General features: G+C 66.6%; 98 protein-coding genes and 1 riboswitch. Of the genes, 62 read left to right on the top strand and 36 right to left on the bottom strand.

What is annotated here, in order from left to right; translation table 11 throughout:
- Positions 1-444 precede the first annotated feature (444 nt).
- On the top strand, positions 445-792 hold the full coding sequence (locus AB0M22_RS32740; protein WP_364735127.1) for a hypothetical protein: 348 nt from the start codon (positions 445-447) through the stop codon (positions 790-792).
- A gap of 322 nt (positions 793-1,114) precedes the next feature.
- Here the strand turns inward: AB0M22_RS32740 and AB0M22_RS32735 are convergent, their stop codons facing one another.
- Entirely contained in the window at positions 1,115-1,522 is a 408-nt protein-coding gene (locus tag AB0M22_RS32735) for a nitroreductase family deazaflavin-dependent oxidoreductase (protein ID WP_364735125.1), read from the bottom strand.
- 260 nt (positions 1,523-1,782) lie between these two features.
- On the opposite strand from AB0M22_RS32735, the gene AB0M22_RS32730 reads away from it, so the two are divergent.
- The gene (locus tag AB0M22_RS32730; RefSeq protein WP_364735123.1) at positions 1,783-2,259 is read left to right on the top strand and encodes a hypothetical protein; all 477 of its coding nucleotides are present in this window, start codon (positions 1,783-1,785) and stop codon (positions 2,257-2,259) included.
- Between the two features lie 495 nt (positions 2,260-2,754).
- Here AB0M22_RS32730 and AB0M22_RS32725 read toward each other — a convergent pair whose 3' ends face one another.
- Positions 2,755-3,183, bottom strand: coding sequence for an HIT domain-containing protein (locus tag AB0M22_RS32725; protein ID WP_364735121.1), 429 nt, complete (start codon positions 3,181-3,183; stop codon positions 2,755-2,757).
- 235 nt (positions 3,184-3,418) lie between these two features.
- Here AB0M22_RS32725 and AB0M22_RS32720 point away from each other — a divergent pair, with 235 nt between their 5' ends.
- Positions 3,419-3,718 carry a hypothetical protein gene (locus tag AB0M22_RS32720; RefSeq protein WP_364735119.1) on the top strand — a complete coding sequence of 100 codons (300 nt, stop codon included), beginning with the start codon at positions 3,419-3,421 and terminating at the stop codon, positions 3,716-3,718.
- Positions 3,719-3,746: 28 nt separating this feature from the next.
- On the opposite strand, the gene AB0M22_RS32715 is transcribed toward AB0M22_RS32720, so the two are convergent.
- Complete coding sequence (locus AB0M22_RS32715; protein WP_364735117.1) at positions 3,747-3,878, bottom strand: hypothetical protein; 132 nt, start codon at positions 3,876-3,878, stop codon at positions 3,747-3,749.
- A gap of 342 nt (positions 3,879-4,220) precedes the next feature.
- Between AB0M22_RS32715 and AB0M22_RS32710 the strand changes: the two genes are divergently transcribed.
- The gene (locus AB0M22_RS32710; protein ID WP_364735115.1) at positions 4,221-4,685 is read left to right on the top strand and encodes a hypothetical protein; all 465 of its coding nucleotides are present in this window, start codon (positions 4,221-4,223) and stop codon (positions 4,683-4,685) included.
- A 751-nt stretch (positions 4,686-5,436) separates the two neighbouring features.
- On the opposite strand, the gene AB0M22_RS32705 is transcribed toward AB0M22_RS32710, so the two are convergent.
- From AB0M22_RS32705 to AB0M22_RS32685, 5 genes are all read right to left on the bottom strand, one after another.
- Positions 5,437-6,819, bottom strand: coding sequence for a hypothetical protein (locus AB0M22_RS32705; RefSeq protein WP_364735113.1), 1,383 nt, complete (start codon positions 6,817-6,819; stop codon positions 5,437-5,439).
- Positions 6,820-7,030: 211 nt separating this feature from the next.
- Positions 7,031-8,215 carry a serine hydrolase domain-containing protein gene (locus tag AB0M22_RS32700; protein ID WP_364735111.1) on the bottom strand — a complete coding sequence of 395 codons (1,185 nt, stop codon included), beginning with the start codon at positions 8,213-8,215 and terminating at the stop codon, positions 7,031-7,033.
- A gap of 18 nt (positions 8,216-8,233) precedes the next feature.
- Positions 8,234-10,447, bottom strand: coding sequence for an NACHT domain-containing protein (locus tag AB0M22_RS32695; protein WP_364735109.1), 2,214 nt, complete (start codon positions 10,445-10,447; stop codon positions 8,234-8,236).
- Positions 10,448-10,790: 343 nt separating this feature from the next.
- Positions 10,791-11,468, bottom strand: a complete 678-nt coding sequence (locus AB0M22_RS32690; RefSeq protein WP_364735107.1) for a VOC family protein — start codon at positions 11,466-11,468, stop codon at positions 10,791-10,793.
- Positions 11,469-11,506: 38 nt separating this feature from the next.
- Positions 11,507-11,797: a GAD-like domain-containing protein gene (locus AB0M22_RS32685; RefSeq protein WP_364735105.1), complete on the bottom strand. Its 291-nt coding sequence runs from the start codon at positions 11,795-11,797 to the stop codon at positions 11,507-11,509.
- Between the two features lie 242 nt (positions 11,798-12,039).
- Between AB0M22_RS32685 and AB0M22_RS32680 the strand changes: the two genes are divergently transcribed.
- Complete coding sequence (locus tag AB0M22_RS32680) at positions 12,040-13,587, top strand: hypothetical protein (protein WP_364735103.1); 1,548 nt, start codon at positions 12,040-12,042, stop codon at positions 13,585-13,587.
- 272 nt (positions 13,588-13,859) lie between these two features.
- Here AB0M22_RS32680 and AB0M22_RS32675 read toward each other — a convergent pair whose 3' ends face one another.
- Entirely contained in the window at positions 13,860-14,447 is a 588-nt protein-coding gene (locus AB0M22_RS32675; RefSeq protein WP_364735101.1) for a GrpB family protein, read from the bottom strand.
- A 452-nt stretch (positions 14,448-14,899) separates the two neighbouring features.
- On the opposite strand from AB0M22_RS32675, the gene AB0M22_RS32670 reads away from it, so the two are divergent.
- Positions 14,900-15,604, top strand: coding sequence for a tRNA-dependent cyclodipeptide synthase (locus tag AB0M22_RS32670; protein WP_364735151.1), 705 nt, complete (start codon positions 14,900-14,902; stop codon positions 15,602-15,604).
- The gene (locus AB0M22_RS32665; RefSeq protein ID WP_364735099.1) at positions 15,601-16,791 is read left to right on the top strand and encodes a cytochrome P450; all 1,191 of its coding nucleotides are present in this window, start codon (positions 15,601-15,603) and stop codon (positions 16,789-16,791) included. Before AB0M22_RS32670 ends, AB0M22_RS32665 begins: the two co-directional genes overlap by 4 nt.
- Before the next feature lie 13 nt (positions 16,792-16,804).
- Here the strand turns inward: AB0M22_RS32665 and AB0M22_RS32660 are convergent, their stop codons facing one another.
- Positions 16,805-18,097: a GAF domain-containing protein gene (locus tag AB0M22_RS32660; protein ID WP_364735097.1), complete on the bottom strand. Its 1,293-nt coding sequence runs from the start codon at positions 18,095-18,097 to the stop codon at positions 16,805-16,807.
- A gap of 186 nt (positions 18,098-18,283) precedes the next feature.
- On the opposite strand from AB0M22_RS32660, the gene AB0M22_RS32655 reads away from it, so the two are divergent.
- Complete coding sequence (locus tag AB0M22_RS32655; RefSeq protein ID WP_364735095.1) at positions 18,284-18,922, top strand: DUF6461 domain-containing protein; 639 nt, start codon at positions 18,284-18,286, stop codon at positions 18,920-18,922.
- A gap of 107 nt (positions 18,923-19,029) precedes the next feature.
- Here AB0M22_RS32655 and AB0M22_RS32650 read toward each other — a convergent pair whose 3' ends face one another.
- Positions 19,030-20,169 carry an alpha/beta fold hydrolase gene (locus tag AB0M22_RS32650; protein WP_364735093.1) on the bottom strand — a complete coding sequence of 380 codons (1,140 nt, stop codon included), beginning with the start codon at positions 20,167-20,169 and terminating at the stop codon, positions 19,030-19,032.
- A 142-nt stretch (positions 20,170-20,311) separates the two neighbouring features.
- Here AB0M22_RS32650 and AB0M22_RS32645 point away from each other — a divergent pair, with 142 nt between their 5' ends.
- Together AB0M22_RS32645 and AB0M22_RS32640 are read left to right on the top strand one after the other, a co-directional pair.
- A complete protein-coding gene (locus AB0M22_RS32645) occupies positions 20,312-22,345 on the top strand; it encodes a CocE/NonD family hydrolase (RefSeq protein WP_364735091.1) in 2,034 nt (677 codons plus the stop codon).
- A 203-nt stretch (positions 22,346-22,548) separates the two neighbouring features.
- A complete protein-coding gene (locus AB0M22_RS32640; protein WP_364735089.1) occupies positions 22,549-22,782 on the top strand; it encodes a DUF2087 domain-containing protein in 234 nt (77 codons plus the stop codon).
- 34 nt (positions 22,783-22,816) lie between these two features.
- Here AB0M22_RS32640 and AB0M22_RS32635 read toward each other — a convergent pair whose 3' ends face one another.
- A complete protein-coding gene (locus tag AB0M22_RS32635; protein ID WP_364735087.1) occupies positions 22,817-23,272 on the bottom strand; it encodes a hypothetical protein in 456 nt (151 codons plus the stop codon).
- On the bottom strand, positions 23,272-23,619 hold the full coding sequence (locus AB0M22_RS32630; RefSeq protein ID WP_364735085.1) for a GntR family transcriptional regulator: 348 nt from the start codon (positions 23,617-23,619) through the stop codon (positions 23,272-23,274). Before AB0M22_RS32630 ends, AB0M22_RS32635 begins: the two co-directional genes overlap by 1 nt.
- Positions 23,620-23,719: 100 nt before the next feature.
- Here AB0M22_RS32630 and AB0M22_RS32625 point away from each other — a divergent pair, with 100 nt between their 5' ends.
- Positions 23,720-24,349 carry a hypothetical protein gene (locus AB0M22_RS32625; protein WP_364735083.1) on the top strand — a complete coding sequence of 210 codons (630 nt, stop codon included), beginning with the start codon at positions 23,720-23,722 and terminating at the stop codon, positions 24,347-24,349.
- Positions 24,350-24,551: 202 nt separating this feature from the next.
- Here the strand turns inward: AB0M22_RS32625 and AB0M22_RS32620 are convergent, their stop codons facing one another.
- Positions 24,552-24,989, bottom strand: coding sequence for a DoxX family protein (locus AB0M22_RS32620; RefSeq protein ID WP_364735081.1), 438 nt, complete (start codon positions 24,987-24,989; stop codon positions 24,552-24,554).
- A gap of 188 nt (positions 24,990-25,177) precedes the next feature.
- Between AB0M22_RS32620 and AB0M22_RS32615 the strand changes: the two genes are divergently transcribed.
- From AB0M22_RS32615 to AB0M22_RS32580, 8 genes are all read left to right on the top strand, one after another.
- On the top strand, positions 25,178-25,672 hold the full coding sequence (locus AB0M22_RS32615; RefSeq protein ID WP_364735079.1) for a hypothetical protein: 495 nt from the start codon (positions 25,178-25,180) through the stop codon (positions 25,670-25,672).
- Positions 25,669-27,480, top strand: a complete 1,812-nt coding sequence (locus tag AB0M22_RS32610; RefSeq protein WP_364735077.1) for an ABC transporter ATP-binding protein — start codon at positions 25,669-25,671, stop codon at positions 27,478-27,480. Before AB0M22_RS32615 ends, AB0M22_RS32610 begins: the two co-directional genes overlap by 4 nt.
- 344 nt (positions 27,481-27,824) lie before the next feature.
- Positions 27,825-28,268 carry a S26 family signal peptidase gene (locus AB0M22_RS32605; RefSeq protein ID WP_364735075.1) on the top strand — a complete coding sequence of 148 codons (444 nt, stop codon included), beginning with the start codon at positions 27,825-27,827 and terminating at the stop codon, positions 28,266-28,268.
- Positions 28,265-28,783: a MauE/DoxX family redox-associated membrane protein gene (locus AB0M22_RS32600; RefSeq protein WP_364735073.1), complete on the top strand. Its 519-nt coding sequence runs from the start codon at positions 28,265-28,267 to the stop codon at positions 28,781-28,783. The genes AB0M22_RS32605 and AB0M22_RS32600 overlap by 4 nt, the downstream gene beginning before the upstream one ends.
- A 112-nt stretch (positions 28,784-28,895) precedes the next feature.
- On the top strand, positions 28,896-29,513 hold the full coding sequence (locus AB0M22_RS32595) for a dihydrofolate reductase family protein (protein WP_364735071.1): 618 nt from the start codon (positions 28,896-28,898) through the stop codon (positions 29,511-29,513).
- Positions 29,514-29,535: 22 nt separating this feature from the next.
- On the top strand, positions 29,536-29,859 hold the full coding sequence (locus AB0M22_RS32590; protein ID WP_364735069.1) for a YciI family protein: 324 nt from the start codon (positions 29,536-29,538) through the stop codon (positions 29,857-29,859).
- Positions 29,856-31,091, top strand: a complete 1,236-nt coding sequence (locus AB0M22_RS32585) for a DUF6596 domain-containing protein (RefSeq protein WP_364735067.1) — start codon at positions 29,856-29,858, stop codon at positions 31,089-31,091. The genes AB0M22_RS32590 and AB0M22_RS32585 overlap by 4 nt, the downstream gene beginning before the upstream one ends.
- 292 nt (positions 31,092-31,383) lie before the next feature.
- Complete coding sequence (locus AB0M22_RS32580) at positions 31,384-32,307, top strand: NADP-dependent oxidoreductase (protein ID WP_364735065.1); 924 nt, start codon at positions 31,384-31,386, stop codon at positions 32,305-32,307.
- A gap of 81 nt (positions 32,308-32,388) precedes the next feature.
- Here AB0M22_RS32580 and AB0M22_RS32575 read toward each other — a convergent pair whose 3' ends face one another.
- Entirely contained in the window at positions 32,389-33,327 is a 939-nt protein-coding gene (locus AB0M22_RS32575; protein ID WP_364735063.1) for an alpha/beta hydrolase, read from the bottom strand.
- Between the two features lie 166 nt (positions 33,328-33,493).
- Between AB0M22_RS32575 and AB0M22_RS32570 the strand changes: the two genes are divergently transcribed.
- Positions 33,494-34,249 carry a MerR family transcriptional regulator gene (locus tag AB0M22_RS32570; RefSeq protein ID WP_364735061.1) on the top strand — a complete coding sequence of 252 codons (756 nt, stop codon included), beginning with the start codon at positions 33,494-33,496 and terminating at the stop codon, positions 34,247-34,249.
- Positions 34,250-34,260: 11 nt separating this feature from the next.
- Here AB0M22_RS32570 and AB0M22_RS32565 read toward each other — a convergent pair whose 3' ends face one another.
- The 3 genes from AB0M22_RS32565 to AB0M22_RS32555 form a co-directional block, all read right to left on the bottom strand.
- A complete protein-coding gene (locus tag AB0M22_RS32565; protein ID WP_364735059.1) occupies positions 34,261-34,575 on the bottom strand; it encodes a multidrug efflux SMR transporter in 315 nt (104 codons plus the stop codon).
- Between the two features lie 8 nt (positions 34,576-34,583).
- Positions 34,584-34,647: riboswitch (guanidine-III (ykkC-III) riboswitch) on the bottom strand.
- A 100-nt stretch (positions 34,648-34,747) separates the two neighbouring features.
- A complete protein-coding gene (locus tag AB0M22_RS32560) occupies positions 34,748-35,287 on the bottom strand; it encodes a hypothetical protein (protein WP_364735057.1) in 540 nt (179 codons plus the stop codon).
- Positions 35,288-35,404: 117 nt separating this feature from the next.
- Positions 35,405-35,620, bottom strand: a complete 216-nt coding sequence (locus AB0M22_RS32555) for a hypothetical protein (protein ID WP_364735055.1) — start codon at positions 35,618-35,620, stop codon at positions 35,405-35,407.
- 363 nt (positions 35,621-35,983) lie between these two features.
- On the opposite strand from AB0M22_RS32555, the gene AB0M22_RS32550 reads away from it, so the two are divergent.
- The 3 genes from AB0M22_RS32550 (at position 35,984) to AB0M22_RS32540 (ending at position 39,117) form a co-directional block, all read left to right on the top strand.
- Entirely contained in the window at positions 35,984-36,748 is a 765-nt protein-coding gene (locus tag AB0M22_RS32550; RefSeq protein ID WP_364735053.1) for an SDR family NAD(P)-dependent oxidoreductase, read from the top strand.
- A gap of 23 nt (positions 36,749-36,771) precedes the next feature.
- Positions 36,772-37,521: an SDR family oxidoreductase gene (locus AB0M22_RS32545; RefSeq protein WP_364735051.1), complete on the top strand. Its 750-nt coding sequence runs from the start codon at positions 36,772-36,774 to the stop codon at positions 37,519-37,521.
- Between the two features lie 738 nt (positions 37,522-38,259).
- Positions 38,260-39,117 (top strand): hypothetical protein, encoded by an 858-nt coding sequence (locus AB0M22_RS32540; protein ID WP_364735049.1) that lies wholly within the window; start codon positions 38,260-38,262, stop codon positions 39,115-39,117.
- A 183-nt stretch (positions 39,118-39,300) separates the two neighbouring features.
- Here the strand turns inward: AB0M22_RS32540 and AB0M22_RS32535 are convergent, their stop codons facing one another.
- From AB0M22_RS32535 to AB0M22_RS32510, 6 genes are all read right to left on the bottom strand, one after another.
- Positions 39,301-40,155, bottom strand: coding sequence for an ATP-grasp domain-containing protein (locus tag AB0M22_RS32535; RefSeq protein WP_364735047.1), 855 nt, complete (start codon positions 40,153-40,155; stop codon positions 39,301-39,303).
- A gap of 22 nt (positions 40,156-40,177) precedes the next feature.
- Positions 40,178-40,642, bottom strand: coding sequence for a MerR family transcriptional regulator (locus AB0M22_RS32530; RefSeq protein ID WP_364735045.1), 465 nt, complete (start codon positions 40,640-40,642; stop codon positions 40,178-40,180).
- Positions 40,639-40,968 carry a hypothetical protein gene (locus tag AB0M22_RS32525; protein WP_364735043.1) on the bottom strand — a complete coding sequence of 110 codons (330 nt, stop codon included), beginning with the start codon at positions 40,966-40,968 and terminating at the stop codon, positions 40,639-40,641. The genes AB0M22_RS32530 and AB0M22_RS32525 overlap by 4 nt, the downstream gene beginning before the upstream one ends.
- Before the next feature lie 55 nt (positions 40,969-41,023).
- Positions 41,024-41,275, bottom strand: a complete 252-nt coding sequence (locus AB0M22_RS32520; protein WP_364735041.1) for a hypothetical protein — start codon at positions 41,273-41,275, stop codon at positions 41,024-41,026.
- A gap of 28 nt (positions 41,276-41,303) precedes the next feature.
- Positions 41,304-41,639: a hypothetical protein gene (locus AB0M22_RS32515; protein ID WP_364735039.1), complete on the bottom strand. Its 336-nt coding sequence runs from the start codon at positions 41,637-41,639 to the stop codon at positions 41,304-41,306.
- Between the two features lie 91 nt (positions 41,640-41,730).
- On the bottom strand, positions 41,731-42,321 hold the full coding sequence (locus AB0M22_RS32510; RefSeq protein WP_364735037.1) for a TetR family transcriptional regulator: 591 nt from the start codon (positions 42,319-42,321) through the stop codon (positions 41,731-41,733).
- Between the two features lie 134 nt (positions 42,322-42,455).
- Between AB0M22_RS32510 and AB0M22_RS32505 the strand changes: the two genes are divergently transcribed.
- On the top strand, positions 42,456-43,655 hold the full coding sequence (locus AB0M22_RS32505) for an NAD(P)/FAD-dependent oxidoreductase (RefSeq protein WP_364735035.1): 1,200 nt from the start codon (positions 42,456-42,458) through the stop codon (positions 43,653-43,655).
- Here the strand turns inward: AB0M22_RS32505 and AB0M22_RS32500 are convergent.
- Both AB0M22_RS32500 and AB0M22_RS32495 read right to left on the bottom strand, forming a co-directional pair.
- Positions 43,652-44,287, bottom strand: coding sequence for a histone deacetylase (locus tag AB0M22_RS32500; protein ID WP_364735033.1), 636 nt, complete (start codon positions 44,285-44,287; stop codon positions 43,652-43,654). The two genes, AB0M22_RS32505 and AB0M22_RS32500, sit on opposite strands and share 4 nt — an antisense overlap.
- A gap of 51 nt (positions 44,288-44,338) precedes the next feature.
- Positions 44,339-45,001, bottom strand: coding sequence for a class I SAM-dependent methyltransferase (locus AB0M22_RS32495; RefSeq protein WP_364735031.1), 663 nt, complete (start codon positions 44,999-45,001; stop codon positions 44,339-44,341).
- Between the two features lie 103 nt (positions 45,002-45,104).
- On the opposite strand from AB0M22_RS32495, the gene AB0M22_RS32490 reads away from it, so the two are divergent.
- The 10 genes from AB0M22_RS32490 to AB0M22_RS32445 all read left to right on the top strand — a co-directional run bounded on the left by AB0M22_RS32490 (position 45,105) and on the right by AB0M22_RS32445 (position 56,614).
- Positions 45,105-45,578: a nuclear transport factor 2 family protein gene (locus AB0M22_RS32490; RefSeq protein WP_364735029.1), complete on the top strand. Its 474-nt coding sequence runs from the start codon at positions 45,105-45,107 to the stop codon at positions 45,576-45,578.
- Positions 45,579-45,597: 19 nt separating this feature from the next.
- A complete protein-coding gene (locus AB0M22_RS32485) occupies positions 45,598-46,143 on the top strand; it encodes a TetR/AcrR family transcriptional regulator (RefSeq protein ID WP_364735027.1) in 546 nt (181 codons plus the stop codon).
- Between the two features lie 31 nt (positions 46,144-46,174).
- Positions 46,175-46,963 carry an Asp/Glu racemase gene (locus tag AB0M22_RS32480; RefSeq protein ID WP_364735025.1) on the top strand — a complete coding sequence of 263 codons (789 nt, stop codon included), beginning with the start codon at positions 46,175-46,177 and terminating at the stop codon, positions 46,961-46,963.
- Positions 46,964-47,032: 69 nt separating this feature from the next.
- Entirely contained in the window at positions 47,033-47,980 is a 948-nt protein-coding gene (locus AB0M22_RS32475; protein ID WP_364735023.1) for a helix-turn-helix domain-containing protein, read from the top strand.
- A gap of 78 nt (positions 47,981-48,058) precedes the next feature.
- Positions 48,059-49,519, top strand: coding sequence for a carotenoid oxygenase family protein (locus tag AB0M22_RS32470; RefSeq protein ID WP_364735021.1), 1,461 nt, complete (start codon positions 48,059-48,061; stop codon positions 49,517-49,519).
- Positions 49,516-50,505: an LLM class F420-dependent oxidoreductase gene (locus AB0M22_RS32465; RefSeq protein WP_364735019.1), complete on the top strand. Its 990-nt coding sequence runs from the start codon at positions 49,516-49,518 to the stop codon at positions 50,503-50,505. Before AB0M22_RS32470 ends, AB0M22_RS32465 begins: the two co-directional genes overlap by 4 nt.
- A complete protein-coding gene (locus tag AB0M22_RS32460; protein ID WP_364735017.1) occupies positions 50,498-51,682 on the top strand; it encodes an acetyl-CoA C-acyltransferase in 1,185 nt (394 codons plus the stop codon). The genes AB0M22_RS32465 and AB0M22_RS32460 overlap by 8 nt, the downstream gene beginning before the upstream one ends.
- A 10-nt stretch (positions 51,683-51,692) precedes the next feature.
- Positions 51,693-53,465 carry a class I adenylate-forming enzyme family protein gene (locus AB0M22_RS32455; RefSeq protein ID WP_364735015.1) on the top strand — a complete coding sequence of 591 codons (1,773 nt, stop codon included), beginning with the start codon at positions 51,693-51,695 and terminating at the stop codon, positions 53,463-53,465.
- Between the two features lie 8 nt (positions 53,466-53,473).
- Positions 53,474-54,712, top strand: a complete 1,239-nt coding sequence (locus tag AB0M22_RS32450) for an acetyl-CoA acetyltransferase (protein ID WP_364735013.1) — start codon at positions 53,474-53,476, stop codon at positions 54,710-54,712.
- A gap of 258 nt (positions 54,713-54,970) precedes the next feature.
- Positions 54,971-56,614: a hypothetical protein gene (locus AB0M22_RS32445; RefSeq protein ID WP_364735011.1), complete on the top strand. Its 1,644-nt coding sequence runs from the start codon at positions 54,971-54,973 to the stop codon at positions 56,612-56,614.
- A gap of 74 nt (positions 56,615-56,688) precedes the next feature.
- Here the strand turns inward: AB0M22_RS32445 and AB0M22_RS32440 are convergent, their stop codons facing one another.
- Complete coding sequence (locus AB0M22_RS32440; protein ID WP_364735009.1) at positions 56,689-57,603, bottom strand: MerR family transcriptional regulator; 915 nt, start codon at positions 57,601-57,603, stop codon at positions 56,689-56,691.
- Between the two features lie 67 nt (positions 57,604-57,670).
- Between AB0M22_RS32440 and AB0M22_RS32435 the strand changes: the two genes are divergently transcribed.
- A complete protein-coding gene (locus tag AB0M22_RS32435) occupies positions 57,671-58,336 on the top strand; it encodes a maleylpyruvate isomerase family mycothiol-dependent enzyme (protein WP_364735007.1) in 666 nt (221 codons plus the stop codon).
- Between the two features lie 40 nt (positions 58,337-58,376).
- On the opposite strand, the gene AB0M22_RS32430 is transcribed toward AB0M22_RS32435, so the two are convergent.
- The 3 genes from AB0M22_RS32430 to AB0M22_RS32420 all read right to left on the bottom strand — a co-directional run bounded on the left by AB0M22_RS32430 (position 58,377) and on the right by AB0M22_RS32420 (position 60,712).
- Positions 58,377-59,270 carry a class I SAM-dependent methyltransferase gene (locus tag AB0M22_RS32430; protein ID WP_364735005.1) on the bottom strand — a complete coding sequence of 298 codons (894 nt, stop codon included), beginning with the start codon at positions 59,268-59,270 and terminating at the stop codon, positions 58,377-58,379.
- A gap of 165 nt (positions 59,271-59,435) precedes the next feature.
- Positions 59,436-59,903 (bottom strand): GAF domain-containing protein, encoded by a 468-nt coding sequence (locus tag AB0M22_RS32425; protein WP_364735003.1) that lies wholly within the window; start codon positions 59,901-59,903, stop codon positions 59,436-59,438.
- A 104-nt stretch (positions 59,904-60,007) separates the two neighbouring features.
- Positions 60,008-60,712, bottom strand: coding sequence for a GntR family transcriptional regulator (locus AB0M22_RS32420; RefSeq protein WP_364735001.1), 705 nt, complete (start codon positions 60,710-60,712; stop codon positions 60,008-60,010).
- Between the two features lie 157 nt (positions 60,713-60,869).
- On the opposite strand from AB0M22_RS32420, the gene AB0M22_RS32415 reads away from it, so the two are divergent.
- The 4 genes from AB0M22_RS32415 (at position 60,870) to AB0M22_RS32400 (ending at position 65,218) form a co-directional block, all read left to right on the top strand.
- Positions 60,870-62,147 (top strand): MFS transporter, encoded by a 1,278-nt coding sequence (locus tag AB0M22_RS32415; protein ID WP_364734999.1) that lies wholly within the window; start codon positions 60,870-60,872, stop codon positions 62,145-62,147.
- A gap of 19 nt (positions 62,148-62,166) precedes the next feature.
- On the top strand, positions 62,167-62,817 hold the full coding sequence (locus tag AB0M22_RS32410) for an allophanate hydrolase subunit 1 (RefSeq protein WP_364735149.1): 651 nt from the start codon (positions 62,167-62,169) through the stop codon (positions 62,815-62,817).
- Positions 62,814-63,701 carry a biotin-dependent carboxyltransferase family protein gene (locus tag AB0M22_RS32405; RefSeq protein ID WP_364734997.1) on the top strand — a complete coding sequence of 296 codons (888 nt, stop codon included), beginning with the start codon at positions 62,814-62,816 and terminating at the stop codon, positions 63,699-63,701. Before AB0M22_RS32410 ends, AB0M22_RS32405 begins: the two co-directional genes overlap by 4 nt.
- A gap of 191 nt (positions 63,702-63,892) precedes the next feature.
- Positions 63,893-65,218 carry a lipase family protein gene (locus AB0M22_RS32400; RefSeq protein WP_364734995.1) on the top strand — a complete coding sequence of 442 codons (1,326 nt, stop codon included), beginning with the start codon at positions 63,893-63,895 and terminating at the stop codon, positions 65,216-65,218.
- On the opposite strand, the gene AB0M22_RS32395 is transcribed toward AB0M22_RS32400, so the two are convergent.
- From AB0M22_RS32395 to AB0M22_RS32380, 4 genes are all read right to left on the bottom strand, one after another.
- Entirely contained in the window at positions 65,165-71,431 is a 6,267-nt protein-coding gene (locus AB0M22_RS32395; protein WP_364734994.1) for an amino acid adenylation domain-containing protein, read from the bottom strand. The two genes, AB0M22_RS32400 and AB0M22_RS32395, sit on opposite strands and share 54 nt — an antisense overlap.
- Before the next feature lie 135 nt (positions 71,432-71,566).
- A complete protein-coding gene (locus tag AB0M22_RS32390) occupies positions 71,567-72,439 on the bottom strand; it encodes a PaaX family transcriptional regulator C-terminal domain-containing protein (protein WP_364734992.1) in 873 nt (290 codons plus the stop codon).
- On the bottom strand, positions 72,420-73,655 hold the full coding sequence (locus tag AB0M22_RS32385; protein WP_364734989.1) for an aminotransferase class V-fold PLP-dependent enzyme: 1,236 nt from the start codon (positions 73,653-73,655) through the stop codon (positions 72,420-72,422). Before AB0M22_RS32385 ends, AB0M22_RS32390 begins: the two co-directional genes overlap by 20 nt.
- A 4-nt stretch (positions 73,656-73,659) precedes the next feature.
- A complete protein-coding gene (locus tag AB0M22_RS32380; RefSeq protein WP_364734987.1) occupies positions 73,660-74,514 on the bottom strand; it encodes a tryptophan 2,3-dioxygenase family protein in 855 nt (284 codons plus the stop codon).
- Between the two features lie 232 nt (positions 74,515-74,746).
- On the opposite strand from AB0M22_RS32380, the gene AB0M22_RS32375 reads away from it, so the two are divergent.
- A complete protein-coding gene (locus tag AB0M22_RS32375; RefSeq protein ID WP_364734985.1) occupies positions 74,747-74,998 on the top strand; it encodes a hypothetical protein in 252 nt (83 codons plus the stop codon).
- A 4-nt stretch (positions 74,999-75,002) separates the two neighbouring features.
- Here AB0M22_RS32375 and AB0M22_RS32370 read toward each other — a convergent pair whose 3' ends face one another.
- Positions 75,003-75,428, bottom strand: coding sequence for a nitroreductase family deazaflavin-dependent oxidoreductase (locus tag AB0M22_RS32370; RefSeq protein WP_364734983.1), 426 nt, complete (start codon positions 75,426-75,428; stop codon positions 75,003-75,005).
- 125 nt (positions 75,429-75,553) lie between these two features.
- Here AB0M22_RS32370 and AB0M22_RS32365 point away from each other — a divergent pair, with 125 nt between their 5' ends.
- The 15 genes from AB0M22_RS32365 to AB0M22_RS32295 all read left to right on the top strand — a co-directional run bounded on the left by AB0M22_RS32365 (position 75,554) and on the right by AB0M22_RS32295 (position 91,509).
- Complete coding sequence (locus AB0M22_RS32365) at positions 75,554-77,176, top strand: acyl-CoA synthetase (protein WP_364734981.1); 1,623 nt, start codon at positions 75,554-75,556, stop codon at positions 77,174-77,176.
- A 209-nt stretch (positions 77,177-77,385) separates the two neighbouring features.
- Positions 77,386-78,339, top strand: coding sequence for an NAD-dependent epimerase/dehydratase family protein (locus tag AB0M22_RS32360; protein WP_364734979.1), 954 nt, complete (start codon positions 77,386-77,388; stop codon positions 78,337-78,339).
- On the top strand, positions 78,336-79,280 hold the full coding sequence (locus AB0M22_RS32355) for a glycosyltransferase family 2 protein (protein ID WP_364734977.1): 945 nt from the start codon (positions 78,336-78,338) through the stop codon (positions 79,278-79,280). Before AB0M22_RS32360 ends, AB0M22_RS32355 begins: the two co-directional genes overlap by 4 nt.
- Entirely contained in the window at positions 79,277-80,476 is a 1,200-nt protein-coding gene (locus AB0M22_RS32350; protein WP_364734975.1) for an ATP-grasp domain-containing protein, read from the top strand. Before AB0M22_RS32355 ends, AB0M22_RS32350 begins: the two co-directional genes overlap by 4 nt.
- Positions 80,473-81,159, top strand: coding sequence for a hypothetical protein (locus tag AB0M22_RS32345; RefSeq protein ID WP_364734973.1), 687 nt, complete (start codon positions 80,473-80,475; stop codon positions 81,157-81,159). The genes AB0M22_RS32350 and AB0M22_RS32345 overlap by 4 nt, the downstream gene beginning before the upstream one ends.
- Positions 81,159-82,370 (top strand): hypothetical protein, encoded by a 1,212-nt coding sequence (locus AB0M22_RS32340; protein ID WP_364734971.1) that lies wholly within the window; start codon positions 81,159-81,161, stop codon positions 82,368-82,370. Before AB0M22_RS32345 ends, AB0M22_RS32340 begins: the two co-directional genes overlap by 1 nt.
- Positions 82,367-83,308, top strand: a complete 942-nt coding sequence (locus tag AB0M22_RS32335; RefSeq protein WP_364734969.1) for a hypothetical protein — start codon at positions 82,367-82,369, stop codon at positions 83,306-83,308. The genes AB0M22_RS32340 and AB0M22_RS32335 overlap by 4 nt, the downstream gene beginning before the upstream one ends.
- Positions 83,309-83,418: 110 nt before the next feature.
- Positions 83,419-84,537, top strand: coding sequence for a TerD family protein (locus AB0M22_RS32330; RefSeq protein WP_364734967.1), 1,119 nt, complete (start codon positions 83,419-83,421; stop codon positions 84,535-84,537).
- A gap of 52 nt (positions 84,538-84,589) precedes the next feature.
- A complete protein-coding gene (locus tag AB0M22_RS32325; protein WP_364734965.1) occupies positions 84,590-85,876 on the top strand; it encodes a transcriptional regulator in 1,287 nt (428 codons plus the stop codon).
- 82 nt (positions 85,877-85,958) lie between these two features.
- Positions 85,959-87,482 (top strand): aldehyde dehydrogenase, encoded by a 1,524-nt coding sequence (gene adh / locus AB0M22_RS32320; RefSeq protein ID WP_364734963.1) that lies wholly within the window; start codon positions 85,959-85,961, stop codon positions 87,480-87,482.
- A 121-nt stretch (positions 87,483-87,603) separates the two neighbouring features.
- Positions 87,604-88,056: a DUF779 domain-containing protein gene (locus tag AB0M22_RS32315; protein ID WP_364735147.1), complete on the top strand. Its 453-nt coding sequence runs from the start codon at positions 87,604-87,606 to the stop codon at positions 88,054-88,056.
- Between the two features lie 55 nt (positions 88,057-88,111).
- Entirely contained in the window at positions 88,112-88,954 is an 843-nt protein-coding gene (locus tag AB0M22_RS32310; RefSeq protein WP_364734961.1) for a helix-turn-helix domain-containing protein, read from the top strand.
- Positions 88,955-89,106: 152 nt separating this feature from the next.
- Positions 89,107-90,117 (top strand): alpha/beta hydrolase, encoded by a 1,011-nt coding sequence (locus AB0M22_RS32305; RefSeq protein WP_364734959.1) that lies wholly within the window; start codon positions 89,107-89,109, stop codon positions 90,115-90,117.
- Positions 90,118-90,196: 79 nt separating this feature from the next.
- Positions 90,197-90,826 carry a TetR family transcriptional regulator gene (locus tag AB0M22_RS32300; RefSeq protein WP_364734957.1) on the top strand — a complete coding sequence of 210 codons (630 nt, stop codon included), beginning with the start codon at positions 90,197-90,199 and terminating at the stop codon, positions 90,824-90,826.
- A gap of 17 nt (positions 90,827-90,843) precedes the next feature.
- On the top strand, positions 90,844-91,509 hold the full coding sequence (locus AB0M22_RS32295) for a VC0807 family protein (protein ID WP_364734955.1): 666 nt from the start codon (positions 90,844-90,846) through the stop codon (positions 91,507-91,509).
- 2 nt (positions 91,510-91,511) lie between these two features.
- Here AB0M22_RS32295 and AB0M22_RS32290 read toward each other — a convergent pair whose 3' ends face one another.
- Positions 91,512-92,552, bottom strand: a complete 1,041-nt coding sequence (locus AB0M22_RS32290) for a Gfo/Idh/MocA family oxidoreductase (protein WP_364734953.1) — start codon at positions 92,550-92,552, stop codon at positions 91,512-91,514.
- Between AB0M22_RS32290 and AB0M22_RS32285 the strand changes: the two genes are divergently transcribed.
- The 7 genes from AB0M22_RS32285 (at position 92,538) to AB0M22_RS32255 (ending at position 98,585) form a co-directional block, all read left to right on the top strand.
- Positions 92,538-93,482 carry a LysR family transcriptional regulator gene (locus tag AB0M22_RS32285; RefSeq protein WP_364734951.1) on the top strand — a complete coding sequence of 315 codons (945 nt, stop codon included), beginning with the start codon at positions 92,538-92,540 and terminating at the stop codon, positions 93,480-93,482. The genes AB0M22_RS32290 and AB0M22_RS32285 overlap by 15 nt on opposite strands.
- A gap of 53 nt (positions 93,483-93,535) precedes the next feature.
- Complete coding sequence (locus AB0M22_RS32280) at positions 93,536-95,164, top strand: hypothetical protein (protein WP_364734949.1); 1,629 nt, start codon at positions 93,536-93,538, stop codon at positions 95,162-95,164.
- Positions 95,161-95,580 carry a FixH family protein gene (locus AB0M22_RS32275; RefSeq protein WP_364734947.1) on the top strand — a complete coding sequence of 140 codons (420 nt, stop codon included), beginning with the start codon at positions 95,161-95,163 and terminating at the stop codon, positions 95,578-95,580. The genes AB0M22_RS32280 and AB0M22_RS32275 overlap by 4 nt, the downstream gene beginning before the upstream one ends.
- 58 nt (positions 95,581-95,638) lie before the next feature.
- Complete coding sequence (locus AB0M22_RS32270; protein WP_364734945.1) at positions 95,639-96,778, top strand: hypothetical protein; 1,140 nt, start codon at positions 95,639-95,641, stop codon at positions 96,776-96,778.
- Positions 96,775-97,320, top strand: a complete 546-nt coding sequence (locus AB0M22_RS32265) for a hypothetical protein (RefSeq protein WP_364734943.1) — start codon at positions 96,775-96,777, stop codon at positions 97,318-97,320. Before AB0M22_RS32270 ends, AB0M22_RS32265 begins: the two co-directional genes overlap by 4 nt.
- A gap of 29 nt (positions 97,321-97,349) precedes the next feature.
- The gene (locus tag AB0M22_RS32260) at positions 97,350-98,111 is read left to right on the top strand and encodes a type 1 glutamine amidotransferase domain-containing protein (RefSeq protein ID WP_364734941.1); all 762 of its coding nucleotides are present in this window, start codon (positions 97,350-97,352) and stop codon (positions 98,109-98,111) included.
- A gap of 123 nt (positions 98,112-98,234) precedes the next feature.
- The gene (locus tag AB0M22_RS32255) at positions 98,235-98,585 is read left to right on the top strand and encodes a hypothetical protein (protein WP_364734939.1); all 351 of its coding nucleotides are present in this window, start codon (positions 98,235-98,237) and stop codon (positions 98,583-98,585) included.

Genomic DNA, 98,585 nt, shown 5'->3' with positions numbered 1-98,585 from the left:
TTTTCAAATTCAGTGAATGACTGAGCCCATCTCCAGTACAGACGCGCAATTCGGCAGGTCTGGACGCTCCTGACGGAGCTGAGTAGCCCCCTGGGCGGCGAGGCAGCTCACCGCGCGGAACGCCCGCACTGCGGCATGAGAGTGCACTTGCGTCGACTGAAGCCAGCCGGACTGGGACGCCAGAACCGCTTGATGTAGAACGACTTACGTTGATTATCGCTCACTCGGCATGACTGAAGTCAGCATAGATGAGGTGATACGGGACGTCATACGTTGATTTGCAGATATCAAGGTTGGCAACGGCCTCGAATGTCGTCACACGGTCAACCTGACCGCTGGCAACGTCAGAGCAAGGCCGTGCCATCCAAACTCGCGATCGCGTCGAATACTGGGCGTATCCGTGACTCAGGGCCCGCAGAGGCCCCGGAACCGAAGGACAAGCAGATGCCCCTTGTTCGAATTGGCAGGACCGCCGTTCTCGTCGCGGCATGCCTGGCGGCGGCAACGAGCTCGACGATCACCGCTGCGGTTGCCTCTGCCGCTCCGGACTACAAGTACGTGTGCGACAAGGTGATCCATGGTGATGGAGAAGGTGGCTACGAAGGGGCGTATACGGGAAAGGACTGCACGCCGGGAAACGGTGCACCCGCCCAGGGCACAGTCAAAAAGGCAAAGATCGTCGACAAGAATGGCAACACCCACAAGTGTGAAGATGTCCGCGCCGGCGTCGGGGAGGATATATTCGGAGAGGCGCTGGGCCCCCATGAAGTAACCAGTTTCCGCTGCCGATAACCTCTCTTTTATGGCTGCGGGCGTCGGCCAGGCCCTTGCTTGTGCGTCGACTCGAACCGTGGACGAACTCGCCAGCGAGGCCATACGTGAACACCAGCCCGGCCGCCCGCCGAGGGCGTCGTCGCACAGACGGTTCGGGTGCGGTGATGCACTGAAATCGGCAGATCCGGACGTTCTTCGAGCGTCGGCCGACCGCTTGTTCAGGGTCGGCCGAACGCACGCTCTTCGGCAGAAGGGGACGTTCCAGAGATGCTGGTGGCCAGCCAATCAGACGCCCGGCCACCGTCCGCTCGAAACGCCCGCCCCGCGGCCAGGCCACGAATCAATTGATTCGGGTGATTCGCAGCACCGGGATCAGTCGCCGGGTTTTGGCCTCGAACTCGGCGAAACCCGGTTGGACGGTTACGGCCTTCGCGAACAGCCGGGTGCGTTCCGCACCCTCGGTGGGTGTTGCTTTGGCCCGGTAGCTGTCGGCACCGACCTCGACGGTGAGTTCCGGGTTGGCGACGAGGTTGTGATACCAGGCCGGATTCCGGTCGGAACCGGCGGCGGAGGCGATGACGAAAATGTCGCTACCGTCGGTGAAGTACACGACGGGGCTGGTGCGCGGCAGGCCGGTCCGGGCGCCGACCGTGGTAAGCAATGCCAGATCTAACGTGGCGAATCGGCCGCCGACCCGGCCGCTGTTGGCACGGAACTCGGCGATGATTTCAGGGTTGTACTCGAACATTCCGTTCCGATCGTCGATTCGGATGTGGTTGCAGACAACGGTGGTAGGCGGTCAGTTGGACCGAGGGTGTCCAGTCGTACGTCGAAGACGAACGGCACATCGTCAGGGGCACCGGATAACCACCATGTGCTGACGGTAGCTATGCCGTCATCGATGTCCTCGATGGTGCACTGGACCGTGGTGGGGCATGGATAGGCGGATGTAGGAAGCAGTTCCGCGCCGAACAACGCACTCTTACCTACCAGTCGGTGCGGTCGACCATGCGCATCTACCAACTCGACCAGGACGATCCCCGGTTGCGGATCGTCGCTGAGCCAATAGACAGCGGTGGCAGGCAGTTCACAGCCATCGCCTTTTCCCAACATCTCGTTCACGGCAACAGCTTATCGATCAGTCGGTCCGCGAGTGGGCCGGCGAGTGCACGATATTCGGCAGAGGCGGACGTTCCAGAGGCGTTGGTGGCCAACCATTTTGAACGGCTGACCAACGTGCGCCACGTCGAGGGCTCCGAAACCTCTTTTGCAGCGGCGGAGCTGATGGAAATCCGCAGTGGTCGTCCGGACTCGATCCAATACACATCGACTGTCGCGTCGGCGTGTACCCGGAAATCGGCAAGGACCGAATCCGCCGCAGCCACGGCTCTCGCCCGGCCCACACGTCGTCATAGTCGACCGCGTCCGTCGCTGCGCGAGGCGATGGCCGCCGACGAGGGCGCTCCCGCAGCCAAGGGCGACTAGATCGGTTTCGGCAGATCCGTCACGAACACCGCAGTTCGTGATGGTCTTTGCCGTGCCCCCAAGACTTGGGGCGATCTCGAGTCCGTGCGCTGCGGTAGCTTCGATGCGAACGCCGCACCCTGGTCGGCGCGCTGAGGAAGCACGCCACATGTTCAACAAATTCCTTGCGGCCGCAGCGCTTTCGGTGAGCGCCGCTGCTGTTCTTGCCTGCGCCCAGCCTTGATCTAGTTCCAGCACGTTCCTCGGCAAGAGCGGATACTCGTACACTGAGGTGCTGTCGCGGTGTGATCCGGCCTGGTCAGGGCGAACGCACGGCAGTCGCGGACGTCGACATTCCCGGACGCACGAACGCCCCCGAGATGAACTCGGGGCGTTGATCCTCGAAGTGCGCGTCCGCGCCTGGCCGTTCGGGTCCGACCCGTGAGCGGCTATATCGGATGTTCCTTGGGGGCTCGCGTTTCCGGTGCGCGTTTGCCGTTCAGTGGTCGATCCCCGTCAGCCCAAGGCACTGCGAAGCCGGTCGCCCCAGGCGGTGACAGTCTCCATGTCGGCTGGCGTGCCCGGTTGCCAGGGCAGCACGAGCCGGTCCTTGGCCTTGTCGACATAACGCGGGACAACATGCAGGTGAAAGTGGAAGACCGTTTGCCAGGCATCGGCACCGCAGCAGTTGAGTAGGTTCACCCCATCGGCACCAAGTTCTTTGACGGCTACCTTGGCGATCCGCTGTGCGGCCAGCGTGACGGCGGCCAGGTCTTCGGCTGGGATGTCGAGAAGATCTCTGCTGTGACGCTTGGGAACCACCAGCAGGTGACCATCCGAGGCCGGGTGAATATCCATGAACGCGAACGTCTTATGGTCCTCGGCCACCTTCACACCGGGGAGATCACCGGCCACGATGCCGCAGAATAGGCACTGATCACTCATGACCACCGAGGCTAACGTCGAAGCCGATCGGCGGCCACGCAGCGCAGCCGCCTGCTGGTCTACCTTCCGATGATCGGCAGTTGCGGACGTTCCAGAGGCGTTGGCGGGCCGACCGTCCGCGGCCGGGCTACTGCCCGCTCGAAACGCGCGCTCCGCAGGCATGTGCGGAGGTTTGTCGTTCTGCTCTGGGCGAGCAGACCGGGATCTCGCGCTCTGATCGCTGTATCGTTCGGGCATGACGGCGGTTCAGTTCCCGAGCCTGGCTGAGGTTTTTCCTGGCCTGGTCACCGAGATCACCGAGCTGTTGGTGGACGAAGACGCTCGACTCGCCCGCACCATCCAGCATCTACGGTTCTACGGTCGGTGCACCTGCACACCCACCTGTCCAGTCTTGTTGACCGCACCGATCGGCTCACCCAGCCCGAGAATCATTGAGCTGGAACGTGATGGCGACACTATCGCCTTACTACAGTTCGACCCGGTAGGGAGATCGGTGACCGGAATCGAAGTACTCGACGGCCGCGATCTGTCCTGAACCTCGGCACTCGGTAATCGGTGCGGGTTCAGGCGATGGTTTCACGTTCCGCAAGGAATTGGTCGAGCAGGTCGAACAGCACTTCGAGGATACGGAGTTCCTGCTCGGGTCTGAGATCTGTGACGAAGTCCCACTCGGGCAGCGCGATCTGCTTGATCACACCAGACCAGACGAAGCTGCTTCAATACCCGACACCACCCGCGTCACCCGCGCGGCCGGATCTCGGGTGCGACAATACGGTTCATGCCCAAACGCCCTCGGCATCTGAACTGGTTCGTTAACATGTTCCTACCTGCGTTTTTTGGCTAGTCGGTACGGTCATGCGCCGACTAGCGACTGGTTCCCACTTTGCAGGGCTAACAATCAGAGACAAGGTCGGGGTCCGGGGAGCAAGATCGAAACAGGCCGGTCTTGACATATCGATTGATTGGACTCGAACTGCCCGCGGCAAAGATCACAGCACTGGGCAGGAAGATTTTGAGCTAAAACCTAGGAGAAGCTAATGCGCTCTGCATCTTTGCTGCCCATCATCGCTAGACTCAGTCCGCAGACATGGGAAGTGATAGCTCAGCACGGTCCCCGCATTCGTCGACAGTCTGATCTCGTCTCACTCAATCCCCAACCTCTCCCGCCATCCGAAGCTTTCCTGGTCAGCGCAGCCGAGATGGCACACGAGATTGTCCGAATCGCAGTCGAGGCGGATATCCGTGGTGAATCGTCGACCCGCATCGTCGGTGAACTGGTGGATGACTGGTGCGGGACCCCGTGGCCGCGCAAGTGGCCGTGGCCGGGTCCGGGGCCACGTCCAGATGAGGATGACGCGCTGCCGGAACCGTGGCAAGAGCAGAGCGGCCGGGTCATCGGGGCGATCGTCTTCTCCTCTGCCGGATCTCGCTTGAAAGGCGAACTCGGTACCGCACTCCTGGATGGCGCCGATCGTCTCGCTGAAGCTGCCGCACTCGACTGAGAAGCAGATAGAGGCGCCCGCATGGCGGATCCGCCTGTGGATCCAGATAATCGACAGTCCAGGGCTGTAACACCCACCCCGCCGCACCTAGTGTCCACCACAAATCTGAGAATTCAGATAGCGCAATCTATTTCACCGAATCCCGACCCCACCGCGATTTGTAGGTCGAAGGGAGTGGAGGGTGTCCGCACCTGGTTTCGCCCGCGTTGATGGATTAGGGAACCTGATCACTTCGCAGAACGTCGTCGACATGCGACGTGCCGTGTATCAGAGCTCAAGACGCCCTGTGGCTTTCGGGGCCTACTGTTTCAAGTTAACCTTCACCCCCGTTTGCGTGATCGCAAACTCGATCGCACACCCCGATGACTCGCCATTTGGGCCGATCTTGTACACCGCAGGCCCCAATATTAGCGGTGTTGTCACCAAGACTGCGGATGGAAGTGGGATCGAATGCCCTCCCGGTTTCCAGGATGCTGTGGTGATAGGGCGTGTCACAGCCGGCAACGGGCTGTCCCTCGGGCCTGGCGGATTCTTCGTACTCTTCAATCCAGGGCCGATCGTCTCTTACGAAAACTAGGTGACCGCCGCAGGTGAGGACGGGTGGGTGGGGCCCGCCGATGCCCCGGCGGGATGACGTGGTCCGGCGGCGTGGTTATGCGGTGTCGGCGGGGGATTCGAGGATGACCCGGTAGCTCAGCGATTCGAGCTGGCCTATCACATGGGCCCTGGTCTTGGCGGGGACACGTCGGGTTTATTGATCCGCCTTGCCCGGTGGAGTGTGAACAGTGGCGATGCACACGTGCACAGCACGGCCGTCGACCTCGTACTCGAAGATCGGCCACCCACTGGGACCAGGCTCTTCCCTGATGAACCCTGCAACAGTCCGCAACGCCGCAAGGCGTTCTCGGACCGCAGCATCGAACTTCTTCTGTTTGACGAACAACAGCAGTACCGCAGCAGTGTCGTGGGTGTTCAGGTAGCTGAACAGCTGCGGATCGAGCGCGCGTGTCACTGTCCCGTCGTCCTTCGCGATCTTCGCCTCGCAAATGAACACCCTTTCCGGCCCGCTTCCGGCGTCGAGAGTGTTGGCGTAGATGAAGATGTCGGACTTACCTGTGCGGGAGTACACCTCGCGTTGTGCTCCGGGCAACGACGAATTCAACGCTGCGGTCAGTACATCGCTCAGCGGATCTTCACCGATCTTGCTGAACGTCGCCGGATATCTCTCGACCGAATTGGCCCACAGTCGAATGACCCGTTGCACGTCGGCGAAGGTCGCTTCGTCCAAGCGGGAGCGATGGGCGAAGCCGACGTTCGTTCCCTCGGCGAGTGGTTCCTCTCCGATGGCAGGCTCGGTTCCCCCGGGCGGCTGGCCGGTGACCAGTTTCGGGATCGGCATCGGCCAGCTCGAGGGAAAAGCCAACGTGGCGGTGACTCCTTCACGAGCGGTCAGCTCATCACGTCGATCCGCGATCAACTCCGTAAACCACTGCGGCAGTTCGGTATCGAAATAGTCCGCTAGCTGCGTTCCGATACGTTCGAGGATCTGGTTGGCGAGGCGGATGCGCTCGGTGAAGATCGACTGGATCTCGCGCTCACCGGCGCTGATGGCTCTCTCCTCGTCGCGGGACAGTTCGACGAAGGTATAGAGGGCCCAGGTAACCTCTGCGTCGGTCGGTGGATCCGGCGTACCGAGTGCCCAGGTCTCCTCCGCAATTCGGAGGCGCTCCAACTCAGCCAAACCGGGCTTTTCGCACGCATCATATTCAGCCCGCGCCGAGGCGTCGACCGGCTCCAGGTCGTCATCGGCGCGATCCGGCCACGTAGCCACAAGATCGAGATCACCGTCGGCTTGAACAGCAATGTAATGGCGGATGACTTCTACGCCGTTATGCTCGTCGACGCGACGCCACCGACGCGCGCCGCGCGAAGCGGTTCGGGCCGCACCGAGCGTCGGCGGTGTCGGACGCAACGCTTCGAGCGCTCCAGCCAGATCGGCCTCGAATTTTTCCAGATCGCTCAACGAGGTGATCCGAGCCAGTCTTCCCAGCAGCCCGGATTCCTCGGTACGTCGCCTGAGAACAAACGACAGCGGCCTCTGACGCTGAACCAAGGAATTGAACACTTCAGCCACGACTAAACATCATATTCTGCCACTACCCGTACGACAGGTGTCGGCCTCCGATCGACGTTACGCCACACCGAGTTCGGGGAATTCAACACCGCCAGCCGCATTCCTAGGCAACCGACCTCAGTGACTGTGTACGCGCCCAGCGTTGGCAGCCACCTCGCCGGCCGACCGCACCCCTCGTCCGGCACGGACAACGCGCTTATCGAAGCCAGGCTCAGCCACAGAGCAAGTATGCGGCGAGGCGGCGCACCGGCGACATAAAGACCTGATCAGGCAGCAGGTGCAGCGGGTCGAGGCCGATGGTGCCTCCCGTGACGGATATGACGATATGCCGTCGTCGGTCTGCACTCGCGAAGAGGAGGGAGGCATATCCGGCGATCAGCCCGTCGTGCCCGAACCCGACACACCCGTCACCGAAGTCGACGCGCATCATCCCGAGCCCGTAACCCACCTCCACCAGATCGATTCCCCCAACGTTCACAGGTTGCGTGGTCAGCATCTGATCGACCGTGTCCGGCGCCAATACCTGTCCGCCAAGAACTGCTTCTAAGAAAGCGACCAAATCGGCAGTGGTAGAGATCATCTCACCCGATGCCCCAAGGTACGTCGGGTTCTGTAGGGTCACATCCAGTAGCGGTGAGCCTAACGGCAGAGCCGCCATGTAAGCGTGCGCATGCGGGTCGGGGACGTCGTGGCTGGCGTGCGGTGTCACTGTCTGACGAAGTTCCAGAGGTTGCAGAATTCGGTCGGCGATCTGCTGCTCATACGGTGTCCCAGTGACTGTCTCGATCACCATCGCCGCGAGGACATAGTTGGTGTTTGCATACCGTGATCGGGTGCCTGGAGTAAACAGCGGCGACTTCGACAGCGCGTATCGAACCAACTCTTCGGGCCGGTACTGGTGGTCGAAATCATAGGCAAGCTCCGGATACGGTATTCCCCGCGCATCTACATCACTGCTGAAATTCGCCACGCCGCTGGTATGATTGAGCAACATACGTATGGTGATCCGCGAGTCCAGTCCGAATTGCGGCAGATAGCGATCCACCAGATCGTCGAGCGCAAGTCGACGCTCGTCCACCAGTTGCAAAACCACTGTGGCGACAAACATCTTCGTGATACTCGCGATCCGGAACCGACCATCGGTGGGGACCGACTCGTCACTACCGAGAACTGCGGCTCCAGCAGAAGCCGTGGTATCCCCTCCGTCGTAATGAATCCGCACCTGAATCCCAGTGGCGCCCAATGCCAGAACGGCGTTCATGTGCTCCGCTATCGCATGGCCGTCGAGGGTGTCCGGTGTGGCTGTTGCCGGAACTCCGGCGAGCAGAATCGGCATAGCGATGACGGTGGCCACGAGGCGTAGCACAGTCCGGGCCCGCTTCGGTTCGGTCGTCATCGTGGGTCCTCACTCTGCTCAGTTGCGGAGATCTCGTGCCAAGTACCTTTGCAGTTCCGCATGCCGGAACTGGTAGATCGGTCCTACCGTACGTAGCAGACCCAGGCGGTGGGCGTCATCGAGGAAGGCCATGGTCCGGCGGGGCAATTTGCCGGTGAGCACGGCCCATCGAGTGGTTGTGACGAACAAGAACCAGGCACGTTCGCCGAACCAGACGACAAGTGTGAGGATGACACCACCGAACACGATGCAGTTGAACGGGGCCTTGATGAGGGTCCGGCGCCAGTCTTCTGGTCCGAAGGAATAGACCGCCCGGAACTCGTCGAGCCCATCGACTGGATTCGGAATGAACTGGCTGATCAGGCCATTCTGTATCCAGACCACCACGACCGACACCGGGTTGAGCAGCATCACGATCGGTGCCAGCGCAGCGAGCACGACCGGCAGAAGCGTCAGGTTCCGCGAATCACGGTAGCTGGCAGCAGGTGTTCGTGGCCGATCGTCGGCTGCCGGCGTTCGTAGCCAGGTCACGACGCCGAAGATCAGGGCTAGAGCCATGCCGGTGCCTATCGTGTATCCGAGCCAAGCTATGCCCCCGTACGCCCACCGGGAGCTCGACCCTTTCCACGGTTGGATCATGCCGCCGGTGAAGGCCAAGCCCAGTGGAATTCCCACCAAAAGGCCTTTCAGCATTTGGTTGCCGATTCGGCGCGCGGCGTCGGGGTCCCTCGTGCGTTTTCGGAAACTCACGTAGCCCGGCTCCAGGCTTCTCGTGCGTGAGGCCGGTGGCAGCAGGCCGAACACCAGTGTGGCACCCACCAAGCCGCAGATTCCGCTGAACACCATCGCCCACACCCCGATCCGATGCCGTTCCCCGAACAATGTGGTCAGCAAGGCGTTGTTGAAGCCGAGGTAAACACCTACCGGCACACCGATGACCAGGGCCATGATGGTCAGCCGCGCCGTTCGAGGGATTCCGGCGGGAATATCCCACCACCGAATATCGCTTCTGCCGCGCAGGTGGACCGCTAGATAACTGAGCCATCGACGGGCGTGCTCGGGTTCCCACTCATGATGTGGGCGTGCGGGATTGGCGCCGCTCGCGTCGGGCCTTCGTGTGCCGATCAAGGCGGGAATCAACGCGTCGAACAGATGCGCCCTCAGGGCTTCGGCATCGGGATGGACCGTGGGATCGATCAACCCAGCAGGATCGCGGCCAGATTCGATGTATACGGTGCGAATCAGCCACACGCCCAATGGTGTTCGGCAAACTGTCGCCAGGCGCCCCTCGGGGGTGTGATGTAGCTCCTCCAGTGCCGCGGCCCAAAGGCGGCGTCGAGTCGGCGATAGACAAACATCGAGATAGTCGGCCGCGGCTGCAGCCGAGAGTGGTTGCGCGGTGACGACGGCGGCCGCGGTGATGACGTCGGCTCTGGTAACTGCGTTGGCGTATTCGGCGGTCCTGCTGGTTAGGACGAGACCGTCGTCGGGCCCGAGTGACTGGTTGAGCTTGCGAAGCAAGGTGCGCTGGTGGTGTGCGTCGAGTTCGTCGAATCCGTCGATAATTGGCAAGATCATGTTCTGATCGACCAATTGTCGCGGGATCGTCTTATCGATCGCCGACAAGGTTGGGTAGTCCCGGACTATGCGGTCGATGTACCAGTCTCGCGGCTCTCGGAAGACGTTGCTGCCCCAACTATTCGCGCTCAGCAGCAGCGGAATCGGTTCGGTAGGTTCACGTTTCGCCAGCAGAACCAGCAGCAATTGCACCGCCAGCGTGGTTTTGCCCGATCCAGGCTCACCGAGTATCACCAGCCTCGGACGCTGCAGATCCGCGCGGAGTCGTACGACCATATTCTGGACATCATCGCTGCGGCCTTCGAAACTTGCCGCTCGACCAGGCGTCGCCCGGAAGACGAGGGCTCCATGGTCAGCGAGAGGCTCGGTATAGCTCCAGCACACCGGCATCGGGTGCGGATCGGCCAGCCCACGGCTCGCGGCCTCCCGCTGCCATTGCGCCGCAACAACGCCGGACAACTCCGATAACGCTTCCGACAATTGCTGATCACGCGGCCTAGGAGCAGCGACCGGGTACCGGGACAGGATCACCGCGCTAAGCGCCACCAATATCGACCCCACCGCGGCTGCGGAGCCGAAGGCATAGTAGCCGCGAACGACACCTATGACGGCCATCAACGCGGCTATGGCCAGCGTTGCGAAAAGCCACCGCACTGGTCGCATGCTCCCCACTGCAATCCCCCTGCGTCATCACGATCGCTGCACGACCCGGCCCTGCTCCAGTATGACCGAGGACACCGGGCGACTCAGCCAACTTCGGCTGCAACCCCGCCTGCTGCGCACCGCACCGCGCCTACGCCGGACACCGCACCCACACCTGCGGCACCACCGCCACCTACGTCAAAGCTGCGGCCGCCGATCTGTTCCAACAAGCCCTTACGCTGTCTCGCAAGCTCGGCAGCCAGCTCGTTGAGGCCAATGCCCTCCATCACCTTGGAATCGTGCGTCGCGAGACCGGACAGCGGTCGGGTATCGCGACTGAACAGATTCCGCCGCGTCAGAACATGTCCTGCCCAACCGGGTCGCGTCGGATCACGATCTCCTCGCCATCGCTGGTACGCACAGCGACTGCGTGTAACCCCGGTTCGCCGGGCACGAACCGCAACGGCAAGTGGTCGAAGGTCTCCGCGCCGATGTGGCTGCGGAACTGGTCGGGGTCACCGGACACTTCCAACCAGGCCACCCCGACCGCGACTGGGTCACCGACAACGACGCGGCGGGCAGGGTTCTTGTCTGGATCGTCCCGGTAGTACCAGTTCGGCAGGCCCTGCTGCCGAGCCCGCCATACTGCCTGCCCGGCAGGGGTGCTGGTGACCACCCGTTGGGTGCCGTCCGGTTCCGTCCGCCCTGGGACCACCTGGACCTCGCTGCCCAGTCGCCGAGCGACCTGCTCCAGCTCATCGAGGGTGTCTGCGCGCAGGCACCAGAACATCCAATGGTCCGCGCCGTCGCTGGTAGCGCGCCTGAACCACGACGACGCGGGGTCTGCGGATGCCTCGACGGCGCTCTCCACCTCTAGGTACATGTCCGCGCCCAACGGGAATATCCAGTTGCGTACGCCACCACCGGGAAACACCCCGCCTTCGTAGTTGCCGAATCCGGTCTGCTCGGCCAGCCTGCGTACGCCGTCGTCGAGATCGCTTACCCCGAGCGCGAAGTGGTCCAGATGAAACACAGCTACAAGCCTCCAACTCGAGTGAGCATGTCATCGCTCTAACACGTTACCCAGCAGTGGGTTTCGCCCAGTCGGAGCCGTTGTCCAGCGGCATAGTGGTGTAGCGAACAGATGTCGACTATCGGCTGCCCGTAGTGCGGGTCGCACACCCACAGCAGCCCGTCGCTGAACCCCGCGAACTCGACCGCACGCCACAACTCCAGCATCAGCTCCGGAAGCCGACCGCCGTACTCCGCGAAGCAGCTCTCCGGCACCGGACGTTCGTTACCGCACGATAGGCGGTGCGGGCTCAGGGCGCGGGAGGCGCGTTGGTGGAGTGGTTCAGCCATCCGGAACCGTCGCGGTGACGAATGTTTGACACCGACATGAGCCGCGAGGCACTACTCGGCACCAGCGATGGCGAGATGAGTGCTGAGTGCGGAAATCGTGTGTCTGCGAATGGCCGTGAAAATTTGACAGGCAGGAGGACGACAGACCAGTGGTGACCAGAACAGGGAAGTCGACAGCGATGCCCGGTGAAAACCGAGGCAGTGCCGGTCGGGCGGGGTGGGCCTGGCTGGGGGTTTTGGCTATGGGCGGTGCGTTGCTGCCGCTGAGTGTGCCGGGTACCGCCGCCGCGGCGGCGGACTGTCCGACCGAAGGCAGGTCGGCCGTGTGTGCGACCCCCGGCGAGTTCGGCTACACGGTTCCCCATGGTGTGAACAGAATCCTGATCACCGTCATCGGAGCCGGTGGGGCCGGGGACCCGGATGGGCTCGGTGGTGGGGCCGGGGCTGGGTTCAGTTGTAGCGTCAGTGGTCTGCGGGCCGGCACCGTGCTGGATGTGACGGTTCCGGCCGGAGGCAAGCAGGGCACGGAGCCCTCGACCTCCGGCCAGTTCACCGGCGGCGGGTCCGCTTCGGTGAGCTCCACCGCCGACGGCGTGGACGTCACCGCCTCCGGAGGCGGCGGCGGAAGGAGTCACACCGACGAAGGCGACTTTGGTGGCACCCTGCCCGACGACGACTCCGCTGACCAGGACGGCACCGCCCGTGCAGCCGGCGCCGGTGGCAGCCCGGGCACCTCGCCCACCTGCACCGCGACCGGTTCCGGGCTGACGGCCACCCTCGGTGCCGTCGCCACCAGCACGGCCGGGCACGCTGGTTCCTCCGATACCGAGAGCACCGGCGGGACGATCACACCGTTCGACTTCGCCCCCCAGTGCCCTCCGCTGGCCGGGTTCGGCGGCGCAATCGCCGACTCGGATCTCTTTGCCCCTGAAAGAGATCCCAAAGCCGGTCGGGACGGCTGCGTCGTGATCACCCCGGACGTGGCATGCGAGGTCACCGGGGACACGACCGCTTGCGTGGCCCCCGGGTCTACCCAGTACACGGTGCCCGCAGGAAAGACCTCGCTCGCCATCACGACCATCGGCGCGGGAGCCGGTGGCGGCGGTGGCGGAATCGGAGGTGACGGCAGGCGCGGACTGAACGAGAGTGACGGTGCGAACGGTCAGGGCGGTGCCGGCGGTGGTGCCGGAGCCGCGATTACCTGCACCATCACCGGTCTGCGCGCTGGGACCGTACTTGACCTGACCGTTCCCCAAGGCGGCGCCGGGGGCGGCATCGCCGGCAACGCCGGCGGTGAAGGCGGGCTCGGAGGCCAGGAGGCCACCGCGGTCTACGGTCCCGGCGGGGTGAGCGTGCTGAGCCCCGGCGGAGGCGGCGGAGGCGGCGGCTACACCGGCAAAGGCATTACCCCCGGTCGGGACGGGACCAGCGGAAGCCCTGACGGGCAAGGAGGCGGCACCCCCGGAACAGGTGGCACCGCCAGTCAGGAGTCCGTCGGCGGTGGCCCGGGCACCTCACCGACCTGCACCGCAACCGGCGACGGCCGGACAGCCACCCCCACGGTCTTCCCCAGCACCGCAGGTACCGCAAGCAACGCTCTCACCGCGGGCACCGGCGGGACAATCGCCGCACCAGCCGCCGTGACCACCGCCTGCGGCACCAACGGCACGGGTGGCGCCGGCGGTAGTGGCGGTAAGGGCGGTGTCGGTAGCCGCGGTAGCGTCCAAGGTGGATCTGGTTCGAACAGCGAGCCCGGAAAGCCCGGCTGCATCATGATCGTCGCATCCTGACACCGAACAACTCCCACTATCGGCGGGCAGCGCACCACCGTGCCTGCCGACTCGAACCCGCACCCCGATAGCACCCACCTCCCTGACCACCACACCGGATACACCGGTGTGGTGGTCAGGTTCTTCTCGTCGACACCGCTGGGCAACGGCGAAGATCTCCGGCAACCGCTACATCAGACCGTGCGGGGAATGAGCATTTGGTGGCCGACCAGTCCGCGGCCGGCCACCGTCCGCTCGGAACGCGCGTTTCGCGGCATGCCATCGTTCCCCGCCTAGAGCATCCCTGCGGCGCGGAAGAGCCGGTCGTAGATCGCGCGGATGGTCTCCTGCTTGCGTGCGTTGTAGTCCATGACATGCCCACCTCCGGGGACCGCCGCGCGTTTGGCTTCCTCGTACTGGGCGCGGTCCTCGGGATGGTCGCGCAGCCAGTCGCGGAACATGCGGTGCCGGATGACTTCTGGGCATTCCGGTCCGAACACGTGCAGGTTTACCCGAGGCTCGGCCAGCCTCATGCATCGGTGTTCGTGCCAGGACGGCTCCCGGACCGTGAGGATGTAGCCGATCCGGGCGAGCAGCGGAACGTACAGCTCCTCGTCGGATGGATCGGCGACCGTCAGATCGATGTCGATGACGTCCTTGGCGGCCAGTCCCTCGACGGAGGTCGACCCCACATGTTCGATATCCACCACCACCGGGCCGAGCGTCGCGCGGATCTCGGTCGCCACGGCCTGGTAGCGGCGCGGCCACTCGGGGTCGTAAGCAACGATCGAGACCGTCTCCGGTGGTGGGGGTCCGTTCACCCAGGGGGTCTCGGCGGGGTCCGGGTCGTGGTGTCGGGTGATCTCCTCGAAGGTCGGCACATGTCCCAACGTAGCAATGGCCGGCCTCGGTCTTTGCGCGCAGACGCAACTCTACGGCGTGGACTGCCTTCCCTCGCTGTGTCCGGGGGCGGAACCTGGTTCGGCATCATCGCCCGCGGCAGAAGGTGAAGTCTTCTGTAATCACATACGGCGCAGGATATTTCGATGCCGTCACGGCACGCGCGAAGGTGAAGACAGCCGGGTTCGGAACTGTGCGATCATGAGAATTCGGCACGCGAGTAGGCTGTCCGTATTGGACCTCTCACCGTTGCCGAGGCTCGGTGGATGCCGCGAGGATCAAAGGACTCGTGAGCGACGCAGGGGCCCGGGGACAACGGCGTGCACCACTGCCTCGGCAGCGCGGGAATGAGCGGGTAATTCGGTAGATCACCTTCGGCGAAAGGCGCGCAATCGTGACGTCGGCAACGCTCTCCAGATCTGCAACAGAATCAATGAAACCCACTGTCCAGCAAGGCTTTCTGGTCCAGCCCTTTACTCGGCACTGTCAAATCGTCCAGCACGACGGTGATCACGCCGTCATCGGTGTGTCGCCGGGAAACAGCTACTTCTCCGGTCAGCGAATCCGCGACCTCGCGAGGTGGGGTCTGGCGCACTTCGGCCGGGTCGACATCGTCTACACAGATGTGTATGTGGCCGAAATGTTCTCGGCCATGGGCTATTCCGAGCCTGATGCGCGCCGCAAGGCGGACAAGAACATTCGCGGTGTGCGTGCGAAAATTGTTGCGGCCGTAGATGATATGGATCCAGCGCGAAAACGCCTGTCCGCGAAGGCGATGTCGGAATTCCGGTCCAACCAAGCGTATCGGGACCTGCACGCGGATCTGCTCCGGCGATCGGCCGATGACGAGGAATTCCGTACGGTGTGTGCGGAACTGGTGGCGCGGTTCCTGTCGTCGAAAGCTCAGGATGGGGTCGCGCCCACCCCGCGCCAGCACGAGGTGTGTCTCGATTACATCCGCGCCGAGGTCCCGCTGTTCCTGGACACGCCCGCGATCCTCGGAGTGCCGTCGTCGCTGAACTGCTATCACCAACTGCTGCCCATGGCCGAACTGCTGTATGCGCGCGGATCCGGCCTTCGCGCGTCCCGCAATCAGGGACACGCCATCGTTACTCCCGTCGAAGGAGGCGCCGCATGACGACCGTCGACACATCGCTCGCTTTCCCGTTCTCCGCCCGTGGCGACCGAATTCCCCCTCAGGTCAACGCCCTTCGCGAAACCACGCCCGTCCGCAAGGTACGCACCATCGCCGGTGACGAGGCCTGGCTGGTGAGCTCCTACGCCCTGTGCAAGCAGGTTCTGGAAGATCGCCGGTTCTCCCTGAAGGACACCTCGGCACCCGGAGTGCCCCGCCAATACGCCCTCACCATCCCACCCGAAGTGGTCAACAATATGGGCAACATCACCGGTGCGGGTCTGCGCAAGGCGGTGATGAAGGCCCTGAACCCGAAATCGCCTGGCCTGGAGGAGTTTCTGCGAACCACGGCGACGAGACTGGTCGACACTCTCGTCGCCGAGGGTGCTCCCGCCGATCTACGCAACGATTTCGCCGACCCGTTCGCGGCCGCACTGCACTGTCGAATCCTCGGCATTCCGCAGCAGGATGCGCCGAGGCTGATGCGCAGCCTGCACATCGCGTTCATGAACTCCGCGGAGCCCATCGCGGCCGCCGAGCTCAACTGGAATCGGGATATCGCGTACATGGTCGAGCGCCTCGACGACCCGGCCACCTCGGGGCTGATGGCCGAACTCGCGGCATTGCGCGACGATCCGGAACATTCGCAAGTATCGGAGCAAATGCTGGCCACCGTCGGGGTCACCCTGTTCGGCGCCGGCGTGATCTCCACCGGCGGATTCCTCACCATGGCACTGGTTTCGCTCATCCAGCATCCGGAACTGAAAGCCCAGTTGCTGGCAGACCCGTCGTTGATTCCTGCCGGAGTGGAGGAGTTGCTGCGGATCAACCTGTCCATCGGCGATGCGCTGCCGCGACTGGCGACCGAAGACGTCGAGCTCGGTGACGTCCAGATCGGCAAGGGCGAATTGGTGCTGGTACTGGTGGAAGGCGCCAACTTCGATCCCGACGCCTTCCCCGAACCCGAGACGGTCGACCTGAATCGGCCAAACGCCAGCGCGCACTTATCCTTCGGCGGCGGTCAGCACTTCTGCCCGGCCACCGCGCTCGGCCGCAGACACGCCCAAATCGGCCTGGAAGTGCTCCTGGACCGCATACCGGGCTTGGATCTCGCCGTGCCCAGCGACCAACTCGTCTGGCGCACCCGTTTCATGAAACGGATCCCGGAGCGCCTACCTGTGTTGTGGTAGCCGCCGATAGCGGTCAGCGTTTGACATAGGCCGCCAGCCCGCCGAGTTCTTCGCTCGCGATGAACACCGACCGCACGTTGAGGATGGCTTCCTCGACGTGCGACGTGCAGCCCCAGGCGGCGTCGCCCCACGAATCGGCGACCTTGAGTTCGGCCGGCGCGGAGCATCCGTCCGGCCCGCCGAGCTGGCAAAGATCGGGGTGCGGCGCCGCGGCCTGCGCCTCGGCCGCGGCGCGCATCCGTGCGGTGAGTTCGGCGGCGGCTTGGGCGCGTTGTTCGGCCTCGGCGCGCAGCTTGTTCTCCGCGCGTAGCGCTTTGGTCAGTTCGTCGCGGGCCGCCTCGGCCTGCGCTTCGGCCGCGGCCTTGGCCTGTTCGATGTGGTGGCGTTCGATGGCCAGCGACGCGGTATCGGCGAAGACGCGGGCGAGGGCAAGGTCGCCGTCCTGCGGGACACGTGGGCTGCGGTGGTACATGGCGAACGTGCCCAGCAGGCTTCCGTCGCGGGCCAGGATCGGCGTCGACCAGCATGCGGCCAGTCCCGCCTGTCCGGCCAACTCCCGGAAGTCGTCCCAGAACGGATCGGTGCCGATATCGGTGACGATGACCGGTTCGCGCCGGTGCGCGGCAGTGCCACACGAGCCGACACCTTCACCGGTGGCGATCCCATCGATGGCCTGGTTGTAGAAGTCGGGCAGGCTCGGGGCGGCGCCGTGCCGCAGGTGCCGACCGTCGCGATCAGCGAGCAGCACCGAGACAAGAACCTGCTCAGGCGCGAGATCCTCGATACAGCGCGCCATCCCGTCGAGCACCTCGGCCAGGGGCGCCTGGCGGGCGATCTGCTCCACCAGCGCACGCTGTTCGGTCATCAACCGCTGGGCGTGCCTGACCTGAGTGGTCTCCACGCCTATCATCCAGATCCCGGTCACGATGCCCGCACCGTCGCGGCGCGGCTCGTAGGTGAAGTCGAAGACGGCCTCCCGCGCGTACGCGCCGGAGCCCAGCACGATCGCGACATCCCGGCCGGTGTAGGGCTCGCCAGTGCGGTAGACCTGGTCCAGCACAGCGGTGACACCCTGATCGACCAGCTCTGGCGCAAGCTCGGCGAGCGGGAGCCCACTGCGCGCGCGTTCTACACCGATTGCGGCGAAGAACGCAGGATTAGCGGTCTCCACCACATGCTCGCGCCCGGCGAACGAGGCGAAAACTGCGAGGGACTGCCCGAACAACGCGCGCAGGTCCTGCTCCACCGTGTACTCGGCAACTGCCGGAACCTCGCCGATCGGCCGTTGGCCGGATACCGCCGTCATGGTATGACTCGCCTCTCCTGGGGGATACGGGCAATGATCACCCCATATCAGCGGGGAACCAAACCAGGCGAACGCTACCGGGTCGGCAACTGTCCTGACCATCATTCGCACCCGTCCCGCGCGCTGGCCGGTGACGCGGGCGATGATGAACCCGACACGAACATGGTTCCGATAGGCGAGGACAGTATGGCTACACCCGGATTTCTGCCGAATTCGCTTGACCCCGAAGGTGTTCCGTTGTGGATCAGCGGGCTGGCGAGCGACGATCCCAATCACTGCGTGCATGTGGTCCGTGGACTCGAACCCGCCGCGGCACTCGAGGCGCTAGGAGCCAAGGCGCGCCTGTTCCGGCCGTGTGAACTTCCAGCAGACAAGCCGGACGAGTGGACCTCCCTGCCGGCGGCGGCACTCGGCACCGAGCGAGGCGACACCGCGACGCTGCTGGCGGGGCGGGTCGGCGAATGGACCTTCATCTATGACGATTTCGGCGCCACCGAAGACGGGGCGGTTCTCTCGGCCGACGGTCGCGTAGCCGCGACGAGCTACTTCTCCATCAATGCCGACGCGAGCCTGATCTACTACGCCGACGGAAACGAAATTGCCTGGATCAACGTCGACGACCTCGAACTCGACACCGACCTGGCCGACCTACCCGACGAACTGCGCGCGGCGTTCGAAGCGGCCGGCACCGTCGACCACGACTACCTCGACCCGGGCGAGGCCGATTTCGCCATCGGCCTCCGCGCGATCAGCGCACTCGCAGGCATCCACTACACCCTCGACGACCTACGCCAAATCCCATTGCTGGTCACACCTTTCGGCTGAATCGGACGCTCAATTACCCCGGCGGTCGCCGCATAGGTTCAACTCGACTTGATCACTCGGGTCGGTCGACAGAGCGACGCACCGAGGAGGTCCGGATCGTGGTCTCGTCAGAACGGTGGCTGTGGCAGCGTCAGGTGACAGACCGGCTGCTGAGCGTTCTCTGGATCGAAAGCGTTGCGTACCAACCGGATTGCCATGTCGTTGTAGGGGAACCCGGTGTGCCCGGAGTAGTCTTCGGCGCAGACGTCTTCCATCCGAATCATTGTCACGTTCGGACCGTGCACCTCGCCGCCGTTGGCGGCAATGAGGGGGACGAAGCGTTCCCGAATAACGGTGTAGGACACCGACGGAACCGTCAGTCCGCCCGCGATGGCTTCCTGAACGAAGGGGCCGTTCGGGTCATACGACTCCCGGAACGGGGCCAGTGGATAGAGTGGTCGTTGGTCTATTTCGTCGGAAAGTCCGAAGTTGTCTGTGCCCCAAGGCGTACCGTCGAACCCGATGTAGTGGTGGACATTTACCGCGCCGCCACCGTGTTTGATGTAGTAGAACCCGATGATCGACGCCTGTGAGTAGCCCAGCAGATCGACCTTCTGGGCGCCGGTCTGTTCGAGTACCGCGTCCACGAATCGACTCAGGGTCGCGGCGAACACGTATGGGCTGCTGGTTTGTGCAAGCGGTACGCCGGGATATTGATAGCCGCTGGTAAAGGTGAAGACGCACGCTCCGTCCGCGATGAGCGCCGGTGCCATCCGGGAGTACACGGCGTAGCTGGTTTCGATCAGCCCGGGGACCAAGACGATCGGGAATGGCCGCGCCGGCGTCGGTCGGCACGCCGGATCATTGGCGCCCATTGGCTGTGTCTGCGGTTGTGCCAGGCTCAGCGCCTGCGCTTCGAACCAGGTCTGTTGAATCGGCCCGTCGCCGCGTTCGAACGAGAAGCCCGCCCCGCCGGGCGCGGCGTAGGCCTGCGGTGTTGCCGCTCCGATCGGCGTTATCGCCAGACCGGCAATCGCCAATGCCAGTGCAACGACACTGTTGCGCAATCTGCCCAAGTCTCGCGCATCGCCGATCATCGATGTCCTCCATGAATCATGAGTAGCGTCGAGGTGGAAATTCGTTGCAATTGAGAACCGGTCCATTTGCAGGATAACGTCTACGGCATCGGGCGGTAGCGGCGAATCCGGTGAATTAGATAAAAGCATGTGCAGCAGGGGAATGTCATTGACATTATGCCAGTATGTCATGGCAACCTGTCGGGCATATGCACAATCACGCGCACAGTCGGGTCGACGACTGGAAAATGTTAATCGACTATCTCCGTTTGCTCTGTTAGTGTCCGCTCGTTGCTGTTTTGCCGCACATGGTCTTGAGCTCAGGGAGAAACTTGTGACTCGTAGATATCCGTCGATATTTGCCGTGTTCGTGACATCGGTAATCATTGCGCTCATCGCGAATCCGGTCTCGGCACAAGCAGATCCGACAGGCGGAGCCGATGGTGCGCGGTGGCGGGAGGTTCACGACACCGACATGATTTATCCCGAGGTCAACGTCCAGTGGGACGTGCCGATTCGAATGAGCGACGGCACGATCTTGCAGGCCAACATCTATCGGCCTGCGAATGCCGATCGCACTCCGGTGAACGTCAAAATGCCTGTAGTGCTGAACATGACGCCCTACACCAAGCTGCTGTCGGCGATCGCCGGGGCTGCGGTAGCGAATCCGATACTGTTGCCATTTGCCGAGCAGGTGATATCGATGGTCGATCTCTCCGGCACCCCGATCGATGGCGTGGATGATCTTGCGGGAGCGATCACATCCGGTCAGATCCGCACCTTCGGGGCCGATTTCAACTTGGTGCGTAGCGGGTATACGCAAGTGGTGGTCGATGTCCGCGGGACCGGCTTCTCCCAGGGCTCCTGGGACGTAATGCGGCAACGCGAACAGCAGGACACCCTGGAGACCATCGATTGGGCATCGAAACAGGAATGGTCGAACGGTGCTGTCGGAATGTCCGGCTCATCATACTCGGGGATCAATCAGATCTATGCGGCAAACAAGAACCCGGCGGCACTCCGGGCAATATTTCCGGTGGCCCCGGGCGGAGACCTCGCACACTCGATCATGTTGGCCGGTGGCGCTCTCGGCACCGTAATCGTCCCCGGGCTGATACTGGGCGTCAATGCCGCAAAGATGATTCCGAATGTGGCATCGATGTTGAACGGAACCTTCGATTGGAAATGGCTCAGCGACCGGATCGAAAACCCGGTGCCCTTTGTTCCGCTGTTGATTCAGGCGCTGACCCAGCCGAGTATGACCGATATGCCACCCGAACTGGCAGCCCTGTACACTGCGGACGGCCCCGCTCGGCAGGCTTATCAAGACCATGCGGACAAGATCACGACTCCCACTTTTATCTTCGGCGGTTGGTTCGACCTGTTTGCCTACGATGAAGTAGAGATGTTCCAGAAGATTCCCCTCGCGGGCGGTAAGAAGCAGTTGCTGATGGGCGAGACCTACCACTTCACCGTCGGTGCGGGCAGGCGGAATATCGGGCCCGGCCATCCGCCCAGGGTCGAGGTGCTACAAAGAGCGTGGTTCGACAAGTGGCTCAAAGGAATTGACAACGGTATCGATGAATACGGGCCCGCGACCTTGTACCAGCAGGGCAACGGTTGGACCACCGCAACCGATTTCCCTCGTCCGGGATCGGATTATCAGCGAATGTATCTGTCGGACCAGCCATCTGGCACTGCGCCGACGGCGTTGCGTGATGGAAGCTTGCAGGGCGCGCTGTCGGGTAGTAACGGCCGACTGACAGTGGCGCCTGGACTGACGACTCTGTGTTCTCGCGATGCCGCACAACAGACAGCCGGTGCCGTAGCGATCCTGGCGTTCTGCGCCAAGGATTCACGGATCGCCGAATCGAATGCACTTACCTTCACCTCGGGCCCGGTGACACAGGCTACTCAGATCAGCGGCGCGGTGAACGTCAGACTCAACACGGTCCTCGACGCGACCGATGGCTACTGGGCGGTGACACTCAATGATGTTGCACCTGATGGCACTTCACGACAGCTCACGTCCGGGCAGGTGGTGGCGTCGCTGCGCGCCTACGATCCGGATCGATCCAAGTTCGCGCCGAACGGTGATGTCGTCGACCCGTACACTTACCTGACCCTGGACAAACGACTGCCACTGGTGCCGGGCCAAGCGACTGGAGTGGACATCGGCCTGCTGGGAACAGACGCACTGCTCGAACCAGGGCACAGGCTGCGGGTCGATGTCTACGCGATGAACTTTCCCAAAGGGTTGACCCTCCCGTCGTTGCTGAGCGAGTCTCAGCTCAGGCCCCAGCACATTCAGCTGGATCCAGCGAACCCGAGCTATATGACGCTGCCGTCATCAGTGCCGCTGCGTTGACGCCGATGACATCGTGTCCTCCGGCCACTCATCGCTTCGCCGTCGTGTGACCGGTCGAAATACGGTTGCGGCGGTGCGAGTGGCCGCGTGACACCGGGTGCATGAGTGAGGCGAAGGTGACGGTTCGACCGCGCCCCGATGGCGGCAGCGGTAGTGATGACCCGGCTATCGATAGTCTCTTTCGTGGGGGCCGGTTGGTGTCGATGCCATCACTGAAGTCCCGTCGTCGCGCGTTGCGGGAGATGCTGCTCAGCCACATTGCCCGCACTCGTTTCGAGCGGGATGTCGTCTACACCGAGGGCCAGGTCAACGAGCGTCTGGCAGCAATCTTCGACGACTACGTCGCGCTCCGCCGCTATCTGGTCGTATCCGGCCGCCTCGACCGCACCCGCGACGGTGCCCGCTATTGGCTACCTGGCGCTGAGCAGTCCGGCTAGTCGGCCCTCGATCTAGGGCACAAGCGCCGTCGTTTTACGGTGCGATACCCATCGCCCACATCGCGGCGGCGGGTTCTGGCATCGAGATGGTGATGGTGCGGCCGCTGGTCAAGCGCAAACGCAGTGCGGGGCCAAGTTTCGGGAGGAGGAACAATCCGCGTTTTCTTCTCCAGAACACACCGGGGGTGGCTGGCAGCTCCATTGTCGAAAGGATCATCTCGGCGTGGGTGATGCTTGCGCGGGCAACCCGGACGCGCGGTAGGCCGAAGGGGCCGAGACTCACCGTCAGGCCTGCGGGGCCGGCAGTAACGCGCTGGCTTATCGCGGCCACGCTCATTGCGAGATTGACAAGCATGCCGACAACGAGGATGGAAAGCGCCCATAGTTCAGGGCCTAGCCAAAATAGGATGCTCTGGCTGGCGAGGAGGGAAATGTTGAACCCGAACATCGACCAGTTCGTGACGCGGCAGGTGTAGACCGTAGCGGGCATTACATCAACTCCTCGATCAAACCGAGCACCTCGGCCTTGCTGTAACCGTTGGCACGTGCGGACTCGATCAATTGGCGGACAGCCTGCTCTACCGGCGCCGAGGTGGGCGCAGTGGCGGTGACCCGGACGCCTCGCCCACGCCGGAAATCCACGACCCCCTCCTCCCGTAGCCGCCGATACGCGGCCAGGACAGTATTGCGGTCGACGGACAGCGCCTCCGCCAATTCCGTTGCAGGAGGCAACTGTTCGTTGACCGACAGCTCCCCGCTGGTGACCGCACGCCGAACACACGCCGCGATCTGGTCTTGCAGCGACACTCTGGAGGTCTGTTCGATGTGCCACAACATGGTGCTAATGAAAGCAGATCGTGGGCGCGACGACAGACGGTATTCGCTCGAGTTTGGTTGACTGGGAACAGGTTTGGGTGGCGAGTCGAGGGAGCATGCGATGGATGGCAGGGCCGACAACCTGGTCGCCTCAGGTCAGCAGGCGATGACACCGTTCGACGACATCTACGATCAGCCTGATCCGCGCGCTTACTTCCGCGCGCTGGCGGCTTACGAGTACCGCACGCCGCATCACGCGCAACGGATCTTCCGGCGCGCGGTCGCCGCCAGAAGGGCTCGAACCGCGGATCCGACAGTGCTCGACATCTGCTGCTCCTACGGCATCAACGCGGCTCTGCTCAACTACGACCTGACGTTGAATGACCTTTACGCGCACTACCTTTCCCCACAGGCAGCCGCGCTCACGACCGCTGAGCCGATCGACTGGGACCGGGTCTTTTACACGGCACATCGACGACCCGACGCGGTCCCGATCCTCGGACTCGACATCGCCGCCAACGCCTTCGCCTACGCGCGGGCAGTGGGCCTCCTGAACGAGGGCTTCACCGAGAATCTGGAGACTTCCGCGCCCATCGCGGCACTGCTGGAAGCCATCCGCCGCACGCAGCTGATCACCATCACCGGCGGACCAAGTTTCCTGTCCGCCAGCACCTTTCACCCTCTGCTCCCCAGGGCAAGGAGTCGGAGGGCTACTTCCACTCCGCACTACACCTGTCCCGTCCGGCGGTAGATGCGAGCAGGCATCCGGTTACGGATCTGGTAGCCGACGCCGAGCCGGTCTAGTCACGACGGCGGCCATCTGGTGCAGTGCCCGATGCCGCACCAGATGGCCGCTGGATCGGTCGTCGCCAACCCGACGGGCGACCGGTCCGGGAACGCACGAATCGGCGGCCGGTGTGGGTTACCGGTCGCCGGTCGTGCTCAGGGATGTGTCACTGCGAGAACGTGTTACGCAGGTCGGTGAGGGTGGTGCGGCGTTCGTAGGCGATCCAGGCGAAGATCGCGGCGAGGACCAGGGGGAAGATTCCCATCGCGGGCTGGCCGACCAGGAAGGCCTGGGACGCGGCGGCGAGGACGGTGAGCACCGACAGTCCTGCGGCGGCGAGGGCGCTGAGGCGGGGTACGAGCAGGCCGATTCCGCCGGCGACTTCGGCGATGCCGATGAAGATGAGCAGGCCGAAGGGGATGGTCAGGTTCGCGGGGGCGTTTTCCATCAGGGTGTTCGGTATGAGGAGTTTGGGGCCGCCGGAGGCGACGATGAAGAACAGGCCGAGCACGATTTGCAGGGTCCACAGGACGCGGTTGCGGACCTTGCCCGGACGGTAGGTGGCAGCGGTGGCAAAGCTGGCGGTGGGGTTTGCGGTGGTCATTGTTGTGGTCCTTGTCGTTGGTCGCGCTGGGTTGGTAGCGCGTTCAAGGGATTAGACGGAGCACCACCGCAGAACTCATCGCTGCCCGCAAAAAGTTTTTCGACCGGGTCGCACATCGGCAGGAGACCGACGCGACACCTAGCCGGATACCGATGTCGGCGACCTACCTATTCGCCGATGCTGCTCCCATGCCCTACGTTGTCGCCGCCGTTGTCGTGCTCGCTGTCCTGGTGGTTCTCAATCTGCTGCTCACCTTTGCCGTGCTGCGGCGCTTGCGGATTCACGAGGAGCGGCTGGCGACGGCGGGGGCGCCTCGGCCGAGTGACCGGGATGAACTGATCGGGCGGCAACTGCCGCAGTTCGCGGGCGCCGGGGCGAATCGGCTCGTCGCGTTCTTCTCCGCGGGCTGCGCGCCCTGCGTGGAACAGGCGGCGGAGTTCGCGCGGCATCCCGACGCGGACCGGGTGGCGATTCTGGTGCTGGGGTTGGCACCGGAAACCGAGCGGGAGCGCCTGCGCACAGCGCTCGGCGACGCGCCGACTGTGATCGGCGAGCCGGCCGGCGATGCGCTGGCGGGGGAGTTGGGCGTGCACTCGTTCCCGCAGCTGTTGCTGCTGGATGAGTCCGGAACCATTGTGGCGGCGCGACATTCGCTCGCCGCGCTGGCCGCGGGTGTTTCGTGACGGTGTGGTCGCGGCTGCGCGCCGCATGGCGGCTGTGCTGGGCGACCGGCCGCGGACTCACCCTCGTCCAGGTCGTGATCACGCTCATCGGCGGATTCCTGGCCTCGGCGGTGACCTGGTCGACCAAGTTCATGATGGACGGCCTCGCCGAACACGGACCCGCGCGGCAGTTGATCGCGGCGGTGTCGGTGCTGGCGGTGGCGGGGCTGCTCGGCGCCTGTGAACCGCGGGTCGCGGAATACGTTCGGGCCGAACTGAATCGGCGCGCCTACCTGCTGATGAACGACCGATTGTTCACTGCCGTAGGCGAATTCCAGGGGTTGGAGCGATTCGAGGATCCACGGCTGCTCGACCGCATCCGCTCCGCGCAGCAGAGCACCTCGAATGCCGTGGCGCCCGCGACCACCGGATTGTTCTCCGCGGTGCGCGATCTGGTGTCGCTGGTCGGGCTGCTCGCCACGGTGTATCTGCTGGCGCCGGTGATGGCGCTGATCCTGGTGCTGTCGGCGGTGCCGGTGTTCTTCGCCCAGCTGTCGCTCTCGCGCCGGTTCGCCGGGATGTTGGACACGATGTCGGCGTCGAGCCGGCGGCAGTTCCAGTTGAGCGCGCTCAACAGTGATGTGCGGGCAGTCAAGGAGATTCGGCTCTTCGGCCTCGTCGACTTCTTCCGCGAACGGGTGCTCTCGACGATCGTCACGACGAATCACGCTCAGCGCGAACTGGATCGGCGGCAACTGCGGGTGCAGGCCTCGCTGGCCGCGCTCGGCAGCGTGATCGGCGCGGGCGGGCTCGCGTGGGCGGTGTACGCGGCGAGCCGCGGCAGGTTGTCGATCGGCGATGTCTCCGCCTTCGTCACCGCGGTCGCGGCCACGCAGGCGGCGCTGTCCGGTCTGGTCACCAAGATCAGCGGGGCGCATCGGGGGCTGCTACAACTGGATCACTATGTGCGCGTGGTGAATATGCCGCCGGATCGGCCCGCACCCGCGCTGCCCGCGGCCCTGCCCACCCTCAGCTCGGGTATCGAGCTGGTCGACCTCTGGTTCCGCTACGACGAGTCGCAGCCCTGGGTACTGCGTGGCCTGGATGCCCGGATCGAGCACGGTGAGCTGCTTGGCCTGGTCGGGCGCAACGGGGCGGGCAAGAGCACGCTGATCAAGCTGCTGTGCCGCTTCTACGAGCCCGATCGCGGGGCGATCCTATGGGACGGGGTGGACATTCGCGATGTCCCGATCAAGGAGTTGCGGCGTCGGCTCGGCGTCCTTTTCCAGGATTTCATGGAATACGACCTCACGGTTGCCGAGAATATCGGCATCGGTGATCTGCCCGCGCTTTCCGATCAGCGTCGAATCGAATGGGCAGCGGCCGAAGCCGGTGTGTCGGAGAAAATAGCGACGCTGCCGCATGGTTATGGCACCATGCTCAGTCGAATATTTTTCAAGGAGACCGACAAGAATGACGCGGAGCACGGCGTCACGTTATCCGGCGGGCAATGGCAACGCATTGCCATTGCCCGCACATTCATGCGCGACGACCGGGAACTACTGATATTGGACGAGCCGGGTTCCGGCCTCGACGCGGAGGCCGAGCATCGAATACATCGGCGACTGGAAGCACATCGGACGGGCCGGACGAGTGTGCTGGTCTCGCACCGGCTCGGTGCGGTGCGAGACGCCGATCGGATTCTGGTGCTGGATGAGGGCCGGATCGCCGAGCAGGGCACGCACGCGCAGTTGATGGCGCTGAACGGGCAGTATGCGCACATGTTCACGGTGCAGGCGCAGGGCTACGTCGGCACCCGCGCGGGGTGACGAACCCCCGGTCCGGCGACGCCTCCGGACCGGGTGCCCTAGATCATGGGCAGCCCTGGCGACAGCCGTAGCCACCGCAGGTATAACCGGTGCCCGGGCAGTAGCGGCATTCCTGGCAGCAATACGACGGATAGTTATTGTCGTGATCGCACCAGCATTCCCGTTCGGGTGCGGTGCAGGCGGACGCGTCCATTTGTGGTACAAGCCTCGCCAGCATTCTGTCGCCTGCCCTGCGTGCGATTCCGATCATGAATTCACCTCATATCTCGCCGGCCCGTCCGGCGGCGGACCGATCATAACCACATTGCTTTCGATTACGGCAAGCGAAATTGCAGGAGACGAATATGAGATCGCTGGGAGTGGTCACCGCACTGCTGGCCGCGGCGGGCGCGCTATTCGCCGCGCGGCGAATGCTGGTCCTGGTGAATGTCACCGGCGCCAGCATGGAACCGACGCTGCGCGACGGCGACCGGATTCTGGTTCGCCGCCGCGGTCCGGCCGGCCTGCGGCGCGGCCGGATCGTGGTGCTGATGGCGCCCGAGGCGGCTCAGGGCCGGGAGTGGCAGTGTCCCGGCTGGCACGTCAAACGTGTTGTCGCGCTTCCCGGTGACCCGCTGCCCGCCGATGTTCCGGCCACCGACGACACGGGTCTGGTGCCGCGGGATTCGGTGGTGGTGTTCGGCGACAACCCGCTCAGCGGCGACTCACGCAACTGGGGGCCGTACCGTCTCGACGGTTTCGTCGGCACGCTGATCTGCCGCACCCGGACCGCGGGGCGGATCGGATGATCTACGTCGTGCTGTCCTGCCGGTACCTGCTGGCAGGAGTGTTCCTGGTGGCATTGGTCGGCAAATTGCGAAGCCGCGCAACATATCTGGAGTTCGTCGCGGCGACGGGTGCGCTACTCGGCGTTGGCGATCGGGCGGCCCGGCGGGCGGCGCTGTCGACCGTCGCGGCCGAGGTGATCATCGTCTGCGCGCTGATCGCCGAACCGGCGGCCCGAGTCGGCCTCGGACTGGCCGCATTGCTGCTGGGATGTTTCACCGTCGCGCTGCTGAGTGCGTTGCGGCGCGGTTCGACCACGCCGTGCCGTTGTTTCGGCGCGTCCACCACACCGATCCGGGTCGAGCACGTGCTGCGCAGTGCCACGCTCGGCGTCCTCGCGCTCGCCGGGCTGCTGGTCGATCTCACCCTCGCGACGCATCACTACGCACCGGCCGGTGTCGCGGTATCGGTACCGGCAGTGGCCGCGGGCATCCTGCTGAGCACCCGGCTCGACGATGTGGTCGACCTGCTGCGCTGACGTCCCCGGAAAGATTTTCGAAGAAATCTGGACGGGGCTGTCGGATCGGGCAAGTGGCGTTCGTAGCAGTGGTGAGGCCGCCCAGCGAGGGCGGCGAGAGAAAGGAAAACACATGAGCGCCACCTTCACCGTCGACTTCTTCTGCAGCCTCGACGGCTACGGCTCGGCCCAGGGCTGGCCCGGATACTGGGGCAAGGAAGGCCCCGAGGTCATCGAGGACCGGGTGCGCACCTTCGCGCAGGACCAGGTGCTCGTCTTCGGCGCGACGACGTTCCGGCAGTTCCGCAAGTTCGTGACCATGTTCGACGAGCCCTACTACGAGAGCATCAAGCAGCTGCCGAAGCTCGTGTTCTCCAGCACGCTCGAAGCGCCGCTCGGGTGGGACAACTCGACGGTGCTCGACGAGGACGCGGTGACGGCGATCGAGCGCCTGAAGCGGACGACGGACGTGCCGATGCGTTCGCACGGCAGCATCTCGCTGAACCGTGCGCTGCTCGCCGCCGGCCTGGTCGACCGGCTCGAAATCCTCATGTTCCCCGCCGTCACGGGCCGCGCAGGCGAAGCGGCGCTGCTGCACGGAGGGGCGGAGTTCGACCTGGAACTCGTCGAATCGACGGTGCTCGACGGCCGGACGCACAAGCTCGTCTACATCCCGCACCCGCACACGGCGGTTCCCGCGGGTGTCGGGCCGAAGCCCCGGAACGCGGACGCGCCGACCACGTTGTCTTGACACCACAGGAGAGGATCTACAGATGCGTTATCTGGTTTCCGTGATCGACGACAAGAGCAATCCCGGCAGCACGGACCGGCAACCTGCCATCAGCGAATTCAACGAGCGCCTGATCGCCGACGGCTACTGGGTGTTCGCGGGCGGACTCGCGGACACCGACACGGCCACGGTCATCGACAACCGGGGCGAGCAGGCGGTGTTCAGCGACGGGCCGTTCGTGGAGTCGAAGGAGTACCTGGCCGGCGTCTGGGTGTGGGAGGCCCCCGATCTGGATGTGGCGCTGAGGCTGGCCGCCGAGGCGTCGAAGGTCTGCGATCGCAAGATCGAGGTGCGGCCGTTTCAGTGAGCGACATCGAGGAGGCGATCACCCACGCCCACCACACGGAGTGGGCCCGGGTGGTCGCCAGCTTGACCAGGCGTTTCGGTGATCTCGACATCGCCGAGGAGTCGGCCGCCGAGGCGTTCGCGGCCGCCGTCGAGCGGTGGCCGGCCGACGGCGTGCCGCCCAACCCCGGCGCCTGGCTGACCACCACCGCCAACCGCAAGGCCATCGACCGGATCCGGCGCGAGAACAAGCGCGACGACAAATACAAGGAGGCTCTGATGGTGTTCGACGACGACCCGCCCGAGCCTCTCGGCGTCATCGACGACGACCGGCTGCGGCTGATCTTCACCTGCTGCCACCCGGCGCTGGCGATGGAAGCCCGCCTGGCCCTGACCCTGCGCATGGTCGGCGGGCTGACCGTGCCCGAGATCGCCCACGCCTTCCTGGCGACCGAGGCGGCCACGGGGCAGCGGATCACCCGGGCGAAGGCCAAGATCAAAGCGGCGCGCATCCCGTATCGGATGCCGTCCGCCGAGGATCTCCCGGCGCGGGTCGCCGGCGTGCTCGCCGTACTCTTTCTCGTGTTCAACGAGGGGTATCTGGCGACCGGCGCGGACACCGATCCGGTACGTCAGGACCTGACCGCGGAGGCGATCCGGCTCACCCGGCTGATTCGCGCCCTGCTGCCGGAGGACGGGGAGGTGGCCGGGTTGCTGGCGCTGATGCTGCTGATCGAGGCCCGCCGAACTGCTCGCGTCTCGGTCTCCGGCGAGTTGGTCGCGCTCGACGAGCAGGACCGCGGGGCTTGGGACAAGGAGCTGATTGCCGAGGGGCACGGTCTGGTGCGTGAGCGCTTGGCGGCTGCTGCCGCCGGGGTGGCGCCGGGGCGTTATCAGATCCTCGCCGCGATCAATGCCGTGCACACCTCTGCCCGCGACATGCGCGACACCGACTGGTCGCAGGTCCTCGCGCTGTACAACCAGCTCGTTCGCCTCGATTCTTCGCCGATCGTCGCCCTCAATCGGGCCATCGCCCTCGCTGAAATCGACGGTCCGGAGGTGGCTTTGGCGGCGGTCGATCGTCTCGAAGACCAGCTGGCCGGGTATCACGCCTACCACGCCACTCGGGCCGACCTGCTGCGTCGGCAAGGGCGAAGTCAGCAGTCGCGTGCGGCGTACGACAAAGCCATCGAGTTGGCGGGTAATACCGCCGAGACTGCCTACCTGACTCGTCGTCGGGACCAATTACGTTGACACGGTGGGGGATTCGCTCGTTTCGATTCGGATCGTGGTCGAGTGTTGTCGGCCGGAGTGCGCCTATCGTAGACGGGGTCCGCGTCTCCTTGCGTGCCCGACGGTGCCGAAGACTTCGGCGCGCGCCTGTCGGCGTTGCTCACAGAGCGCGGACCCGGAAACCGGTGTGGCGCGGTCGACCTGACGCTGTGACCTGTGCCTCATCCGGTTGCCCCTCACGTTGGCGTGAGAGGTGACGATGGTTGTGCGGAGCCCGGAACCACCGGGCCGGTCATCCGGGAGGCGGCGAAAGATGGCGCAGGCGTGGGGTTTCGGCAGGTTTGGCGGGCCCGAGGTGCAGGAGTTCTTCGATCGTCCCGATCCGGTCCCTGGTCGTGGCGAGGTGCTGATCCGGGTCGATGTCGCCGGCGTGAATCCGCTCGATCACGTGCTGCGCTCGGGTCTGGTCGCCGAACTCGACAGCGGGCGGCCGTTTCCCCGCGTGCTGGGCATGGAAGCGGCGGGAACCGTTCTCGCCCTTGGTGAGAACGTCGATGGACTGGAGGTGGGTGACGCGGTCTTCGGCTTCGCGCTCACCGGCGCCGGCACGTACGCCGAGACGACGCTGCTGTCCGCGCCGAACACCGCGCGGATCCCAGCGGGTCTGTCCGCGACCGTCGCGGCCACGCTGCCGGTGGCCGGGACGACCGCGGTCGATGCGCTCGACCAGCTAGACCTCCCGGCCGGGGCCACGATCCTGGTCAACGGGGTCGGTGGTGGGGTCGGCCTTGCCGTCGCCCGGCTGGCTATTGGGCGTGAGCTTCGCGTGATCGGCACCGGGAGCGCCGCCAAGCGCGAGCACGCCGAGGCCACCGGGGTGCGTTTTATCGACTACGCCGCCGGCGATGTCGTCGCCGCGGCCCGCGAGCTGGTTACGGACGGCTTCGGCGGGATCGTCGACCTGGTCGGCGGCACCTCGCTGCGGACGGTCGCTGCACTGGCCCGGGATCCGCGCAACGTGATCTCCGTGGGTGATCCGTCGGTGTCCGACCTCGGTGGGCGATTAGTAGACCGTCGAATCGACCGCGAAAACCTGGAGCGCGCAGCACAACTCGCCCTCGACGGAGTCCTCGCCCCCGTGATCACCGCGATCCATTCGCTCGCCGACGCCCCAGCCGCCCTCGCAATCGTGGAGGACGGGCACTCATCGGGCAAAGTCGTCATCAAGGTGGCGTGAATATGGCCGCCGCCCTTGCGCGGAACGTGCGCTCGTTGGAGACCCGGTGTCATGCTGAGAATCCGTATGAGCATTGTGCCTTCAGGAGGCGTGGATGTCCTTGAAGGACAACAGGATTCCGGCGGTCCGCGAGGGATCCTCGACCAGGGGTGAGTGACCGACGCCAGCCATGGTCTCCACCCGCGCGCCCGGAACGGTGCGGTACGCGTCGGTGGAGGTGGCGGGCCGCCAGCGCCGGTCCTGTTCCCCGAAGATCACCAGCAGGGGTTTGCCGAGGGCGGTCAGCCGATCCGGAAGGGTGCGCTCCCGTAGATAGTCATGGCTGGCCGCCGATGTCGCGGTGAGGGAGTGGTAAGTCATGCCACGCAGGTCGTCGACGAACTGCTGCGGGATCGGGAAGTCGTCGGTGGCGAAGGCTCCGCTCAGCGCCTGGCGCAGCAGACCGTCGGTGCGTAGCTGCCAGAGTGCTTCTCCGACAACGGGAGTCGTGAGCAGCCTGCTGGTCGGCGTTTCGGAAGTGTCGTCGGCGATGCTCGGCCCGGTGTCGATGAGCACCAACGCGCTCACCAATTCGGGGCGTTGTTCGGCGAGCGAGGTGGCGACCGCGCCGCCGGTGGAGTGACCGACCACGATGGCGTGGGGGATGCCGAGCTGCTCCAGCACTCCGGCGACTCGATTGGCGTGCGCCGGGATCGAGTAGCGGTCGCCGTCGGGCTTGGCCGAGCTGCCGTGCCCGAGCAGATCGACCCGGATGACCCGGTAGGAGTTGGTCAGCAGCGGCACCAGCCGGTCCCACCAGTGCGTCGATCCGGCGAGGCCGTGGATCAGGACCAGGGCCGGTCCGTCGGCGGGACCGTCCTGGCTGACCTGAAGGTCGTGACCGTCGACGGTCAGCGTCGATGCTCCGGTGGCTGCGACGCTCCGATGTGCGCTCAGCACCGAATTGCCCAGCAACAGTAGGACAATCGCGCCGACCACGGCGGCAGCGCGGCGTCTTCTCGCGAGTAGAGGTGAATTCATGCAATCACTGTCGCTGTCGGTGGGGTCCGGTGGCTTGTACAAATGTTCCGGCCCCAGCATATGAGGGGGCAGCCGCCCGTTGTTTAGGCTTGCACCTGACGTTAGGTCAGGTTCTACCGTCGGCGACACCGGCGCACAGAGCGTCGGTGGAAGTGAGACGAAACGGATGGACCAGCACGGAACCGAGCGGGTATGGAAGGTCGGTGAACTCGCGGCCGAGGCCGGGTTGACGGTGCGGACGCTGCACCACTACGACCGGATCGGGTTGGTACACCCGGCGGAGCGGAGCAGCACCGGCCACCGGCTCTACACCGCCGGCGACGTCGAGCGTCTGTATCAGGTGCTGGCCCTGCGCCACCTCGGCCTGGGCCTGGACCAGATCATGGACCTGCTCGCCGGCACCGTGGCGATGCCGAAGGTGCTGTCTGCGCATCGCGACTTTCTCGCCGCGCAGTTGGCCGCGACCCAGGAACTGCACGCCCTGGTCGCGGCACTGGCCGCCACCGCCGAGAACAGTCCGGACGCATCCGCGGAACGCTTCCTGGAATTGATCAGGAGGACCGTCATGGTCGACGACACGTTCAAGCAGTACTTCACCGAGGGACAGTTGACGCAGCTCGCGCAGCGTCGAGAAGAACTCGGGGAGCAGCGGATTCGGCAAGTCGAAGCCGCATGGGGTGAACTCATCCCGAAGGTCGACGCGGCGATCGCGGCGGGCATGGACCCGACCACCCCCGAGGCACAGCAGTTGGCAGCGCAATGGATGGAACTCCTGGAAGGGTTCCACGGTGGTGACGCCGGCCTGCGCGACAGCATGTATCGCATGCAAGCCGGCGAGGCCGACCGGATCGAGAGCGAGTTCTGCGGACCGTCACCCGCGCAGATCGAATTCATCTCGACCGCGAACGCCGCACGCGGATAACGGCTTTCGGCTCAGTGGACGAGCTTCAGCCCGACCACTGAGCCGACAATGCCCAGCAGGAACAGCACTTTCAGTAAGGACACCGGTTCCGAGCCAGTCGCCATCGCGTAGACAACCGTGAGCACGGCACCGATACCTACCCAGACCGCGTAGGCGGTGCCGATCGGCAGACCGCGCATGGCAAACGCCAATCCGGCCATGCTTGCCGCCAGCGCGACGAGAAAGACCACGGTAGGAACCAGTCGACTGAACCCGGCCGATTTGCCCAGGGCGGTAGCCCAGACGGCCTCACAAACTCCGGACAGCATGAGAATCAACCACGACATGACGAGCCTCCGAGGCCGTCTTGTCGCGCACCGGGTACGGCTCCCTCGTCCGGGGCCCTCTTCAGGACCTACTACCCACCATGGCAATTCCGCGCGCCCCCGGCAACCCGCCCCGCGGTGACCTTCCTCTCCGCACGCACGGCGCTACCAGCGCAGGTTCGTTCTGCCGATGTCAGTTGTCTAGCTGATGGCTGCGGTATTCGGCTAGCGGCGCACCGAATTCCAGCTCGTTCTCGTCCATTCCGTTGCTGATCGTCACTCGGTCATCGGCAAATATGAAACTCACCGCGACCATTCCGTCGGCAACGTTCCGGCCGGCCCACTCGAGCAACTCGATCGCCTGTAGCTGCTGCCCTTCGAGGGCCACCAACTCGGGCCGGGTGTCGTGTCGCCAGCTCAAATGGAAGGTGTGAACGTCCGGATCGTCGTCATCGCCATTCGACCAGGTGGCCTGCTCGATAGGATCGACGGTGTTCCAGGTGATGGAGAGATCGTCGAACTTCTGGTGATTGAGTTCTACCTGCTCACCGTCGAAGTCCAACAGAACCGGGCCGTCGGCGAACCACTGATCGTCGTCGCGGTCCCAAGCGAGCCACGCCCGGGTCAGGCGGCGCCCGAGCAGCGCCTGGAGCCGCCGACCATGAGCGTCGGCAATCTCGCGGCGGCCGCTGAGCCACTGCGGTTGATAACCCTCGATATCGAAGTAGGCCATGGTGCGCCGCAACCTATCACCATCCAGCCACAGTGACGTCAACTTTTATCGGCGCCAACCTCGACACCGCCGGGTCCGGCCCGACGCGGGTACACCTGGCGTCGGGCCGGACCGAGCTCACATGTTGTGCCAGTTCGGGGCGGGCGGGTACTCGTCGGGGCAGACCGTCTCCAGCGGGAACCACATGGGCACCGTGGTCGACTCCTCGAGATTCCAGCACATCACACCCGGCTCGCGCGGCTCCGCGTAAGCGGCGCCGGAAACGATACCGGCGCCACCGATCGCGACCCCCGCGACAATCGCAATCCTTGCGGCCAAGCGATTGACATTCATATTCGAACTCCCCTTCGAATCAAGCAGCGACAGAACGCTTTCCGATCGTGCACGCTGCGGAAACCAACTGTTTCTACTTGTATTAGATGCACGGGGGCGGCGATCGGTTCCATCATTTTCCGCAAGCGATCGACAAAGTCCTGAAGCCACAGCCGGTTTCGCGCAGTCGAGCTGGCGGCCGGTCTCACACGTCGGTGGGGGAGCGCGCATTGCCCAGCATCCCCAGTAGCTTTCTCGTAGCCCTCTGTGCGCGGTCAGTGGTCAACACCGGTATCGGCGGGTTGCCGATCGGTAGCCAGGGATCGCCGATCCCCCGATAAGCGCTCTCTGTATCCCACCCACCGGGGCGCGCACGATCAGGGCATGAACATCACCGGAAACACCATCTTCGTCCCCGGCGCCACCAGCGGAATCGGCCTCGCACTCGCGGTCGAGTTGCAGGCGAGGGGCAATACCGTCATCGTCGGCGGCCGGCGCACCGCGCTGCTCGAGCGGATCGCCGTCGAGCACCCCGGCATGCACACCGTGCAGATCGACACCGCCGACCCCGCCGGCATCGAAGCCGCCGCCAAAGTGGTGCTCGACCAGCACCCCGAGCTCAACGTGCTGGTGACCATGGCAGGCATCATGAACGTCGAGGATTGGCACCAGCCCGAGACGTTCCTCGCCTCCGCCGAGTCCATCGTGACCACCAACCTGCTCGGCCCGATCCGGCTGATCGCCGCGTTCATCGAGCAGTTGCGCACCCGGCCCGACGCCACGATCATGACCGTGTCCTCCGGGCTCGCGTTCGCCCCGCTCACGGTCACGCCGAGCTACAACGCGTCCAAGGCCGCCATCCACATGCTCAGCGAATCGCTGCGATTGCAGCTGGCCGACACCTCGGTGCGGGTGGTGGAACTGGAGCCGCCGTCGGTGCGCACCTCGCTGATGCCCGGCCAGGAAAACAGCGAGTGGGCCATGCCCCTCGAGGAGTTCGTCGCCGAGGTGATCGGGTTGATCGAGTCCCAGCCCGACGCCAAGGAGATTCAGGTCGAACGCGTCAAGTTCCTGCGTTACGGCGAGGCCCGCGGCGACTACGAGACGGTCGTCGCCACGCTCAACCACAGCGACCCGAACGGCAAGTGAGCAGTGATCCGAAGGAGATTGTGATGACGCTACAAGGAAAAGTCGCCCTGATCACCGGCTCGTCGCGAGGGCTCGGCAGGGCCATCGCCCTGCGCTTCGCCCAACAAGGAGCGGACCTGGTCATCAACTACGCACGTGACGCTGCGGCAGCCGGCGATGTCCAGGCCCAGGCGAGTGCCGCCGGCGTCAAGGCCATCGCGGTGCAGGCCGACGTCTCCACCTCCGACGGTGTCGAGCACCTGTTCCGCACCGCGCTGGACACGTTCGGGCGGTTGGACGTGGTGGTCGCCAACGCCGGCATCGAGAAGGTCAACATCCCGGTCACCGACATCACCGAGGAGGACTTCGACCTGCTGTTGCGGGTCAACACCAAAGGACCGTTCCTGGTGCTGCGGGCGGCGGCACGCCACATCGCCGACGGCGGCCGCATCATCAACGTCGCCTCCAGCACCACCCAGTTCCCCGCCGTCGGCATAGGCCTGTACGGCACCAGCAAGGTCGCGCCCACCTACCTCGTGCAGGTGCTCGCCAAGGAACTCGGTTCGCGCGGGGTCACCGTCAACTCGCTGATACCCGGCGCGATCGACGACGCGGGCATCTTCGACGGCGTACCCGATGCCGACCCGTTCAAGACCGACCTGCGCGAGTCGGTGCCGCTCGGCAGGTTGGCCACAACCACCGACGTCGCCGACGTGGCCGAGCTGCTCGCTGACCCCAAGGCGGCCTTCGTCACCGGCCAGAACATCCTGATGAACGGTGGCTCGAATCAGTAAGCCCTTTCATCGCAGCCCGCTCGCTGCACCACGCGGGCTGCGATGAGCAGGCTTACCGACAGACGTACGCGGATACCTCCCTGAAATTCCCAACTTTTTCCCAAACCTCCGCAGTACAAACTCGCCAACTTCTGTATATGGTCAGCGTCCGGATCGACGCGAGACCAGCCAGTTGACGGTCTCGCTTCGGCTGGTGCGCTGAACTAGACCGGAACGCCCGTGGACCTTGCACCCAGCGCGGCGTCGCACCCACCGTTGGATGCCCAACCCGATGGACTACATACCCGATTCGTACCCAGCGGGAAGGCGGAGGGGTCTTCTGGCGCATGGCTCGCCACGCATCACGTTGGGAAGTCCTGTAAGACAGCCTTTTTGGACGTTCGACCGGCGCGCGCTCCGTGGCATTGCGGTGCGTCGGTGTGACCGACTGCGGACCGCGCCCAGCGCGACTCTCGTGCGTCCGATGGACGGATGCACGGTGATTTAGGGGCATGCGAGTTCATCGTGGTCCCGCTATCTTCACTGCATGTTCAACCTGAAGCTTGACCGCGCGGCGCCGCTCTCCCGTGTGGGACGTCGGGGTCGGCCGCGGTTCAAGCATTCGAAACTACCGAGAGTCGGCGGATCGATCGGCGAAAAGTGTTGCGGCGCGGGTGAGTTCGCCGGATGAGCACTGAGGGAGGGGCTGCCACGAGGGCGGACCTGTCGTGGCTGCGGCGACCGCGAAGCGTGGTCTTCGTGGCGCAACTGCTGGTCAGCTTGCCGCTGGTGGTGGTGACGGTACTGCTGCTGGTGTGGCTCGACCGAAAGCTGGGGTGGCCGCAGTGGATCCTTCCGGTGATCTGGCTGATCTGGTGCGTGATCGCCCGCTACCGGCCCAGGGTGCGGCTCGTCTCGCGGATGCGCACACCGACAGCCGACGAAGCCGCGCTGCTCACACCCGCGTGGACGACGGTGGCGCACGCGGCTGGGGTGGACAGCGCGAAGTATTCGTTGATGGTGGGCGATGTGTTGAGAGCGGGTCTGATTTTCCGCCCGCGGGCGATAATCATCGTGAACAGTAAGGATTTGATCGAACCGGCGCCTCGTGGCCTGCCCATGCAGTGCGCCTGGGGACTGGGGCTGAACCTGATCGGCCCGTCGTACGCTCGTCGGCTGACGGCCCTGTATCGCAGGCCCGCCTCGGTCGTGACGGGGTTGGCCGGGGCCGTGGCAGCGGTGGTGATGATCGCGGCCGTGGCCGTGACAGCTCGTGGCAAGACCGACACCAAGGACGATCTGTCCAACGTGTTCTATGTGGGCGGGCAGATCTTGGGGTTCGGGGCCATCGCCGGGGCGTTGCTGCTCGTGGTCGGTCTGCCGGGTGCCGTGGCGATCACGATGGCGTGTGTCCTGGACGCCTACGGGAAGGAATACCTGGGGCTGTACGCCGCGATCGTCGCCGATCGCGTCGCGGTCTGCCTGGGCTACGGCCGGGAACTGCGTGACTACCTGGCCGCGCATCCTGAGCAGGATCGCTTCCGGCGTTCCCTGCCGTGGAGCCGCGGCCGCCTCTGGTACCTGGATCGGCGAATGTCCACCGGGACAGTCGAATAACGAACCCGGCGATGCTCATGATGGATTCGCCGCGTCGTCACGGCGGCGGTTGGTCAGGAGCGTACTGCTTGACGATCCACCGGCAGATCGCTTCCACGACGTAGGCTCGCTCGGCGTCGTCGAGCGCGTGCCCGGGGTCGACGCCCTCGCTCTGGAGCGCGCGAACCGAACCGCACCTGGTGGTCAGTCGCGAAACTGATTGTGCAGCAAGGTGATCAACGCTTCGGGTGGGGTGCTTTCCGGCCGGTCGCTGACCTGTCCGTCGCCGATTTCGATCAATCGCCAGACTCCGTCTTCTCGCAGTGCGAAGTCGGCTGTGAGAAAGGGGAGACGCAGGTTTGCGATCAGTGGGGCGATCGGAGTGGGATCGAAATCGGGGGCGGGCTGGTCCTGAGGTGTGTCGGGGTGCGGGCTGATCAACGTGCAGGTGCCGTCGATCCACCACGTGCGGATTTCGGCCGAGCGGAAATGCTCGAAACGTCGCAGAACGAATCCACCGGTCAGGTCCGAACCGCGCAGTTCCAGGAATCTCAGTGCCACCCGCCAGGCCGTGTCCGAGTCGTCCAGCTCGGGGATGAACACCGCCTCATTCCAGTAGTGCTTCATCGACTTGGTGTAGTCCCGCAGTACCGCGGGTCCGGAACCGAGTTCGGCACGCGCACGGTCGAATTCGGCACGATCAGCACCGTCGGTCCATGCCGCCCGAGGCGTCACGTCGGCGACCGCGGAATGCCACCCGGGCAACTCGTGCGCCCGGCGGTACTGCTCTGGACCGGTCCGCAACGTGACGCCACGTCGTCGCAATGCCGCGGCGAACGCGGCGTACTGCTCACTACGCAACATCCACCCGCGGTACCACGCCGTATCGCTCGTCCCCACCGCGCGCACCGCCCGCTCGGCACCGTCGGGTTCGGTCAACGCGTCGTGATCGACCAGCGCGACCTCCATACCGGCCGCGCGAGCAACCTCTGCCTCGGCGGCGAAATGTTCATCGACACGACGAGGACGAAGCACATCGGCAGGAACCAGTAGCAGCATGGACCCCATCGTGGCAACCGAATCAGTGCGCGTTCAAGTCGTTTTCGCGCCCGATGCCGTGGCGCCGGTCGCCTGCGGCGCTGGTCTCGCCGGTGAACGGAATTGGGCAGCAAGGGCTTTCGCTGCAGGCGAGCAGGTCGTCGCAGCCGGCGGCGAGTGCCGCGCGCAGGGTGTCGCGCACACCGCTCAGTTCGGCGAGTTTCGCATCGACCTCGGCGAGTTTGGTGGCCGCGCGGGTGTGTAGGCCCGCGCGACTGTGTATTCGGGTGACTTGGAGGAGGTCGGCGACTTCGTCGAGGGTGAATCCGAGGCGTTGCGCGGCTTTGATGACGCGCAACGTGGCGACCGTCTGTTCGGGATAGGGACGGTGCCCGCCGAGGGACCGGTTCGGTTCGGCGAGCAGGCCGCGACGTTCGTAGTAGCGCAGCGTCTGGATGTTCACCCCTGCCGCGGCGGCCACCTCGCCCGTGCGTAACCCCGCGCTCATCGCGACGCGGTTCCGATCCGGGTTTCGAGCGCGTCCAGCACCTCGACGTGGGCGAGCGGGACGTCGATGTGCAGCACCGAGCCACCGGCGGCGGGTTCGAAGGTGAAAGTGAAGAACGAGCAGCAGTCCGTTTCGCGCGCCGCCAGATCCCGCCCGAGCGGCACGGCATCGGTGTCGATCAGCAGATCCAGGCGGGTCCGGCCGGGTCGTTCGGCGCGCTGCACCGCGTCGGTGAAGAACTGATCGAACTCGGCTACCCGCATCGGCCGTTGAGCGGTCGGCAGGGTGCACGAGTCCGGTACCCAGTCGGTGGGATCGATCGTCATGAATCCACGGTAAACCCGTACCCAGGTACCGAATGCAAGCCGGAAATCGGCACCCCTACTTCAGGAGTTCGATCACGGGCGCAAAGGTTTCTGTGTCCCATTCGAATATCGTGAAGTAGGTGATCCCGTAGCGGTCGCGACATTCACGCACACGGTCGGCGATCTCCTGCGGCGTGCCGATCAGCACACCGGGTGCGGTGCGGATTCGTTCGTCGGTGAAGCCGGGCTGGAACTGGCGCACCCGTTCGCTCAGGGTATTCGCCTCGGCCTGGGTGCCGACCGCCCACACCAGGAGGTTGAACTCCACCTGATCACGACGTTCGCCGAGCAGTCGGTCAGCAGACTGTCTGGAACGGGAAGCACGGCTGCGGCGGGGCGGCCGGCGGCGCGGGCGCGACGGTGGTCGGCACCACCGCGGTGTCGGCCGTCCGGTCGGTGAAACTCATGTGGGTGAGGGTCAGCACGACCAGCACGAGGATCACGCCGCCCACGAGCACCCCGAGACCCCACAGGATCGGCATGGGCGATGCACTGCGGTAACCGTGGAAGTACGGGGACCGGTAGCGCCCCGGCCGAGGCGCGCGCCGGTCGGTGAATCGGACGGACCCGCGCACGTAACTCCCGCCGATCCGTCCCCTGCGAGAATGCGGCCGCACAGCTTCGTACCCCATGACGTCAGTATGGCGCTAGGGTCCGACACGATCGGCCCGGTCAGCGAAATCGGCGGCTGTCAACGTTCCAGAGTCGTTGGCGGCCAACCGATCAGCGGCGCGACGCCGGCATGTTTGCCCATCCGGTGTCGAGGAGGGCGAAGATTCGGTCGAGGGCGGGTTCGGGGTCGGCTCGGCCGTGGACGAGGGTGACGGCTTCGAGGGCGAAGTGGGCGAGGGCCTGGCAGGCGGGATCGTCGTCGGGCAGTCCGCTGTCGGCGGCAATTGCAGCGGCCAGGGTGGTTTCGTGGCGCAGCGACATGCGCCGGGAGTGTTCACGTAGCGCCGGCGTGGTGTCGATCAGGCGGAGGAAATCGGCGAAGCGCGGGTCGGCGCGGGCCTGCTGGGACCGTTCGTCGCGCAGCAACTGCCGCAGCGCCTCGGGGATGGAGCAGCCGGCGGGACGCTCGCGAACGGCGGCGACGAGCGCTGCCTCGCGGTCGGCGTCCTGGTCGAAGACCAGCGCCTCCTTCCCACCGGGGAAGTGCTTGAACAGCGTGGTCGTCGAGACGTCGGCGGCCTCGGCGATCTCCCGCACGCCGACCGCGTCGTAGCCGCGCTCCAGGAACAGCTCCACCGCCGCGTCCGCCAGCGCTTGGCGGGTGGCGGCTTTCTTGCGCTCGCGGCGCCCGGTCTCGGTCACCTCACCACCTTAGCGTTTGGTTGAACAGTTCACAAAGTTCAACGGTTGCACTTTTTCAACGGTTGCACTTATGGTGGAGGAGACCCACCGGCGACGAGCACTCCGCCGGATCGAACACGGAAGGAACCACTCTCATGACCACACCCCGAATCGCCATCATCGGCGGCGGCCCTGCCGGCCTGATGTGCGCCCGAATCCTCCAGGGACACAACATCCAACCGACGGTGTACGACGCCGACACGGCCGTGGACTCCCGTGACCCGGGCGGCACCCTCGACCTACATGCCGACTCCGGCCAGATCGCGCTGGAGGACGCCGGACTGATGGACGCCTTCCGCGCGCTGGCCCGCGTCGAGGGGCAGGCCAAAAGCCGCCGCGACCAGCACGGCACCATCCTCGGCGAGTTCATCCCCGCCGAGGGCGACGAGGCCGCTCCCGAAATCGACCGCGGCCAACTGCGAACCATGCTCTACGAGCACCTGGGTCCGGGCACCGTCCACTGGGAACATGAACTCGCGCAAGTGATTCCGCTCGGCAACGGTACGCACCGACTGGAGTTCGCCAATGGCGTCAGTGTCGAAGCGGACCTCGTCATCGGCGCAGACGGCGCATGGTCGAAGGTGCGCCCGCTGCTCACCGACGCGCTGCCGCAGTACCTCGGCGTCTGCTTCCTCGACGCCCGATTCGACGACGTGGACACCAAACATCCCGAGGTCGCCGCGATCGTCGGCCACGGCCACATGTTCTCCACCGACGGCGACGGCCGCGCGGTGATCGTCCAACGCAACAGCAACGGAGTCGTCCGCGGCTACATAGCTTTTCGCGCCGAACTCGATTGGCACGTCACCGCGGGCGTGGACATCACCGACCGCGCGGCCGTCCGGTCCTATCTGCTGCGCGAGTTCGACGGATGGGCCACGGTCATGCGCCCGCTCATCACCGACAACGACAGCGACTACGTGCAACGCAGCTTCTGGGCCCTGCCCGCCCCACTGGCTTGGAGTCAGGTCCCCGGCGTCACCCTGATCGGCGACGCGGCCCACCTCATGGCTCCCTTCGGCGGCCACGGCGCGAACCTCGCGTTGCTCGACGGCGCCGAACTCGCGCACGCCATCGCGAAAGAGAACACCCTCGACGCCGCGATCGCCCGCTACGAGGCGCCGATGTTCGAGCGATCCGGCGAACTCGCCGCAGGCGCGAACACCGCGCTCACCAAGTTCTTCGCCACCACCTCGCCCGACGCTCCACACCTTCCTCCCGACCACGCGCGGGAACACCAGAACTACCAGGACAGGGCAGCGGAATATCGACGCCGGCAAGCCGCAGGTGCTTAGTCGGTAGCCGTAAGTAGGGCGGCGAGCGTCTCTGGGGTCCAGGTGAGGTCCGCGCCAGGACGAGTAGCCAGATACGCGGCGGTGGATTCGATTGTCCAGCCGTGGGATTCGATGAGACCGGCCGCGAGGTGACGTAAGTAGGTGGGGGAGGGAGAGTTTCCGGGTAGCTCGGTGTGGCGCCAGGGGGCGGTGCAGGTGAGGATCGGGTGGGACTCGAATGTCCCTGCGCAGGACAGGGTTTCGTAGCGACCGGGACCTTGCGGGGAACGTCCGGTGGTGATCGCCTCGGTGAGATCCAGGTCGGTGCCGGGCAGGCGGTACATCTCCTGGGCGGCGATATCGGAGAACTGGGCGGCGGTGAGCAGGTAGGCGCGGGCGGCCGTTTCGCCGGGCCCGTCCGGATCGTAGAAGGCCCGGCCCCCGGTCCACACCAGCGATTCGGTGGCGAAATAGAGCAGCCCCGGCAGCATGAGGGGGACCGAGCGGGCGGGCTCGGACGGATCACGGCAGCCCGGGACCGCCCGCGCCCCGCCCTCGGGCGTACCGCCGGTGAGGTAGCACCGGAGCCGGCTCAGGTGCATATTCGACCCGTACGCCGCGTACCAGACCAGGCCATCGCCGTTCTCGGTCACACCACCATCCTGCCAAGGCCGCCCACCCGCGAACGGCACCGGCGGAAAGACTCAGCTCCGCTGGAACAACGCGCGCCACCGAATGAAGTCCGGCCGTCCGGCCGGGGAGGCCTGCTCGACTCGAACCGATCGCAGATCCTCGCCCGCGAACGCGTCGATCTCGGTCCGGGTGAGCGGCCACGGCGGCCCGTCCACCTCCGCGCCTTCCTTCCGAATCCCCGCGATGACCAGCAGATCCCCACCGGGCGCCACCATCCGCGAGACATTCGCGGTCGCCACGCCCCGCAACGAAACAGGCAGCGCCTGCACGGTGATCGACTCGACCACCAGATCGAACGCGCCGGTCCACTCGTCGGGTGGATCGAGCAGATCGCCCACCACATAGTTCACCTTGGACGCCGGAAACCGTTCCTGCGCAGTGCGGATCGCGGTCTCCGCGACATCGAACGCGGTCGTCTCGAAGCCCAGACCGGCGAGGTGTTCCGCATCGCGCCCGAGCCCGCAGCCCACCACCATCGCCCGCATCCCGCCGGTCCGGTCGTGCCGCTCGAGCCAGTCCACCAGCAGCTCGTTCGGCTCGTCCGCATCCCACGGCACCACCGCCGCACCCGCCGCGGCCGCCACATACAGCTGCTCGAACCATCCGGTCGGATCACCTTGCCGCAGCGACTCGGTTGCCAGCCGGGTCGCATCCCTATCACGAGAATCGGTCACTCGCCGAGTCTGTCAGGCGCCCTCGGCGCCCGCGCGGCGACCACCTTGCGGGTCGCGCGAACGATCTATAAGTTATAGAGCGACCACTAACTTGGGAGTAGATGTGTCAGCTCAGGAAAACGACGCCAACCGCCGCGCCGCTGCCCAGCATGCTTTGTCCGAGCACTTGCGGCTGACCGCCGCCGGGCGCACCGACGAGTGGGTGCAGCTCTTTGCTCCGGACGCGGTGCTCGAGTTTCCGTTCGCGCCGACCGGGGTGCCACGGCGGGTGACGGGACGCGACGAGCTGCTCGCGCACATGAGCAGCTTTCCCGACACCTTCGACGTCGAGTTCGTCGACCTGGTGTTTCATGAGACGGTCGATCCGAGTCTCGTTGTCGCCGAGTTCCGTTCGACGGGCACGGCATTGCCGACCGGCAAGCCGTACCAGCAGACCTGCATCTCCGTCGTCCGGACCGACGACGATGCGCTCATCACCCACTATCTGGACTACTGGAATCCACTGGTGGCGATCGAAGCGCTTACACCCGTCCACGAGTCGTCCGACCCGGCCCGCGGCGTGACTTTTGGCGGCTGAGCAGCACCGTGTTTAACTGATGCCCATGCCCGCCGCCGGCACTACAGCAAAGAGTGATGAACGCCGTCGGGCATTGGTGGCCGCTGCGATAGATTGCTTCGCGCAGAAGGGTTTCTACGGTACGACTACGCACGAGATCGCCGAGTGGGTCGGGATTTCGCAGCCGTATCTCTATCGCCTGTACCCGAACAAAGAAGCACTGTTCGCTGCGGCGGTGGACCACGTGTCCGTGATCATGACCGAGAGCTTGGTCGGGCATTCGCCGACGTCGAGTGGTAGCGATGCCGCGATGGACGCGGTGCGCGGTGCCTATGCCGCGCTCGTCGAGAACCGGACCGTCCTACGATTCCTCATGCACGCGAACTGTGCAGTCGGCGAGCCGCTTGTCGAGGACGCCGTTCGGCGGTGCTACGCCAAGCAGGTCGAGACCGTGCGGCAGTTGCTGGGTGGCGACGATGATGCCGTGCGACGCTGGTTCGGTGCGGGAATGCTCGACAATGTGGTCGCCGTGCTGGGTCTGGCCGATCTCGACGAACCGTGGGCGCACGTCCTGAGCGGAGCATGACCCGTTTCCGTAGACCGGGCATGATCAGCGGGTGACCTCTCTACGACGCCCGATCGCGGTCTTCGACGCCGGCCTCGGCAGCTACTCGGCGGTGGAACTGCTGCATCAGCGCCTGCCCGACCGCGACCTCGTCTACCTCGCCGACCGGGCAAGTTTCCCGTACGGCGCGAAGGACCGGACCGAGTTGCTGACGGTGGTCGACCGTGCCGTCCGCTTCCTCGCCGAATTCGAGCCGAGTGCGATCCTGCTCGCGTCCAACGCGCCGTCGGTGACCATCCTCGACGAATTGCGCAGCCCGGTCCCGATTTTCGGGGTGCGCCCGCCGGTACGGGCAGCGCTGGCGGTGGCCGGCGAGGTGGCGGTGTTAGGCGTGCGCTCACTGGTGGAGAGTGCCGAGCTGGCCGAATTCCTCCGCGTGGAAGCGGATTCGGCGATCACCCGGGTTCATGCCGTAAACGCCTCGGCCCTCGTGGAACTCGTGGAAAGCGGCGACTTCCTGTTCCGTCGCGAGCACACCGCGACGGTCATCGCCGATTTCCTGGACACCCTGCTCGCCGCCCACCCAGCCATCGCCGCGATAACCCTGTCCAGCACCCACTTGCCTTGGCTGCGTGACTATTTCGAACGCGCCCGCCCCGAGCTGCGCCTGTTCGACCCGATCGAAGGCGTGGTCGACCAGATCCGCCCGCTGTCGACCCCGGGCACCGGCACCGTCCTCGGCCTGGTCACCGAGAACGAGCAGTACCCGGCCAGCGAGTTCCGCGAGATGCTCGCTCGGCTGGAGATCGACCTCGAGCTGGAGTCCGTCGTCATTCCCTGAGCGAGTCGCGCAGGAGACAGGATGAACTACAGTTAATGAAGTGCAACGAGGCCCGGGAGGTGCAAGCGGATGACAGAGGAACCGATCGACCCCGCAGAACCCACCCCGCACCCCGTCGCGGCCACCTTCGACCTGCTCGGCGACCGCCTGACGCTGACCATCCTGCGACACGCGTTCGTTAACCACACCCGCAGGTTCAACCAGTGGATCGAACGCACCGGCGCCCCGCCCGCGGTACTCACCGCACGCCTCACCGCCCTGGTCGACGCAGGCGTTTTCGTTCGCACCCCGCAGGTGGCATCCCCGGACCGCTTCGACTATCTGCTCACCGACCTAGGCATGGCGACCTGGCAAATCCTCGTCTCGGTCTGGAGTTGGCAACGCGAATGGACCGCCGAGGGCGCGCTGCACCCCGACCTGGTGCACGACGCCTGCGGCCACCGCGGACCACCGGTCCTGATGTGCCGATCCTGCGGCCGCACCGTCACCCCGCGCGACACCGAGGTCGACCTCGGCGACGATGCGTTGTGGCGCTTCACCTCCAGCGGCCGTCGCCGCGCCCGCGCTCCCGTCTCCGCGCGCACCGACATGCAGTTCGACGAGGTCATGGAGGCGATCGGCGACCGCTGGAGCGCCACCGTCACCGGCCTCGCGCTGGCCGGCATGCGCCGCTTCGGCGACTTCCGCACGGCCATGAACATGTCGCCGACCACCTTGACCGAGCGCCTGTCCCGCCTGTGCGACGCCGAGATCCTGCGCCGATCCGGCGAGGGCGCCGGCCGCGAATACCGGCTGACCCCACGCGGCCGCGCCCTGTTCGCGATCTTCGCGTTCCTGCTCGCCTGGTCGGACCTCGCGCACCCCGCCGCACCCGAACCAGGACTACGCATCCGTCATCGCGAATGCGGCGCTCCCCTCGCACCGGCCCTGCGCTGCCGAGGCTGCGAGGCCGAACTCGACCGCGCCGCCGTCCGTTTCGAACCCGTCTCGCAGGCGGTACTCGACCGCCTGGCCTGAGCCGCCCACCAGCGCCTCTTGACACCTCCCATTGAGACGCGTATCACTTCAATAACTGTAGTGAAGGGCAGGCGACTCATGACGCTCAACGAAGAACTCATCGCACCGGCGGCGCAGGCGCTGACCAATCCGTATCTGGAGGGCATGTACGCGCCGACCGCGGACGAGATCACCGCGACCGACCTCACCGTCCTGCACGGCGAACTCCCCGTCGACCTCGACGGCGTCTATGTCCGCAACGGCCCCAACCCCCAGTTCGCGCCGATCGGCCGCTACCACTGGTTCGACGGCGACGGCATGTTGCACGCGGTGCACTTCGAGCAGGGCAAGGCCACCTACCGCAACCGCTACATCCGCACCACCGAGTTCGAGGCCGAGCGCGCCGCCGGAACCGCGTTGTGGCGCGGCGTGATCGAGCCGTGGGACGACAACCCGCCCGGCGATCGCCGCGAACGCAACTCCGCAAACACCGACGTCGTCTTCCACCACGGCAACCTGCTCTCGCTCTGGTACCGCGCGGGCAAACCCTATGCGCTGGACCCGATCAGCCTGCAGACCCGCGGCGTCGACACCTTCGGCGGCACCCTGCCCGGCGAGATCTCCGCGCACGCCAAGGTCGACGAGCGCACCGAGGAATTCATCTTCTTCGACTACGGCATCCACGCGCCCTACCTGCGCTACGGCATCGCCGACCCGTCCGGCACGGTCACCCACTACACCGGCCTCGAACTGCCCGGCCCGCGACTGCCGCACGACATGGCGATCACCGAGAACTACTCGATCCTGATGGATCTGCCGCTCTACAACGACCCGCGGGCCGCCGCGGCCGGCCGATTCAAGCTGTTCTTCGACCGCAACCTGCCGAGCCGCTTCGCGGTGCTGCCCCGCCGCGGTGACGGCGCGGAGGTTCGCTGGTTCGAGGCCGCGCCCGGCTACATCTATCACACGGTCAACTCGTGGGAGGAGGGCGACGAGATCGTCTTGATCGCCTGCCGCGTCACCAAGCCGAGCCCTGTCTCCGACCGCACCAACCCGCTCGCCCAGTTGCTGGCCTACCTGCGCCCCGAGGCCACATTGCACAGGTACCGCTTCAACTTGCGCACCGGCGCCACCATCGAGGAGCCGATGGACGACGTCAACACCGAGTTCCCGGCCATCGATCAGGGCACTACCGGACAGCGCGGCCGCTGGTCGTATCAGATGCGGTTATCCGTAGACAGCACAATGCTTTTCGACGCGGTGATCAAGTACGACCTGCGCACCGGCGCGAAGCAGACCCAGCCGTTCGGCGACGGCTTCTTCGGCAGCGAACTCACCGTGGTGCCCCGGCCGGACGCCCGCGACGAGGACGACGCCTGGCTCACCATGTTCGCGTTCAACAGCCACACCCAGCTGTCGGAGGTGTGGATCTACGACGCCGCCGACCTCGCCGCCGGTCCCGTCTGCCGCCTCGGCCTGCCCACCCGCGTGCCCCTCGGTTTCCACGCCACCTGGGTCAGCGGTGAGCGGATGCGCGCGGCCGCCGATCCGGTCGAGTGAGCGCCGCCGACCACCAGCTGAGCGTGAGCCTGCCGTACTGGCAGGACCGCGATCCGTTGGACGCACTCGCCGTCGCCGAGGCCGCCGAGAAGCTCGGCTACCACCGCCTGTGGATCGGTGAGATGGCGACTTTCGACGCCTTCGCCCTGGCCACCGCGATCGGGCTGGCTCCGGGGCGGATCCCGTTGTGCCTCGGGCCCTTTGCCGTCGACGTCCGCACGCCCGCCACCATCGCCATCGGTGTCGCGAGCGTCGCGGCGCTGACCGGTCGATCCGTCGATGTGGCCATCGGCAGCTCGAGCACGGTCGTCGTCAGCGGCTGGCACGGTCGCGAAAGGCGACGCACCGCAACGCATCTGGCGGAGTCGGCGCACATCCTGCGCGGGCTGCTCGCGGGCGACAAGGTCGACTTCGACGGAGCGGTGGAACGCACCAAGGGCTACCGCCTCCGCCTCGCGCCACCGAACTCGTCGATCACCGTGGCCGCCTTCGGCACCCACGCCTTGGCCGCGGCTGCCCGCACCGCCGACCGTGTGGTGCTGAATCTGGTCACCCCGGAACAGGTTTCGCGATGCGCCGCGATAGTGCGTCAGGCGGCGGACGAGGCCGGTCTACCGACCCCCGCACTCTCGGTGTGGGTCACCGCCGCCGCGGACCCGACCGCCGACATCCTCGCGACTGTCCGCCGCGGCGTGGTGGGTTATCTCCGGGCGTCGGGCTACGACGCCATGTTCGAGGAGGCGGGCTTCGGCGACATCGTGCGTCTCGCGCACAGCGGCGCACACCCCCGTGAGGTCCTCGCGGCCGTACCCGACGAATTACCCGCAGCGGTAGGCATGTTCGGCGACAACACCACCCTGGCCCATCGCCTCGACGCGTACCGCACCGCCGGCGCCGACGAAATCGTCGTGGTCCCGGCCACTTCGGCCCAGGACCCGGCCGGTCACCACACGCTCGAAACCCTCGCGAGGATCGACCATGCCTGACGCCTACATCTTCGACGCGATCCGGCTACCCCGCGCACGCGTCCGCAGAACCGGCGGCACCCTCGCCGAGATCCCACCCTACGAACTCTTCGGGCAACTGCTCGTCGCGCTCGAAAACCGTTCGCTCAGTCCGGATTCCGTCGACGACATCCTGGTCGGCATCAGCACGACGGTGGGGGAGCAGGGCGGAAACCTCGCCCGCGCCGCCGCCCTGTGGGCAGGCTGGCCCGACCGGGTGCCCGGCGGCGTGGTGTCGCGGCTGTGCTGCTCCGGCCTCGACGCGATCGAGAGCGCGGCCGCCCGAGTTGCCGCGGGTTACACCGACGTGATCGTCGCGGGCGGAGTCGAGTCCATGTCCCGGGTCCCGATGCTGTCCGATCGCCCCGCCATCGCCACGGACACCGACCTCGGCGAACGCACCGGCTTCGTCACGATCGGCGTATCCGCGGATCTCACCGCCGCCGCCCACGGCATCACCCGCCCGGAACTCGACGCCTACGCGGTCCGATCACACCAGAAGGCCACCGCCGCACCGAGTTCCGACTCCGTTATCCCGGTCCGCAAGGGCGGCACCGTGCTCCTCGACGCGGACGAGGGCGCCCGGGCCGACGCGGACAACGACGCGTTCGCCGCCCTACCCGCCCTGTTCGGCGACGATCCGGCGTGGACGCGGGTAGCCCGCCGACTACCCGGCTCACCGCACCCAGCGGACGGTCTGCACACCATCGCCACCGCACCCCAGCTCGCCGACGGCGCCAGCGCATTGGTCATCGGCAATCGGAGCGCGGAACAACTGCTCGGCCGCCCACCGATCGCCGCCATCATCGCTACCGCACAGACCGCGGTGCGCTCCCCGCTCCTGACCGCCCCGGCCACCGCCGCCAGGATGGCACTCGACCGCGCCGGCCTCATCGCCGCCGACCTGCACGTGGTGGAAGCCAACGAATCCTTCGCGGTCACACCGATTCTGCTCACCCGGGAACTCGCCCTCGACGAGCACCTGGTCAACCCGTCCGGCGGCGCCCTCGCCGTCGGCCACCCCCTCGGGGCGACCGGCGGCAACCTGATCGTCCAAGCGCTCGACGCACTCACGCGCACGGGCGGCGAACACGCGCTGGTCACCATTCCCGCGGCCCTCGGGCTGGGCTCCGCGGTCGTGCTGCGGCGTCTGAATTGAAGGAACACCCATGGTCGACTCATCGATCACCGCGGCCGACACAGCCGCCACCGCCGTTGATTCCGGCGGGTCCGTCCACACGTGCCACCCCGCCGACACGGTCCGCGGATATCTCGAACATGGTTGGTGGCAACCGGATACGCTCCCGGAGCTCTTCCAGCGCCGGGTAGACGCCGCGCCGAACGCGCCCGCCATCACCGACCCGGCCAACCTCGCCGCATTGACCGGAGCGCAACCGGAAACCCTGTCCTGGCGCGAACTCGACGAGCGCAGCGGCGATCTCGCGGCGGTGCTGTATCGCAACGGCATTCGGCAGGGCGACGCCGTCGCGGTCCTGCTGCCGAACTCGATCGCGTTGACCGCCACCTACTTCGCGCTGTGGCGGCTCGGCGCGGTGGCGACCCCTATGCCCGCCTCCTACCGCCGGCACGAGCTGTCCGGCATCGTCGCGGCCGCCGAGGCGAAGGCGATCATCACCGCGGGCGCGCTGTCCGGCCGCGAACTCGCCCGCGAGGCACTGGAAGTCGCGGATCACACCCGCACCGTCTTCGCCTTCGGCCCCGGCGTACCCGACGACGCGATCGCTCTCGACGGCCCGGTCGCCACCGCCGACCGCGAGCGCCTGCGCTTCTACGTTCGCGGACTGCCGGTTTCGGTCAACGACCGCGTAACCATCTGCTGGACAAGCGGGACCGAAGCCGCGCCCAAGGGAATTCCCCGCTGCCACGGCGACTGGATCGCCATGGCCTGGGGCGTCCAAGACGGCCTGCACCTCAGCTCGGAATCGGTGCTGCTCAACCCCTTTCCCATGGTCAACATGGCAGGCTTCGCGGCATCGTTCCTGCCCTGGCTGCTCACCGGCGGCCACCTGGTCCAACACCACCCCCTGGACCTCCCGGTGTTCCTCGGACAGATCGCCCGGCACGCGGTGACCCACACCAGCATGCCGCCCGCGCTGCTGACGATGCTGCTGCACAACGAACCCCTGCGCGCCTCGGTCGACCTGTCCTCGCTGCAACGCGTCGGCTCCGGCGGTGCGCCGTTGCCGCCCAGCGTCGTTCGCGGCTGGCAGGACCAACTCGGCATCGAGGTGCTCAACTTCTTCGGCTCCAACGAAGGCGTCTCCCTGCTCGGCGCACCCGTCGACTTCCCCGATCCGGAGATCCGGGCGCAGTACTTGCCGCGCTACGGCGCACCGGGCGTCCGCTGGTCGACCCGTCTCGCCGAGAGCACCCGGGTCAAACTCGTCGACGTCGTCACCGGTGCCACGGTCACGGAAGTCGGTGGTATCGGCGAACTCCGGCTCCTGGGCCCCGCCGTGTTCGGCGGCTACCTGCCCGGCACCGCGACGGCCGAACCCTTCGACGACGACGGTTTCCTGTGCAGCGGAGACGTATTCGAGCTGTGCGGCCCGGACGGCCGATACCTGCGTTTCGTCGACCGGATCAAGGAGATCATCATCCGCGGCGGCATGAACATCGCGCCCGCCGAGATCGAGGGTCTGCTCGCCGACGCGCCTGGCGTAGCCGACGTCGCCGTGGTCGGTTACCCGGACCCGGTACTCGGCGAAAAGTGTTGCGCCTTCGTAGTTCCCGCCCCCGAATCCGCCGTCACCCTGGACGGTCTCGTCGACCATCTGCGCGCCCATGAGGTGGCGTCGTTCAAATTGCCCGAGCGACTGGAGATCGTCGAGTCGTTGCCCCGCAATCCGGTCGGCAAGCTGCTGCGCCGCGAGCTGCGCGAAACGCTCACCGGCAACCCGTCGACCAACCAGCACACGTAGGAGTTCCCATGCCCACCAGCACCATTCACCTACTCGGCGGCAGCCAGTCCGACTTCGCCGTCAACTGGCATCGCGCGGGCAAGGGCTTCGACGCGCTCATCGGCGAGGTGGTCGGCGCGACCCTCGCGGCGGCGGACGTCGCGCCGAGCGAGGTCGGCGTGATCCACGTCGGTAATGCGTTCGGCCAGTTGTTCACCGGCCAGGGCCAGCTCGGCGGCATGCCGGCCACGGTCATCCCGGAGCTGTCCGGCATTCCGGCGAGCAGGCACGAAGCCGCTTGCGCCTCCGGCAGTATGGCCTTGCTCGCCGCGATGGCGGACCTGGAGTCGGGTCGCTACGACTGCGCGCTGGTGGTCGGCGCCGAGCTGGAGAAGACCGTGCCGGGCGACGTCGCCGCGGGCTATCTCGGCGCGGCCGCGTGGGTCGGCCACGAGGCGCAGGACGCGAAGTACGTGTGGCCCACCATGTTCGCCGATCTGGCCGACGAATACGATCGGCGCTACGGCCTCGACGACGCGCACCTGCGCGCGATCAGCGAGCTCAACATCGCCAACGCCCGCACCAACCCGCTTGCGCAGACCCGGGATTGGACCTTCACCCCGGACAGCTTCGGCGCCGACGACACCGCGAATCCGCCGGTGGCCGGCCGACTACGCCGCCAGGACTGCAGTCAGATGACCGACGGCGCGGTCGCCGTGATCTTGGTCTCGGATCGATTCCTGGCCCGCCGCACCGACTTACGTCCCGCGGAGCACGCCGTGATCACCGGCTGGGGTCATCGCACCGCGCCGTTGTCGTTGGCGCAGAAGCTGACTGCCGCCGCCGACGACCCGTACGTGTTTCCCCATGTGCGCCAGACGATGCTCGACGCGCTGGGACGCGCCGGACTGCCCGATATCGATGCCGTGGACGGTGTCGAGGTACACGACTGTTTCTCGATGTCGGAGTACATGGCGATAGATCATCTCGGCATCACCGGCCCGGGGGAGAGCTGGAAAGCCGTGGAGGGCGGCGACATCGGGCGCGACGGCCGGATTCCGGTCAACCCCGGCGGCGGATTGATCGGTGGTGGTCATCCAGTCGGCGCGACTGGTGTACGAATGGTACTCGATGCCTACAAACAGGTCACCGGGAAAGCAGGAGCTTACCAAGTGCCGGACGCGCGCCGCTTCGCCACCCTCAACATCGGTGGGAGCGCCACGACCGCAGCGAGTTTCGTCGTGGAGAGCCAGACGAAACGGTCATAGTGAAGTCGACTCGTTCCTGATCGCGCCGTATTCGCCGCCGGGGCAAAGACACTCGGAGCCGCCGCCGGACATCGGCAACCCTGCGGTTGCGGATCGTCGCGCCTGTTCTATGATCATCCAGGAAACGCGTTCGCGGCACGCCGCATTCTCCCGGCAAATCGACGGTTTTCGCTGGCAACGGTGCGTCGACGGCGAATGCGATGTAGCCTTCCCACGCGTGATCACTTGTCTGCCATCGAATCTCCTCTTGGAGCCGAAATGACCATCCAGCATCCCATTGAGGACGAGGTCACACAGCTGGCGCGGCGGGTCGAGAAGGCCCGCGGCCGGCTGGCATACCAATTCGATCCCGCGTTGACCGAAGCGCTGTCCGAGGACGAGCTGCTAGCCGAACGCGAGCTCGCCGAGAAGATCCGCGGGCAAGACCGTGGTCAGCGCTGGAAAGAGGCTCAAGCCGCCGCGGGAGCGGCCGACCGCGCCAGGCAGACCACCGAAGCGATCGAGAAGGCCGACATGCGAGATCTACTGGTGGCCCGCAAGGCAATTGCCGCCCAGCGTCGCGAGTCGAGCCCACACGCCAAACTGGCCTCGCTATATCGGCACCGCGCCTGGTCACTGCGGGCGCTGGCCGGTGTCGTCGGCGCGGGCATGCTGTGGTCCGCGGTCAACGTCCAGCACAACATCGCGCCCGGCGGTCCCGGTGACCCGCTGTACTGGTTCAGCTACCTGCTGGAAGGCATGATCAGCGTCTGCCTGATCATCATCATGATCGGCACCAACAAGGTGGCCGAGTGGGGTGTCGTCGACAACCGCAAGCAGGTCGTCGCCGCCGAGGTCGCCCTGCTCGGGCTGACCGTCACCCTGAACACGTATCCGTACCTGCGCGCCGAGCACTGGTACGACGCCGCGGTGCACGCGGTCGCGCCGGTGATGATCGGCGTCTCGCTGCTCATCCACGACGCCGCCAGCGCGCGCTACGGCCTGGCCATCCACCGCGCCACCGACCAGGTCCGGGATCTGCCCGACCCGGCCGAGCAGATCCGCCGCACGCTGCCCACGCTCGCCAGCTACCGGATGCGTCGTCCGGCCGCGGCCGAGATGATGGCGTCCAACGCGTTCGCCGAGCTGACCGTCGAGGCCGAACCGGATCCGCTCGCGGAACTGAACGCGGCCCCGGCCGGCGTCCTCGACCCCGAGATCGAGGACGCACCGGCGGTCCTGATCGCCGACGAGGACGAGACAGTGCCCGAGGCCCCGGCCCCGACCCGGTCGGCCTTCCGTTCGGCCGCCCCGGCGCCGTCGGCGAAGGTCGTGGCCGCCGCCACCCTCGGCAGCGACCTCACTGACATCACGGCCGAGACCCGTTCGGTGTCGAAGTCCGAAAGCGCCTCCGCGCCCAGCGCTTCGAAGCCGGCCCAGGTCGACGAGCCGGTCGCGAAGACCAAGCCGGTGAACGGGGAGAAGCGCAACGGGGTCGACAGCAAGCCGATCACCCCGGTGAACGGCTCCAGCGCGCCGGCCAAGCCCGCCGCGCCGGCCGCCGCTGCCAAGCCGGTCGTCGCCCCGGCGGCGCCGAAGCAGGCCGCGCCGACCAAGATCGCCGCGCAGACCGCCCCGGCCAAGCCCGCCGCGGAGAAGATCGCCGACCGCCCGTCCGCGACCGCCGCCGCGTCCGCCACGACCGCCGCCATCAAGCGGCAGCCCGCGGTCGATGAAAAGGCGACCACCGCAACCGATCCCAAGGCCGCCAAGGACACTCCGGCCACCCCGGAGATCCACGACACCGGCCAGTTCCGCATCGCCGAGATCCTCGAACAGGAACTCGCCGAACTGCAGGCCGCCCGCCGCCGCGCCCGGACCAGCCGCAAGACGTCCACCCCCGCGGCCGGCCGCGACCGCTGAGGATCCCGGGCCCGACAACTCCATAAGTCTTCAGCCGCTTCGTGTTTGCCCGAAACCCGGGCCCGCGAGCGGCTCTAGACGGTCTGCCGCAGCGCGTCCAATAACCAGTAGTGGACGGCTCCGACCGTGGTCTCCGTGCCGGTGATGTCGGCCGTGAGCCGCCAGAAGCGATGCAGCCGCGGATCGGTATCCGTCGCGCCGGTGGTGAGTAACGCACGCCGGAACCGGGGCGTGTCCCGTTCGCACCTGGCCGCCGCGTGCGCGTGCACGTACTGGTCGAGTTCGGCTCCCGGATGCGGACTTTCGTGCGCGGCGACCACCGGCGCCGCTACCTCGAAGGCCCCCGCCACCGAGGTCACGAACTGCAGCCGATCGCTGATCCGATCGCGATCCGACCGCCAGATCTGCTGCTTCATCGCCGTTTTGACCTGCGGATCGGTGGTGAGGGCGGTGAGCTCGGCACACGCGACCACCTGCGCCGGTCCGGGTTCGCTCGGCATCGGCGGCACGTTCATGTCGATGAACGAATCGAACTCCTCCTGCGGCAGCGGCCCGAGAATCGGCCGCCAGAACGCGACCACGCTGTCGATGACCACACTCCGGTCATGCACGCGGGCAAGCAGTTCCAGCCGGCGCGCCCGCTCCTGCGGCGGCGCGCTCTCGATGGCCAGCAGCGTCGCGCGCCGCCAGCGCAGCGCCTCGAGCTCCGCGTCCAGCGCGGCCCGTTCCGCGGCGGCGACCTCGCAGATCGACTCGCTACCGTCCAGCACCCGCATGATCGCGGCCAGCGGCAACCCCATGGCGCGCAACCGGCGAACCAGCAGCAGCCGGTCCACCGCGGCCGGGTCGAACACCCGATGACCGCCGCCGCTGCGGCCCGACTCCAGAACCCCGCTGTCGCAGTAGAACCGGATCGTGCGCACGGGCACGCCGGTGCGGCGCGCCAACTCGCCGATGCTTACCGCGGCATGAAGTGTGTCCTCGGTCACATCTACTTGCACCTCCACTTGAGTGGAGTTCTTACGGTAGTGGAACTTCGAACGAGAGGTTTGAGCTATGAACCACATCGAAACCATGACGGACGAGGACATCTGGCGCGCCGTCGCCGCCGAGCGACAGACCATGGCCGACCTGCTCGCCGACCGCACCGAATCCGACTGGAATCGCCAGTCCCTCTGCGCGGACTGGCGGGTCCGGGACGTGGTCGCGCACGTGGTGCTGTGCACCCGCGCGAACCTCGGCTGGATCCTGATCAACCTGATCCGGGCCGGCGGCAGCGTGCACGGGGCGTTGCGCGACACCGCCATTCGGCACGCGGACAGCGTCAGCACCCGGCAGTTGCACGCGGAGCTGCGGGCCAGCGTGCCGTCGCGATTCTTCCCGGTCGGCACGGTGCCCACCGACCGGTTGCTGGACATGCTGGTGCACGTCCAGGACATCGCGATGCCGCTCGGCCTGGTCCGCGAGACGCCGTCCATCCCGGCGCGCGAGTCGCTGAATCGGGTGTGGGCCACGGGTTCCCGGTTCGGCATAGAGGAGCGGCTGGCGGGTTATCGACTCGTGGCCACCGACATCGACTGGTCGGCCGGCGACGGCTTGCTCGTCGAAGGCACCGCCGGCGCTTTGCTTTTGCTCGCGACGGGCCGGACTGTGGCCGCCGCGCAGCTGACCGGCCCTGGCGCGGGCACGCTCGCCGCCACCCTCATCGCGGGCGCGGCGTAACCGCAGGGGCTGCCGCCGTCCGCGGCAGCCCCTGGTGCGCTCAGGACGGCTTGACGGCCGTCAAATACTTCATGCCGTTGAACATTTGGGCGTACGGCTCGAGCACCTCGGTCAGCGGCCGGTCGTATCGCGCGGCGAGTTCCTCGGGCGGCGCGGCCTTCGTGGTCCAACCCTGCTTGGTCAGCCACTCGGCCGGATCCGAGCGATCGTCGGTATACAGCAGGTCGGCGATGTCGATCTTTCCGAAGGACGTGTCCCGCATCTGCTCCGTCTGGAAGTCGGCGAGCTGCTGGAAATCCACGTCGCTGCCGAAGGTGTCGGTGGCCAGGCTGCTGCCCGGCGCGGAAAGCTGATCGATGCGCGCGAACAGCGCGTCCTGCGCGGCCCCGGGCAGATACGGGAGCAGCCCCTCGGCCGACCACACCGTGGGCCGGGCCGGGTCGAAGCCCTCCTCGATGAGCGCCGCGGGCCAGTTGTCCCGCAGGTCGACGGCCACCTCCCGGCGATCGGCCGTCGGCGTGGCGTGCGCGTCGGCGAGGACCTGCCCCTTGAACTCCAGCACCTTGGGTTGGTCGATCTCGTAGACGACCATGCCCTGCGGCCAGTCCAGGCGATAGGCGCGGGCATCCAGTCCGGCGGCCAGAATCACCGCCTGCCGCACCCCGGCCTCGGTCGCGGCGCGGAAGTGGTCGTCGAAGAACTTGCTGCGCAGTCCCATGAATCCGAGGCCGAGCGGGCTGTCCGCCCACAGTTCCGGATCGTCGATCAGCCGGTTCGTGTCCGGATCGCCGGCCGCCGCGACGAACAACGCGGCGAATTCGTCGTGGACCAGGGCGTCGGGCTGCTTCGTCTCGGCCGCCCGGATGGCCGCGACGAACAGCGCGGTCATCCCGACGCTGCTGACGATGTCCCAGGTATCACCTTCGGTACGCATGCTGCTCTCCTCGAAGTCTTCGAATGACCTGCGCGACAAGCAGTCCCGGAAGAAGAGCACGCGAACCACTGTGTCGGCCTGGCAATAACGCTGCTGTCGATAAGGGGTAGAGCGGTAACCAGAATTGATCCTACGACTGAGCGGTCTGCTTTGCAGAACGCCTGGTCAGAGGCGTGGATCGGCCAAGGCCTGCTCGGCGGCCGCGCGCAACTCGGCCAGTTGCGCCCGCTCCTGCGGGCTGTAGTCGCGCACGTGGTCGTCCAGCACGCAGACCGTCCCGTAAACGCTGCCGTCCGGATTGTGCACCGCCAACCCCAGGTAGTTGACCAGCCCGAGCTCGACCTCGTCCTCGTTGCCCGCGAAGGCCGGGTCCGCGCGCGAATCACGCACGAACAGTTCGGCATCGTTGTCCACGACCCGCTCGCAGTACAGCTCCTGCGCCTCCGCGAACGCCGCGCCCTTCTTGCCCTCGGCGCCGACCGTGTAATGGACTTCCGCCGCACCGGCGGTCGCCTCGACCGCCATGTGCGTCGGCGTGGACCGCATCACCAGCACCGACCGCACCCCGAGCGCGGCCGCGGTCTGTTCGAGCAACGATTCGATCGGCCGGAACTGCGCACTGCTGTCGGACATGACGACCTCTCTCGGCACGAGACACACGGGACAAGTCGTCCCACTCTCCTCGGCGGACCACGCGGTCGCCAGGATTGCGCTCACCCTGCGACAAAACCGAGGGGTCAGGCGACGATCCGGGTGTACGCGCCGCGAATGTGGGACTCGGCGTCGGTGAGGTAGTCGGCGAGCAACTGCTCCGCCTCGACCGACCGTCCGGCGATCATCGCCGCGTAGATCTCGTGGTTACGGGCCAGATAGGGCTCGTGGAAGGTGAGCGGATCGGCCATCACGTGGAAGACCAGCCGCAACTCGTTCCACACGCTGGCCATCATCTGATCCAGCCGCTTGCTCCGGTTCAGCGCGGCGATCGCCTTGTGGAAGTCGATGTCGGCCGTGCCGACCCCGGTCCAATCCTGTTCCGCCGCACACGCATCCGCGCGCGCCAGGGCGGCGGCCAGCTCGGCCGGATCCTGATCGCTGCCGAACCCGTGCACCGCCGCGCCTTCGACCACCCGGCGGCACTGATACAGCTCCGCGACATCGTCGGAGGTCGGAATGCGCACGAACGCACCACGATTGAGCTCGTGGTTGACCAGCCGCTCCTCGATCAGCGATCGGAACGCCTCGCGCAGCGTATTGCGCGAAACCCCGAGCGCCGCACAGATATCCGGCTCGGACAACCGCTGACCCGGCCGCAGTGACCCGTCCAGGATGCTCGCGCGCACGATGTCGGCGGTCTGCGAACTCCGGCTGGACCGGGCGAGCAGTCCCTTGTGTTCGGAAAGGGCCGTGTAGACGGGATCGGGCCGATCTACCGGTGTCGTCATCCAAACCTCCGCGGACCAGTGGCTTTGCCGTTCGAGCATAACTCAGGGATCGAACGGCCAGCCGACGATCCAACTTTAGGATTGCAGAATCGTTCAACGATCCGTACTCTACTGTGACGTACGTCGCTCTCCTGAGCTCGAGCATTGCGAGGCATCCATGAGCCTTTCCACAGACCTCCCGGTGGATCCCGCCGAGAAGTCGCAACCCTTCGACTGGTTCCGCACCCTCAGCGCCAAAGGCAAGAAGGCCTTCCTCGGCGCGTTCGGCGGATATGGCTTGGATGCCTACGATTTCCAGGTTCTACCGTTGGCGCTGGGCGCTATCTCCTCCTACTTCGTGATCAGCTCGGGCAAGGCGGGCCTGCTGACCACGGTGACGCTGCTGGTGTCCGCGCTCGGCGGCGCGCTGGCCGGCGTGCTCGCCGACAAGATCGGGCGGGTGCGCACCCTGCAACTCACCGTCGCCACCTACACCCTGTTCACGGTGCTGTGCGGCTTCGCGCCCAACTTCGAGACGCTGCTGGTGTTCCGGGCGTTCCAGGGGCTCGGCTTCGGCGGTGAATGGGCGGCGGGCGCGATCCTGGTCGCCGAGTACGCGCAGACCAAATATCGTGGCCGCACGGTCGCCTATGTGCAGAGCGCCTGGGCGGTCGGCTGGGGTCTGGCGGTGCTGGTCTACACGCTGGTCTTCCAGTTCGTCAGTGAGGATCTGGCCTGGCGGGTGTTGTTCTGGACCGGCGCGCTGCCCGCGCTGCTGATCATCTGGGTGCGGCGCAACCTGACCGACTCCGAAACCGTCACGCAGCGGCGCGAATCGGCGGGCAAGCGGGCCGGTTCGTTCGCGTCGATCTTCCGGCGCGACCTGGTCCGGACGACGCTGTTCGCCTCGGTGCTGGCCACCGGCGTGCAGGGCGGCTACTACACCCTGGCTACCTGGTTGCCGACCTACCTGAAGAAGAGCCGGCACCTGAATGTCGTTGGTACCGGCGGTTATCTGTTCATGTTGATCGGCGGCGCGTTCCTCGGTTACGTCACCGGCGGCATCCTCGCCGACCGGATCGGTCGCAAGCGCACCATCCAGCTCTTCGCCGTGTTGTCGGTCGCCTTCATGGTCGCCTACATCCAGGTTCCGGAGGGGGCGAACACCATGGTGCTGATCCTCGGCTTCCCGCTCGGATTCTGTACCGCCGCAATCTTCTCCAGCTTCGGCTCGTTCCTGTCCGAGCTGTACCCGACCGCGTCGCGCGGCACCGGGCAGGGCTTCACCTACAACTTCGGTCGCGGGGTCGGCGCGATCTTCCCCACCGTGGTCGGGTTCCTGGCCTCCACGACGCTGGGCCTGGCCGGGGCCATGATGTTCGGCGCCTTCGGCTATGTCCTCGCTGTGCTCGCGTTGTTCGGCCTGCCGGAGACCCGCGGCCGCGAATTGGCCTGAGGGAGTGTCGATGTCCGCGATCACCGTGCCGACCGCACCGCTGCGTATCTTGCCCGCGGGGGACCGGTCGCTGCTCGTCGCGCCCGACCGGCACGCCGATCTGGTCGCGTTCATCGACCTGCTGCGGCGCGCGTTGCCGGCCGGCGTCCACGATGTACTGCCCGCCGCACAGACGGTCCTGGTGACCATGAGCGATACCGCGGACGGCCGGGCGGTCGAAGAGCAACTGCGGCAACTGTTCCGGCGGGTGCAGGGCGCCGGAACGGTCGAGGCGGAACCGGAGGCGGTGCGGGTCATCCCGGTCCGCTACGACGGGCCGGATCTGGAAAGTGTTGCGGCGCAGTTGGGTATCTCGGTCGCCGAACTGATCGCCGCGCACGCGCGGGCGGTGTGGCGGTGCTCGTTCATCGGATTCGCCCCTGGCTTCGGCTATCTCGAAACCACCGGGTCCGGCCTGACCGTGCCGCGCCGGACGGAGTCGCGGACCGCCGTGCCCGCAGGCTCGGTGGCCTTGGCCGACGGGTACAGCGCCGTCTATCCTCGGCGTTCACCCGGCGGCTGGCAGCTCATCGGCACCACCGACCTGCGGATGTGGGACCTCGACCGGGCCGAGCCGTCGCTGCTGCGCCCGGGCGCCCGGGTCCGGTTCACCGAGGAGGGGATGCAATGAGCTCGACGTGTCGCACCGTATTGCGGGTGCTCGACGCGGGTGCGCTGAGCACCATCCAGGACCTCGGCCGACCCGGCTGGTTCTCGGTCGGCGTCGGGGTTTCCGGCGCGGCCGACCGGGGTTCGCTGAAGCTGGCGAATCGATTGGTCGGCAACCCGGAAACGGCCGCGGGCATCGAAACCTTGCTCGGCGGACTGGAACTCGTGGCCGAGGCGCCGGTGCTGCTCGCGGTGACCGGCGCCGACGCGCCGATCACCGTGGACGGCGTCGCGGAGGCCAATGCCTCCGTGCTGGCGCTGCGAACCGGACAGCGGCTGAAGCTCGGCCTGGCCGGCGCCGGGCTGCGCGTGTACGTCGCGGTGCGCGGCGGCATCGCCGTGGACGAGGTGCTCGGCTCGCGCAGCCGGGACACGCTTGCCGGGCTCGGCCCGGAACCGCTCGCTGCGGGCGAACAGCTCGGTGTGGGTGCGGCGGACGACTATCCGTGGCCGAATGTTGCTGTGGCACCTGTGCTCTCGATGAACCCCGGGGTCGTCACCGTCCGGGTCCAGCTCGGACCGCGAGACGACTGGTTCACCGATCCGCAGTCGCTGTTCACCGGCGCCTGGGCGATGACCGACCGGGCCGACCGCGTCGGTGTCCGGTTGGCCAGGGTCGGCGACGCGGCTCCTCTGACCCGGATCAACGACAAGGAACTGCCTACCGAGGGCATGCCGCTCGGCGCGATCCAGGTGCAGCCGAGCGGTGAACCGGTGGTGTTCCTCGCCGATCACCCGATCACCGGCGGCTACCCGGTGATCGGGACCGTCGTCACCGCCGACGTCGACCTGCTCGCGCAGCTGCGCCCCGGCCAGCACCTGCGGTTTCGTCCCGTGGCTTCCTGATCGACTTATGCACTGTGCACAGTGACAGCGGGCAAACCCTGGCTGGTTGCGTAGTGACACATCTGCGAATCGTCGTGTGAACTGAGACCCGCTTTCGGTCCGTCGGGCGCTCGATGGTGTCCCGGTTGGCGGCCGCTGCGTGCGGCGGCTTCTGGCTTCGATGTCATCTTCGCCTGAGAGGTACTCCGCTCGTGCTTCGTGTTTGTCGTGCCGCATTCACCGTAGGTTTCACGCTCGCTCTGTCCCTCGCGGTGGCCGCCCCGGCCACCGCAGGCCCGGATCTGCCGAACACCGACCAGGTGGGCGCTCAACCCGCCTGGCCGGTGCGGCCCGACGAGAACCAGCTCCCGCCGCTGCCCCGCGAAACCGATATCTACTCGGTCATTCCGGTGCCCATGCCCAAGGACGACCGGTGGTACGACGACCCGGACGACCTCGGCCGCTACGCCAACGGCGACGTGATCCGCAAGCGCGTGGTGACCAGCTATCTGCTGGCCGTGCCGTGGCCGCCGGTGCACACCGAGCAGATCCTGTACCGCAGCACCGACAGTCGTGACCACCCGATCGTCACCGCCACCACCGTGATGATCCCGGGCATTCCGTGGCTCGGCCCCAGCCCGCGCCCGGTCATCTCCTATCAGGAGGCGATCGACGGCCTGGATCCGGCCTGCAACCCGTCGCACACCGTGCCCGCGGGGACCATGAAGGAGACCCAGCTGTTGCTCCAGTTCCTCGGCGAGGGCATGGCGGTGTCCGTCCCCGACTTCAACGGCAAGACCAGCACCACCCTCGCGCCGAGCGAAGGCCGGATGGTCCTCGACGGTGTCCGCGCGACCCGTCGCGGCGGCTTGGGCCTGGCCGATTCGCCGGTCGGGCTGTGGGGCTATTCCGGCGGCGGCAGCGCCACCGGCTGGGCGGCCGAACTCCATCGCGGTTACGCGCCCGAACTACCGATCAAGGGCAGCGCCCAGGGCGGCGTCCCCGGCGACAAGCACGCGATGACCATGTTCGCCATGGACGCGGGCGCAGGTCTGGCCGGCCAGGCCGATTTCGTCGGCTGGATCTGGCTGATCGGATTGTCCAGGGAATACCCGGATTTGATCCCGCTCGACAAGTTCCTCACCGCCGACGGCATGACGATGGTCCACGACATCGACAACCGCTGCCTCTACACCGCGGCCGCCACCGGCGCCTGGCGCCCGCTGAAGAACTACCTGAAGGACCCCAAGGCGTTCCTCGACCCCGACATCCAAAACGTCCTGCACCGAGACAGTCTCGGCTACGCGGACACCCCGGACATCCCGGTGGCCATGTGGCACTCCATGACCGACCCGATCATCCCCATCGCCGCCATCGAGCCCGTCGTGCAGCGCTACTGCGCGGCGGGCGCGAATCTCCGCTTCTTCAGAGTTCCGGCAACGGAACACATTTCGGCCGAACTGGTCGGCTACGAACCGTCGCTGCTATGGCTGACCGCCGTCCTCGCCGGCGCCGATCCCGGTCCCACCACCTGCTGAGTGCACCTCGCTGGGGCGCAGGACCGCGCCGGGAGTGGGGCCGGACGGCAGGAAGCCGGAGGTGATGAACTCCCGGATGTAGGCGTCGAGTGCGGCTTCGGTGATCGGCGGGCAGTCGATGCCGGTGTCGGCGAGGGCGTTTCGGGTGTGCGCGTCGCTCCAGTCGAGGTTCGCCAGGCCGAGGTAGTTGGTGCTCAGCAGGGCGGCGCGGACCAGGGAGTCGTCGCCGATCGCGTTGCGCCGGTATGATTCCTCGGCGAGGGCGGTGCGGACGGTGTCGAGCGGGGCGATGGTCACCGGGAGTCCGTGATAGCGCAGGCAGGTGAAGATGTCGCGGACCGTCACCGGAGTCTTGTTGACCAGGTGGTACACGGACTCCGCACGTGGCCGGAGCGCGAGCTCGACGATGGCGCGGGCCACGTAGGTCACCGGGACCAGGGACACGGTCGCATCGCCGACCTCCGGTGCCAGGCCGAGGATCGCGGCGGCGCGGACCATGTTCCAGAACGAGTCGTCGGCACTGTTCACGCCGGCTTTCAGGTCGCCGCTGATGGTTCCGGGGCGGTAGATGCCGACCGGGATGCCGCGTTCGCCGGCCTGGCGGACCAGTTCTTCGGCGGCCCACTTGGAGGTGACGTAGCCGTTGTCGGAGAGCTGATCGGCGCGCAGTCGGGTGTTCTCCTCGATCACGCCCGGTGCCGCCGTTGTGGAGACGGTGGTGCCGAGGGTGGAGACGAAATGTACTGGCTTGAGCCGTCTTGTCGTCGCGAGGCGGAGTACGTCTCGGGTTCCCTCGACGTTGGCCGTGCGTAGTCGGGCGTACGGATCGATGTGATTGACGCGGGCACCGTTGTGCACGATGACGTCGACGGTCTCGGCGAGACGGGCATAGTCGGTGCCGGCGAGCCCCAGTCGTGGTGCGCCGAGATCGCCTGGGACGGCGACGATTCGAGCCGCGAGGGTCTCGTCCCACAGCCGATAGCGGTGCAGCGCGTCCCGGATCCGATCGGCGCCCTGCGCCGCGGTATCCGCCCGGACCAGGCACAACACCTGGGCGTCGGTGCGAGTCAGCAGTTCTCGGAGCAGGTGGGCGCCGAGGAAGCCGGTCGCGCCGGTCAGCAGCACCTCGCGGGGCGGACCCGAGTGCGCGGGCAGGCAGCCCCGACCATCGATTCCGGCGTCGAGGACGGCGTCCTCGGCCGGGGTGGCCGCCGTGGACTGCTCCGCGGTCCCGGTCAGATGGGCGGCGAGGCCACCCACCGTGGGCGTGGTGAGCAGCGCCGACATCGGCACGGCGTAGTCGAGCCGGGACGAAAGCCGTTGGTGCAGCGTGAAAGCCATCAGCGAGGAGCCGCCGAGTTCGAAGAAGTCGTCGGTGATCCCGATCGGGGAGACGTCGAGGACCTCGGCGAATACCTCGGCGATCGCCCGTTCGAGGTCGGTCGACGGAGCGACGCCGTCCCGGGAGGCGAATACCGGCTGGGGGAGGGCCGCTCGGTCGAGCTTGCCGCTGGTATTGACCGGCAACTCGTCGAGCAGCAGCACCGCCGACGGCACCATGTAGGCGGGCAACGCGTGAGATACCGACTGCCGCAGCACATTCGGGTCGATCACCGCATCGGCCGCAGCGACCACGTAGCCGACCAGGCGGTCACCGGCATCGGAGGGCTGCACCGCGACTGCCGCCTGCGCGACCGCCGGATCGGCGAGCAGCGCGGTCTCGATATCGCCGAGTTCGATGCGGTGCCCGCGCACCTTCACCTGGAAATCGCTGCGCCCGAGGTACTCCAGAGTCCCGCGCGCGTTCCAGCGCACCAGGTCCCCGGTCCGATACATGCGCGTCCCGGGTTCGGCCGGGTTGGCGACGAACCGTCCGGCGGTGAGTCCGGTCGCGCCGTGATAGCCGCGCGCGAGTTGTACTCCGGCCAAATACAGTTCACCGACCGCGCCCACCGGCACCGGCCGCAGCCGGCTATCGAGTACGACGGCCCGCGAATTCCATTCCGGCACACCGATCGGCACCGTGGCCGCCGGATCGGTGCGGTCGAACCGGTGCTCGGTGATGCTGACCGCGGCCTCCGTCGGGCCGTACAGGTTGTGCACCTCGGCGCGGCTGATCGCGTCGAACGCCCGCGCCGTCTCCGGGGCAAGCGCCTCGCCGATCGCGAAAACCGCACGCAGCGAGGCCACTTCGGCGCTGGTGGCGTGTCCGGCGAACGTGGTCAGCATGGTGGGCACGAAATCGGTGAGCGTGACCCGATGCGTGGCGATCAATCCGCACAATGCGGCGGGATCGCGATGATCGTCCGGTCCGGCGATCACCATGCGCGCACCGGCCCGCAGCGGCAGGAAGTATCCCCACAGCGACACATCGAACGTTGCCGGAGTCTTCTGCAAGTAGATGTCGGTGGCATCGACGCGGTACCGATGCTGCATCCAGTCGAGCTGGTTGACGATCGCCTCGTGGCTGACCACCACACCTTTCGGGCGGCCGGTCGAGCCGGAGGTGTAGATGACGTACGCGGGGTGCGCACCGCGCAACGGCATACGTCGCTCGTCCTGACGTACAGGCGCGGATTCCAGGTGCAGCAGATCCAAGGTGTCGACGGCGTGCGCCGCGGCAACGGTGAACGCATCCCCGCTGGTGGTCAGAACACACTGCGGCACAGCGGAATCCAGCACGTACCCGATCCGCTCGGCCGGATGATCCGGATCGATCGGCACCCACGCGCCACCCGCTTCGGCAATCGCACACAGCGCCACGACCTGATCGATGGACCGGCGCATCGCCACCGCAACGACGGTTTCCGGACCGACACCCTGCCCGATCAGCCACCGCGCCAACCGGTTACACTTGTCTCGCAGCTGCGCATAGGTCACCGTCGCCGATCCGAAGACCAGAGCGACAGCATCCGGCGTCGCCTCGGCATGACGTTGCATCGCCGCACCGAGCGTCTCGGGCGCGACCGCGTGATCGGCTCCGGCCGACCACGACTCGATCAGCCGCCGTTCGTCCGGGTGCACGATATCGATGTCACCGACCGCGCCGATCGGATCGGCGGCCACCTGATGCAGCACCCGGATATAGGCATCGAGGAACCGCAGCACCGTCGGCTCGTCGAAAAGGTCGGTGGCGTAGCTGAATCGGATGATGATGTGACCGGGCGTGCCGTCGGCCGCGTGCTCGTCCACCACCGCGATATGCAGATCGGTCTTCGCCGTCCGGGTATCGACGTCGAGCCCGGAGAAGGTCAGACCGGGCAGCTCGAGACTGGCCTTGCCGAAGTTCTGGAACGCGAACCCGACCTGATACAGCGGATGCCGCCCCGGTGATCGCACCGGATTCACCGCATCGACGACATGCTCGAACGGCACTTCGGAGTGCGCGAAGTTCGCAAGATCCCGGTCCCTGGTCCGGTCGAGCAACGCGGCGAAACTCTCACCGAGATCGATCCGGGTCCGCGACACCGTCGTATTGACGAACATGCCGACCAGCTCGTCCAGCGCGGCCTCGGCCCGATTGGTCATCGGCACCCCGATCGCCACATCGGTGCTGCCGGACAGCCGGGACAGCAGCACGGCCAGCGCCGACCGCATCACCATGAACAGCGTCGCCTTGTGTTCGCGTGCGACGGTGAGCAATTCGCGATGCAGACTGGCCGGCACCGGTAGCTGGGTCGCCGCGCCGCGCAGCGACGCGGTACTCGGCCGCGGCCGATCGGTCGGCAGATCCAGCTCGTCCGGCAGCCCGGCCAGCTCCGTGGTCCAGTAGGAAAGCTGCTGGGACAGCATCGAATCCGGATCCTCGCGGGAGCCGAGCAACTCCTGCTGCCACAGCGCGTAGTCGGCGTATTGGATCTCCAGCGGCCGCCACAGCGGCGCGGCGCCCGCGGACCGTGCGGTGTACGCGAGGGCGATGTCCCGGGCCAGCGGGGCCAGCGACGAGCCGTCGGCGCAGATATGGTGCACCGCGCACACCAGCACGTACTCGCTCGCCGTCCGCAGCAGCCGAACCCGCAGCGGCACTTCGCTCGCCACATCGAAGCCCCGCCACAGGATGGCCCGGATGCGCTCGGCCACCGCGTCGGGAGCCGCGGTCGGCATCTCCTCGACCGCGAAATCGGCGACGACGCTGTCCGTTTCGAGCGCCAGCTGGCGCGGCCCGGTGGCGTCGGCGGGATACATCGTGCGCAGAATCTCGTGCCGCGCCACGGTATCGGCGAACGCCGCCCGCAGGACGGCGATGTCCAGATCCCCGGACATGTTCAGGGCGAAGCCGATGTTGTCCACCGACGAGCCCGGATCGAACTGATTGCGCAACCAGAACCGCAGCTGCGCCGGCGACAGCGGCACCCGCTCCGGCCGCGACCGGGCGAGCAACGCGGGCCGCCCCTTGTCGAATCGCTGCGCCTGGATGGCCTTCGCCAGGGCCGCCACCGTCGGATGATCGAACAGCAGCCGGGTCGGAATCCGCGCCTGCCAGGTCTCGCTCAACCGCGCCGCGACCTGCGTGGCGAGCAGCGAATTGCCGCCCGAGGCAAAGAAATCCGAGTCCGCGCCCAGCTGTTCCTGGCCCAATACCCGCGCGAACACCTCGGCGATCAGCTCCTCGCCGGGACCGGACAGCGACCGGCACGCGAGCTGTTCGATCGCGCGCAGGCGCAATGCCGCCCGATCCGCTTTTCCGGTGGGCGTCAACGGAATCCGGTCGATCACGGTGATCGAGGCGGGCAGCATGTACTGCGGCAGCCGACGCGCCAACGCGTTCGCCAGATCGGCGGCATCGAGCAGGTGTCCCGGCTCGCCCTGAACATAGGCCGCGAGCGCCGTCTCGCCCGCCGCGGTCTTGCGATCGACGGTGACCGCCGCCCGCACCCCTGACTGCCGTCCCAGCACCGCCTCGATCTCGCCCAGCTCGATCCGGAAACCACGCACCTTGACCTGATCGTCACTGCGCCCGAGGTATTCGAGGTCGCCGTCGGTGCCACGGCGAACGATGTCGCCGGTCCGATACATCCGGGTGCCCGCCGCGCCATGCGGATCGGCGAGGAAGCGCTGTGCCGTCAAACCGGATCGAGCGTGGTAGCCGCGAGCCAGCCCGGGTCCGGAAACATACAGCTCACCGGCGGTACCGACGCCGACCGGCCGTAGTCGCTTGTCGAGCACCCGGCAGTTCATGCCCGGCAGCGCCGACCCGATGGTCACCGGACGGTCCGGCGACAGCGGTGCACTGATCGCCACCATGATGGTGGTCTCGGTCGGACCGTAGCCGTTGAAGAACTGGCGGCCGGGCGCCGCCCACCGGCGAACCAGTGGCGCGGAACAGGTTTCGCCGCCGACGACCACCACGCGCAGCAGATCGAGCCCGGTCGGTTCGAGCGAGGCCAGCGCCGACGGCGTCATGAACGCATGGCTGACCTGGTGCCGCGCGATCAGGCCCGCCAGCTCGGCGCCGCCGTACACGGTCGGCGGCACGATCACCATGGTCGCGGCCGCGCCGACCGCGAGCAGCAACTCGAGCACCGAGGCATCGAAGCTCGGCGACGCGAAATGCAGTGTGCGCGCGGCCGGAGTGAGGGAGTACCTGGCGATCTGCTCGGCACAGAACGCGGCGAGCCCGGCATGGGTGACCGCGACACCCTTCGGGCGGCCGGTCGATCCGGACGTGTAGATCAAATAGGCGGTATTCGAAACCCGCAGCAGCGCAGGACGATCGAGATAGGAGATGGGGTTGGTGGACTCCGTCGAGGTGCGCACGACGAACTCGGGATCGTCGATCGCGAGCCAGCGCACACCCGAAGGCAATGCGGGCGCGGATTCACTGGTGGTCAGCCCGATTTCGGCGGCACAATCGGTCAGCTGGAACTTGATGCGCGGGCGCGGCAGGCCCGGATCGATCGGCACGAACGCGGCCCCGGTCTTCGCCACGGCCCACACCGCGAGCACCGACTCGATCGACCGCGGCAGCGCCACCACGACCGCCGTCTCCGGACCGGCCCCCAGCGCGAGCAAGGTGCGCGCCAATTGCGCGGAGCGCGCGTCGAGTTGGCGATAGGTGATCGAGCTGTCCCCGCACACCGCCGCGACGCCGTCGGGATTGCGCTCCACCGCCGAGGCGAGCAGCGCGGCGAGCGTAGGTGAGTGCGACGCCGAGGTCCGGCGGGAACGCGCGCGCCGAGCGGCCGAGGGGGTCCGCTGAATACCACTGGTCAAGCTCTGGTCCCGCCATGCGAAGTGACAAAGGGGCCTGATGTGCAAACAGCTATAAGCGCACGTGCTCAGCCCGGTCGCGCGGCGCGGAGCCACACTTTACGGTACTGAGTGGCAAGAGATTTCGTATTCCGAGGATTATCGTCCTACGTCTATTTCGGCGTCGATTCCGGCCCGCGCCCAGCGCCGGCTCGGCGCCAGGCACCGCCGTTGCGCGTCGGCGAACAGCCGCACGCTGTCCAGGCCGGGCCAGTCGGCCGGCAGCATCTCCGCGGGGAGGCCGGGATCGAGATACGGGATGATCCGCCACTCGTCCAGCAGCGGCACGAAGCGATCGAAGGCCGCTCGGTCGGTGAGCTTTTCGAGGGTCACGATGTCGCGATGATTGTCCAGGAACGCGCGATGCCGATCGGCGAGCGCGGCCAGATCCCACCACTGCGCCGCCGCCGCCCGCAGCGTGCCCGGAACCGTGAGTTCCGTTGCGCGGAAGGAGGTCACGTACTCGTCGAGCTCCAAGGCCGAGACGATCGCGGACGCCTCCGCCGCGAGATATTCGGGGCAGATCCACAATCCGGCCGAGACGGTACCGCAGCCGATTGAGGACAGCCTGCGGCGCAGCTGATGCCGGGCGGCCCGCTGGGATTCGGGGATGCCGAACGAAATCAGATGCCACGCATCGCCGTCGGCCATCTGCCGGAACCCGAAGATGCGCGGATCGCCGCGGGAGTACATCGCCTCCGCGGCATCGGTGATCCGGTATCCGCTGCGCCCGCCCCGGGATTCGGCGTCGAGCACCCCTTTGCTCTTCAGCCGCGTGACGGCCGTCCGGGTGCTCTGCTCCGGCACGCCCAGCCCGGCCAGCAGGCCGCTGAAGTCGGCGATCGCGATCCAGCCGCCGAGATCGCGGACATACGCGCCGAGCACGGTCCGGGCCAGCGAGGTCGCGCTGCCCGGCCGCGAATCGATGTCGTCGAGGACCGCGCCCGCGAGGTCAGCGCGCGGTGAGCTCATCGCGGATCGCCGCCACCCCGGCGAGCACCTCGGCATAGGTGGTGCTCAGCGGGCTCAGGCCGATCCGGATGCCTTGGGGCGGCCGGAAATCCGGGATGACGCCGCGTTGCCATAGTCGGGCGGTGATCTCCTTGAACTGAGGGTGGTCGATCGTCACGTGGCCGCCGCGGCGATCCGGGTCGGTCGGTGACGATACCGAGACGCCGAGCGGCAACAACCAGGATCGCACGAGTTCGAGCGCGAACTCGGTGAGGGCCATCGACTTCGTCCGGACCGCCGCCATGCCCACCTCGTCGATCAGGTCGAGGGTGTCCTCGATCGGCAGCATGCCGATGATCGCGGGCGTTCCGCTGATCACCCGCCGGATCCCTTGGGCCGGAACGTATCCCTGCGCCATCTCGAAGGGGCTCTCGCGGCCCATCCACCCCCAGATCGGCTGGGTGAACTCGGTGAGATGCTCGGTGCGCACGTAGGCGAACGCGGGCGCACCGGGACCGCCGTTGAGATACTTGTAGGTGCAGCCGACCGCGAAATCGACGCCCCAGGAATCGAGTTCGATCTCCACCGCGCCCGCCGAATGGCACAGGTCGAGCAGCAGCAAAGCGCCGGCATCGTGGGTGGCGGCACAGATCGCGGGGGCGTCGAGCAGATACCCGGACCGGTAGGCGACGTGACTGAGCACCACCAGCGCGGTGCGCTCGGAGACGGCCTCGGCCACGTCCTGCGCGGTGACCCCGCCGGTGAACTCCGGTTCGATCCACCGCAGCGTCAGGTTCAACTCGCGGGCGATCGCCTCCAGCAGGTAGCGGTCGGTGGGGAAGTTGTCGCGGTCGAGCACGATCTCGGTGCGGCCTGGCCGTAGCGCCAGCGCACCGCGGGCGACCTTGTACAGCAGCACCGTGGTCGAATCGCCGATCGTGGTCTGGCCGGTCGCGGCCCCGAGGATCGACGCGCCGATCCGCTCGCCGATCGTCACCGGCAGGTCGAACCACTGCTCGTCCCAGCCGCGGATGAGCCGGCCGCCCCACGCCTCGGTGACGAAGGCGGCGAGGCGATCCGCGGTCGCCCGGGTGGGCCGGCCGAGCGAGTTGCCGTCGAGATAGGCGACGATCTCCGGATCGTCGTTGCCGAGAAACCGGCTCGGGTAGTCGCGCAGTGGGTCGGCCGTGTCGAGAATCGTTGCGCGCGTGGTGAAATCGTCGGTGGCGGTGGTCATTTCGTCAACGTCCGATCTCGGTGCGTACCGCGAACAATTCGGGGAAGAAGGTGAGGTCGAGCGCGCGTTGCAGGAACCCGACCCCGCTCGATCCGCCGGTGCCGCGCTTGGTGCCGATGGTGCGCAGCACCGTGCGCATGTGCCGGAACCGCCACAGCTGGAAGTTCTCCTCCAGGTCGACCAGCTCCTCGAAGGTCTCGTAGACCGACCAATTATGTTCCGGGGCTTCGTAAATGGACTTCACCAGCGGCAGCAGATCCGGATCGAGCACGTAGGCCTTCGTGACATCCCGGTCCAGCGTCGAACGCGGCACATCCAGCCCGATCCGGGCCGCGTGCTGCCAGAACGCGTCGTAGAGACTCGGTTCGTGCAGCAGCGTGTGCAATTCCTTGTGCGCGACCGGATCCGCTTCGAACACCTTCAGCATCGACGCGTTCTTGTTGCCGAGAATGAATTCCACGGCGCGGTACTGATACGACTGGAACCCCGACGAATTGCCCAGGCAATCGCGGAACTGGGCGTACTCGGTCGGCGTCAGCGTCGCCAGCACCGACCACTGCTCGGTGAGCGTCTTCTGGATATGTTTCACCCTGGCAATGCACTTGAGCGCGACCCCGATGTCGTCCGCCTCGAAAGCCGTACGCGCCGCGCGGGTTTCGTGCAGGATCAGCTTGAGCCAGAGCTCGGTCGTCTGATGCTGAATGATGAACAGCAATTCGTCGTGATGCTGCGGCCGGCTGACCGGATGCTGCGCACTGAGCAGCGTCGGCAGGTCGAGATACCCGCCATAACTCAGGCGGGAACTGAAGTCGGTGACGATGTCCTGTTCAAGTGCGCGAGTGTTCTGCTCGACGGTCATGCCAATTCCCCATCGGTCGGGTGCTGCCTTGACCCCACGGTATGACACGAACGTGACGAACGCTAGGTGAGTGTCATAGCTGCGCCCGTGTCGCATCGGCTCAGCTGGGGGAATGCCGGGCCAGGGGCCCGGATGGGGATCCCCAGATGTCTGGTCAGCGGGATTCGCGGTACTGCGACCGGCGTCGGCGGTGTATTCCAAGGAAGGGAAAGCACGATGTCCTGGAGGGGAAATGCGCGACGGCCGAGAGCTCGCGGAATTCGATGCGCTGACGGTCGCCGTCGTCGACGCGATGAGTACGGGACTGAAGGACGAGGTCGCGGCGCGCAGACTCTCGGTGTCACTGCGCACCTACCGCAGATATGTCGCGGACATCATGACGCGCCTCGGCGTCGCGACGCGATTCCAGCTCGGCGTGCGCGCGGCCGAGCTGGGCATCATTTCCAAGTCGCGGGCCGGCCAGGCCGTGCCGACCCGCGTGTGACGGTTCAGCGGATGGTGAGCGCGAAGATCGGAATGGTCCGGTCGGTCTTGGTGCGGTAATCCGCGTAACCGGCGTACATGGCGTCCAGCTCGGCCCAGGCGGCATCGCGCTCGGCGGCGGTGATCTCGGTGGCGGTGACCGGGATCGTCTGCTTGCCGATCTCGACCTCCGCCTCCGGATTCGCGCGCAGGTTCAGCACCCAGGCCGGATGCGTCGCGGCGCCACGATGCGACCCGGCCACCAGGTAGCGGTCACCGTTCTGCCGGTACAGCAGCGGCGACGTGCGCCGCTGACCCGACTTGCGCCCGACGGTATTGAGCAACAAAATCGGCGCCTGCCCCATCTTGCCGCCGAGCTTCCCGCCGCTGACGCGATACAGGGATGCGTTGAGACCCACAAAGATTCGTTCGAGCTGACTCTGAATCGACATGCCCCCAGCCTATGTCGATCTTGGGTGTGCGCCGTTCGGGCCGAATCTGACAGGAAGCTGCCAACTTTGATCTGCCACGGCCGGTTTCATTGTCCAAAACTAGAACCAGTTCTATTTTGACTGCCATGGCCTTCAACGTCGCTGACCTTCTCGAACACGCGGTGGACGCGGTGCCCGACCGCATCGCCGTCATCTGCGGGGACCGCCAGATCACCTACCGCGAACTCGACGACCGCGCGAATCAGCTGGCGCACCACCTCGCCACCCGCGGCATCGGCCAGGGCGATCACGTCGGCGTGTACTCGCGCAACTCCATCGAGGCGCTGGAGGCGATGTTCGCGACCTATAAACTGCGCGCCGCGGTGGTCTGCGTGAACTACCGCTACGTCGCCGACGAGGTCCGCTACATCGCCGACAACGCGGACCTGAAGGCGCTGATCCACGAACGCGCCTATTCCGACGTGGTCGCCGAGGTACTGCCGCACACCCCCTTGCTCACCGACGTCCTCGTCGTCGAGGACGGCACCGATCGGGACTACACCCGCTACGGCGGCACCGAGTACGAGGCGGCGCTGGCCGGCGAGGCGGCGGTGCGCGACTTCGCGCCGCGCAGCGCCGACGACCTCTACCTGCTGTACACGGGCGGCACCACCGGCTTCCCGAAGGGCGTGATGTGGCGGCACGAGGACGTGTGGCGGACCCTCGGCGGCGGCATCAACCACGTCACCGGCGAATACGTCGCCGACGAATGGGAACTGGCGGAGGGCGCGAAGTCCGGACCGGCCGGGATCGTCATGGCGCCGCTGCCGCCGCTGATCCACGGTGCGGCGCAGTGGGCGACGTTCATCGCGCTGAACTCCGGCGGCACGGTCGTTTACGTGCCGCAGTTCGACGCGCACGCGGTGTGGCGGGCCGTCGGGAAGCATCGGGTGAACGTGCTGGCGGTAGCCGGCGACGCGATGGCGCGGCCACTGCTGGACGCCTACCGCGAACAGCCGTACGACGTGTCGTCGCTGTGGGCGCTGAGCAGCAACGCGGCGCTGTTCTCGCATTCGATCAAGCAGCAGTACCTCGAGCTGTTCCCGAATCTGTTCATCACCGACGTGATCGGTTCCTCGGAGAGCGGCGGCACCGGACTCGGTGTGGTCACCAAGGACTCCGACCACACCGAGGGGCCGCGGGTGAAGTTCAACGCCCAGGCCGCGCTCATCGATGACGACGGTGCGCTGATCGAGGTGCGGCCGGGCGCGGTCGGCCGGATCGCCCGGCGCGGACATGTGCCGATCGGCTATTACAAGGACCCGGAGAAGACCAAGACGATCTTCATCGAGATCGACGGCACGCGCTACGTCGTGCCCGGCGATTACGCCCGCTACGAGGAGGGCGGCACGGTAACCCTGCTCGGTCGCGGCTCGGAATGCATCAATACCGGTGGGGAGAAGGTCTATCCGGAGGAAGTCGAGGGTGCGTTGAAGTCCTCACCCCACGTGTTCGACGCATTGGTGGTCGGCGTCGAGAACGAGCGGTTCGGCGCATCGGTGGCCGCAGTTATCGCGCCGCGCAAGGGAATTCGGCTCGACCTCGCGGAGCTGGACGCGCACGTGCGCACCAAGATCGCGGGATACAAAGCGCCACGCGCCTATTGGATCGTCGATGAGGTGATGCGCCAACCGAGCGGCAAAGCCAACTATCCGGCGGCCAAGAAACATGTCGCCGAGCACCCCGGGGAGGTGCGGTCACCGCGCTGACCGACAGGTCTCGGCGCGCTCGGCCGACCCCCCGAAAACTATGGCTTTCGGCGGCTTTCGGCGCTCTCTAGGCTGTGTCGCACATCTCCGTGCGCGTCATCCGCGGCTGCGCGGATCGGGACAAAATCCGGACAATGTGGACACACGCGGCCAGTTTGTCGGCACTACCGACGGATGGCCGGATAGATAGCGCTAGGTGGTACAACAGAATGAAGGTCGGCGTCACAGGTGGGTCGGGATTCATCGGCTCCTATGTTTGCGAGGAACTCGTGCGCCGCGGCCACGAGCCGGTGATCTTCGACCACCGACGACATGCGCGCCGGCAACCGTACGAGGTCATGCTCGGCGATATCCGCGATTCGACCTCGATGACCGAACTCGCCGCGCACTGCGAGGGCATCATCCACCTCGCCGCCGTGCTCGGCACGCAGGAGACGATCAAGCAGCCGCGCCCGGCGGCGGAGACGAATCTCGTTGGCGGACTGAACTTTCTGGAAGCAGTCGCGCAGTACGAGCTGCCCGGCGTGTACATCTGCGTCGGCAATCACTGGATGAACAACAGTTACTCCATCTCCAAGACCGCCGTCGAACGCTTCGTGCACATGTTCAACGCCTACCGTGGCACCCGCGTCACCAATGTCCGGGTGGTCAACGCCTACGGGCCGCGGCAGACCGCGGCCGCGCCGTTCGGGGAGGGCAAGGTCCGCAAGTTCACCCCGGCGGTGATCTGCCGCGCGCTGTCCGGCCTGCCGGTCGAACTCTACGGCGGCGGGGTCCAGCTCTCCGACATGGTGTGGGTGGGTGATGTTGCGCGCGTGCTGGTTTCGGCATTGGAGTCGGCCGGTGACGGCGTCGTACCGGAGGCGGTGATGGAGGTCGGCCCGGCCCGATCGCAGTCGATCCGGTCGGTCGCCGAGCTGATCATCGACCAGTGCGTCGAGCTGGGCTATGCGCGAGTGCCGATCGTCGACCTGCCGATGCGGCCCGGCGAGATCCCCGGTGACACGGTCCGGGCGGATCCGATGACGTTGCCCGCCATCGGCGTCGACCCCGCGTCGCTGCTGCCGCTCGAGGACGGCATGCGGCGCACGATCGAATGGTTCATCGAGACCCGCGGCACCCACTGGGTCGCGCCGGAGCCGTGCGAGACGGCCACGGCGTGACGGCATCGTTCGCGATGTTCAGCGTGACCGTTGTCGTCCCGTGCCGGGACGAGGAAGCCAATATCGTTGCGGCGCATGAGGCGATCGTCGGGGAACTGAGTGGGTACGACATCGAGGTGCTGTTCGTCGATGATGGGAGCACCGACGCGACGCTGTCGCTGGTGACCGGCCTCGCCGCCAAGGACGAACGGGTGCACTACATCTCGTTCGCCCGCAATTTCGGGTTCGAGGCGGCGTTCTCGGCGGGCTACAAGTACGCGACGAAACCGTGGGTGCTGCATGTGGATGCGGACCTGCAAGGTCATCCGAATCAGGCGCACAAGTTGATCGAAGCGGTGTCGGATCGGGTGGACGCGGTCTTCGGGGTGCGCGATCAGCGTGCTGATCCATTGCTGCGGCGGTGGGGATCGACGTTGTCGGATCTGATCGCGCGCCGGGTGCTCGGCATCGAATTGCCGCCAGGCGCGACGACGTTCCGGCTGGTGCGTACCGGTGTCGCTCGGCGGATCGTCGAATTGCGCCGTCCCGCGCCATATTTCATGGCCTCGCTGCCTGCCGTCACCGATCGGTACGTCACCGTGCGGACGGCGCATCAGGCGCGTCGAGCGGGATCGTCCAAATTCACGGTTCTGCGTTTGGCGCGGCACGCCCTCGATCTGTACGTCGGGCATTCGACCGCGCTGGCGGCCGGAGCCGCGATGTTGTTGTGCGCCGGCGTGTTCGTGGCGGTGGTCTTGCTGAGTGTGTTCGGTGCCGGCGCGGCGGTGCTGTCGGTGCAATTGGCGATGCTCCCGGCAATGGCTCTGCTGCTGCGCTATTCGGTCATGGCGTCGAGCCGCGACGGACGCGCGTTGTACTACGTGCGCGAATCCGACGTGGCCATCGATGCGGCGGATCGGCTGCACCTGGAGCGGATCAGCGTCGGCGGGGGCGCGCGATGACGGGCACGTTGGTGATCCTCGGTGGCGCGGACGGTTCGGCGTCCACCTATCGCCGCGCCCGGGAACTCGGCTACCGCACAATCTGTGTCGACCGACGCGGTGACGCCGTGGCGCGCCCGCTGGCCGATGAATTCGTGCTGGCCAGCATCCGCGACCCGCGGCTGATCGCGGGGGAACTCGACGGGCGCGCCGATATCGTCGGCGTGCTCTCGCCGGCCAGTGACACCGGGCTGCCCGCTCAGCGGGAGCTGGCTCGGCGGTGGGGACTGCCCGATCTGTCTGCGGCGGCGGTCTGTGCGTCACAGGACAAGTCGTACTTCCGCGCTGTGTGCGATCAACTGGGTTTCGCGAGTTACGGCTATGTCGCCGGAGCCGCCGATGGCGAACTCGCCCTTCAGGCGGCGGCACTGCGATTTCCGGTGCTGGTGAAACCGCTGGACGCGCAGAGCAGCCGAGGCATTCAGGTGTGCGACGACGCATCCGAGGTCGCCGCCGCAGCGCGCGAGGCAGCGCGATTCGCCAGTGACGGTGGCGTGATCGTGGAGGAATACTTGGCCGGAAAGCATTACAGCGCAGAGGCGTTCGTCGACCGAGGCCAGATCGCGTTCGTCGGAGTGAGCGCGCGAACCATGACCCCCGCGCCGTACTTCGTGACCACCGCGCACCGGGTGCCCGCCGACCTCACCGCAGAACAAGAACGGGAGCTGACCGAAGTGTTGAACGCGCTGGTCGCCGAGCTGGACTATCAACGCGGCCCACTGACCATCGACCTGCTGATCGATCCCGCGGGTCGAATGCACTTGATCGAGATGGGTGCCCGAGTAGGCGGCAATGGGCTCGGCGAACTGGTCCGGCATGCCTACGGCGTGGACACGGTCGCGGCCTCGATTGCCGCGGCGACCGGCGACCCGGCCGACGTCGCCCAGACTCGTTCGCGCGCAGCGGTATCCGAGGTTCTCTACACCGACCACCCAGGCGTGGTCACCGAAGTCGTCGGTGCCGACGAGGCTTCGGCGGTCCCGGAACTAGTGGAGCTGATCCTCTTCGCGAGCGCCGGACAAGAGGTACTTCCGTACCACAATGCGGCAAATAAACTGGGCCACTTCGTCGTTGTCGCCGACGACCCCGACCAGGCCGCCGCTGCTGCCGCCGCCATTCGCGCGACCCTGCGCTTCGACCTGAGCGGTGCGGCATGAGCCCCGCGCTGCGCACGACGATCCTGGCGACCCTGGCGGTTGTTGCCGCAGGACTCGTGTGGTGGGCGACCGGCCGCCAGCACAACATCCAGAACCTCTGGACGCTCTTGGCCTCGCTGATCCCGTTCGTCCTGGCCGCCGAGACGATCGCGAGCCTGCAACCGTCCTGGTTCCGGCGCGGCCGGCTCGTCGAAATCTGCGCCCTCGGTGCGTTTGTCGTGGTGTTCTGCTTCCTGGTCCCGAAGATCTTCGCCGCCGCCCTCGACGACGATTTCAACCGGCTGTACTCCTGGATGCGAATACTGGTCCCGCTGCTGATCCTGTGCTTGGCGCTGATGCTCAGGCTGGGTGGCGCGATCCCCGCCGTGACGCGTCGGGTCAGCTACGCCGGAATCCTCATCATGCTCTCGGGCCTCGAAGATCTCGCGTTCCAGCTGCTGCGCGGCAAGCCGCTCGCCGACCGCTGGGATTGGGCCGATCACATGACGGTGCGGCTCGGTCACGTCGCCAGCCGGAACGAGGCGATGGCGTTCATCGTCGTCCACCTGCTGTTGGCCGGGGCGATCGTGCTTCTCCCGGATCGGTTCTGGCAGCGGATCGGTGACGGCCTGCGGCGGCGCTCGGGCAGTGCGCGGCAACGCCCGGCGAGCGTCCGGGAACGAGCGGCCGACCGCACGCGTTGATGGTGTCGACTCCCGCGACGCTGCCCGCGGCCAGGACGGTGGTGTCGCTCGTCGCGGGCCGCGGCGGGTTCCGGATCGCCTATCACGGCATAGCGCTTGGGCTGCTGGCGATCTGGGGCGCCGACGTCTTCGCGGTGTACGCGAGCGCGGTCGGCGCGACGGCCTGGATCGCGTTGCTCAGCTCGGGGCCGGAGAAGGCGGTGCTGAAACTGGTTCCGCGACTGCCGCATACGGCCGCGGCGGTGGTACGGACCGCGTTGCTCACGGCGGCTGTTCCTTTGGTGATCGCCGTGCTCCTGGTGATCGTGACGGCCGGATCGGCGGCGGTGGTCTACCCGCTGGCGGCGGCCTGGAGCGCGGGCGTCGGGCTCATGACGGTCGCCGTCGCGGTACACCGCGCCGCGGGGCGACCCACCCGGGACAGTCGGGGCTTCCTGGTCCTGGCCGTCCTGCTCGCGGCCTCGGTGGTGGCTGCCGCGGTCGGCGGCTTTTCGCCGACGGGCGAGTTGGCGCTGCTGGTCGTGGTCACCCTCGGCGTTGCCGCATGGTCGGCCAGGGGAGCCGCGTCCGTCATCTCGCTGCTGGCTCGCCCGCGACGCGGAGTCACCGCCGCGGTTGTGCGCACGGAACTGATGCTCGGGCTGTACGAACCGCTGGGCAGCGCGGGCGTCGGCGTGCTGTACGCGGTCCTCGCCCTGAGCGATCAACGGGACAGCAGCACCACTCTGTATCTGGCACTGCTGATTTCGAGTGTCGCCGGATCGCTGACGCTCTACCTGCTGCGGATCTACCAACCGGTGTCCTCGCTGCGGCTGCGCGGTGCGGGCGGGCAATCCGGCATCGACCTCGCCCGGCGACTGCTGACGGCGGCACTGATCTCCGGCGTACTCGGCTGCGCCCTCGTGGCCGGGCTGGCCGGGAACCTTTCTGCCACAGCGCTTATCGCCCTACTGCTCTGCTTCGAGATCCCCATCCACGCGGTGATCAGCCTCGCGCTGTTCATCCTGGAAAACGCGGGCCGCCGCGAGCTGACCGTCGCCGCGGCAAGTGCCGCAACACAATTCGGTGCGGTGCTGGTGCTCGCCGCGGTGCTGGTGCCCGCGCACGGACCACCGGCGGCGCTCTGGGTACTGGTCGCGTCCTACGCCGTACTAGCGGCATCGACGTTGCCGCGGCTCAGGACGAACATCAAGACGCGGAAGGCGCTATGAAACAGCGTGTCGACATCCTCGACCCCCGTCGCGACCCGGAACCACCGTGGTGGGAGGCGCTGCGCGGCGCGGCCGGGCTGCGCGCGACCTGGGCCTGGGACGTACTGGCCGTCGCCGGTACCCGGTTCGGCATCGTGGTCGTGCACGAGGGCGCCGACATCGTCGCGATGGCGGCGGCCCGCTGGATGCTCGGTCTCGCCAACGTCGCGGCACCCGGCAGCACCGGCCAACCGGGCTGGTGGGTGGCCGATCCCGCGCGGCAGACCGAGCTATTCGGCGTGCTGGCCCGGGGACTGCGCACCCGCTACCGGCACGCGGTGCTCGCCACCCTGTGGCGTGAGCTCGATCGCGAGCAGGCCGACGGCCTCGGCGTCGTCCAGGTCACCAGGGAGGTGAACCCGACCGCGGTACTTCCCATCGCCTGGCCGGACGAGGCGGGCTGGCTGAGCACGCTGTCCTCGAATCGCCGCCGCAGCCTGCGCGCCGAGGCCCGCTGGCTGTCCCGCGACCACGACCTGATCGCCGGCAGCGGCCCTGCCGAGGCCCTGGACGCCGACCAGCTCGTCGGCCTGTTCCGTCGCACCGAGGAGAAATACGACGGATTGGGCCGGGCGCCGCGGATGCCCGACGAGTGGCTGTACCGGCTGCTGTCACACCCCGATGTGCTGGCCGTGCACTACCACGATGCGGATCGAAACCTGTTGGCGGCATTCACGATTCTGGACCACCCGACCTGGCCGCTGGTGCATCGGTGGGGTGCGTTGCCGGTGGAGGAGGGCGGCCGCAAGCACCTGTACTTCGACGCGTTCCGCCGGACGGTCGGCTGGGCGGTCGCGGAGGGGAAACAGGGACTTATCTGGGGGAAAGGACTACCCGACGTCAAAGAACGGCTCGGTTGTCGGCTGATGTCGCGCTACGCGGTCGGCGTCGCCTGGTAATCGCACTAATTCGTCGTTTCCACGCTGAATCTTCGGTCAGGGTATTCAACCGCAGTAATAGTCGCGTGCCGTTCCTGGTATTCGCCGATTGTTTTTGTAGTGTGTGATGAATGACCGTGCAACTGGCTCGGGGGCAGGTAAATGTGCTCGAAGCCGAGCACATCATTGTTTCGGTCCGGCACAGCGCGGCCGTCGATCTGTCCGCGCTGCTGCTCGCCGCGGACGGCATGGTGCGCGCGGACGCGGATCTTGTCTTCTACAACCAGCCGCTCGGCCAGGGCGCACGACTGCTGCCGGGCGAGGACGGGCGGCCGAGCGCGTTGGCGATCGATCTGCGCGCGATTCCCGCCGACATCGAACACGTGCGAATCGTTGTCGCACTCGACGACCAGCAGGACAGCTTCGGCAATTACGCGGCCCCTGAGCTGCGTATCGATGACGCTGCGGGAAACCTGCTGTGCGACTATCTGATTACCGGCCTCGGCCCCGAGTCGACGGTCGTCGCCATGGATTTCGACCGGCACGATCCCGACTGGCAGCTGCGTTCACTCGGCCACGGCTACCGCAGCGGTTTCGCCACCCTGGTCACCGCGCACGGCGTCGCCGTCGGCCGGACCCCGAAGTCACCGCCGCCGCAACCGCCGGTCGAGCTACCCGATACCGGCCTGCTCGGTCTCAGCACCGAATTGGCACTGCGCAAACCGGATGGCGACGAGTTGTCGCATGTGAAAATGGCATTGGGCTGGGATCCGGTCCGCGAACCCGGCCGATTCGGCCTACGCGAAGTCGATATCGATCTGGACGCGTCGGCCTTGGTCTTTTCCGGCCGCGAACTCATGGACGCCGCTTTCTACGGTCATTTGTCCTCCAAAGACGGATCCGTTCGTCATCAAGGCGATAATCTCACCGGCTCCGGCAAAGGCGACAACGAGATGATCGACGTCGACCTCACCCGGCTGTCCGCCGAAGCGTCGACGGTCGTATTCGTCGTCACCTCCTACGCCGGACACACCTTCGAACGGGTCCGGAACGCATTCTGGCGCTTGGTCGACGGAAAGACCGATGTCGAACTCACCGGCGGCAATCTGCGCGTCGGCGGCAGGCACACCGGCATGGTCGTGGCCAAGGTGCAACGCGAAGCCGACGTCTGGAAGTTCCACACCGTCGGCGCCCCCATCCAAGCCGGTCACCCCGTCGAAGCCGCCGAACAGGTCGCCCGCTACCTCTGACCGCTACCGGCGCGGCAACGGCGCATTGATCGGGGCGTAGTTGCCGAGGAGTATGGAGGCTGTGGGCAGCGGTGCGGGTATTCGAGCGAATCCGTGGGCAGCGCTGCGCCCGGACGAAGACGCCGAACAGGTGGGCACCGATCTGTCGGCCGCGCACGAATCATTTATCGAGCGCGGCGAAGCGCCGACCTCGATCCGGCAGGTGGTCGAGGCGTCCTGGGTGCGCAGCCGCGGCAACGGCATCGACCCGGATCGGCAGATCGGCCGGACGTCGCTGACCGGAACCGAATTGGAGCGTTATCGGCGCACCCATCCGATGTCGGCGGTGCGGCCGGTGGTGCAGACCCTGCTGGTCGAGGACGCCAAGGACACCGGGTTGCTGATCGCGCTGAGCGACGCGCACGGCCGATTGCTCTGGGTGGAGGGCGATTCGGCGGCCAAGGACCGCGCGGCCGGCATGAACTTCGTCGACGGCGCGGACTGGAGCGAGGCGGCGGTCGGCACCAACGCCCCCGGAACCGCACTGGCCCTTGATCATTGCGTGCAGATCTTCGGCGCCGAGCATTACAGCAGACTGGTCCATCCGTGGAGCTGCGCGGCGGGACCGGTGCACGACCCGGCGACCGGACGAATCCTCGGCACGATCGACATCACCGGCGGACCGCGCGTCGCTGCGCCGGAAGTGCTTTCGCTGATCCGGGCGACCGTCGCCGTCGCGGAGTCCGAGCTGCGGGCTCATCCGGTGTCTGTCCGCACCGCGCCGCGCGTGGAACTGCTCGGCGCGCAACCCGCCCTCCTGTTCGGCAACGAACGAATCACGTTGTCGCGCAGGCATTCGGAGATCCTTCTGCTGCTGATGGAACATCCGGAGGGACTCGCCACCGAGCACATCGCGGTCCTGCTCGACGAACGCGACCTCGACGCGGTCACCGTGCGCGCCGAAATCTCGCGCCTGCGCCGGATTCTCGGCGGCGCCGCCCTCGGCTCGCGTCCCTATCGGCTACTGACCGAACTGGATTCGGACGTCGGCGAGCTGCGGCGCAGCCTGCGCCGCGGCGACATCGGCGCGGCCGTGGCGCGCTACCGCGGCCAATTACTGCCCGCCTCACCGGCTCCCGGCGTCGTCCGGGTGCGCGAATCGCTGCGCGCCCGCATGCGCGCGGCCGTCCTCACCTCCAGGGACCCGGCGATCCTCGGCTGGTGGATCTCCTCGGTCGACGGCCGCGAGGACCGCGGCGCGTGGTCGGCCTACCAGGCCTCGCTGGACCGGGATTCGTCGCTGTATGCCCAAGTGGCGGCGCAGATCGCCGTGCTGGATCGCGAGTTCGGCGGTCGCTGACCTGTTCCCAACGGTGATGCAACGTTAGGGTCATAGTGTCGTGGATCACAGTGCACACCCGCCGTGAACGCTAGGAGTTTCGATGACCGTATACGCCCGTCCTGGTTCGCCGGAGTCGCCGACGAGCTTCCAGCCTCGCTACGACAACTGGATCGGCGGCCAGTGGGTTGCGCCGGTCAAGGGCCAGTACTTCGAGAACCCGACCCCGGTCACCGGCGAAACCTTCTGCGAGATCGCGCGTTCCACCGCGGAGGACATCGAGCTGGCGCTCGACGCCGCGCACGCCGCCGCACCGGCTTGGGGCAAGACCTCTGCCGCCGAGCGCGCGGTGATCCTGAACAAGATCGCGGACCGGATCGAGGAGAACCTCGAGGCGATCGCCATCGCCGAGACCTGGGACAACGGCAAGCCGATCCGGGAGGCGCTGGCCGCCGACATCCCGCTGGCCATCGATCACTTCCGCTACTTCGCCGGAGCCATTCGCGCGCAAGAGGGTTCGCTCTCGGAGATCGACGACGACACCGTCGCCTATCACTTCCACGAGCCGCTCGGCGTGGTCGGGCAGATCATTCCGTGGAACTTCCCGATCCTGATGGCGACCTGGAAGCTGGCCCCCGCGCTGGCCGCGGGCAATGCCGTGATCCTCAAGCCCGCCGAGCAGACCCCCGCCTCGATCCTGTTCCTGTGGAGCATCATCGGCGACCTGCTGCCGCCCGGCGTGGTCAATATCGTCAACGGATTCGGCGTCGAGGCGGGCAAGCCGCTCGCGTCGAGCAACCGGATCGCGAAGATCGCGTTCACCGGCGAGACCACAACCGGCCGGCTGATCATGCAGTACGCCTCGCAGAACCTGATCCCGGTCACCCTCGAGCTGGGCGGCAAGAGCCCGAACATCTTCTTCTCGGATGTGATGAGCGCCGACGACGACTTCCTGGACAAGGCCCTGGAAGGTTTCACCATGTTCGCGCTCAACCAGGGCGAGGTGTGCACGTGCCCGTCGCGCTCGCTGATCCAGGCCGACATCTTCGACCGCTTCCTCGACCTCGCCGCGCTGCGGACAAAGGCGGTGCGCCAAGGTGATCCGCTCGATTCCGAGACGATGATCGGCGCGCAGGCGTCCAACGATCAGCTCGAAAAGGTGTTGTCCTACATCGAGATCGGCAAAGGGGAAGGCGCACAACTGGTCACCGGCGGCGAGCGCGCGATGCTCGGCGGCGACCTGAACGGCGGCTACTACGTGCAGCCGACCATCTTCACCGGCCGCAACGCGATGCGGATCTTCCAGGAGGAGATCTTCGGTCCGGTGGTCTCGGTGACCTCGTTCACCGATTACGACGACGCCATCTCCATCGCCAACGACACCCTCTACGGCCTCGGCGCCGGCGTGTGGTCGCGCGAGGGCAGCCGGGCCTATCGCGCGGGCCGCGACATCCAGGCCGGACGGGTGTGGACCAACACCTACCACCAGTACCCGGCGCACGCGGCGTTCGGCGGTTACAAGCAGTCCGGCATCGGCCGGGAGAACCACAAGATGATGCTGGACCACTACCAGCAGACGAAGAACCTGCTGGTCAGCTACGCGCCGAAGGCCATGGGATTCTTCTGATGCCGAGCCATCAGGCGAAGCGGGAACGGGTGGCGCGGTGAGTGCCGCCCCGCCCCGTCTGGTCGCGACCGTGGGGGCGGCGGCACTGCTGCGCCGCCTCCGCGACGTGCACGGTGCGCTGATGATGCACCAGTCCGGCGGCTGCTGCGACGGGTCCTCGCCGATGTGTTATCCGTTGGGGGAGTTCATCGTCGGCGATCGGGACGTGCTGCTCGGCATCCTCGACCTGCGCCTCGCGGTGGGGGAGGTGCCGGCGAATCTGCCGTCCGCCGACCTCGACGCGGTGCCGGTGTGGATCTCCGGATCCCAGTTCCAGGCGTGGAAACACACCCAACTCGTGCTCGACGTCGTTCCGGGGCGCGGCGGTGGGTTCAGTCTGGAAGCACCCGAGGGTTGGCGATTCCTCAGTCGGGCAAGAGCTTTCACCGACGAGGAGAACGCGGCGCTCGAACTCGCGCCGCCCGTGGTCGGAACCGACTACGCCGACGGCGTCCGTCCGCCGGTCCCGGATTCCGGCCAGGTGGTGGCCGAGGCCGTGGACGCCTGCCCGGTGCCAGCGCCGCCCGCGCGGTGATCGCGAGCTGATCCGGCGAACGCGCCGCCGAGGTGCGGGCTCGTAGCATGGCGGTATGCCCGAGCCGGTTCGTCTTGCCGGGGCCGTGGTGGATATCGCGGTCCCGGACCGCTCGCGCCGCATGGCGGGGGTCAGCATGGCCGGGTTTCATGGTTGTGCGGATCGGCCGACCGAGCTGGCGCTGGTCCCGTACCCCGCGTTCACCGTGTTCATCGATTTCGGTGACGTGTGGTTCGTCGATGACGTGCGGGGTGTGGGAGAGCGCGGTAGTGCCGTGATCGGTCTCGGCCCCGCCGGTGTGCGCGGGTGCGGGCGTGCGGTCGATCTCCTGCAGATTCGACTGTCTCCGGTGGTCGCGCACGCGGCACTCGGTGGTTCGTCGGAGTCGGGCGGGACCGTCGTTGCCCTGGAGGACCTTTGGGGCCGGGACGCCGGACGCATCCAGGAGCGGCTGCATGCTGCCGAGTCGTGGGACGAGCGGTTCGCGATCGCGGCGGCGGCGCTCACGCGTCGACAGGCCGCGGGTCGGCCGGTCGATCCGGAGGTTGCCTTCGCCTGGGCGCGAATCTTGCTGAGCCGTGGGCGGATACGAATCGATCGGCTGGCGGCCGAGATCGGCTGGAGCTACAAGCGACTCTGGTCGCGATTCCGTGCGCAGATCGGTCTCACGCCCAAGCGGGCGGCGCAGCTGGTGCGTTTCGACTATGCCGTGCACCGGCTCGCCGGCGGGGACAGCGCTGCCCTGGTGGCGGCGGAGAGTGGATATACGGATCAGTCTCACCTGCATCGGGACGTGATGAACTTCGCTGGGGTGACGCCGAACGGGGTGGCGGTCGCGCCGTGGCTCTCGGTCGACGATGTCGCGTGGGTGGACCCGGCGTACGCGGCCGCAGTGTGAGCCCTCGACCTTGATCGGCCGCGGCGCCGAACAGCGGCACCGGAAGATTTATCCAATACATCCGCTGTCGCGCTGGCGATGCTGACCGAGGAAACACGCGCCGGCATGGTGGTTCATGCCGACCGGGCGCCGTGTGCTCGAGGAGGAACGACATGAACGACGCCGGCATCGAACAGCCGCCGCTCGGTATTCGGCTGCTGCACGTCCTGCAAAAGGACCCGGACTGGTCGACGATCACGACCGAGGAGCTGATTGCCTTCCGGGACAAGGCAAATCGGAAAGCGGGTTCGCGGTTGCTGCGGGTGGTCACCGGATTTCCGGACCGCCGCGCCACGATCCGTTGGCAGGAGGTGACTCTCGCCGATCGCGTGCTGCGGGTTCGGGTCTACCGGCCGTCGGCCGGACGCGCCGCTTTGCCGCTGGTACTGCACGTGCATGGCGGTGGATTCATCGGCACGGCGGCGCAATGCGATTGGGGGAGTAGCCGTCTCGCCGCTCGGTTGCCCGCAGTGGTGGTCTCGGTCGAACACCGTCTACTCGCCCCGGGGACGGCGCTGTCGGAGGCCTTCGCCGACGGCTGGGACGTGCTTCAGGACGTCGTCCAGCACGCTGCGGAATGGGGAGTCGACCCGGCGCGGGTCGCGGTCATCGGCGAGAGTACCGGCGCGCTGATCGCCGCACTGTCCGCCATCCGGGCCAAGGCCACCGGCCTGACCTTGCGCGCGCAGGTGTTGATCAATCCGGTCGCCGACCTGACCGAGACGATGTTCGACTACCCCTCGATGTCCGAGCATGCGAACAGTGCGATGCTGACCGTGTCCAAACTGCGTCTGTTCCAGCGCTTGGCCGCACCGCCGGGAACGGATCCCCGCCCGGTCTCGCCGCTGTCCGTCGCTGACTTGAGCGGCCTCGCCCCGGCCCTCGTAGCGGTGCCGACCGTCGACCCGGTCGCCGACCACGGCCGCCGCTACGCCGAGCGACTGCGTGAATCCGGCACGCCCACAACCCTTACCGAATACGCCCGAGCGCCACACGCGTTCATCGCCCTGCCCGGTCTGGTGCCGCAGGCCAGGACCGCGCGTGCGGACATCGCCGAGTTCCTTCGTGGGCGCCTCACCGAGTCGCAGTCGCCCGCAATCTCGACGAAGGCGCAGACGCGCTGACCAGGAGAGCCGGCGGACGCTTGTTGCTTGTCTGACCCAACTCTTGCTCGCATGAGCAAACCGAGCTACAGTTTTGCTCATGCAAGCAAAGAGTGGCTCGGACAAGCAATCGGGGCGGACGTTCACCGAGGCTGCTCGGCGCACGCAGATCGTGGACGCGGCGATCGAGGTGGTGGCCGAGCATGGCCTGCCGAATACCTCGTTCGCGAAGATCGCGCAGGCGGCGGGGCTGAGCAGCACCGGCATGATCTCCTACCACTTTCGCGGCAAGGACGAGCTGATCCGGGAGGTCGCCGACGAAATCGTCCGCGTGAACACGGAATTCGTCGTGGCCAAGCTGCGGCACGAGTCCGGCTACGGGGCCACGCTGCGCGCGTACTTCGCCGCCAACCTGGCCTTGCTGGACGAGTACCCCAAGCATCAGCGGGCACTCGCCAGCATCGTCGCCAATGCCCGTCCCGCCGACCCGCAGACGGTGAGCCTGATCGAACACGTCGGCGAGATCGCCCGTACCCAGGAGCAGTGGCTCCGAGAAGGCCAGCGGGCCGGGGCCTTTCGGGCCTTCGACCCCGCGGTCATGGGGCTCGCCATTCGAGCCGCGCGCGATGCGGCCGTCGCGCGCGCCGCGGACGACCCCGATTTCGACGCCGCGGCCTGCGCCCGCGAACTGGCCGATCTCTTCGACCGCGCAACCCGCAAGCAATCGTGATCACTACCGGAGCTGACATGAATTCACCGCAGACGCTGACCGCCGAACCGACGCCACAGCAGAAACGCGCCGCGGTCCGCCGCCACCTCGCCCGCCAGATCATCCTCGAATTGGTGCTCCCACTCGGCGGCTACTACGCCCTGCGCGCGGCCGGGGTGAACCCGTGGGCGGCGTTGATCGCGCCCACGCTGCTGATCGCGGGAATCCTTGTCTACCATGCGATTCGAGAGCGGCGCATCGATGCGTTCGCGCTGTTCGTGCTCTCCATGATCGTGCTCGGCTCGGTGATGACGCTGGTGACCGGGGACCCGCGCACCCTCATGGTGCGCGACAGTTGGATCTTCGGCCTGCTCGGCCTGTGGATGCTGGGTTCGCTGCTGACCCAGCGTCCGTTCATGCGCGTTGCTTCCCGCGCGATCGTCACGGCGAAGATCGGCGAGGAAGGGTACCGGCAGTGGGATGCCCGCTGGGACAACGATTCCCAGTTCCGCTTCCACCTGCGGGTGTTGACCGCGGTGTGGGGTGCGGTGTTCTTGCTGGATGCGTTCGTGCGGGTAGTGCTGGCCTACACGCTGCCGATCGATGCGATACCGCTGGTGAGTACCGTGCAGTGGCTGGTCGTCCTCGCGGCCCTGCTCACCTTCCACAACATCTACCTCACCAAGCACGGGCTGAAAGCCTGAGTTCAGGAAGCGGTCCGGTGGAAGTGCTCGACCGCTTGCTGGACGCGTAGACCGGCGGCGAAGTCGGCGAGGGTGGAGGGTTGTCCGCGGATTGCGTTGGCGAACGCGCTCAATCGGGTGTGTTCGCTGCCGTGTGGTCCGCTGAGCGGGAGTTCCGCCCACGGGCCGCCGTCGCTGATGTGCAGGTGCGACCAGTCGGTGATCCGGTAGGAACGTTTGCCGCCGTAGAGGATCCACTCATACGACTCGGGTGCCGCGGCGACATTCCCGGTGAGGGTGATCGGAACTCCGCCCGCTGTGAAGCTACCGATGGCGGAGGTTTCGGCGGCCGGGCCGTAGTGGATCCGGGTAGATACCGGAGTCAGCGGGCCGAGTAGGCGGTCGGTGAAAAACACATAGTGCGAACCGACTTCGCGCAACAGGCCACCTTGTTCACGACCGGCGACCCAGGCGGCATCGCTTTGGAAGGCGCGAGGCCAGGCGGGAAACGTGAATCGCATGTCCACGCCGAGGATGTCACCCGCTTCGTCGGCCTGCACGGCTCGCCCGACCTCTACCGCGGCCGCACGGTCGGACAGGGTGAAGTTGAGTGCATTGACCGCACCGGTTTCGGCGGCGACCCGGACCATCTCAATACCGTCTGTAAGTCGCACCGCCAGAGGCTTTTCCGAGAACACGGCCTTGCCCGCCGACATCGCCGGTATCGCGTAACTCGCGTGCGTGTCCGGCGGCGAGGCGATGTAGAGGGCATTGAGCCGATCGTCCTCGGCCAGGGACGAGGGGTCTTGGCCGAGGACGATATCCGGATGCCGGGCGCGAATCCGTTCGACGGCCGCCGGATTCGGATCGGCCGCCGCGACAACCTCGAAATCCGGATGCCGGCAAGCCACATCGAGCATCTCGGTGCCCATCGCGCCGAGTCCGATGATGCCCAATGAAATCTTCATATCGTCAGCTTGATGTTCGACATACGACAGCACAAGCGATGATTTCTTATGGACACTTAAGTACCGCTGTAGAATTCTGCGATGCTCGACGTGCATCGATTGACAGTGCTCCGCTCGGTCGTGGAAAACGGCTCGATCCAAGGGGCGGCGACGCGGCTCGGCTACACGGCATCCGCGATCAGCCAGCACATCGCCGCATTGCAACGGGAAACCGGAATGTCGCTGGTGGAGCGGCACGGACGCGGCATCCGGCCCACCGAGGCCGGTCTGCTCCTGGCCGCCCACACCCGCCGGATTCAGGACGAGGTCGCCCGCGCCGAAACCGCGCTCGCCGACCTGCGGGCCGGAAAGTCGCAGCGCCTGACGATCCGTTACTTCGCCACCGCCGGAGCCGTGCTCATCCCGCCCGTCGTGTCGGAACTCGGCCGCCTGCATCCCGAGGTACGGGTGGCGCTCCGATTGGGGAAGGGCTTGTCCGAGAACGAGTCCGCCGACGCGGAGATCATGGTCATCGACGAAACCGTGCGCGTACCGGCCGGGCTGCGCATTCTGCATCTGCTCGACGATCCCTTCGTCGCGGTGCTGCCGCCTGCCCACCCGCTCGCCGCACAGGAGATCATCGAGCTGGGGGAGTTGCGATCGGAACGCTGGATCGACAACGAGTGGCCGAGCACCCTCTGCCGGGAGACAATGCTGAAGGCTTGCGGTGCGGCCGGATTCAGCCCGGACTTCGCCGTGGAGGCACACGATTACGCCGCCGCCGTCGGCTTCGTCGCCGCGGGTCTCGGGGTGACGCTGATACCGCGCCTCGCGCTCGGCGCCATTCCGACCACGTCGGCGGTCTACCGCCCGGTCGTCGGTCCGGTCCCGACGCGGACGATTGTCGTGGTCGTCAAAGCCGGCACCGAGTCACAGCCACCGCTGGCCGATTTCCTCGAGCTGCTCCGGCAAGCGGCCGGCGATCTCGGCAGCCGGACATTCTCCGGGTCTTCACCCATGAAGGCATCACCCCAGCGGGGTAGCTGAGATCCCCTCAGCAGGTGATGAACTCATGGGACCAATTCCATACGATGAGGGTCGTGTCTGTCGCCCGCGCTGCTCGCTGCCGAGTCCTGCTCGTGGTCGGGCTGTGGATCCTGCTCGCGCTCGTGGGCACGGCACCGGCATCCGCCGACTCCGCTTCGGCGGGGGCGGATCTTTCGGTGGCGCAGTCGCTCGGTGATCGGGAACTGACGATCGTGCTCCGGCGGGTCACCAGCGTTCCTGGTCCGCTGCGCGTGGACGTGGTCACGCACGCGGGCACGGCTGTCGGCAAGCTCACGCTCGCGGTGACGCCGACCGGAGCCGACTCCGACCTGCCCGCCCCTGGAGCGCCGACCGCCGAGGCTGTTGTCGAACTCGGTCCCGAGCCTGGCATGTACTCGACCACGCTCGACATGGATCGGCCCGGCCCTTGGGAACTGGCCGTCGGCGATGGGACCCGGGTGGCGCGCATTCCGTTCGTGGTGCCCGCGCAGGTCACGTCGCCGCCGGAACGGCTGGTCTATACCGGATTCCTGGTTGCCGGTGTGCTGCTGCCGGTTTCGGTGCTGATCGCCATGCGCGCCCGGCGCAGTGCGTGGGCGTTGATCCCGGCCGGCGGGATGGTGGCCGGGGTCGCGGTGTCGGTGACCGCCGCGCTGCTCTCGGCGTCGTTGCCGCTGCCGCCGCAGCCCGGCGGTCAGCTGGACCCCACACTCGGTAACGTCACCGATCCGTATTCGCTGAACCAGCCGTTGATTTCGGACTTCTCTCGTCCGCCGGTCATCCTCACGGTCGAGGGTTCGGTAACCGCCGGTCGGCCAGGCGATCTGGATCTCGTGCTGATCGACGCCGCCACCGGAGCGTCCGTGGACGATCTGCTCGTGCACGACAGTGCGCTCATGCATCTGCTGATGGTCGGTCCGAGTGGTGGACTGTCGCATCTACATCCGATCCGGACCGGCCCCGGCCGCTATCAGGTTCACGTGACCGCCCCCGAGTCCGGTCGGTACGCGCTGTCGGCCGAGTTGGCCCGGCGAGGTGGTGGTGTCCAGATGGTGCGTGCCGCAACCGGATTCACTGCTTTGCCGAACGACACGGGCGTTCCGCCCCAGACCTTCGGCACCCCACTGCATCTCGGAGGTAGTGACAAGTCCGCGTCGATGGTTCTCGGCGGCAATTCCATCACCGTCCGGACAACCGAGGCGGTGGCGGGGAAACCGACGACCGTCACCGCCGAAATCGGGGACAAGTCCGATCTGCAACCGTGGCTCGGCATGGTCGGGCACCTGATCATGGCCGGCCCGGTACCCGATGGGGGCGCGGATATCGCTGCGGCCGTGCAGAACTCGGCCGTCTGGGGCCACGCGCACTCGATGGGTCCGACGTCGATGTCGGGTATGGCCGACATGCCGGGAATGAGCGGACACGACATGGCGGGGATGCATGACCTGCCTGGGACGAGTGGTGATGCGGCCGCAGGACGCGGGGTCATGCTGATGCCGCCGGTCAACGGCGAGAGCCCGCCCGATGAGACCGTGGCCGCGTACGGACCCGATGTTCCGTTCACCTTCACGTTCCCCGTCGCGGGCCGATACCGGCTCTGGATCCAGGTCGAACGGAACTACACCGTGCTCACCGTTCCTGTGGTGCTCGATGTCGCTGCGGCACAGGGGGAGCACCGATGAAGACATCCGGTCGGTCGCTGCGTATTGCCGCCGTGGCAGTGGTCGTGGTCGCGATCGCCGTCATCGGCTGGCTCGTCTGGCCGAGCCCGCGCACCCCCGTCGTGCTGAAAACCGGTACGCCCCAACATCTTGTCACCGTCACCATCGACAGTCTCCGACTCGGTGAAACCGCCGTCGACGTCACGGTCACCGATCGTGCCGGTGCCCCGATAGACCATGCGGCAGTACAGATTCAAGCGATCCAGCCGTTGATGGGCCACGCCGGCGCGGCGGTTCCGGCCGCCGCCAACGGATCCGGTCGCTTTCACGCCCCGGCGGTATCGCTGATGATGACCGGCCCCTGGGAGCTGCGCCTGTCCATCGACGCACACAACGGCATCGACCAAGTCACCCTGCCACTGTGGGTCGGCGGCTGAGGGGCACATGCGTATCGGCACGAACCACAGGAGCACGACACAGGAGGGACCGCTCGTCATGAACAGCTCAGTAGCGTCCGGCACGATCGAAGGCGGCGCGCCCCCGCTGACCGTTTCGGACAACAGCGCGGCGGCCCGCGCCGGGGCCTGGGGTGTGTTGCTCGGCACCGCCGTCACCTTGGTCGGCCTCAGCTGGGATATCCAGTGGCACAACGATGTCGGCCCCGATACCTTCTTCACGCTGCCGCACCTGTTCCTGTATTCCGGCAGCGCCATCTCCGGTTTCGCCAGTCTCGCCATGGTGCTCATCGCCACCTTCGCCCAGCGCGCCGGACGGCCCGTACCCGCGATGGGCGGCACCCCGATCCGCGTGTTCGGCAGCAACCTCACCGCACCGCTCGGCTACATGGTGGCCGGCGCAGGCGCCGCATTGTTCCTGCTCTACGGCCTGCTGGACATGCAGTGGCACTCGATCTACGGCTTCGACGCGGTGCTGAACACGCCCTCGCACGTCGCGTTGTTCCTGTCGATCACGCTCACCATGATCGGCAGCATCATGGTCTTCGCCGCGCATCGCGACCATCGCTGGGGCCAGTTCGGCATCGTCCTGGCCATCCCGATCATGATCACCTTCGCCCCGATCCTCACCCAGGCGTTGGACAACTTCGAACTGCCCATCGATTCGACCATTCTCGGCGTCCTGTTCTTCGGGCCGATGCTGCTCGTCCTCGGTGCGGCGGCGCTGGCCCGTCCGGGTGCCGCCATCGCTATCGCGCTCGCGCTCGGGCTGATTCAGGCGATCCTGTGGTGGTTCTCGCCGTGGGCGGCGGAGGTGTACGCCTCGTCGATCGGGCTGCCGCTGCGCGACGGTCTCGGGTCTCGTCCGCCGTCGCTGCCCGCCATCATGCCGATGTTCCTGATCATCGCCGCCGTCGCCGTGGAGGGTCTGTTCCTGCTCGCCCGCACCCGCGGCTACGACCCGAACAAGATCGTGGTGCTGGCCGGTCTGGTGACGGGTGTCGTTGTCGGGCTTACCTTTCCGTTGCAATTGCAGTTCACCCACTTCTTCTCCGGCATCGCGGCCAAGGACGTCGTGCTGTCCACCGCCGTCGCCATACCGCTCGGCCTCCTCGCCGGCTTCCTGGCCGGCCGCTTCACCCGCATGCTGCCCGCGCCCGCAACGGAGATCGCCCGATGACCACACTGCGCAAGCTCGCCCTCACCGTGCTGTCGGCGATCACCCTCTCGTTCGTCGCGATCGCTCCCGCCTCCGCCTACGCTCCCGTCGACATCGTGCACACCGAACGCGTCCAAGTCGGTCCGTACGCCATGACCGTCGGCTTCTCTACCTGGCCCATCCGCGCCATGAAGTCTCTCGACTTCACCTTCATGCCGGAGGGCGGCATCGCCGACAAGTCCGGGACGTATCGCATCGCCGGCCCCGCCTACCATTCCTGGAAACGCGGAGCCTCCTTCGTCCGCCACCCGCGTAAACGCGACTCCTGGGGGCTGGACATTCTCGCCATCAACGACCCCGGCAACTACAGCTTCATCTTCACCCTCGACGGCCCGCTCGGCCACGGCGAAGGCACCCTCGACGGCATCCACGTCGCCGACCAGCCCGGCCCGCCCCTGCCCCTGAGCTGGACCATCGCCTCCCTGCCGTTGCTCGGCCTGATCGCCTTCCTCGCCGTCTGCTGGCGCCGCACCCGCCCCGCCCGCCAACCATTACCGCTCTAAACCGGCAACTCTCCGGCTACCCTGCATAAATGATCCTGTTCCTGCTGCCCGACCACGACTACGACCCCACCGAATCGGCGGTGCCGTGGGCAGCCCTGCGGGACGCAGGCATCCCCGTCCGCTTCGCCACCCCCGAGGGGCGAGTAGCCCTGGCCGACGACCGCCTCGTCGAACAGGGCTTCTCCTTCCTCTCCCCACTCCTCATGACCCGCCGCGACGCCCTGCACGACTACGACCGAATGCGCGAAGACCCCGACTTCCAATCCCCCCTGGCGTATTCCGACGTAGTCGACGCAGAAGTCACCGGCGTAGTAGTCCCCGGCGGCCACGCCCCCGGCATGAAGTCCATGCTCGAATCCACCACGGCCCAAACCATTTTCGGCAACGCCATCCTGGCCGGAAAACCGGTAGCCGCCGTCTGCCACGGCGTCCTGCTCGCCGCCCGAGCCAAAGACCCCTCAACCGGCCTGTCCGTCCTACACGACCGCCAAACCACCGCCGTAACAGCAACTCTGGAACTCTCCGCCTGGAACCTGACCCGCCTCCGCCTAGGCACCTACTACCGCACCTACCCCCAAACCGTCCAAACGGAAGTAACCGCCGCCCTACGCAACCCACACCAATTCAAACGCGGCCCCCTACTTCCGCAACGAGACTCCGCAACCCACCTGAACCGCGGCTTCACCGTCCGAGACGCCAACTACCTCTCCGCCAGATGGCCCGGCGACTGCCACCGCCTCGCCGCCGAATACCGAGACCTGGTGTTGGAGAACAGGAATGCCGCGCGCTGAGTGACCAGCCTATCGAGCGGTGTTCGTTATCACCTGCGCGGAGATGATCCCGCGTTCGCCGCAGCCGAGGCGGCCGACGACGGGAAACTGGCCAACGCTTCAGGCCGTTGAGATGATTTCCTTATGGCGTGGTGGGAGCAAGTGGCGGGATGGGGCGGGATCATCGTCGCCGCAATTGTCACAGGAACATTCGCCGTGCGAACCGCCCGCCGGACACCCTATGAGACCCTCAAGACACTGGTTGACATCCTCGACAAGTCTCGTTCGCTGCCCAAGGACGAGCGACATGTCATCGAAACGGCCATACGTCGAGAGTTGAAGCGAATCGATCGGCTCAACGCAGCCCGAATCGAAGGATTCGGAGCCTATTTGCGAGAACGTATCCGACAGGTTCCGTGGGATCTCGTCCTTGCGAGTTCGGCCTATGTGGCCGTGTTCGGAGTGCTGATTCTCATCATCGCCTTGAATAGATAA

Origin of the sequence: Nocardia sp. NPDC051756 (genome assembly GCF_040681495.1) — a bacterium.
Taxonomy (GTDB): Bacteria; Actinomycetota; Actinomycetes; order Mycobacteriales; family Mycobacteriaceae; genus Nocardia.
Note: the sequence above shows the minus strand (reverse complement) of the source record. Positions and strands in the feature narration are given on the sequence as shown.

What these genes read in the sequence shown, in the direction of transcription:
- AB0M22_RS32740 (WP_364735127.1), top strand. Translation starts at nt 445, where the DNA reads ATGCCCCTTGTTCGAATTGGCAGGACCGCCGTTCTCGTCGCGGCATGC.
- AB0M22_RS32735 (WP_364735125.1), bottom strand. Translation starts at nt 1,522, where the DNA reads ATGTTCGAGTACAACCCTGAAATCATCGCCGAGTTCCGTGCCAACAGC.
- AB0M22_RS32730 (WP_364735123.1), top strand. Translation starts at nt 1,783, where the DNA reads ATGCGCATCTACCAACTCGACCAGGACGATCCCCGGTTGCGGATCGTC.
- AB0M22_RS32725 (WP_364735121.1), bottom strand. Translation starts at nt 3,183, where the DNA reads ATGAGTGATCAGTGCCTATTCTGCGGCATCGTGGCCGGTGATCTCCCC.
- AB0M22_RS32720 (WP_364735119.1), top strand. Translation starts at nt 3,419, where the DNA reads ATGACGGCGGTTCAGTTCCCGAGCCTGGCTGAGGTTTTTCCTGGCCTG.
- AB0M22_RS32710 (WP_364735115.1), top strand. Translation starts at nt 4,221, where the DNA reads ATGCGCTCTGCATCTTTGCTGCCCATCATCGCTAGACTCAGTCCGCAG.
- AB0M22_RS32700 (WP_364735111.1), bottom strand. Translation starts at nt 8,215, where the DNA reads ATGACGACCGAACCGAAGCGGGCCCGGACTGTGCTACGCCTCGTGGCC.
- AB0M22_RS32685 (WP_364735105.1), bottom strand. Translation starts at nt 11,797, where the DNA reads ATGGCTGAACCACTCCACCAACGCGCCTCCCGCGCCCTGAGCCCGCAC.
- AB0M22_RS32680 (WP_364735103.1), top strand. Translation starts at nt 12,040, where the DNA reads ATGGGCGGTGCGTTGCTGCCGCTGAGTGTGCCGGGTACCGCCGCCGCG.
- AB0M22_RS32670 (WP_364735151.1), top strand. Translation starts at nt 14,900, where the DNA reads ATGAAACCCACTGTCCAGCAAGGCTTTCTGGTCCAGCCCTTTACTCGG.
- AB0M22_RS32665 (WP_364735099.1), top strand. Translation starts at nt 15,601, where the DNA reads ATGACGACCGTCGACACATCGCTCGCTTTCCCGTTCTCCGCCCGTGGC.
- AB0M22_RS32660 (WP_364735097.1), bottom strand. Translation starts at nt 18,097, where the DNA reads ATGACGGCGGTATCCGGCCAACGGCCGATCGGCGAGGTTCCGGCAGTT.
- AB0M22_RS32655 (WP_364735095.1), top strand. Translation starts at nt 18,284, where the DNA reads ATGGCTACACCCGGATTTCTGCCGAATTCGCTTGACCCCGAAGGTGTT.
- AB0M22_RS32650 (WP_364735093.1), bottom strand. Translation starts at nt 20,169, where the DNA reads ATGACATACTGGCATAATGTCAATGACATTCCCCTGCTGCACATGCTT.
- AB0M22_RS32640 (WP_364735089.1), top strand. Translation starts at nt 22,549, where the DNA reads ATGCCATCACTGAAGTCCCGTCGTCGCGCGTTGCGGGAGATGCTGCTC.
- AB0M22_RS32635 (WP_364735087.1), bottom strand. Translation starts at nt 23,272, where the DNA reads ATGCCCGCTACGGTCTACACCTGCCGCGTCACGAACTGGTCGATGTTC.
- AB0M22_RS32630 (WP_364735085.1), bottom strand. Translation starts at nt 23,619, where the DNA reads ATGTTGTGGCACATCGAACAGACCTCCAGAGTGTCGCTGCAAGACCAG.
- AB0M22_RS32625 (WP_364735083.1), top strand. Translation starts at nt 23,720, where the DNA reads ATGGATGGCAGGGCCGACAACCTGGTCGCCTCAGGTCAGCAGGCGATG.
- AB0M22_RS32620 (WP_364735081.1), bottom strand. Translation starts at nt 24,989, where the DNA reads ATGACCACCGCAAACCCCACCGCCAGCTTTGCCACCGCTGCCACCTAC.
- AB0M22_RS32615 (WP_364735079.1), top strand. Translation starts at nt 25,178, where the DNA reads ATGCCCTACGTTGTCGCCGCCGTTGTCGTGCTCGCTGTCCTGGTGGTT.
- AB0M22_RS32605 (WP_364735075.1), top strand. Translation starts at nt 27,825, where the DNA reads ATGAGATCGCTGGGAGTGGTCACCGCACTGCTGGCCGCGGCGGGCGCG.
- AB0M22_RS32600 (WP_364735073.1), top strand. Translation starts at nt 28,265, where the DNA reads ATGATCTACGTCGTGCTGTCCTGCCGGTACCTGCTGGCAGGAGTGTTC.
- AB0M22_RS32595 (WP_364735071.1), top strand. Translation starts at nt 28,896, where the DNA reads ATGAGCGCCACCTTCACCGTCGACTTCTTCTGCAGCCTCGACGGCTAC.
- AB0M22_RS32590 (WP_364735069.1), top strand. Translation starts at nt 29,536, where the DNA reads ATGCGTTATCTGGTTTCCGTGATCGACGACAAGAGCAATCCCGGCAGC.
- AB0M22_RS32580 (WP_364735065.1), top strand. Translation starts at nt 31,384, where the DNA reads ATGGCGCAGGCGTGGGGTTTCGGCAGGTTTGGCGGGCCCGAGGTGCAG.
- AB0M22_RS32575 (WP_364735063.1), bottom strand. Translation starts at nt 33,327, where the DNA reads ATGAATTCACCTCTACTCGCGAGAAGACGCCGCGCTGCCGCCGTGGTC.
- AB0M22_RS32570 (WP_364735061.1), top strand. Translation starts at nt 33,494, where the DNA reads ATGGACCAGCACGGAACCGAGCGGGTATGGAAGGTCGGTGAACTCGCG.
- AB0M22_RS32565 (WP_364735059.1), bottom strand. Translation starts at nt 34,575, where the DNA reads ATGTCGTGGTTGATTCTCATGCTGTCCGGAGTTTGTGAGGCCGTCTGG.
- AB0M22_RS32560 (WP_364735057.1), bottom strand. Translation starts at nt 35,287, where the DNA reads ATGGCCTACTTCGATATCGAGGGTTATCAACCGCAGTGGCTCAGCGGC.
- AB0M22_RS32555 (WP_364735055.1), bottom strand. Translation starts at nt 35,620, where the DNA reads ATGAATGTCAATCGCTTGGCCGCAAGGATTGCGATTGTCGCGGGGGTC.
- AB0M22_RS32550 (WP_364735053.1), top strand. Translation starts at nt 35,984, where the DNA reads ATGAACATCACCGGAAACACCATCTTCGTCCCCGGCGCCACCAGCGGA.
- AB0M22_RS32545 (WP_364735051.1), top strand. Translation starts at nt 36,772, where the DNA reads ATGACGCTACAAGGAAAAGTCGCCCTGATCACCGGCTCGTCGCGAGGG.
- AB0M22_RS32535 (WP_364735047.1), bottom strand. Translation starts at nt 40,155, where the DNA reads ATGCTGCTACTGGTTCCTGCCGATGTGCTTCGTCCTCGTCGTGTCGAT.
- AB0M22_RS32530 (WP_364735045.1), bottom strand. Translation starts at nt 40,642, where the DNA reads ATGAGCGCGGGGTTACGCACGGGCGAGGTGGCCGCCGCGGCAGGGGTG.
- AB0M22_RS32525 (WP_364735043.1), bottom strand. Translation starts at nt 40,968, where the DNA reads ATGACGATCGATCCCACCGACTGGGTACCGGACTCGTGCACCCTGCCG.
- AB0M22_RS32515 (WP_364735039.1), bottom strand. Translation starts at nt 41,639, where the DNA reads ATGGGGTACGAAGCTGTGCGGCCGCATTCTCGCAGGGGACGGATCGGC.
- AB0M22_RS32505 (WP_364735035.1), top strand. Translation starts at nt 42,456, where the DNA reads ATGACCACACCCCGAATCGCCATCATCGGCGGCGGCCCTGCCGGCCTG.
- AB0M22_RS32485 (WP_364735027.1), top strand. Translation starts at nt 45,598, where the DNA reads ATGCCCATGCCCGCCGCCGGCACTACAGCAAAGAGTGATGAACGCCGT.
- AB0M22_RS32475 (WP_364735023.1), top strand. Translation starts at nt 47,033, where the DNA reads ATGACAGAGGAACCGATCGACCCCGCAGAACCCACCCCGCACCCCGTC.
- AB0M22_RS32470 (WP_364735021.1), top strand. Translation starts at nt 48,059, where the DNA reads ATGACGCTCAACGAAGAACTCATCGCACCGGCGGCGCAGGCGCTGACC.
- AB0M22_RS32460 (WP_364735017.1), top strand. Translation starts at nt 50,498, where the DNA reads ATGCCTGACGCCTACATCTTCGACGCGATCCGGCTACCCCGCGCACGC.
- AB0M22_RS32455 (WP_364735015.1), top strand. Translation starts at nt 51,693, where the DNA reads ATGGTCGACTCATCGATCACCGCGGCCGACACAGCCGCCACCGCCGTT.
- AB0M22_RS32450 (WP_364735013.1), top strand. Translation starts at nt 53,474, where the DNA reads ATGCCCACCAGCACCATTCACCTACTCGGCGGCAGCCAGTCCGACTTC.
- AB0M22_RS32445 (WP_364735011.1), top strand. Translation starts at nt 54,971, where the DNA reads ATGACCATCCAGCATCCCATTGAGGACGAGGTCACACAGCTGGCGCGG.
- AB0M22_RS32435 (WP_364735007.1), top strand. Translation starts at nt 57,671, where the DNA reads ATGAACCACATCGAAACCATGACGGACGAGGACATCTGGCGCGCCGTC.
- AB0M22_RS32430 (WP_364735005.1), bottom strand. Translation starts at nt 59,270, where the DNA reads ATGCGTACCGAAGGTGATACCTGGGACATCGTCAGCAGCGTCGGGATG.
- AB0M22_RS32425 (WP_364735003.1), bottom strand. Translation starts at nt 59,903, where the DNA reads ATGTCCGACAGCAGTGCGCAGTTCCGGCCGATCGAATCGTTGCTCGAA.
- AB0M22_RS32420 (WP_364735001.1), bottom strand. Translation starts at nt 60,712, where the DNA reads ATGACGACACCGGTAGATCGGCCCGATCCCGTCTACACGGCCCTTTCC.
- AB0M22_RS32415 (WP_364734999.1), top strand. Translation starts at nt 60,870, where the DNA reads ATGAGCCTTTCCACAGACCTCCCGGTGGATCCCGCCGAGAAGTCGCAA.
- AB0M22_RS32405 (WP_364734997.1), top strand. Translation starts at nt 62,814, where the DNA reads ATGAGCTCGACGTGTCGCACCGTATTGCGGGTGCTCGACGCGGGTGCG.
- AB0M22_RS32390 (WP_364734992.1), bottom strand. Translation starts at nt 72,439, where the DNA reads ATGAGCTCACCGCGCGCTGACCTCGCGGGCGCGGTCCTCGACGACATC.
- AB0M22_RS32385 (WP_364734989.1), bottom strand. Translation starts at nt 73,655, where the DNA reads ATGACCACCGCCACCGACGATTTCACCACGCGCGCAACGATTCTCGAC.
- AB0M22_RS32380 (WP_364734987.1), bottom strand. Translation starts at nt 74,514, where the DNA reads ATGACCGTCGAGCAGAACACTCGCGCACTTGAACAGGACATCGTCACC.
- AB0M22_RS32375 (WP_364734985.1), top strand. Translation starts at nt 74,747, where the DNA reads ATGCGCGACGGCCGAGAGCTCGCGGAATTCGATGCGCTGACGGTCGCC.
- AB0M22_RS32370 (WP_364734983.1), bottom strand. Translation starts at nt 75,428, where the DNA reads ATGTCGATTCAGAGTCAGCTCGAACGAATCTTTGTGGGTCTCAACGCA.
- AB0M22_RS32365 (WP_364734981.1), top strand. Translation starts at nt 75,554, where the DNA reads ATGGCCTTCAACGTCGCTGACCTTCTCGAACACGCGGTGGACGCGGTG.
- AB0M22_RS32360 (WP_364734979.1), top strand. Translation starts at nt 77,386, where the DNA reads ATGAAGGTCGGCGTCACAGGTGGGTCGGGATTCATCGGCTCCTATGTT.
- AB0M22_RS32350 (WP_364734975.1), top strand. Translation starts at nt 79,277, where the DNA reads ATGACGGGCACGTTGGTGATCCTCGGTGGCGCGGACGGTTCGGCGTCC.
- AB0M22_RS32345 (WP_364734973.1), top strand. Translation starts at nt 80,473, where the DNA reads ATGAGCCCCGCGCTGCGCACGACGATCCTGGCGACCCTGGCGGTTGTT.
- AB0M22_RS32340 (WP_364734971.1), top strand. Translation starts at nt 81,159, where the DNA reads ATGGTGTCGACTCCCGCGACGCTGCCCGCGGCCAGGACGGTGGTGTCG.
- AB0M22_RS32335 (WP_364734969.1), top strand. Translation starts at nt 82,367, where the DNA reads ATGAAACAGCGTGTCGACATCCTCGACCCCCGTCGCGACCCGGAACCA.
- AB0M22_RS32330 (WP_364734967.1), top strand. Translation starts at nt 83,419, where the DNA reads ATGACCGTGCAACTGGCTCGGGGGCAGGTAAATGTGCTCGAAGCCGAG.
- AB0M22_RS32325 (WP_364734965.1), top strand. Translation starts at nt 84,590, where the DNA reads ATGGAGGCTGTGGGCAGCGGTGCGGGTATTCGAGCGAATCCGTGGGCA.
- adh (WP_364734963.1), top strand. Translation starts at nt 85,959, where the DNA reads ATGACCGTATACGCCCGTCCTGGTTCGCCGGAGTCGCCGACGAGCTTC.
- AB0M22_RS32315 (WP_364735147.1), top strand. Translation starts at nt 87,604, where the DNA reads ATGATGCACCAGTCCGGCGGCTGCTGCGACGGGTCCTCGCCGATGTGT.
- AB0M22_RS32310 (WP_364734961.1), top strand. Translation starts at nt 88,112, where the DNA reads ATGCCCGAGCCGGTTCGTCTTGCCGGGGCCGTGGTGGATATCGCGGTC.
- AB0M22_RS32305 (WP_364734959.1), top strand. Translation starts at nt 89,107, where the DNA reads ATGAACGACGCCGGCATCGAACAGCCGCCGCTCGGTATTCGGCTGCTG.
- AB0M22_RS32300 (WP_364734957.1), top strand. Translation starts at nt 90,197, where the DNA reads ATGCAAGCAAAGAGTGGCTCGGACAAGCAATCGGGGCGGACGTTCACC.
- AB0M22_RS32295 (WP_364734955.1), top strand. Translation starts at nt 90,844, where the DNA reads ATGAATTCACCGCAGACGCTGACCGCCGAACCGACGCCACAGCAGAAA.
- AB0M22_RS32285 (WP_364734951.1), top strand. Translation starts at nt 92,538, where the DNA reads ATGCTCGACGTGCATCGATTGACAGTGCTCCGCTCGGTCGTGGAAAAC.
- AB0M22_RS32290 (WP_364734953.1), bottom strand. Translation starts at nt 92,552, where the DNA reads ATGCACGTCGAGCATCGCAGAATTCTACAGCGGTACTTAAGTGTCCAT.
- AB0M22_RS32275 (WP_364734947.1), top strand. Translation starts at nt 95,161, where the DNA reads ATGAAGACATCCGGTCGGTCGCTGCGTATTGCCGCCGTGGCAGTGGTC.
- AB0M22_RS32270 (WP_364734945.1), top strand. Translation starts at nt 95,639, where the DNA reads ATGAACAGCTCAGTAGCGTCCGGCACGATCGAAGGCGGCGCGCCCCCG.
- AB0M22_RS32265 (WP_364734943.1), top strand. Translation starts at nt 96,775, where the DNA reads ATGACCACACTGCGCAAGCTCGCCCTCACCGTGCTGTCGGCGATCACC.
- AB0M22_RS32260 (WP_364734941.1), top strand. Translation starts at nt 97,350, where the DNA reads ATGATCCTGTTCCTGCTGCCCGACCACGACTACGACCCCACCGAATCG.
- AB0M22_RS32255 (WP_364734939.1), top strand. Translation starts at nt 98,235, where the DNA reads ATGGCGTGGTGGGAGCAAGTGGCGGGATGGGGCGGGATCATCGTCGCC.